This window comes from Stenotrophomonas sp. STM01, from assembly GCF_014852135.1.
In the GTDB taxonomy this organism is placed as follows: domain Bacteria; phylum Pseudomonadota; class Gammaproteobacteria; order Xanthomonadales; family Xanthomonadaceae; genus Stenotrophomonas; species Stenotrophomonas capsici.
On sequence record NZ_JACVBA010000001.1, the window covers coordinates 1538658 to 1648860 of the forward strand.

The 110203-nt window shown below is 68.1% G+C and carries 115 protein-coding genes and 3 tRNA genes (2 of these 118 only partly in view); 61 read left to right on the forward strand and 57 right to left on the reverse strand.

Annotated features, from left to right (window positions below; all coding sequences use genetic code 11):
• On the reverse strand, window positions 1–1612 hold the 5' portion of the coding sequence (gene groL / locus IB227_RS07125) for a chaperonin GroEL (RefSeq protein WP_132863399.1). Its footprint begins 35 nt before the window's first position; only the first 1612 of its 1647 coding nucleotides appear in the window; the start codon lies at window positions 1610–1612; its stop codon lies off the left edge, out of view.
• An 85-nt stretch (window positions 1613–1697) separates the two neighbouring features.
• Complete coding sequence (locus tag IB227_RS07130) at window positions 1698–1985, reverse strand: co-chaperone GroES (protein ID WP_132863397.1); 288 nt, start codon at window positions 1983–1985, stop codon at window positions 1698–1700.
• A gap of 252 nt (window positions 1986–2237) precedes the next feature.
• Between IB227_RS07130 and IB227_RS07135 the strand changes: the two genes are divergently transcribed.
• Genes IB227_RS07135 through IB227_RS07155 form a run of 5 tightly spaced genes read left to right on the forward strand, consistent with a single transcriptional unit; the run spans window position 2238 to window position 5789 of the window.
• A complete protein-coding gene (locus IB227_RS07135; protein ID WP_192286790.1) occupies window positions 2238–2702 on the forward strand; it encodes a DUF2628 domain-containing protein in 465 nt (154 codons plus the stop codon).
• Window positions 2703–2724: 22 nt separating this feature from the next.
• Entirely contained in the window at window positions 2725–3228 is a 504-nt protein-coding gene (locus tag IB227_RS07140; protein WP_192286791.1) for a hypothetical protein, read from the forward strand.
• Window positions 3225–4601 carry a M48 family metallopeptidase gene (locus tag IB227_RS07145; RefSeq protein WP_192286792.1) on the forward strand — a complete coding sequence of 459 codons (1377 nt, stop codon included), beginning with the start codon at window positions 3225–3227 and terminating at the stop codon, window positions 4599–4601. Before IB227_RS07140 ends, IB227_RS07145 begins: the two co-directional genes overlap by 4 nt.
• Window positions 4598–5227, forward strand: a complete 630-nt coding sequence (locus tag IB227_RS07150; protein ID WP_192286793.1) for a hypothetical protein — start codon at window positions 4598–4600, stop codon at window positions 5225–5227. Before IB227_RS07145 ends, IB227_RS07150 begins: the two co-directional genes overlap by 4 nt.
• A gap of 25 nt (window positions 5228–5252) precedes the next feature.
• A complete protein-coding gene (locus tag IB227_RS07155) occupies window positions 5253–5789 on the forward strand; it encodes a hypothetical protein (protein ID WP_132863390.1) in 537 nt (178 codons plus the stop codon).
• A 52-nt stretch (window positions 5790–5841) separates the two neighbouring features.
• Here IB227_RS07155 and IB227_RS07160 read toward each other — a convergent pair whose 3' ends face one another.
• Window positions 5842–8841 carry a serine/threonine-protein kinase gene (locus IB227_RS07160; protein WP_192286794.1) on the reverse strand — a complete coding sequence of 1000 codons (3000 nt, stop codon included), beginning with the start codon at window positions 8839–8841 and terminating at the stop codon, window positions 5842–5844.
• Complete coding sequence (locus IB227_RS07165) at window positions 8841–9425, reverse strand: ECF-type sigma factor (RefSeq protein ID WP_192286795.1); 585 nt, start codon at window positions 9423–9425, stop codon at window positions 8841–8843. The genes IB227_RS07160 and IB227_RS07165 overlap by 1 nt, the downstream gene beginning before the upstream one ends.
• A 184-nt stretch (window positions 9426–9609) precedes the next feature.
• Here IB227_RS07165 and IB227_RS07170 point away from each other — a divergent pair, with 184 nt between their 5' ends.
• Entirely contained in the window at window positions 9610–11361 is a 1752-nt protein-coding gene (locus IB227_RS07170) for an endonuclease (protein WP_192286796.1), read from the forward strand.
• 153 nt (window positions 11362–11514) lie between these two features.
• Here IB227_RS07170 and IB227_RS07175 read toward each other — a convergent pair whose 3' ends face one another.
• The 5 genes from IB227_RS07175 to IB227_RS07195 are packed head-to-tail and all read right to left on the reverse strand — an operon-like array spanning window position 11515 to window position 15826.
• Complete coding sequence (locus tag IB227_RS07175; RefSeq protein ID WP_192286797.1) at window positions 11515–13830, reverse strand: hypothetical protein; 2316 nt, start codon at window positions 13828–13830, stop codon at window positions 11515–11517.
• A 20-nt stretch (window positions 13831–13850) separates the two neighbouring features.
• Window positions 13851–14522: a hypothetical protein gene (locus IB227_RS07180; protein ID WP_192286798.1), complete on the reverse strand. Its 672-nt coding sequence runs from the start codon at window positions 14520–14522 to the stop codon at window positions 13851–13853.
• A gap of 2 nt (window positions 14523–14524) precedes the next feature.
• Window positions 14525–14938: a hypothetical protein gene (locus tag IB227_RS07185; RefSeq protein WP_192286799.1), complete on the reverse strand. Its 414-nt coding sequence runs from the start codon at window positions 14936–14938 to the stop codon at window positions 14525–14527.
• The gene (locus tag IB227_RS07190) at window positions 14922–15422 is read right to left on the reverse strand and encodes a prepilin-type N-terminal cleavage/methylation domain-containing protein (RefSeq protein ID WP_192286800.1); all 501 of its coding nucleotides are present in this window, start codon (window positions 15420–15422) and stop codon (window positions 14922–14924) included. Before IB227_RS07190 ends, IB227_RS07185 begins: the two co-directional genes overlap by 17 nt.
• Window positions 15419–15826, reverse strand: a complete 408-nt coding sequence (locus tag IB227_RS07195) for a type IV pilin protein (RefSeq protein WP_192286801.1) — start codon at window positions 15824–15826, stop codon at window positions 15419–15421. The genes IB227_RS07190 and IB227_RS07195 overlap by 4 nt, the downstream gene beginning before the upstream one ends.
• 187 nt (window positions 15827–16013) lie before the next feature.
• Here IB227_RS07195 and cutA point away from each other — a divergent pair, with 187 nt between their 5' ends.
• The 3 genes from cutA to IB227_RS07210 are packed head-to-tail and all read left to right on the forward strand — an operon-like array spanning window position 16014 to window position 19264.
• Entirely contained in the window at window positions 16014–16337 is a 324-nt protein-coding gene (cutA, locus tag IB227_RS07200; RefSeq protein WP_192286802.1) for a divalent-cation tolerance protein CutA, read from the forward strand.
• A 4-nt stretch (window positions 16338–16341) separates the two neighbouring features.
• Entirely contained in the window at window positions 16342–18690 is a 2349-nt protein-coding gene (locus IB227_RS07205; protein WP_192286803.1) for a protein-disulfide reductase DsbD, read from the forward strand.
• Window positions 18691–18712: 22 nt separating this feature from the next.
• Entirely contained in the window at window positions 18713–19264 is a 552-nt protein-coding gene (locus tag IB227_RS07210) for a TlpA disulfide reductase family protein (RefSeq protein WP_318639527.1), read from the forward strand.
• Between the two features lie 76 nt (window positions 19265–19340).
• Here IB227_RS07210 and IB227_RS07215 read toward each other — a convergent pair whose 3' ends face one another.
• The 4 genes from IB227_RS07215 to IB227_RS07230 form a co-directional block, all read right to left on the reverse strand.
• Window positions 19341–20318: a zinc-binding dehydrogenase gene (locus IB227_RS07215; protein WP_192286804.1), complete on the reverse strand. Its 978-nt coding sequence runs from the start codon at window positions 20316–20318 to the stop codon at window positions 19341–19343.
• Window positions 20319–20335: 17 nt separating this feature from the next.
• Window positions 20336–20746, reverse strand: a complete 411-nt coding sequence (locus IB227_RS07220) for an organic hydroperoxide resistance protein (RefSeq protein ID WP_192286805.1) — start codon at window positions 20744–20746, stop codon at window positions 20336–20338.
• A 74-nt stretch (window positions 20747–20820) separates the two neighbouring features.
• Window positions 20821–21498 (reverse strand): type 1 glutamine amidotransferase domain-containing protein, encoded by a 678-nt coding sequence (locus IB227_RS07225; protein ID WP_192286806.1) that lies wholly within the window; start codon window positions 21496–21498, stop codon window positions 20821–20823.
• Window positions 21499–21532: 34 nt separating this feature from the next.
• Window positions 21533–22144 carry a TetR/AcrR family transcriptional regulator gene (locus IB227_RS07230; protein WP_192286807.1) on the reverse strand — a complete coding sequence of 204 codons (612 nt, stop codon included), beginning with the start codon at window positions 22142–22144 and terminating at the stop codon, window positions 21533–21535.
• Between the two features lie 468 nt (window positions 22145–22612).
• Between IB227_RS07230 and aroQ the strand changes: the two genes are divergently transcribed.
• Genes aroQ through accC form a run of 4 tightly spaced genes read left to right on the forward strand, consistent with a single transcriptional unit; the run spans window position 22613 to window position 25398 of the window.
• Window positions 22613–23059 (forward strand): type II 3-dehydroquinate dehydratase, encoded by a 447-nt coding sequence (gene aroQ, locus IB227_RS07235; RefSeq protein ID WP_132863376.1) that lies wholly within the window; start codon window positions 22613–22615, stop codon window positions 23057–23059.
• A gap of 14 nt (window positions 23060–23073) precedes the next feature.
• The gene (locus IB227_RS07240) at window positions 23074–23487 is read left to right on the forward strand and encodes a lysozyme inhibitor LprI family protein (RefSeq protein WP_225591744.1); all 414 of its coding nucleotides are present in this window, start codon (window positions 23074–23076) and stop codon (window positions 23485–23487) included.
• A 53-nt stretch (window positions 23488–23540) separates the two neighbouring features.
• Window positions 23541–24020: an acetyl-CoA carboxylase biotin carboxyl carrier protein gene (gene accB / locus IB227_RS07245; RefSeq protein WP_192286809.1), complete on the forward strand. Its 480-nt coding sequence runs from the start codon at window positions 23541–23543 to the stop codon at window positions 24018–24020.
• 10 nt (window positions 24021–24030) lie between these two features.
• Complete coding sequence (accC, locus tag IB227_RS07250) at window positions 24031–25398, forward strand: acetyl-CoA carboxylase biotin carboxylase subunit (protein WP_192286810.1); 1368 nt, start codon at window positions 24031–24033, stop codon at window positions 25396–25398.
• A gap of 146 nt (window positions 25399–25544) precedes the next feature.
• Here the strand turns inward: accC and IB227_RS07255 are convergent, their stop codons facing one another.
• From IB227_RS07255 to IB227_RS07265, 3 genes are all read right to left on the reverse strand, one after another.
• Window positions 25545–27608 (reverse strand): bifunctional diguanylate cyclase/phosphodiesterase, encoded by a 2064-nt coding sequence (locus tag IB227_RS07255; RefSeq protein WP_225591745.1) that lies wholly within the window; start codon window positions 27606–27608, stop codon window positions 25545–25547.
• Between the two features lie 120 nt (window positions 27609–27728).
• Window positions 27729–28088 (reverse strand): hypothetical protein, encoded by a 360-nt coding sequence (locus IB227_RS07260; protein ID WP_192286812.1) that lies wholly within the window; start codon window positions 28086–28088, stop codon window positions 27729–27731.
• Entirely contained in the window at window positions 28085–29047 is a 963-nt protein-coding gene (locus tag IB227_RS07265) for a hypothetical protein (RefSeq protein WP_192286813.1), read from the reverse strand. The genes IB227_RS07260 and IB227_RS07265 overlap by 4 nt, the downstream gene beginning before the upstream one ends.
• A 144-nt stretch (window positions 29048–29191) precedes the next feature.
• On the opposite strand from IB227_RS07265, the gene prmA reads away from it, so the two are divergent.
• The 7 genes from prmA to purD all read left to right on the forward strand — a co-directional run bounded on the left by prmA (window position 29192) and on the right by purD (window position 35578).
• The gene (gene prmA, locus IB227_RS07270; protein ID WP_192286814.1) at window positions 29192–30106 is read left to right on the forward strand and encodes a 50S ribosomal protein L11 methyltransferase; all 915 of its coding nucleotides are present in this window, start codon (window positions 29192–29194) and stop codon (window positions 30104–30106) included.
• 29 nt (window positions 30107–30135) lie between these two features.
• Window positions 30136–30888 (forward strand): DUF3426 domain-containing protein, encoded by a 753-nt coding sequence (locus tag IB227_RS07275; RefSeq protein ID WP_192286815.1) that lies wholly within the window; start codon window positions 30136–30138, stop codon window positions 30886–30888.
• Between the two features lie 102 nt (window positions 30889–30990).
• Entirely contained in the window at window positions 30991–31263 is a 273-nt protein-coding gene (gene fis / locus IB227_RS07280) for a DNA-binding transcriptional regulator Fis (RefSeq protein ID WP_132863360.1), read from the forward strand.
• Between the two features lie 175 nt (window positions 31264–31438).
• Window positions 31439–33022 (forward strand): bifunctional phosphoribosylaminoimidazolecarboxamide formyltransferase/IMP cyclohydrolase, encoded by a 1584-nt coding sequence (gene purH, locus IB227_RS07285; protein ID WP_192286816.1) that lies wholly within the window; start codon window positions 31439–31441, stop codon window positions 33020–33022.
• Between the two features lie 53 nt (window positions 33023–33075).
• Entirely contained in the window at window positions 33076–33861 is a 786-nt protein-coding gene (locus tag IB227_RS07290) for a hypothetical protein (protein ID WP_192286817.1), read from the forward strand.
• Window positions 33861–34268 (forward strand): hypothetical protein, encoded by a 408-nt coding sequence (locus IB227_RS07295; protein ID WP_192286818.1) that lies wholly within the window; start codon window positions 33861–33863, stop codon window positions 34266–34268. The genes IB227_RS07290 and IB227_RS07295 overlap by 1 nt, the downstream gene beginning before the upstream one ends.
• A gap of 23 nt (window positions 34269–34291) precedes the next feature.
• Window positions 34292–35578 (forward strand): phosphoribosylamine--glycine ligase, encoded by a 1287-nt coding sequence (gene purD, locus IB227_RS07300; protein ID WP_192286819.1) that lies wholly within the window; start codon window positions 34292–34294, stop codon window positions 35576–35578.
• Window positions 35579–35938: 360 nt separating this feature from the next.
• Here the strand turns inward: purD and IB227_RS07305 are convergent, their stop codons facing one another.
• Window positions 35939–36934, reverse strand: a complete 996-nt coding sequence (locus tag IB227_RS07305; RefSeq protein WP_192286820.1) for an aldo/keto reductase — start codon at window positions 36932–36934, stop codon at window positions 35939–35941.
• Window positions 36935–37013: 79 nt separating this feature from the next.
• Here IB227_RS07305 and IB227_RS07310 point away from each other — a divergent pair, with 79 nt between their 5' ends.
• A complete protein-coding gene (locus tag IB227_RS07310; protein ID WP_192286821.1) occupies window positions 37014–37925 on the forward strand; it encodes a LysR family transcriptional regulator in 912 nt (303 codons plus the stop codon).
• Between the two features lie 20 nt (window positions 37926–37945).
• On the opposite strand, the gene IB227_RS07315 is transcribed toward IB227_RS07310, so the two are convergent.
• Complete coding sequence (locus IB227_RS07315) at window positions 37946–39256, reverse strand: amidohydrolase (RefSeq protein WP_192286822.1); 1311 nt, start codon at window positions 39254–39256, stop codon at window positions 37946–37948.
• Between the two features lie 89 nt (window positions 39257–39345).
• Here IB227_RS07315 and yccS point away from each other — a divergent pair, with 89 nt between their 5' ends.
• Window positions 39346–41514, forward strand: a complete 2169-nt coding sequence (gene yccS / locus IB227_RS07320; protein ID WP_192286823.1) for a YccS family putative transporter — start codon at window positions 39346–39348, stop codon at window positions 41512–41514.
• Window positions 41515–41574: 60 nt separating this feature from the next.
• On the opposite strand, the gene IB227_RS07325 is transcribed toward yccS, so the two are convergent.
• Window positions 41575–42774 (reverse strand): MFS transporter, encoded by a 1200-nt coding sequence (locus IB227_RS07325; RefSeq protein ID WP_132863346.1) that lies wholly within the window; start codon window positions 42772–42774, stop codon window positions 41575–41577.
• A gap of 98 nt (window positions 42775–42872) precedes the next feature.
• Between IB227_RS07325 and IB227_RS07330 the strand changes: the two genes are divergently transcribed.
• The 5 genes from IB227_RS07330 to IB227_RS07350 all read left to right on the forward strand — a co-directional run bounded on the left by IB227_RS07330 (window position 42873) and on the right by IB227_RS07350 (window position 46904).
• Window positions 42873–43745, forward strand: coding sequence for a LysR family transcriptional regulator (locus IB227_RS07330; RefSeq protein ID WP_132863345.1), 873 nt, complete (start codon window positions 42873–42875; stop codon window positions 43743–43745).
• A 41-nt stretch (window positions 43746–43786) separates the two neighbouring features.
• The gene (locus tag IB227_RS07335) at window positions 43787–45709 is read left to right on the forward strand and encodes an MFS transporter (RefSeq protein ID WP_192286824.1); all 1923 of its coding nucleotides are present in this window, start codon (window positions 43787–43789) and stop codon (window positions 45707–45709) included.
• 92 nt (window positions 45710–45801) lie between these two features.
• Window positions 45802–46137, forward strand: a complete 336-nt coding sequence (locus IB227_RS07340) for a hypothetical protein (protein WP_132863342.1) — start codon at window positions 45802–45804, stop codon at window positions 46135–46137.
• Window positions 46138–46159: 22 nt separating this feature from the next.
• Window positions 46160–46441, forward strand: a complete 282-nt coding sequence (locus IB227_RS07345; RefSeq protein WP_132863340.1) for a CD225/dispanin family protein — start codon at window positions 46160–46162, stop codon at window positions 46439–46441.
• A 46-nt stretch (window positions 46442–46487) separates the two neighbouring features.
• Complete coding sequence (locus IB227_RS07350; RefSeq protein ID WP_132863338.1) at window positions 46488–46904, forward strand: DUF2752 domain-containing protein; 417 nt, start codon at window positions 46488–46490, stop codon at window positions 46902–46904.
• A 147-nt stretch (window positions 46905–47051) separates the two neighbouring features.
• Here the strand turns inward: IB227_RS07350 and ampE are convergent, their stop codons facing one another.
• From ampE to IB227_RS07375, 5 genes are all read right to left on the reverse strand, one after another.
• Window positions 47052–47939 (reverse strand): regulatory signaling modulator protein AmpE, encoded by an 888-nt coding sequence (gene ampE, locus IB227_RS07355; RefSeq protein ID WP_192286825.1) that lies wholly within the window; start codon window positions 47937–47939, stop codon window positions 47052–47054.
• 66 nt (window positions 47940–48005) lie between these two features.
• Window positions 48006–48914 carry an NAD(+) diphosphatase gene (nudC, locus tag IB227_RS07360; protein WP_132863335.1) on the reverse strand — a complete coding sequence of 303 codons (909 nt, stop codon included), beginning with the start codon at window positions 48912–48914 and terminating at the stop codon, window positions 48006–48008.
• 71 nt (window positions 48915–48985) lie between these two features.
• Window positions 48986–49372 carry an iron-sulfur cluster insertion protein ErpA gene (gene erpA, locus IB227_RS07365; RefSeq protein ID WP_132863333.1) on the reverse strand — a complete coding sequence of 129 codons (387 nt, stop codon included), beginning with the start codon at window positions 49370–49372 and terminating at the stop codon, window positions 48986–48988.
• Between the two features lie 32 nt (window positions 49373–49404).
• Complete coding sequence (locus tag IB227_RS07370; protein WP_132863332.1) at window positions 49405–49839, reverse strand: polymer-forming cytoskeletal protein; 435 nt, start codon at window positions 49837–49839, stop codon at window positions 49405–49407.
• A 2-nt stretch (window positions 49840–49841) separates the two neighbouring features.
• The gene (locus IB227_RS07375; protein ID WP_132863330.1) at window positions 49842–50582 is read right to left on the reverse strand and encodes a DUF6776 family protein; all 741 of its coding nucleotides are present in this window, start codon (window positions 50580–50582) and stop codon (window positions 49842–49844) included.
• Between the two features lie 164 nt (window positions 50583–50746).
• Here IB227_RS07375 and IB227_RS07380 point away from each other — a divergent pair, with 164 nt between their 5' ends.
• The 3 genes from IB227_RS07380 to IB227_RS18470 all read left to right on the forward strand — a co-directional run bounded on the left by IB227_RS07380 (window position 50747) and on the right by IB227_RS18470 (window position 55683).
• Entirely contained in the window at window positions 50747–51385 is a 639-nt protein-coding gene (locus tag IB227_RS07380) for a DUF4126 domain-containing protein (RefSeq protein ID WP_192286826.1), read from the forward strand.
• A 32-nt stretch (window positions 51386–51417) separates the two neighbouring features.
• A complete protein-coding gene (locus IB227_RS07385) occupies window positions 51418–53241 on the forward strand; it encodes an EAL domain-containing protein (RefSeq protein ID WP_132863328.1) in 1824 nt (607 codons plus the stop codon).
• Window positions 53242–53337: 96 nt separating this feature from the next.
• A complete protein-coding gene (locus IB227_RS18470) occupies window positions 53338–55683 on the forward strand; it encodes an ATP-binding protein (RefSeq protein ID WP_225591746.1) in 2346 nt (781 codons plus the stop codon).
• A gap of 218 nt (window positions 55684–55901) precedes the next feature.
• Here IB227_RS18470 and bfr read toward each other — a convergent pair whose 3' ends face one another.
• From bfr to IB227_RS07410, 3 genes are all read right to left on the reverse strand, one after another.
• The gene (bfr, locus tag IB227_RS07400) at window positions 55902–56372 is read right to left on the reverse strand and encodes a bacterioferritin (RefSeq protein ID WP_132863324.1); all 471 of its coding nucleotides are present in this window, start codon (window positions 56370–56372) and stop codon (window positions 55902–55904) included.
• Between the two features lie 102 nt (window positions 56373–56474).
• Complete coding sequence (locus IB227_RS07405) at window positions 56475–56675, reverse strand: (2Fe-2S)-binding protein (RefSeq protein WP_132863322.1); 201 nt, start codon at window positions 56673–56675, stop codon at window positions 56475–56477.
• Between the two features lie 77 nt (window positions 56676–56752).
• Window positions 56753–57361, reverse strand: a complete 609-nt coding sequence (locus IB227_RS07410; RefSeq protein WP_132863320.1) for an RNA pyrophosphohydrolase — start codon at window positions 57359–57361, stop codon at window positions 56753–56755.
• A 118-nt stretch (window positions 57362–57479) separates the two neighbouring features.
• Between IB227_RS07410 and IB227_RS07415 the strand changes: the two genes are divergently transcribed.
• The 3 genes from IB227_RS07415 to IB227_RS07425 all read left to right on the forward strand — a co-directional run bounded on the left by IB227_RS07415 (window position 57480) and on the right by IB227_RS07425 (window position 57835).
• Window positions 57480–57556 (forward strand) — tRNA-Met (locus IB227_RS07415).
• A 27-nt stretch (window positions 57557–57583) separates the two neighbouring features.
• Window positions 57584–57658 (forward strand) — tRNA-Gln (locus tag IB227_RS07420).
• Window positions 57659–57760: 102 nt separating this feature from the next.
• Window positions 57761–57835 (forward strand) — tRNA-Gln (locus tag IB227_RS07425).
• A 175-nt stretch (window positions 57836–58010) separates the two neighbouring features.
• On the opposite strand, the gene rpsI is transcribed toward IB227_RS07425, so the two are convergent.
• Together rpsI and rplM are read right to left on the reverse strand one after the other, a co-directional pair.
• A complete protein-coding gene (gene rpsI, locus IB227_RS07430) occupies window positions 58011–58403 on the reverse strand; it encodes a 30S ribosomal protein S9 (protein ID WP_132863318.1) in 393 nt (130 codons plus the stop codon).
• A gap of 2 nt (window positions 58404–58405) precedes the next feature.
• Entirely contained in the window at window positions 58406–58834 is a 429-nt protein-coding gene (rplM, locus tag IB227_RS07435; RefSeq protein WP_192286827.1) for a 50S ribosomal protein L13, read from the reverse strand.
• Between the two features lie 203 nt (window positions 58835–59037).
• Between rplM and coq7 the strand changes: the two genes are divergently transcribed.
• Window positions 59038–59682: a 2-polyprenyl-3-methyl-6-methoxy-1,4-benzoquinone monooxygenase gene (coq7, locus tag IB227_RS07440; protein WP_192286828.1), complete on the forward strand. Its 645-nt coding sequence runs from the start codon at window positions 59038–59040 to the stop codon at window positions 59680–59682.
• A gap of 174 nt (window positions 59683–59856) precedes the next feature.
• On the opposite strand, the gene IB227_RS07445 is transcribed toward coq7, so the two are convergent.
• Together IB227_RS07445 and speD are read right to left on the reverse strand one after the other, a co-directional pair.
• Entirely contained in the window at window positions 59857–60171 is a 315-nt protein-coding gene (locus tag IB227_RS07445; protein WP_132863314.1) for a multidrug efflux SMR transporter, read from the reverse strand.
• 112 nt (window positions 60172–60283) lie between these two features.
• Window positions 60284–61078 carry an adenosylmethionine decarboxylase gene (speD, locus tag IB227_RS07450; protein WP_054667806.1) on the reverse strand — a complete coding sequence of 265 codons (795 nt, stop codon included), beginning with the start codon at window positions 61076–61078 and terminating at the stop codon, window positions 60284–60286.
• Window positions 61079–61255: 177 nt separating this feature from the next.
• Here speD and crp point away from each other — a divergent pair, with 177 nt between their 5' ends.
• Both crp and IB227_RS07460 read left to right on the forward strand, forming a co-directional pair.
• Window positions 61256–61945, forward strand: a complete 690-nt coding sequence (gene crp / locus IB227_RS07455) for a cAMP-activated global transcriptional regulator CRP (RefSeq protein WP_132863313.1) — start codon at window positions 61256–61258, stop codon at window positions 61943–61945.
• 257 nt (window positions 61946–62202) lie between these two features.
• On the forward strand, window positions 62203–62964 hold the full coding sequence (locus IB227_RS07460) for a sulfite exporter TauE/SafE family protein (RefSeq protein WP_192286829.1): 762 nt from the start codon (window positions 62203–62205) through the stop codon (window positions 62962–62964).
• A 137-nt stretch (window positions 62965–63101) separates the two neighbouring features.
• On the opposite strand, the gene IB227_RS07465 is transcribed toward IB227_RS07460, so the two are convergent.
• The 12 genes from IB227_RS07465 to IB227_RS07520 form a co-directional block, all read right to left on the reverse strand.
• Entirely contained in the window at window positions 63102–63824 is a 723-nt protein-coding gene (locus tag IB227_RS07465; RefSeq protein ID WP_192286830.1) for a haloacid dehalogenase-like hydrolase, read from the reverse strand.
• A complete protein-coding gene (gene trpC, locus IB227_RS07470; protein ID WP_132863308.1) occupies window positions 63821–64615 on the reverse strand; it encodes an indole-3-glycerol phosphate synthase TrpC in 795 nt (264 codons plus the stop codon). Before trpC ends, IB227_RS07465 begins: the two co-directional genes overlap by 4 nt.
• 67 nt (window positions 64616–64682) lie before the next feature.
• Window positions 64683–65720, reverse strand: a complete 1038-nt coding sequence (gene trpD, locus IB227_RS07475; RefSeq protein ID WP_192286831.1) for an anthranilate phosphoribosyltransferase — start codon at window positions 65718–65720, stop codon at window positions 64683–64685.
• 14 nt (window positions 65721–65734) lie between these two features.
• Entirely contained in the window at window positions 65735–66247 is a 513-nt protein-coding gene (locus IB227_RS07480; protein ID WP_192286832.1) for a DUF1543 domain-containing protein, read from the reverse strand.
• The gene (locus IB227_RS07485) at window positions 66244–66891 is read right to left on the reverse strand and encodes a LysE family translocator (protein WP_225591616.1); all 648 of its coding nucleotides are present in this window, start codon (window positions 66889–66891) and stop codon (window positions 66244–66246) included. The genes IB227_RS07480 and IB227_RS07485 overlap by 4 nt, the downstream gene beginning before the upstream one ends.
• On the reverse strand, window positions 66891–67475 hold the full coding sequence (locus tag IB227_RS07490) for an aminodeoxychorismate/anthranilate synthase component II (RefSeq protein WP_192286834.1): 585 nt from the start codon (window positions 67473–67475) through the stop codon (window positions 66891–66893). The genes IB227_RS07485 and IB227_RS07490 overlap by 1 nt, the downstream gene beginning before the upstream one ends.
• Before the next feature lie 3 nt (window positions 67476–67478).
• Complete coding sequence (locus IB227_RS07495) at window positions 67479–68273, reverse strand: SIMPL domain-containing protein (protein ID WP_132863299.1); 795 nt, start codon at window positions 68271–68273, stop codon at window positions 67479–67481.
• A gap of 67 nt (window positions 68274–68340) precedes the next feature.
• Window positions 68341–69816 carry an anthranilate synthase component I gene (trpE, locus tag IB227_RS07500; RefSeq protein WP_192286835.1) on the reverse strand — a complete coding sequence of 492 codons (1476 nt, stop codon included), beginning with the start codon at window positions 69814–69816 and terminating at the stop codon, window positions 68341–68343.
• A gap of 185 nt (window positions 69817–70001) precedes the next feature.
• Window positions 70002–70931, reverse strand: coding sequence for a lipid kinase YegS (yegS, locus tag IB227_RS07505; protein WP_192286836.1), 930 nt, complete (start codon window positions 70929–70931; stop codon window positions 70002–70004).
• 260 nt (window positions 70932–71191) lie between these two features.
• A complete protein-coding gene (locus IB227_RS07510) occupies window positions 71192–71683 on the reverse strand; it encodes a GNAT family N-acetyltransferase (protein WP_192286837.1) in 492 nt (163 codons plus the stop codon).
• 3 nt (window positions 71684–71686) lie between these two features.
• Entirely contained in the window at window positions 71687–72361 is a 675-nt protein-coding gene (gene rpe, locus IB227_RS07515) for a ribulose-phosphate 3-epimerase (protein WP_132863292.1), read from the reverse strand.
• Window positions 72362–72372: 11 nt separating this feature from the next.
• Window positions 72373–72702, reverse strand: a complete 330-nt coding sequence (locus IB227_RS07520; protein ID WP_192286838.1) for a DnaJ domain-containing protein — start codon at window positions 72700–72702, stop codon at window positions 72373–72375.
• A 149-nt stretch (window positions 72703–72851) separates the two neighbouring features.
• Between IB227_RS07520 and IB227_RS07525 the strand changes: the two genes are divergently transcribed.
• Complete coding sequence (locus IB227_RS07525) at window positions 72852–73778, forward strand: phosphoribosylaminoimidazolesuccinocarboxamide synthase (protein ID WP_192286839.1); 927 nt, start codon at window positions 72852–72854, stop codon at window positions 73776–73778.
• A gap of 85 nt (window positions 73779–73863) precedes the next feature.
• Entirely contained in the window at window positions 73864–74343 is a 480-nt protein-coding gene (locus IB227_RS07530) for an Mpo1-like protein (protein WP_192286840.1), read from the forward strand.
• A gap of 50 nt (window positions 74344–74393) precedes the next feature.
• Here the strand turns inward: IB227_RS07530 and IB227_RS07535 are convergent, their stop codons facing one another.
• The gene (locus IB227_RS07535) at window positions 74394–75311 is read right to left on the reverse strand and encodes an NAD-dependent epimerase/dehydratase family protein (RefSeq protein ID WP_192286841.1); all 918 of its coding nucleotides are present in this window, start codon (window positions 75309–75311) and stop codon (window positions 74394–74396) included.
• 71 nt (window positions 75312–75382) lie between these two features.
• Here IB227_RS07535 and IB227_RS07540 point away from each other — a divergent pair, with 71 nt between their 5' ends.
• The 7 genes from IB227_RS07540 to IB227_RS07570 all read left to right on the forward strand — a co-directional run bounded on the left by IB227_RS07540 (window position 75383) and on the right by IB227_RS07570 (window position 82254).
• Window positions 75383–76303: a universal stress protein gene (locus IB227_RS07540; protein WP_192286842.1), complete on the forward strand. Its 921-nt coding sequence runs from the start codon at window positions 75383–75385 to the stop codon at window positions 76301–76303.
• Window positions 76304–76400: 97 nt separating this feature from the next.
• A complete protein-coding gene (locus tag IB227_RS07545; RefSeq protein ID WP_192286843.1) occupies window positions 76401–79229 on the forward strand; it encodes a monovalent cation/H+ antiporter subunit A in 2829 nt (942 codons plus the stop codon).
• Window positions 79229–79603, forward strand: coding sequence for a Na+/H+ antiporter subunit C (locus IB227_RS07550; RefSeq protein ID WP_132863281.1), 375 nt, complete (start codon window positions 79229–79231; stop codon window positions 79601–79603). Before IB227_RS07545 ends, IB227_RS07550 begins: the two co-directional genes overlap by 1 nt.
• Window positions 79600–81147 (forward strand): monovalent cation/H+ antiporter subunit D, encoded by a 1548-nt coding sequence (locus IB227_RS07555; protein WP_192286844.1) that lies wholly within the window; start codon window positions 79600–79602, stop codon window positions 81145–81147. Before IB227_RS07550 ends, IB227_RS07555 begins: the two co-directional genes overlap by 4 nt.
• Window positions 81144–81650 (forward strand): Na+/H+ antiporter subunit E, encoded by a 507-nt coding sequence (locus tag IB227_RS07560; protein ID WP_132863277.1) that lies wholly within the window; start codon window positions 81144–81146, stop codon window positions 81648–81650. The genes IB227_RS07555 and IB227_RS07560 overlap by 4 nt, the downstream gene beginning before the upstream one ends.
• Complete coding sequence (locus IB227_RS07565; RefSeq protein ID WP_132863276.1) at window positions 81647–81931, forward strand: K+/H+ antiporter subunit F; 285 nt, start codon at window positions 81647–81649, stop codon at window positions 81929–81931. Before IB227_RS07560 ends, IB227_RS07565 begins: the two co-directional genes overlap by 4 nt.
• Window positions 81928–82254: a Na+/H+ antiporter subunit G gene (locus tag IB227_RS07570; protein WP_132863274.1), complete on the forward strand. Its 327-nt coding sequence runs from the start codon at window positions 81928–81930 to the stop codon at window positions 82252–82254. The genes IB227_RS07565 and IB227_RS07570 overlap by 4 nt, the downstream gene beginning before the upstream one ends.
• Before the next feature lie 119 nt (window positions 82255–82373).
• Here IB227_RS07570 and IB227_RS07575 read toward each other — a convergent pair whose 3' ends face one another.
• The 3 genes from IB227_RS07575 to IB227_RS07585 form a co-directional block, all read right to left on the reverse strand.
• The gene (locus IB227_RS07575; RefSeq protein ID WP_192286845.1) at window positions 82374–82817 is read right to left on the reverse strand and encodes a hypothetical protein; all 444 of its coding nucleotides are present in this window, start codon (window positions 82815–82817) and stop codon (window positions 82374–82376) included.
• A gap of 16 nt (window positions 82818–82833) precedes the next feature.
• The gene (locus IB227_RS07580) at window positions 82834–83784 is read right to left on the reverse strand and encodes a calcium/sodium antiporter (protein WP_192286846.1); all 951 of its coding nucleotides are present in this window, start codon (window positions 83782–83784) and stop codon (window positions 82834–82836) included.
• Window positions 83785–83847: 63 nt separating this feature from the next.
• Window positions 83848–84441 (reverse strand): lectin, encoded by a 594-nt coding sequence (locus IB227_RS07585; RefSeq protein ID WP_192286847.1) that lies wholly within the window; start codon window positions 84439–84441, stop codon window positions 83848–83850.
• Window positions 84442–84551: 110 nt separating this feature from the next.
• Here IB227_RS07585 and IB227_RS07590 point away from each other — a divergent pair, with 110 nt between their 5' ends.
• Complete coding sequence (locus IB227_RS07590) at window positions 84552–85103, forward strand: hypothetical protein (protein WP_192286848.1); 552 nt, start codon at window positions 84552–84554, stop codon at window positions 85101–85103.
• A gap of 3 nt (window positions 85104–85106) precedes the next feature.
• On the opposite strand, the gene hmgA is transcribed toward IB227_RS07590, so the two are convergent.
• Window positions 85107–86405, reverse strand: coding sequence for a homogentisate 1,2-dioxygenase (gene hmgA / locus IB227_RS07595; protein ID WP_132863267.1), 1299 nt, complete (start codon window positions 86403–86405; stop codon window positions 85107–85109).
• 169 nt (window positions 86406–86574) lie between these two features.
• Window positions 86575–87645 carry a 4-hydroxyphenylpyruvate dioxygenase gene (hppD, locus tag IB227_RS07600; protein WP_192287308.1) on the reverse strand — a complete coding sequence of 357 codons (1071 nt, stop codon included), beginning with the start codon at window positions 87643–87645 and terminating at the stop codon, window positions 86575–86577.
• Window positions 87646–87818: 173 nt separating this feature from the next.
• On the opposite strand from hppD, the gene IB227_RS07605 reads away from it, so the two are divergent.
• On the forward strand, window positions 87819–88313 hold the full coding sequence (locus tag IB227_RS07605) for a MarR family transcriptional regulator (protein ID WP_132863263.1): 495 nt from the start codon (window positions 87819–87821) through the stop codon (window positions 88311–88313).
• A 48-nt stretch (window positions 88314–88361) separates the two neighbouring features.
• Here IB227_RS07605 and IB227_RS07610 read toward each other — a convergent pair whose 3' ends face one another.
• From IB227_RS07610 to IB227_RS07625, 4 genes are all read right to left on the reverse strand, one after another.
• Window positions 88362–89480, reverse strand: a complete 1119-nt coding sequence (locus IB227_RS07610) for a hypothetical protein (RefSeq protein ID WP_192286849.1) — start codon at window positions 89478–89480, stop codon at window positions 88362–88364.
• Window positions 89481–89832: 352 nt separating this feature from the next.
• On the reverse strand, window positions 89833–90387 hold the full coding sequence (locus tag IB227_RS07615; protein ID WP_225591751.1) for a thioredoxin family protein: 555 nt from the start codon (window positions 90385–90387) through the stop codon (window positions 89833–89835).
• 49 nt (window positions 90388–90436) lie between these two features.
• The gene (locus IB227_RS07620) at window positions 90437–91930 is read right to left on the reverse strand and encodes an oligopeptide:H+ symporter (protein ID WP_192286850.1); all 1494 of its coding nucleotides are present in this window, start codon (window positions 91928–91930) and stop codon (window positions 90437–90439) included.
• A gap of 197 nt (window positions 91931–92127) precedes the next feature.
• Window positions 92128–93000: a tryptophan 2,3-dioxygenase family protein gene (locus IB227_RS07625; RefSeq protein ID WP_132863256.1), complete on the reverse strand. Its 873-nt coding sequence runs from the start codon at window positions 92998–93000 to the stop codon at window positions 92128–92130.
• A 366-nt stretch (window positions 93001–93366) separates the two neighbouring features.
• Between IB227_RS07625 and pdhA the strand changes: the two genes are divergently transcribed.
• From pdhA to IB227_RS07670, 9 genes are all read left to right on the forward strand, one after another.
• Window positions 93367–94455, forward strand: coding sequence for a pyruvate dehydrogenase (acetyl-transferring) E1 component subunit alpha (gene pdhA, locus IB227_RS07630; protein WP_192286851.1), 1089 nt, complete (start codon window positions 93367–93369; stop codon window positions 94453–94455).
• On the forward strand, window positions 94448–95521 hold the full coding sequence (locus tag IB227_RS07635) for an alpha-ketoacid dehydrogenase subunit beta (RefSeq protein ID WP_132863253.1): 1074 nt from the start codon (window positions 94448–94450) through the stop codon (window positions 95519–95521). The genes pdhA and IB227_RS07635 overlap by 8 nt, the downstream gene beginning before the upstream one ends.
• 1 nt (window position 95522) lies before the next feature.
• A complete protein-coding gene (locus IB227_RS07640) occupies window positions 95523–95876 on the forward strand; it encodes an SH3 domain-containing protein (protein ID WP_132863251.1) in 354 nt (117 codons plus the stop codon).
• Window positions 95873–97267, forward strand: coding sequence for a dihydrolipoamide acetyltransferase family protein (locus IB227_RS07645; protein WP_192286852.1), 1395 nt, complete (start codon window positions 95873–95875; stop codon window positions 97265–97267). Before IB227_RS07640 ends, IB227_RS07645 begins: the two co-directional genes overlap by 4 nt.
• Window positions 97268–97418: 151 nt before the next feature.
• Window positions 97419–97832 (forward strand): hypothetical protein, encoded by a 414-nt coding sequence (locus IB227_RS07650; RefSeq protein WP_132863247.1) that lies wholly within the window; start codon window positions 97419–97421, stop codon window positions 97830–97832.
• 85 nt (window positions 97833–97917) lie between these two features.
• Window positions 97918–98256, forward strand: a complete 339-nt coding sequence (locus IB227_RS07655) for a hypothetical protein (RefSeq protein WP_192286853.1) — start codon at window positions 97918–97920, stop codon at window positions 98254–98256.
• A 9-nt stretch (window positions 98257–98265) separates the two neighbouring features.
• Window positions 98266–98892 (forward strand): DUF998 domain-containing protein, encoded by a 627-nt coding sequence (locus tag IB227_RS07660; RefSeq protein WP_192286854.1) that lies wholly within the window; start codon window positions 98266–98268, stop codon window positions 98890–98892.
• Between the two features lie 32 nt (window positions 98893–98924).
• A complete protein-coding gene (locus IB227_RS07665; RefSeq protein ID WP_132863242.1) occupies window positions 98925–99311 on the forward strand; it encodes a VOC family protein in 387 nt (128 codons plus the stop codon).
• A 50-nt stretch (window positions 99312–99361) separates the two neighbouring features.
• Window positions 99362–100123, forward strand: a complete 762-nt coding sequence (locus IB227_RS07670) for an SDR family NAD(P)-dependent oxidoreductase (RefSeq protein ID WP_192286855.1) — start codon at window positions 99362–99364, stop codon at window positions 100121–100123.
• 158 nt (window positions 100124–100281) lie between these two features.
• On the opposite strand, the gene IB227_RS07675 is transcribed toward IB227_RS07670, so the two are convergent.
• Window positions 100282–100914: an NAD-dependent dehydratase gene (locus IB227_RS07675; RefSeq protein WP_192286856.1), complete on the reverse strand. Its 633-nt coding sequence runs from the start codon at window positions 100912–100914 to the stop codon at window positions 100282–100284.
• A 122-nt stretch (window positions 100915–101036) separates the two neighbouring features.
• Between IB227_RS07675 and IB227_RS07680 the strand changes: the two genes are divergently transcribed.
• From IB227_RS07680 to IB227_RS07690, 3 genes are all read left to right on the forward strand, one after another.
• On the forward strand, window positions 101037–102563 hold the full coding sequence (locus IB227_RS07680; RefSeq protein ID WP_192286857.1) for a GGDEF domain-containing protein: 1527 nt from the start codon (window positions 101037–101039) through the stop codon (window positions 102561–102563).
• Window positions 102564–102653: 90 nt separating this feature from the next.
• Window positions 102654–103184, forward strand: a complete 531-nt coding sequence (locus IB227_RS07685) for a sigma-70 family RNA polymerase sigma factor (RefSeq protein ID WP_192286858.1) — start codon at window positions 102654–102656, stop codon at window positions 103182–103184.
• Window positions 103185–103195: 11 nt separating this feature from the next.
• The gene (locus IB227_RS07690) at window positions 103196–103855 is read left to right on the forward strand and encodes a hypothetical protein (protein ID WP_192286859.1); all 660 of its coding nucleotides are present in this window, start codon (window positions 103196–103198) and stop codon (window positions 103853–103855) included.
• A 60-nt stretch (window positions 103856–103915) separates the two neighbouring features.
• Here IB227_RS07690 and IB227_RS07695 read toward each other — a convergent pair whose 3' ends face one another.
• On the reverse strand, window positions 103916–104827 hold the full coding sequence (locus tag IB227_RS07695; protein ID WP_192286860.1) for a DUF808 domain-containing protein: 912 nt from the start codon (window positions 104825–104827) through the stop codon (window positions 103916–103918).
• Between the two features lie 181 nt (window positions 104828–105008).
• Between IB227_RS07695 and IB227_RS07700 the strand changes: the two genes are divergently transcribed.
• Entirely contained in the window at window positions 105009–106661 is a 1653-nt protein-coding gene (locus IB227_RS07700; protein WP_225591752.1) for an AarF/UbiB family protein, read from the forward strand.
• A 4-nt stretch (window positions 106662–106665) separates the two neighbouring features.
• On the opposite strand, the gene IB227_RS07705 is transcribed toward IB227_RS07700, so the two are convergent.
• Complete coding sequence (locus IB227_RS07705) at window positions 106666–107385, reverse strand: hypothetical protein (protein ID WP_192286862.1); 720 nt, start codon at window positions 107383–107385, stop codon at window positions 106666–106668.
• 304 nt (window positions 107386–107689) lie between these two features.
• On the opposite strand from IB227_RS07705, the gene IB227_RS07710 reads away from it, so the two are divergent.
• Window positions 107690–109798 carry a phosphoglycerol transferase I gene (locus IB227_RS07710; RefSeq protein WP_192286863.1) on the forward strand — a complete coding sequence of 703 codons (2109 nt, stop codon included), beginning with the start codon at window positions 107690–107692 and terminating at the stop codon, window positions 109796–109798.
• A gap of 188 nt (window positions 109799–109986) precedes the next feature.
• Here the strand turns inward: IB227_RS07710 and IB227_RS07715 are convergent, their stop codons facing one another.
• A protein-coding gene (locus IB227_RS07715) for a DUF3772 domain-containing protein (RefSeq protein WP_225591617.1) crosses the window boundary here: on the reverse strand, window positions 109987–110203 show its final stretch. It continues 2216 nt past the right edge of the window; the window shows 217 of its 2433 coding nt (coding positions 2217–2433); its start codon lies off the right edge, out of view; it ends in the stop codon at window positions 109987–109989.

Sequence of the window (110203 nt, forward strand, 5' to 3'; positions counted from 1 at the left end):
CCATGCCACCGGCGCCCATGGCCGGCTCGTCCTTCTTCGGTGCCTCGGCCACCATCGCTTCGGTGGTGATCATCAGGCCAGCGATCGAAGCGGCGTTCTGCAGGGCCGAACGGGTCACCTTGGTCGGGTCCAGGATGCCGAATTCCAGCATGTCGCCGAACTCGCCCGAAGCAGCGTTGTAACCGAAGCTGCCGGTGCCTTCCTTGACCTTGTTGACGATGACCGACGGCTCTTCGCCGGCGTTGGCAACGATTTCGCGCAGCGGGGCTTCCATCGCGCGCAGGGCGATCTGGATGCCGTGGTTCTGGTCTTCGTTGTTGCCCTTCAGGCCCGCCAGCGCGGTGACAGCGCGCACCAGCGCGACGCCGCCGCCCGGGACCACGCCTTCCTCAACGGCTGCACGGGTAGCGTGCAGGGCGTCGTCGACGCGGTCCTTCTTTTCCTTCATTTCGATTTCGGTCGAGGCACCGACCTTGATAACGGCAACGCCGCCGGCCAGCTTGGCCACGCGTTCCTGCAGCTTCTCGCGGTCGTAGTCCGAGGAGGTGTCCTCGATCTGGGTCTTGATCTGCTTGACGCGCGACTCGATGGCAGCGGTATCGCCGGCGCCGTCGATGATGGTGGTGTTCTCCTTGGAGACCTGCACCTTCTTGGCGCGGCCCAGGTCCTTGATGGTGGCCTTTTCCAGCGACAGGCCCACTTCCTCTGAGATCACGGTGCCGCCGGTCAGCACGGCCATGTCTTCCAGCATCGCCTTGCGACGGTCGCCGAAGCCCGGTGCCTTGACGGCCACGACCTTGACGATGCCACGGATGGTGTTGACCACCAGGGTGGCCAGCGCCTCGCCTTCGATGTCCTCGGCGATGATCAGCAGCGGCTTGCCTGCCTTGGCGACGCCTTCCAGCACCGGCAGCAGGTCACGCACGTTGGAGATCTTCTTGTCGTGCAGCAGGATGAACGGGTCGTCCAGGTCGGCGGTCTGGGCCTGCTGGTTGTTGATGAAGTACGGGGACAGGTAGCCGCGGTCGAACTGCATGCCTTCCACGACGTCCAGCTCGTTTTCCAGGCCCGAGCCTTCCTCGACGGTGATCACGCCTTCCTTGCCGACCTTCTTCATCGCTTCGGCGATGATGTTGCCGATCGACTCGTCCGAGTTGGCCGAGATGGTGCCGACCTGGGCGATGGCCTTGTCGTCAGCGGTGGGCTTGGAGATGTTCTTCAGCTCGGCGACGGCGGCAACCACGGCCTTGTCGATACCGCGCTTGAGGTCCATCGGGTTCATGCCGGCGGCAACGGCCTTGGCGCCTTCGCGGATCAGGGCCTGGGCCAGCACGGTGGCGGTGGTGGTGCCGTCGCCGGCGTCATCGTTGGTGCGCGAAGCGACTTCCTTCACCATCTGCGCGCCCATGTTCTCGAACTTGTCAGCCAGTTCGATTTCCTTGGCCACGGACACGCCGTCCTTGGTGATGGTCGGGGCGCCGAAGCTCTTCTCGAGCACGACGTTGCGGCCCTTCGGGCCGAGGGTGGCCTTGACGGCATTGGCGAGAACGTTGACGCCGCGCACCATGCGCGAACGGGCGTCTTCACCGAAACGAATATCCTTAGCAGCCATTGCGATTACCTCTGAGTAGAGCCGAGCCATGCTCGGCCGCTTTTATCGGGAAAGGGGTCTGTTTCGAAAGCAGGGGGAGCGCGGCTCAGCCGATGACGGCGAGCACGTCGTCTTCGCGCAGCACCTTGTACTCGACGCCTTCGGCCTTGTAGGTCGAACCGGCGTACTGGCCGTAGATGACCTTGTCACCGACCTTCAGCGACGGGGCGCGCACCGAGCCATTGTCCAGCGGCTTGCCCGGGCCGACGGCCACGACTTCGCCCTTGGTGGACTTTTCCTTGGCCGAATCCGGGATCAGGATGCCGCCGGCGGAGATTTCGTCGGCTTCGATCGGCTTGACCACAACGCGGTCGTGAAGCGGCTTGATGCTCATGAAGAACCTCTTAAGTATTTGATTGGCCTGAAGATCCGGCGACGCCACCACCCCCGACCAGAGGGTGCCGGTGCCACGCGTAAAAACGCCCGTCCAACGGGCTTGCTCGGGAGATGGGGCCCGCCCGGAGGCTTTCAAGGGCCGGCCGGCAATTGATTGCCCAAATAAATGACGCAATCGCGCCCGCTTTGGTGATTGTCCTGGTACGGCCGCACACGGCGGCCACCCGAGACCCCCGAACCGGAGAGCCCCATGGAACAGAATCCCTACGCCGCGACCGCCACCCCGGTCAGCACCCCCACCGGCACCCAGATCGACACGCTGGACGTGTCCGACCGCTGGAAGCAGTACTTCAAGGGCCTGCAGAAGTACGGCGGGCTGGAAGGCCAGCTGTTCAAGGCCATCCCCAAGGGACCGGAGCGCCTGGCCGCGGCCAAGGAGATGGCCCCGCCGATGTCGGCCTTCCTGCTGGCCTTCGTGTTCGGCTTCTTCTACTACCTGGTCAAGGGCATGTGGAAGAAGGGCCTGGTGCTGGCACTGATGACCTTCGTGGGCCTGACCGTGGTGGTGACGGTGCTGTACCTGATCGGCGGGGAAACCCTGGCCGGTGGCGCCCGCTACCTGGGCGGCGTGGCCTTCGGGATCATGGCCCCGCGCGACTTCTATTCCTTCAAGGTGCTGGGCGACAAGGGCTGGCTGCCGGTCCGGCCGTTCTGAGCCGGCCTGCGAGAACCCGCCGATGACCCCTTCCCTGGCCTCCACCGCCCCGGCCGGACCCGCCGCCGCGGTGGCCACGCCCGCCTACCCGCGCTTCGTCCAGATCTGGCTGGGCGTGGACCTGACCCTGTGCACGCTGACCGGCATTCTGGCGCTGGTGGCCACCTACCACCTCAGCCGCGGCGACGTCGGCGACTATCCGCCGGCGCTGGCCATTGGCCAGACCGTCGTGCAGTCGGCCATCGCGGTATTCGGCATCAGCGGCAACCTGCTGTTGATGCGGCACCGTGCCGCCGGCTTCTGGCTGGCCTGCCTGGCGCTGGTGGCAGTCTGCGTCGGCATGGTGATGTCCATGCACGAGCTGCGGCTGCACATCGCCGCGTCAGATGACGGGGGCTGCCCGCCCGGCCTGCTGCTCGGCTTCGTCCTCACCCTCAGCTGCCGCTACCTGCTGAACATGGTCTATGCCTTCGCGCTGCGTGACGCCTGGCGCACGCTGCAGGCCAAACGGGGAAGCGCGGCATGAGCACGCTGCGTACGCCCTCGACCCGCCCGACCGCCTTCTGGGTCGGGCTCGGCGTGCCGTTGGCGATCGTGCTGGTCGCGGCGTGGCAGTGGTACCGCGCCGCGCACTGGCGGCTGGACGTGGCCAGCGGCCACGACGCCGGGCCGTACCTGGGACCGCTGGCGCTGGTCACGCTGCTGCTGGGCATGACCGCCATCACCACGTTCTGCCTGGCCCTGCTCGGCATGCGGCGCGCCGCCTCGCATGCCCTGCTCTCGCGCGATGCGCTGGTGGAGGCGTTCAACCGCGGCAGGCGCTGGCTGCCGGCGTTCATGGTGGCGCAGACCCTGTTGGTGTTCGGCGGCCTGATCGGCGTGCTGCTGTTCGAGATCGGCCGCGCCATCGACCAGCACTACGTCTCCGGCAACGCGATGAAGATGGTGATGTTCGCCGGCCTGATCGTGCTGGCCCTGCTCTGGTATGGCGCGCGGATCATCTGGGACACGCTGCGCGTGACCCTGCGCCGCCAGGACGCCGAGCCGATCCAGATCATCGGCCAGACGCTGTCGCCGGCACAGGCGCCACAGCTGTGGTCGTTCGTGCAGGACATCGCCCGGCGTACCGAGGCACGCGTGCCGGACACGGTGGTGGTGGGCCTGAACGAAGGCTTCTTCGTCACCGAGCACGCGGTGCAGCTGGCCAATGGCCAGCGCGTGCCCGAGGGCCGCGTGCTATACCTGCCGCTGCCGTACATGAGCTTCATGGAGCGCCCCGAGGTCTCGGCCGTGGTGGCGCACGAACTGGGCCACTTCACCGGCGAGGACACCCGCTACGGCCTGCAGTTCAGCCCGATCTACCGTTCCTTGCTCAACAGCATCCTGGCCGTGACCAACGAGCACGCCGACGACGATGACGGTTGGCGCGCGTGGATCACCGCGCCGGCCAGCCTGTACGGCAAGTGGTTCCTGCACAGCTTCGACGAAGCAGTGCATCACTGGAGCCGCGAGCGTGAACTGGCGGCCGATGCGTTCAGCAGCCGCATCGCCGGCACCGCGCCGGCGGCGCTGGCCCTGCTGCGCAGCGCGGTGCTGCAGGAGTTCGTCGACGAGGCGCTGGCACACAACCAGCAGGCCCCCCCGCACCTGCGTGAAGGCGTGCTGTCCCGGGTACGGCGGCAGGTGGCCGAACACGGCCTGGGCGACCCACGCAACCACCTGGACGACCAGCAGTCGCATCCGCTGGACACCCATCCCACGCTCAAGCAACGCCTGGATGCACTGGGCGTTGCGATCACCCCCGAACTGCTGGTCCGCACCCGCGACCGCCGCCAGAGCAGCCTGCTCGCGGAACTGGGCCTGGAGGCCAGCACCCCCACGCCAATGGAGACACCATGATCGACATCGCTTCGTCGCTGGAAAAGGAATACGGCGACATTTCCCAACGCGAACGCGAGAGCACCCTCACCGAGCTGCGCAGGATCGAGGCCGCCGGGCGGGGCCGGGCCGAGATCAAGCCGCACGCGATCATGCTGCCGCTGTTGTTCGGCTTCGCCGGTGGCATCGTGGCCTATGGCGCGTCCACCTCCAGCGCGATGTCAGGCACCAGCGCCATGATCGCCATCGCGGTCGGCGTGGTGCTGGTGCTGGCCAGCCTGTGGGCCCTGCTTGCCCCGCGCGCGGCGCGCTTCACGCTCACCGAGGAGGGCATCCGGGTGAAGCAGCAGCTGCTGCCCTGGGACACCATCGTCGACTACGGCGTGGTCGAGCATTCGTACAACGGCTTCAGCACGCACACCTCGGTGACGCTGCTGCACAGCGAAGGTTTCACTCCACCCAAGCTCGGCTTGCTGGTACTGTTCGGCGGCAGCACGCGCGACCGCAAGAGCGGACTGTACGAAACCCGATTGACCCTGCACGCCGGTGCCCGCGGCATGAACTGCGAAAAACTCGCCAAACGCATTGGTGATTTTTTCGCCGCGGCCCAGGCCCGCCATGAATTGCGCCGGATGCAGGCCGATTGACACCATTACAACAAGGAGATCCACGATGAAGAAAATCAAATTCCTGACCCCGTTGCTGTTGCTTGCCCTGCTGGCCGGTTGCAGCCAGCTGATGGGCCCCTCCGCCTCCGACTACATGGAGCGCAACCTGAGCGTCTGGAACAGCCTGATCGCCAAGTTCAACCAGTGGAGCGACGGCAGCAAGGCCGAGCAGCTGAACGCCAAGCTGGAGGAGCGCAAGGGCCTGGTCGAGATGAAGCCGGTGCTGGATACCGCGCGCGCCGAGACGGTGACCCTGCGCGAGTCGATGCAGCAGCAGCCGGTGCCGGAAGATGCACAGGAACTGCACGCCAAGACCATGGCTTCGCTGGACTCGGCGGTGGAATGGTTCGACGCCATGCTCAAGCTGACCGCACTGCCGGATGACTTCAGCAACGAACAGGCTCAGCCGCTGCTGGACGCGGTCGACAGCGCCGCCGGCAAGTTCGACACGCTCACCGACGAACTGGACGTGATGCAGGAGGCCTACGCCAAGAAGCACCGCATCACCCTGCAGATGCAGGCCCCCAGCGAAGAAGAGTAAGACGCTACCGCAAGGACGCGGTGCGGTACGCAGGAGCCGGACGACAGGGAGGTCAGATCGTCGGTGACTTTCCCTCTCCCCCGCGCGGGGAGGGGGATTGAAGACGCAAGGCCTGGGCAGCGACCCGCTTGACCTGCGGCGGCGTGATCGGCGAAGCCAGCAGGAACCGGGCATCGGTGGCGATCCGTGCATCCACGGCCTCCCGCTCGGCGCCCTGCAAGCGATGGCACATCTGCAGGATCAGCCGTTCGTAGGCGGCCTGCCACTGCAGCAACGGCGATTGGCCCTGCCTGCCCTCGTTGCGCCGCACCTGCTCCAGCAGGTCATCGGGGCGGCTGCAACGCCCTTCCAGTACCTCCAGTTCGGCCAGCATGAAGCGCGTGGACACGAACAGTTCGTCCTTCGGCGTCTGGCCCAGCGCGGTGAGCCCGGCCAATGCCTCCCCGGCAAGCGCGCGCGCGGCATCCATCCGGCCCAGGTCACGGGCATCACCGGCCAGTTCCAGCTTCAACAGCTGCACGTCGACGCCGCTGTCGTCGCCGTTGCGGGCCAGCACCTGCAGGGCCTGCTGGTGCAGCGCCTGCGCACCCTGGACATCGCCCATGAAACTGCGGCTGTTGCCGATCAGCTCCAGCGCGTCGTTGGTGCTGTCCGAGCCGATGCGCTCCAGCGCCGCCAGCACCTGGCGGGCGATGCGCTCGGCGGTGACGTAGTCGCCCTTGTACAGGTGCATGCGCGCGCCGTTCTGGGTGGTGATGATGGCGCGGAAGCTGTCCGGCCCACCGTTGGCCACCGCGTAGCGATGGGCGATGTCGCTCAATGCGATGGCTGCATCCACGTCCCCCTGCCCCAGCTTGGATGCGGCCAGTGCGATCGCCGCGGCGGCGGTCGGCTCGGATTCCTCGCCGAACTGTGCGCGCGTGGCGGCCAGCGTCGGTTCGAGGATGGCATCGGCCTGCGCGTAATCGGACTGCTTGACCAGCGCACGGCCCAGCCATGCCGCGCTGACCAGGCTGCGCGGGTGGTTCGGCCCGTACAACCCGCCGTTGGCCTCCACCACCTGGCGCAGCAGGCTCACCGCTTCTTCGCTGCCACCGGTGGCGCTGAGCAGGTTGGCCAGGTCCTCGCGCATCTGGTTGAGTTCGGCCACCGACTGCGGCACCTGCCGCTGCGCCAGCGCGATGGCCTGGCGCAGGTGGGCAATGGCTTCGGCGCGCTTGCCACGCGATTCGTCCAGGCCTGCGTACTGGTGGAAGGCTTCGGCGAGCCGGCCTTCGCCCTGCGCGCCCAGCGCCTGCAGCTGCGTCACCGATTGCCTGAACCAGCGTTCGGCCGGATCAAGCTGGCCGGCGCGCCGGTACAGCGTGGCCAACTGGTAGGCCGCCACGCCACGCTGCAGGCGCGCGGCGGTGCTGGTACCCGGGGGCCGGGCCAGGATCCGCTCCAGCATCCGCATCGCCGTGGGGTCCGGCGCATCGCCCTGCCCGGCCACGCGCGCATGGGTGATGGCCAGTTCCGTCGCCAGCATCGAATCCTCGCCCAGCGCCGCCACCGCCGCGTCATGGCCGCGCCGGGACAGTGCCTCGGCCTTGGCGTACTCGCCCAGCCCGATGTAGGTGCGCGACAGCGCATCGAACAGGCGCGCCTGCATCTCCGGCTGTCCGGCCAGGGTGGTCTCGGCCTGGCGCACGCCGGCATCCACCAGTTCCAGCGCGGTGGGCGTCTTGCCGCCGGTCAGCTCCGGGTTGGCCGACTCGAACACGTTGATCAGGAAGTCGCGTACCGCATCGGCGGTGCGCGCCTGCTCGGTGGCACGCAGTGCTTCGCTCTCGGCGCGCTGCTGCTGCAGGCGTGCCTCATGGGCCTGCCACAGGGTGCCGCCCATGCCCGCCAGCAGGGTCAGCAACAGCACCGTGACCACGCTGACCCCGATACGATGGCGATGCAGGTAGCGGCGCAGGCGATCCCAGCGGTCCGGCGCGCGTGCCGATACCGGACGCCGCGCGATGGCGGCATCGATGTCGGCCAGCAATGCGTCCACCGAGCCGTAACGTTGCGCCGGCGACTTGGCCAAGGCCTTCAACGCGATGGCATCCAGGTCCTGCAGCAGCGGCCTGGCGCCGCCCTGCGCCACGGCGGGCACGGCCTGCGCGGCCGGTGCCTGCGGCAGCTCGTCGCGGATGCGCGCCATCATCGCGCCCAGCGGCAGGCCATCCAGGTCCAGCGGCGCGCGGCCGCACAGCAGGTAGAACAGCAACCCGCCCAGCGCATACACATCCGAGCGCACGCTGGCGCTGTTGTCGATGATCAGTTCCGGCGCGGCGAACTCCGGCGTCAGCGCCACCTGGGTCGCACCGGCGGCCTCGCTCTGGTCCGACGCCAGCACCCGTGCGATGCCGAAGTCGAGCAGGTGCGCCTGGCCCTGCGCGTCGACCAGGATGTTGCCGGGCTTGATGTCCCGGTGGATCACCAGCTGCTCGTGCGCATACGCCACGGCCACGGCGACCTGCCGGAACAGCGCCAGGCGCGCCTGCAGGTCCGGCTGCACGCGGGCCAGCCACACGTCCAGCGTGCTGCCTTCGATATGGTCGGTGACCAGGAACGGATGGCCGTCGGCCATGCTGCCGGCGTCCAGCAGGCGCACGATGCCCGGGTGCTGCAGGCCGGCCAGCACGCGCCGTTCGGATTCGATGTTGCGGGCCAGCGCCGGGCGGTCGTCACGGATGAACTTGATCGCCACCTGCTTCTCGAACAGGCCGTCGGCACGCTCGCCCAGCCACACCTCGCCCATGCCGCCGCGGCCGATCATGCGCAGCGCACGCCAGTTGCCGACGATCTCGCCGCTATGGCCGATCGGGTCGGCCGCCGCGCGCGGCACCAGGTAGCCCACCGAACGCTCGATGCCGGCCAGCCAGCCGCGCAGGGCGGCGGCATCCTCGGTGTTGTCGTCCGCCACCCGGGCGATGAACGCCGCGCGCTCGGGTTCGGGCAGGTCGAGCAGTTGGTCCAGAAGCGCCTCGCGGCGCAGCCAGTCGTCGGGCGTGGATTCCATCAGGCGTCCGGATGCAGGCGTTCGTACAGCCAACCGCGCGCCTTGAGCCAGTCGCGGCGCACGGTGCTGCGGTCGATCTCCAGCACCTCGCCGGTTTCCTCCTCGCTGAGGCCGGCGAAGTAACGCAGCTGCACGACCCGCGCCAGGCGCGGGCGCAGCTTCTCCAGCCGCTCCAGCGCGTCGTTGAGCTCGAGCAGCTGCTCGGCCTCGTCCAGGTCGGCCTGCATCACCTCCACCTGGCCCAGTGTCTCGTGGCGCACGCCGCTGCCGCGCTTCTGCGCGACCCGGTCGCGGGCATGGTTGATGACGATGTTGCGCATCGCGCGCGCGGCGATGGCCAGGAAATGGTTGCGGTCGATGTGCTGGAACAGCTCGGGCGAGGCCGCGAACCGGAGGTAGGCCTCGTTGATCAACGCGGTGGTGGACAGGGTCTCGCCAACCGCACCGCGGCGCCGGCGGTAACGGGCGATCTGGCGCAGTTCTCCCTGCATGTCGGTCATCAGCTGGGAGAGGTCCACCTCGCGCCCGCCCAACAGGCTTTCCAGCCGCTGGCCGATCTCGACCTCGTAATCATCCGCTTCCATTACCACCTTGCCGGACCCACGCCCTGCCGTTGATCCGGGCAGCCTAGCAGCAACGCCGCCGGGCCGGTGTGGAGGTGGCCGCGCCGGTTGCGGCGGAACGGTCGCCTTCACTTCATTCGGTCATCTGCAGGCCGTACGCTTGCCGGCGGCGGGGATCCACCACCCAATCCGGGAACACAGCACAATGACCAAGCGTTCGATCACCGGGCCACTCGGCGTGGCCCTGCTCGCCGCCCTGGCCAGCAGTCCGGCCACCGCCGCGGTATTCGTCAATGAACTGCATTACGACAACAGCAACGGCGATGCGAATGAAGGCATCGAGGTCGTCGCCACCGCCGGCGAGGACCTGTCCACCTACAAGGTGGTGCTCTACAACGGCGCCTCGCCCTCGGCCGGCGTCACCTACAGCACCCGCAACCTGCCCGCGGGCAGTGCGGTCAACTGCGGCAGCGCCGTCACCATCGCCAGCCTGCGTTCGACCAACCTGATCCAGAACGGCGGCAACGATGGCATCGCACTGGTCGATGGCAATGGCCAGGTCGTGCAGTTCCTCAGTTACGAAGGCGCATTGACCGCCAGCAACGGCCCCGCGGCCGGCATGAGCAGCACCAATCTTCCGGTTTCTGAAACCAACAGCACCCCGGAAGGCACCTCGCTGCAGCTGGGCGGCAGTGGCAGTGCGTACGCCGACTTCGCGTGGAAAACCTCCGCCGCGCAGACTTTCGGCCAATGCAACCTCAACCAGAGCTTCAACGGCACCGGTACCGGCACCGGCATGCGTCCGTCGGTGACCAGCACGCTGCCGGCCAACGGCGCCAGCAACGTCGCGGTGGCCACCGACCTGCAGGTGCATTTCAGCGAAGCCGTCACCGCCAGCAGCGGCGCGTTCGCCCTGCAATGCACCCAGGCCGGCGCGATCCCCCTGTCCTACCCGGGCAGCGGCACGCACTTCCCGCTGGCACCGCAGAACGTGCTGCCGGCCGGCGACAGCTGCCAGCTGACCGTCACCGCCAGCCGCATCACCGACGTCGACGGCATGACCCCGGCCAGCAACACCTCGGTGTCCTTCACCGTCGCCAGCGCCACCACCGCCGGCTACTGGTCCAAGGTGAACACCAGCAGCCCCTCGCAGCTGCGCTGCTCGCTGCACGCCACCATCAAGGGCCACACCTCCTATCCGTACAGTGGCACCGGCACCAACACCTGGACCATCCTGGAAGTGGCCGACGAGGATCCCAACAACCCCAACAACATCCTGGACATCTACCGCAACCGCAGCTACCCGAAGGTCTCGGCGCGCGCCGGCACCGGTTCGGGCCTCACCTACAACCGCGAGCACACCTGGCCCAAGTCGCTGGGCTTCTCCTCGGCCACCGGTGACAAGGGCCTGCCCTACGCGCCGCACACCGATGCACACATGCTTTACCTGAGTGACACCAACTTCAACTCCAGCCGTGGCAACAAGCCACTGGCCAACTGCAGCAGCGGGTGCACCGCGCTGGCCACCGAGGCCAACGACGGTGATGGCGGCGGCAGCGCGCGCGGGCAGAAGAACTGGTTCGTCGGCCCCGACGGCAACGCCGGCAGCTTCGAGACCTGGGACGGCCGCAAGGGCGACATCGCGCGCGCGGTGATGTACATGGCCATCCGCTACGAAGGCGACCCGCATCCGGTCACCGGCCAGGGCGAGCCGGACCTGGAGTTGACCAACGACCGCAGCAAGATCGTGCTGACCTCCAGCTCGCCGGCGTACATGGGCCTGTTGTCGACGCTGCTGCAGTGGCACCTGGCCGACCCGCCGACCGCACGCGAACGCGAACGCAACGAGGTGGTCTACAGCTTCCAGGGCAACCGCAACCCGTTCATCGACCACCCCGAGTGGGCGAGCGAGTCGCTGTTCACCTCGGCCAAGCCGGCGAGCTGCCAACTGAACTGAGGCACTCACGCCTACAGGCACCTGCCGGAGCAGGCCGGGCAACCGGCCTGCTCCCCTGCATAAAAAAGTGGCGTACCCCGGGGGATAAGCGGGGCACGCCACAAGTCAGAGAGAGGTGCCCCGCGAACGGCGAGCGTGGTTTCTTCTACTGGATCAGAGGTAACGCGACCATTGCACTGAGGCGGTGGCCTGCACCGAAGGCGTGGATTCCACGCCCTTGCTGCAGAACGGCAACTGCCCCAGGTTCTTCCAGTCCTGCGGCGTTTCCACCTTCAGGCCGCTGGCACCGATATCGATCTTGGAAAACTCGTTGTTGCCGACGCTCAGGCTGCCCTCGATATTGACCTTCGAGCCGCTGACGGTGACACGCTTGCCCAGCACCACCGAGCCACGGATGCTGGTCCAGCCCTGGGCATCCATGCCGCCGGTGCTGATCACTGCGGCATTGCCGATCGGCGCGCCGGTGTGGGGTTTGCCTTCGGCATCGGTCCAGATCACCAGCTCGCTGCGGCTGGCGCACAGATTGGTGGGGATATAGCGGCCACCGCAGACCTTGCCGGCACCGGCGAAATTCGGTGCCTCCAGCAGCTTGCTGCCACCTGCGTCGATCAGGGCAAGGTCGCCCCGGACGATCAGTGAACCGACGATGGCGCTGGCCGCACGCACGTTCAGCGAGGCATCGAACCAGAACACGCCGGCCGGGGTCTTCTGCGGTTGCAGGTTCCACTTGCCGTTGCCGAACATCGCCCGGCAGCCCTTGTCGGCACCGGCCCAGCTGCCGCAGGCGAACAGGTCCTCCAGGACCTTCAACTGTTCCGGATCGGGGTCCAGCAGCGGGTAGACGGTGCCGACGGCATCGCCGATCACCACGCCATCGGCGCGGGTGACGTTGCGGATGGTCAGCTGCGGGCGGCCGTTGTTGCTGTCGAACAGGTAGTTGGACAGTTCCCGATAGGCGTCGGCATCGATGTAGTTGATGCGGACATCGCAGTACGGGAGCCCGGGCAGGCCAGGCGAAAGACTGGATTGCCCGTCCTGGACGGCAAAGCCGGCCGGCTGCAGCGCGGCGTTCATCAGCTGCTTGCCGGCACCGAAGTAACGGTTGCCGGCGGTGCGGCCCCTGACCGCCGGGAAGTCGGTGCCTGCAGCGCTGCCGCTCTGCGCCCAGATCGAGCCGCCACCGGCGAACTCGCCGATCTTCACGCCCTTGTACTGGATGGCCAGGCTGCCGGCGGCGCGCACGTTGTCGTAACTGCGGCCATCGCTGCCGAAGCTGAGGTTCCAACCCCAGGCGTCGTTGATATGGGTGGTCGCGCCGCTGCCCTGGGTGATCGCGCCGCCGAAGATCGCAGCGGACCTGAAGGTCAGCACGGCATTGCGGAAGGCCGGTTGCGCCTGCCCGGACAACTGTTCCATCACCGCCGCCGCACCGCGCAGCTCCCCGGTGCCGGCATCCAGTGCCGTACGCAGGTCCAATGCCGGCAGGTTCAGCAGGAACGCGACTTCATCGGCACTGCCCTTGCCCTCGGTGAAGGTCACCTTGACCTTGGCCAGGCCCGACGGCAGCACCGTACCGCGGGTCCACGGGATGCCACCGGTCACGGTGTCACCGATCAGGGTGCCGCCCACCTTGGCCTCCCCCACCGCCACGCCATCGGCGTAGACCACGGTGTCATAGGCACCGGTCCAGGCGCGCCCGACCGGGCCACCGCTGCCGCCGTTGAAGGTGATGTTCTTCGCCCACAGCCTGGCACCGGCCGGGAAATTCATGCCGCCGATGACCAGGTCGTCTTCGCTGTGCAGGTGGCCGTTGTCGGCGAGGTCGCCACCGCTGACGTTCACCGTGCCCTTGGCGCAGCCGGACACCTTGCCGCTGCCACCGGCGGTGATGGTCAGCTTGCCGGAGACCACGATGTTCTCGTAGTCGTACTTGTCATCGACCACCTGCGTGCCGGCGCCGTCCAGCCGCACGTCGCCATTGAACACCACCGGTGCATTGGGCATGCCATGGCATACCGGCGGCGTGCCTGGCAGGCCGTTGCCCGGCATCACGTCGTACACCACTTCGACCGTGGCGGTGGTCAACGCCGTGCCGACCCCGGCCTGTCCGGTGACCTGTGCGCTCACCCGGTAGTGGTCGCTGCCGACCGCCTGCACCGAGGTCAGCTGCGCACGGCTCACGCCCAGTGCAGCCAGACCCGCCACCGGCTTGGTGTCATTGCCGACCCAGCCTGGCCAGACCGTGCTGTCGACGGCGACCAGGTACTGGCGCAGGGCTTCCACGCCCCGCCACGCCGCGGCCTGCGCGGCGGTGGCCGAATGGGTGGTCAGCTGCTGCGACTGGGCACCGCGCAGCGAATAGAGCGTCGCCGCAACCGTGACCGATACCGCCAGTCCCAGCACCAGCACGATCAGCAGGGTGGCGATGCCACGCTGGTGGCGGGGTGGCGAATACGTCGTCCTCGACATGTGTGTGCGCTCCTGCGTCATCACGCGTTGACTACGGCAAGGTTGGGCAGGCAGACCGAGAACAGCACGCTGCTGCCATCGCCTGACTTCAGGTCCAGGGTGCGTCCGGCCGGCAGGCTTCCGGCATCGGACTGCTGCATGTAGGGCAGGCAGTTGACCGGCGCACCACTGAGATGGAAGGCATAGCCGGCAGCCAGGGACATCCCGCCCACCTCGTCGGCCAGCGTGAACACGCTGCCGTCCGGGTTGGTCGGCATGCGCGCCATCGGTTGCTGTTCGTTGGCATTCCAGGAAACGCTGGCCAGGCCGTTGCAGTCCTTGGCCGGCAGCCGGCTGATGCCATGGGTTTCCACCTGCAGGCCGGCGCAGCGGCCCTGCGCACCTTCCAGGAACCGCCAGACCACGCGTTTGCCGGCCTCGGAGATCACCACGCGATCCTCCAGCGAAGCAGTGGCCGGCATGCCGAAGCCCGCCGATTGCAGTTCCATCTGCGCGGCCAGCAACGCCGCCGACACCTGACCGTCACGCAGGGCGCTGCGCGAGGCATTGGCCGATACTTCGATCATGGTCTTGTACAGCACCAGCATCGCGGCGATGGTGATCAGCGAGATCAGCACACCGATCAGCAGGCTGATCAGGGTCTGCCCCCCTTGCCGGTTCGCGGCCAAATGCAATGCAGGACGGCGCGCCATGCTCATTGCCTCGTCGAGATCAGCAGGTCCGGATCGTCCCCGGCGGCATCCTTGCTGCCCAGGTCGGTCGCGGCCACGGTCAGGTCCACGCGCACGGGCGCATCGATGGCATGGGTCACGCCGGCCACGGTGACGTTGGCCGAGGCCGCCTCGCAGCTCACCCGTGCCTGCTTGTCATTGCCCGGCAACGGCAGATCGATGTTGCCGCCATCGCAAAGGCCGACGCCGCGGCGCTGCAGCTGGCCACGCAGGTGTTCGACCACCAGGTTTTCCACCTTGGCATCGCGCTGGCTGTTCATCGCGCTGGCGGCCACATGCGCCAGCCCGGCACCGATCAGGCTGGTGATCAGCACCCCGAACAGGGCTTCGAGCATCACGTCGCCGCGTTGCCCGCGGCGGTCAGAGCAGGTCGACATACAGGGGGTCCTGGCGGTTCATGCCAATGGCTAGGCGGTGCAGGGTGATGCCGCTGGTGCAGGCCGCGGCCAGCGGCAGACGCTGGCCGCGGTTGCCGAAGGCCACGCAGGCCAGGTCGTCGGCGGAGGCCTGCAGCGCCTGTGCATCGTCGAAGTCGTTGCTGCCGGTCAACTTGATGTCCGCGCTGCGCGGCAGCTGGCCGGACCATGCCACCTCGCTGCCGTCGGCACGCAGCACCGACAGCGTGCGCCCGTCGCGCACCAGCCGTGCCGACACCGCGTCCAGGCCGACGTTTTCCGGGTTGCGCAGCGCCAGCGCGCGCGTCTGCGACACCGCCTCCCACATCAGGTTGCGGGCCTGCATCTGCCGGTTGCCGTCAATCCAGCCACGGGCGAACGGCATCGCCGCCAGGGCCAGCACCGCCATCACCGCAAACGTCACCATCAACTCGACCAGCGAGAAACCGGCGACGCGCCTGCTCATGGCCAATCGCTCACGCCAAGGCAATTGCCCGACACCGCACGCCCGTTGTTGGCGTCGATGCTCAGCGTGCAGCCGCTGGCCTTGCCCATCGCGCCGCTGGCCACGGCCTGGATGTCGTAGCCACTGCCGGTGGCGGTGTAGCTGTAGCTGAAGCTGCCGCTCTTGGTCCCGGCGCTCCACCCCTTCTTGGCGAGCTCATCGCTGGCCGGATAGCCCAGCGTGCGCTGGCGGAAGTTCTCGACGTTGGCCGACAACGCCAGCAGGTCGCTCTGCGCCACGCGGATACGGCTGCGCAGCACGTAGTTGCCATAGGCCGGGACCGCGATTGCCGCGAGGATGGCGAGGATGGCCACCACGACCATCAATTCGATGAGCGTGAAGCCCTGGGCACTGCGTCGTTCCATTGAGACCCCCTGTAGGCGCTGCGGACCTGGCCTTCTGCGTCCTTGCGGCGCGTCGAGCCCGACCGAGCGCCACGCTGTCAAGTGAAGACGAGGTGAAATCGTGACGCAGGGCAATATACAATCGATGACAACGATGTCAACACTTCCATCCGAAAGTGCCGCAGCGCCTTCTGCGACAATCCCGCGGATGGACGTAAGACTGGTCTTCTGCACCTGCCCCGATCACGACAGCGCGCAGGCCCTGGCCCACCACCTGGTGGCGCGGCGGCTGGCGGCGTGCGTGAACTTGTTGCCCCCGATGCAGTCTGTGTATGGCTGGCAGGGGCAGATCGAGCAGGCCGAGGAGGTCCAGCTGTTGATCAAGACCTGCGCGGACCGGTTGGAGGCCCTGCAAGCCACCATCCTCGAGCGGCACCCCTACGAACTACCGGAGATCGTGGCGATCTCCGCCAGCGCCGGATTGCCGGCGTATCTGGATTGGATCCGGGCACAGACCCGGGAGGAAACCTGAGTTGATGATGCTGCTGCGACGTTTTATCGCCCTTTGCCTGCTCTGCCTGACCGCCCTGCCCGCACTGGCTGTCAGCGAGAAGGACCTGCTCCCGGTGGACCAGGCCTTCGCCCTGCAGGCCACCGCGCCGAGTCGCGACCGCATTGAACTGCGCTGGGACATCGCCCCCGGCTATTACCTCTACCGGCACCGCACCAGCATCAAGGCCGGCCCCGGCTTCACCGCCGAGGCACTGCAGTTCCCCAGCAGGGGCGAGCAGAAGCACGACGAGTTCTTCGGCGACGTGGAGACCTACCACCGCCAGCTGCGCGCCGTGTTGCCCGGCACCGCCGAAGCGGGCACGCAGACGGTCACGCTGGAGGTCCGCTACCAGGGCTGCGCCGACGCCGGGGTGTGCTACCCGCCGCAGAAGCGCAGCATCGAGGTCCGCCTGCCCGGCCCCGGCGGCGAGCAGCCGCCGGCCGCGACCGCCGCGGCACCGATGTTCAATCCCCTGGCCGCCAACAACAGCGGCGGGCTGAAGCTGCCCGGCGCCGCCGCCACGCAGAACCTGCCGCTGCCGGCGGACAAGGCGTTCGGCTTCGAGGCCATCGTCGATGATGGCAACCGCCTGCTGCTGCGTTTCTCGCCGGCGCCGGGCTACTACCTGTACCGCGACCGCACCTCGCTGGGCCTGGAAGGCGCACCGGGCATCCGCACCGGCCGCCCGCAATGGCCCAACGGCACCTCGCACCGCGACGAGCATTTCGGCGACGTGGTGGTCTACTTCGACCAGGTCGACGTGCCGCTGCCGCTGCGCCGCGACCGCGCCGAAGCCAGCCCCGCCACCCTGGTGGTGACCTTCCAGGGCTGCCAGACCGACGGCATCTGCTACCCGCCGATGACCCGCCGGGTGAAGCTGCAGCTCCCCGCCGGCCGCATCTCCGCGCGCGAGGAAGCCACCGTCGCGCCCCTGGTGATCCCGCCGCTGCCCAGCGGCAAGAAGGATCGCGCGCCGGTACTGCCGGCCATCGACCCGACCAGCCCGCCGACCCCGCAGCCGCTGGTGGTACGCCCGGACCCGGGCGCGCCCAACCTGACCGAACCGGCGCCCGATGCCTCGGCCGAGAACAGCCAGCGCAGCCAACCGCCGGGCACCACCGAAGACCACGGCTCGCTGCTGTGGGCCCTGCTGCTGGCACTGGCCGGTGGCCTGGTGCTGAACCTGATGCCGTGCGTGCTGCCGGTGCTGTCGTTGAAGGTGCTGGGCCTGGCGCAGAGCGGTGAGAGCCGTGCCCACGCCCGCAGCCATGCCCTGTGGTACACCGCCGGCGTGCTGGTGGCTTTCGCCGCGGTCGGTGGCCTGGTGCTGGCATTGCGCGCGGCCGGCCAGGCCGCCGGTTGGGGCTTCCAGCTGCAGCATCCCTGGTTCATCGCCACCCTGGTCTACCTGATGTTCATGGTCGGCCTGAGCCTCACCGGTGTGTTCACCCTGGGCACCAACCTGGGCGGCATCGGCCAGTCGCTGGCGCGCCGCAGCGGCCCCAGCGGCGACTTCTTCACCGGCGTGCTGGCCTGCGTGGTGGCCAGCCCGTGCATCGCCCCGTTCATGGGCTCGGCGCTGGCCTACGCGTTCACCGCACCGGCGCCGCTGGCCTTCCTCGTGTTCGTGGCGCTGGGCCTGGGCCTGGCGCTGCCGTTCCTGCTGATCGGCTTCGTGCCGTCGCTGGCCCGTCGCCTGCCCAAGCCGGGCGCATGGATGGAAACCTTCAAGCAGGTGCTGGCATTCCCGATGTACCTGACCGCCATCTGGCTGTTGTGGGTGCTGGGCAAGCAGCGCGGCATCGACGCGATGGCGCTGATGCTGGCCGGTGCGGCGACGCTGGCGCTGGGCCTGTGGTGGTTCGAGCGCAGCCGCTGGCACAGCCGCCGGACCGGCATGGTGCTTGGCCTGGTACTGGCGGTGCTGTCGCTGATCCCGGTGTGGGGCGTCACCCGCCTGCCGCCGCCTGCCGCGGCCGCCGCCCAGGAAGGCGTGGTCGCCTATTCGCCGGAAATGCTCGACCGCCTGCGCGCCGACAACCGCGTGGTGTTCGTCAACATGACCGCCGACTGGTGCGTGACCTGCAAGGCCAACGAGCGCGGCGTGCTCAACCGCGATGCGTTCCGTGATTCGCTCAAGCGCGTGGACGCGGTGTACATGCACGGCGACTGGACCAACGTCGATCCGCAGATCAGCGCCTTCCTGGAGCAGCACAAGGCCGTGGGCGTGCCGCTGTACGTGGTGTACGGCCCGGGCGCACCGCCGCGCGTGCTGCCCACCGTGCTGACCCAGTCCATCGTCGAAGACGCGCTGCTGCGCGCGGCGCGCTGAAGTGTGCCGCACGGCAGCGTGGGTGGCGGGCATCGCCGCTGCCGCCGGCCTGGCAGCCGGGGCGTGGCTGACCCGCCCCGCCCCGCCGCCGACGATGCAGACCCCGTTCCCAGCCGCGCCAGCCGTGGCCCCCACCTATGACGTCCGCCCCGGCAGTGCACTGACCGCGTTCACCCTGCCCGACCTGGACGGCATGCCGGTACGGTTCCCGGAGCACTTCAAGGGCCGCCCGGTGCTGATCAATGTCTGGGCCAGCTGGTGCGCGCCATGCATCGAGGAAATGCCGGAGCTGGCACGCTTGGCCGCCGCGCATGCCGACGACGGCCCACGGGTGGTGGGCATCGCCCTGGACACCCCGGAAGCGGTGCAGGATTTCCTGGGCAATGTGCCGGTGTACTACCCGATCGTGATCGACACGCCCGGCCCCGACGATGCCAGCGTCAAGCTCGGCAACACGCAGGGGCTGCTGCCCTACAGCGTGCTGCTCGATGCCCAGGGGCGTTTCGTCAAGCACAAGCTTGGCCCGTTCAAGGCCGGCGAGATCGAGGCCTGGGCCACGTCCGGCGCCCCCTGAGCGTGCACCGCATCGCACAACGACACTGCCCCGCGCTTCGGCGTGGGGCAGTGTCGCTCCAGCGGCGCGTCGTGCCTCACGGCCGCAACAGCACCTTGCCCCTGCGGCCTGGCAGCAGGCTTGCGCGCGTGGCTTCGGCGACGTCGGCCAGGTCATAGGTCGCCTGCACCGGCAATGTCAGTTCACCGCTCATCGCACGCTGCAACAGTTCGCCGACCAGACGACGCTTGTTGTCGCCCGACATCTCGCGGCTGACCTTGCTGCCCCAGAAGCCCTTGACCGTGGCCTGCTTGAAGATCAGGTCACCGGAGGGAATCTGCATCGGCTCACCGGCCATCGTGCCGAACGACACCAGCGTGCCGTTGTCTCCCAGCAGCGATACCAGGTCCGCGCTGGCCTGGCCACCGATGGAATCCACCGCTGCATGCGCCAGCGTGTCGCCGAGCAGCGCGCGGGCGCGTGCCTTCCAGTCCGGCTGTGCGGTGGACAGCACGGTGTCGATGCCCAGCGCCTTGAGTTCATCCACGCCGGCATCGCGACGCACCAGCCCAAGCACGGGCACGCCACGCGCGCCGGCAAGCATCGCCAGGGTCTTGCCGACCGCACCGTTGGCGGTGTTCTGCACGATCCATTGGCCCGGGCGGGCCTGCAGGAATTCCAGCAGCATCAGCGCACTCAACGGCATCGCGACCAGCTGCGCGGCGGCTTCATCGGCGATGCCGGCAGGCACCGGGATGACCATGCGCGCCGGTGCGATGAAGTACTCGGCCCAGGTGCCGTGCACCGAGGCCGCCATCACCCGCTGGCCGATCGCCAAGCCTTCGACGCCTTCGCCGAGCGCGTCGACGGTGCCGACCGCTTCGCTGCCGCCAATGGCCGGCAACTCCGGCTTGTAGCCGTACTGGCCGCGTACCGTCCACAGGTCGTGGTTGTGGATCGGCGCGAGGATCGTCCTGATCCGTACTTCGCCCGGGCCGGGTTGCGGCACGGCACTGTCGCCGAGGACCAGGACCTGGGACGGTTCACCAAACGTGGCGTGGATCGCACTGCGCATGACGGTCTCCCCGGGGCTCAGGCGATAGTCACGTGCAGGCGCACGTCGACATTGCCGCGGGTGGCGTTGGAGTACGGGCAGATCTGGTGCGCGGCCTCGACCAGGCGGCGCGCGTCGGCCTCGTCCAGGCCCTGCACCGCCACGCTCAGGTCGATGTCCAACGCATAGCCGCCCTCGGCGGTCTGGCCGATGCCCACTTCCACCGAGGTGGCGGTGTGGGTGGGTTGCAGCTGCAGCTTCTTGGCCGCCACCGGCAGCGCGTTGTCGAAGCAGGCCGCATAGCCGAGCGCGAACAACTGCTCGGGATTGGCACCGGCCTTGCCGGAGCCCGGCAGGGCGAGGTCGAGCGCAAGGCTGCCGTCGTCCAGGGCGGTACGACCGGCACGGCCACCGGTCGCGGTGGCGCGGGTCTTGTAGAAGATCTTCATGGCGGAATTCCTTGTATGTGAGGTGGCCTGCGCAAGTCGCGCGGCCAGGAACCAGGGGAGAGTGACGGGCCCGCTCAACCGAGCTGCGCGAGCAGCGCCTGGGCCACGGCTTCGGAGCTGGCCGGGTTCTGCCCGGTGACCAGCCGACCGTCGGTCACAACGAAGGACTGCCAGTCCGGCCCCTTGGCGTAGTCACCTCCCAGGCGGGTGAACGCGTCCTCGATCAGGAACGGCACCACCGCGCTCAGGCCGACCGCGTCCTCCTCGCTGTTGGAGAAACCGGTGACCTTGCGGCCAGCCACCAGCGGACTGCCGTCGGCCTTCTTCGCCGCGACCAGCGCCGCCGGCGCGTGGCAGACCAGCCCCAGCGGCTTGTTGGCACGGTCGAAGGTTTCAATCAGCGCGATCGAATCGGCATCGCGGGCCAGGTCCCACAGTGGACCGTGACCGCCGGGGTAGAACACCGCATCGAACTGGCTGGCATCGACCTGCCCCAGCGGCAGCGTGGTGGCCAGGCGCTGGCGCGCCGCATCGTCGCCGTTGAAGCGCCGGGTGGCCGGCGTCTGTGCGTCGGGCTCGTCGCTGCGCGGGTCCAGCGGCGGCTGGCCACCGGCCGGCGAGGCCAGGGTGAGGGTGGCGCCGGCATCCTTGAACACGTAGTACGGTGCGGCGAACTCCTCCAGCCAGAAGCCGGTCTTGTGCCCGGTGTCGCCGAGCTGGTCGTGCGAGGTCAGTACGAACAGGACGTTCATGTCAGTGCCTTCAATCGTTGGGGCGGTGGGGAAATCACGCGGCGCGATGGCCGCAGGTCAACAGGTGTTCGGTGGCCTCGCGCGCCTGCTGCAGGGGCAGGTGGTCCTGGCTCAGCTTGGACAGCAGGGCTGCGCCCAGCCACATCTGGTAGAGCACCCGCGCCACATCCAGGGCGGGCTTGCCGGCCGGCAGCGAGCCATCGGCGCGGCCTTCCTCGACCAGCACGGCGATCCGCTGCAACAGCCGCTGCACGCCGTCATCCAGCACCCGGCGCATGTCCTCGGAAAGGTCCGCGACCTCGGCGGCGAGCTTCACCACCAGGCACTCCTCGGCCCAGCCCTGCGCCGGGTCGGCCGGGTCACGCATCCATGCCTCCCAGTAGCGCATCAGCCGTTCGCGGCCGGTGCCGCCATCGGCCAGCAACTGCTCCAGCTTGCGCCCGTAGCCGTCGACGTACTGTTGCAGCAGTTCGCAGCCGAACGCTTCCTTGGACGGGAAGTAGTGATAGAACGAGCCCTTCGGCACCGCGCAGGCCTTGAGGATTTCCTGAAGGCCGAGCGCGGCAAATCCCTTCTGCAATACCAGCCGGTAGCCGGTATCGAGGATGTGCTGGCGGGTGGCTTGGGCTTTGGGGGACAAGTTCATGGGGCGCATCGTATTTCAAATAGACCGGTCGTCTATTAATGGGGGCGAACTGGATGGGGCATCCGTTGGACCGCGATCCGGGGAATCGTGGGTTCACTTGCAGTGTCCGGCGGCAGGGAAAGCCGCCCTCATCCGCCCCTTCGAGGCACCTTCTCCCACTTTTCGGGAGAAGGGAGATGGCCGCGCGCGCCTGGCCGTGCAGCTACGCGGTGCGATATCCGCGAACGTCGCCCATCACGCTGCCAACCGTTGCGCATTGCGTCGGGCGGCTGTTCGTGGGCAGTAGGCCCTGCACTGCGACTCTTCCCACCAAACCGCTGTGGGCATGACGGAAATGGCCCACCATGCCGCACGGGTCCAGCCGCATCAGGATTCAAACAATTGCTTTAAACACGGCTAATTTCGCCGAACTGGACAGCATTGCCGGCTTCGATCACACTGCCGCCCTTTCCCGCCTTCCCTCGGTCCATGGCAAAACTGCTGGTTCTCCACGGCCCCAACCTGAACCTGCTGGGCACTCGCGAGCCCGAGGTCTACGGCCACACCACGCTGGCCCAGATCGATGCGGCGCTGGCCGCGCAGGCACAGGCCGCCGGCCATGCCACCGACCACCTGCAGTCCAACGCCGAACACGTGCTGGTGGACCGGGTGCAGGCCGCGCGCACCGATGGAACCGCTTTCATCCTGATCAATCCGGCTGCTTTCACGCATACCTCGGTGGCCCTGCGCGACGCGCTGGCTGCCGTGGCCATTCCCTTCATCGAGATCCACCTGTCCAACCCGCACAGCCGCGAGCCGTTCCGGCAGCACAGCTACCTGAGCGACAAGGCGGTGGGCGTGATCTGCGGCTTTGGCGCCGACAGCTACCGCTATGCGATGGACGCCGCCCTGCAGCGGCTGGCGGCTGCCGCGTGAAAGCGCTGCCGCACCTGCTGGTCGGACTGGCCCTGGGCAGCGTGCTGCTGGCGCCGGCGCATGCGCGCCCGGCCCGTGACCGTGCCGCCGAGGGCATCGACTGCACGACCGCGGTCAGCACGATGGAAAGCGACCTGTGCGCGGCCGACCGCGCCGAGGACGCCGACGAGGCACTCAATGCCGTCTACCGCCAGGTGCGCCAGCAATTGCGGCAGCAGGCCACCGACGGCAGCTGCAGCCATTGCGACAGCGCCGAGCAGCAGCTGGTGGCCGCGCAACGCGCCTGGATCACCCTGCGTGACCAGGACTGCGCCGCGGTCTACGCCTTCAATGCAGATGGAACCTCGCGCAATGGTGCGCGGTCGCATTGCCTGACCATCCACGCGCAGGACCGCACCCGGCAACTGCGCGACTTCTACGAACTTTGACCCGGCGCACCGCGCCCCCACCTTACCGCTACAACAGAACGAAAGAGGCCCTCATGGATCTGCGCAAAATCAAGAAGCTCATCGACCTGCTGGAAGAGTCGAACCTGGCCGAGATCGAGATCAAGGAAGGCGAGGAATCCGTGCGCCTGTCGCGCACCCCGGTCGGCGGCTACGCCGCCCCGGTCGCCGCCCCGGTCTACGCGCCCGCCCCGGCCGCTGCGCCGGCGGCCATGCCGATGAGCGGCCCGACCGAGGCCTCCACCGGTGGCACCGCCAAGCCGGGCAACGCCCTGCCGGAAGGCCACGTGCAGCGTGCGCCGATGGTCGGCACCTTCTATGCCTCGTCCTCGCCGGACAAGCCGGCCTTCGTCAGCGTCGGCCAGACCATCAAGGCCGGTGAAACCCTGGCCATCATCGAGGCGATGAAGATGTTCAACCCGATCGAGGCCGAAGTGTCCGGCACCGTGGTGGCCATCCTCGGCGAGAACGGCAGCCCGGTGGAATTCGACCAGCCGCTGTTCGTGATCGCCTGAGGCGCCGGCCATGCTCGACAAGGTCGTAATCGCCAACCGAGGGGAAATCGCGCTGCGCATCCTGCGCGCGTGCCACACCCTGGGCATCCGCACGGTCGCGGTGCACTCCACCGTCGACCGCAACCTCAAGCACGTGGCCATGGCCGACGAGTCGGTCTGCATCGGCCCGGCCCCGTCGTCGGAAAGCTACCTCAACATCCCGGCGCTGATCGCCGCCGCTGAAGTCACCGACGCCCAGGCCATCCACCCCGGCTACGGCTTCCTGTCCGAGAACGCCGACTTCGCCGAGCGCGTGGAGCAGTCCGGCTTCATCTTCATCGGCCCGCGTGCGGAAACCATCCGCCTGATGGGCGACAAGGTCGAAGCCATCCGCGCGATGAAGGCCGCCGGCGTACCGTGCGTGCCCGGCTCGGGCGGCCCGCTGGGGGAGGACATCGTCGCCAACACCAAGATCGCCCGCGAGATCGGCTACCCGGTCATCATCAAGGCATCGGGCGGCGGTGGCGGCCGCGGCATGCGCGTGGTGCATGCCGAGGGCGCACTGAAGGCCTCCATCGAGACCACCAAGTCCGAGGCCAAGGCCGCCTTCGGCAACGGTGAGGTCTACATGGAGAAGTACCTGGAGAATCCGCGCCACGTGGAAATCCAGGTGCTGGCCGATGGCCAGGGCAACGCCATCCACTTGGGTGAGCGCGACTGCTCGATGCAGCGCCGTCACCAGAAGGTGGTGGAAGAAGCACCGGCACCGGGCATCACCGCCGAACTGCGCGAGCAGATCGGCAAGGTCTGCGTGGAAGCCTGCATCCGCATCGGCTACCGCGGCGCCGGCACGTTCGAGTTCCTGTTCGAGGACGGCCGCTTCTACTTCATCGAGATGAACACCCGCGTGCAGGTGGAGCATCCGGTGACGGAGATGGTGACCGGCATCGACCTGGTCGCCGAGCAGCTGCGCATCGCCTCGGGCCAGAAGCTGACGATCAAGCAGAGCGACGTGGTGCTGCACGGCCACGCCATCGAATGCCGCATCAACGCCGAGGACGCGGAAACCTTCATCCCCAGCCCCGGCCTGATCACCGGCTTCTACCCGCCGGGTGGCCCGGGCGTGCGCGTGGATACCCACATCTACGCCGGCTACAAGGTCCCGCCGAACTACGACTCGATGATCGGCAAGCTGATCGTGCACGGCCCGGACCGCGACACCGCCATCGCGCGCATGCGCGTGGCGCTGAGCGAGATGGTCGTGGACGGCATCAAGACCAACGTCGCCCTGCAGCAGCGCATCATGCGCGACAAGGGCTTCCAGGCCGGTGGACAGAACATCCACTACCTGGAAAAGCGCCTGGCCGAGCGCAAGAACCAGTCGATCGCGCTGACCTGATCGAGGGTTTGATGGAACAGGAAAAGGCGGGAAACCCGCCTTTTCCTTTGCCTGGCGCCGCAGGCCGGGATTGCGCTGCGCTCCCTCCCCGCCCGCGGCGCGTCGCTCGCGACCACGCTCAGTGGATGACGGGCATCACCGACGGGTCATGCCGGCGCTGCCAACCCCATGAAGGCCGCAGCCGCCGTCGGCCGCCCCAGGAAGTAGCCCTGCAGCGAGTCGCAGCCCAGCGAACGCAGGAACTCGCGCTGCGCCGCGGTCTCCACGCCCTCGGCCACCACCTTGATGTTCAGCGCGCGCGCCAGTGCCACGATCGAGGACACGATCGCCGCATCCTCCTCGTTGCGCTCCAGGTCGCGCACGAAGGCACGGTCGATCTTCAACTCCGCCGCCGGCATGCGCTTGAGGTAGAGCAGGCTGGAATAACCGGTGCCGAAATCGTCGATGGCGATCTTCAACCCCATCGCGGTCAACTGGTTGAGCACGTCCAGGCTGGCCTCGACATCCTTCATCGCCGTGGTCTCGGTGACTTCCAGGGTCAGGCAGGTCGGGTCGATGCCATGCACCTGGATGATCCGTCGCACCGTCTCCACCAGTACCGGCGAATCGAACTGCAGCGGCGACAGGTTCACCGCCATCGTCCATTCCCGGTTGCCGGCGTCATGCCATTGCCGCAGCTGCCGGCACGCCTGGTCCAGCACCCAGTCGCCGATCGGCAGGATCAACCCGCTGCGCTCGGCGATGGGAATGAACATGTCCGGCGCCAGCATGCCCAGCTCCGGGTGCTGCCAACGCAGCAATGCCTCGGCGCCGATCACCCGTTGGCCACCGGCGTCGAACTTGGGCTGGTAGTGCAGCACCAGCTCGTCGTTCTCCGCCGCCTTGCGCAGGTCCTGCAGCAGGCGCAGCTGGCGATTGGCGTTGACCTGCATGGCCGGGGTGAAGAAGGTGTAGCCGTTCCGGCCCAACCGCTTGGTGTGGTACATGGCCACGTCGGCATGGGCCATCAGTTCGCGCTCGTTGCGCGCGTCGCTGGGGTACAACGCGATGCCGAGGCTGGCACTGACCTGCAGCTCCGCCGCGTCGATCAGGAACGGCTGCGCCGCCGCCGCGACGATGCGCTCGGCCACCAGCAGCGCGTCGTCCGGGCCTCCCACGCCCAGCGCCATCACGAACTCGTCGCCGCCCAGCCGCGCGAACGTGTCCTGCGGCCCGAGCAGCGCGCCGATGCGGCGTGCCACCGCCACCAGCAGGCGATCACCGAGATGGTGGCCATAGGCATCGTTGACCGTCTTGAAGCCGTCCAGGTCACAGAAGATCACCGCGACCATGCGTCCTTCCTGCTGGGCGCGCTTGATCGCCTGGCCCATGCGGTCCTGCAGCAGCATGCGGTTGGGCAGCTGGGTCAACGGGTCATGCAGCGCCGCCTGCACCAGCTTCTGGTTGGCGTCGGCCAGCGAGTCGGCCAGCACGCCGGTGCGCTCGCGCATGCGACGGTCGAACAACGAGGCCACCGTGGCGATGCCCAGCGTGGCCACCGTGGTGACGATCACCAGCACCGCCAGCCAGCGCGTGTCGATGCCGCCGGCGCTCACCGCGCCACAGATGCTGCCCTCCGGGAAGCGCGCGGCGGCCATGCCGGTGTAGTGCATGCCGACGATGGCAACCCCCATCAGCAGCGACGCCATCGCGCGCATGTACAGCGTATTGCGGCGCTCGTTGCGCAGCCGGAAGGCGATCCACAATGCCGCGCCCGCCGCGCCGATGGCGACCATGATCGAGGCGAGGAACCAGCCGGGGTGGTAGTCGATGCCCGGCTGCATGCGCAGCGCGCTCATGCCCAGGTAGTGCATGGCCGCGATCGCCAGCCCCATCAGCACCGCGCCGGCCAGCAGCCGCAGGCCCTGCAGGCTGGGGCGCGACACCAGCCACAGTGCATAGGCCGACGCGCCCACCGATACCGCCAGCGACCACAGCGTCAGCGCCAGGTCGTAGCCCAGCGGGATCGGCAGGTCGAAGGCCAACATTCCGATGAAATGCATCGACCAGATGCCCAACCCCATCGCCACCGCGCCGCCCAGCAACCACCAGCGCGCGACCCTGCCCTGCGCCGTGGCCAGCCGCCCGGCCATGTCCAACGCGGTGTACGACGCCAGCACGGCGACCACTATCGAAAAGCCGACCAGGGTGTGGTCGTAACGGGCAATCATCATCACGGGTCTTTCAACACACTCATTCGCACGCCCCGATATCGGCCGCGCGCGGGAATACTTGCGGGCAAACAAAAGGGCGGGAAACCCGCCCTTCCGCGTTGCCTGCCTCGCGCCCGCTTACCGGGCGTCGATCGCGCTGCCGGTGACCGGCTCGGTCCCCAGTGGCGAGGACGGATCCATCACGGTCACCGTCTCCACCGAGCCGTCCGGCCACACGATCTGGAAGCTGCTGCCCGGCTGCAGCGTGGAGAACGGCGCGCCACTCTGCGCGCGGTAGATGGCCGCGGCCTGGCTGGCACCGGCGCGGCGGGTGTCGATGTCCGATTTCACGGTGGTGAGCTTGACCTTGCTCATCGCACGGTAACGGTCCTCGTAGGTATCGATCAGCACCACTCCCACCGCACCGGCGGAGTAGGCAACGAACAACACCACCCAGACCCAGAACTTGGCTCCATGGACGAACTGACGATAATTCATCGCTTACCTCCCCGCGCACCGCGCAGGCTGTCTACCAGCTGGTTCATTCTTCCCTCGCTCTGCCGTGGCACGGCGGCGTCATACACGAACGATTCGAAATCCTGGCCTGGATCCTTGGAGCAGATCCCGCCGTTGGCGCAATAGCTTGTCATCAACATGCTGTTCGGCCCGCAGGCCAACCCCAACCGGCAGGCCGCAACCTGCCAGGCCAGCTGGGAAAACTGGTCGCCCGCCACCATCCCGCGGTAGGCATCATCGCCGGCGGCTGTGACACCCATTGCAGAGGACACCGCCAGGAAGGCTTCCGGATCCTGCGAGTTCAGCACGCGCTCGACCAGGCCACGGCGGTAGTCCGCATCACGCTTGAGCGGCTCCCCCATCGCCAGCAGCGCGGCTTCGGCGGCCAGGTTGCCGGCCGCTGCGGCCTGCTGGCGCTCCTGCAGGATCACGCCACGGCCGATCGCATCGGCGGCGGTGAAGCCCACGCAGCCCACGCTGACGCGCTCACGCGCGGCGTTCAGGCCGGGCACGTCGCTCAGGCCCATGCTGGCCAGCGTGCTGCTGTCCAGCGCATACCCGCGCGGGTCCATCGCATAGACACCGCAGTAATCATGAATGCGGCTGACCATCCATGCCGCTTCCGCATCGCCGGCATCGGCGGCGGCACGCAGCTCGCGGGCAAATGCGTACAGGTCGCGCCCGCGCTCGAACACCGCACGCAGGTCCACCGGCAGGCCGGGGCCGATCGCGGTGGATGCGGCCACTTCCGGCTGCGCCGGGCCGCTGCTGAAGCCGTTGGCGGTGCTCATCTCCGCACCGGCACCGACGGCCGCCAATTCAGCGTTGCCACCGCCGCCGGCATGCAGCCCGATGCCACCGCGATAGCCGAGCACGCCCAGCAGCACTGCAACGGGCAGCGCCAGCAGGTACCAGGGCTTTTTGGCAAGCAGGGAGAACATCCGGAGGCAGGGACAGGACGGCCGAGTGCAGGGCGCAAGTGTAGCAATGGACTGGCGTGTGGATGTCAACAGCCCCGGCCGCGCGCAATCCGGGCCCGCCTCGTCTAGGATGCGTGCCCTGTCCTGCCGCTACCGTCCCCCGCCATGCCCTTCCTCGAACTCACCCTGCGCTGCACCGAAACCACCCAGCCCCGTTACGAGAATGCACTCGACGACGTGGGTGCGCTGGCGGTGACCATGCTCGACGCCGATGCCGACACCAGCAACGAGCGCGCGATCCTGGAGCCGGGCGTGGGCGAGACCCCGCTGTGGAACGACCTGGTGCTGACCGCGCTGTTCCCGGCCGATACCAACGGCCTGGCTCTGCTGGCCGCGCTGGAGGCATTCGACCCGGGCCTGGACTGGAGCAGCGCCAGCTTCCGCGCGGTCGAGGACGAGGACTGGGAACGCGCCTGGCTGGACCAGTTCCAGCCGATGTCGTTCGGCCAGCGCACCTGGATCGTGCCGTGGAACCATGACCTGCCGGAAGCGGCACAGGCCGCCGACGCCGCCGTGGTGCGACTGGACCCGGGCCTGGCCTTCGGCTCCGGCACCCATCCGACCACCGCCCTGTGCCTGCGCTGGCTCGACCAGCTCTCGGCCGAAGGCGAACTGGAAGGCCGCACCGTGCTCGACTTCGGCTGTGGCTCCGGCATCCTGGCCCTGGCCGCGCTCAAGCTCGGCGCGGGTGCGGCGGTGGGCGTGGACAACGACCCGCAGGCGCTGATCGCCACCGCCGACAACGGCGAGCGCAACGGCGTGCATATCGCCGCCTACCTGCCCGAGGACGAACCGGTCGCCACCTATCCGGTGGTGGTGGCCAACATCCTGGCCTCGGCGCTGGACGCCCTGGCCGAACTGCTGGCCGCGCGCGTGGCCACCGGCGGGCGGATCGCCCTGTCCGGCATCCTGCATGGCCAGGAGGGCGAACTGCTGGAACGCTATGCGGCCTGGTTCGACCAGCTTGAGGCGGTGCAGGACGGCGACTGGATACGCATCACCGGCGTGCGCCGTGCTTGAATGGGCGCATTGCCCCGTCACCGCCTGACATGAGCGACAAACCCACGCCATCGCAACCGTCACTGGCCACCTTCCTGCAGGGCCAGGCACCGGCCACGGCACCGCTCCCGGCGGAGCCCGTTGCGCCCGTCGCATCGGATCAGGAGGCCGCGCAGGCGCTGCACGAGGGCGGCGACATCACCGTTGCCGATGACCTGATTCCATCGCAACAGGCCAACAGCGACACGCTGGACGAGGAACCGGCCCCGCCGGCCCCTGCGGTGACGGCTCCCAGCTTCATGCGTACCGAGCGTCAGGCAGGCGCACCGCCGCGTGCGACGCCGCGCTGGCAATGGGGCGTGGTCGCCGCGCTGGGGCTGTTGCTGCTGGTGCAGGTGCTGGTCGCCGACCGCGCCCGGCTTGCCGCCGATGCCGGCACCCGGCCCCTGGTCAGCGCCCTGTGCACGGTGCTGCGCTGCACCCTGCCGGCATGGCATGAGCCCAGTGCCTACAGCATGCTCAGCCGCGAGATCCGCCCGGTGCCGGGCCAGCCGGGCGTCCTGCAGGTGCAGGCCAGTTTCCGCAATGAAGCGCGTTGGGAGCAGGCATGGCCAGCGCTGCGGCTGTCGCTGTCCGACGCCGATGGCCGGGTGATCGGCCGGCGCACGCTGCAACCGTCGGAGTACCTGGGCCCGGCTGCCGATGCGCAGGGCCGGTTGGCGCCCGGACAAAGCGCGCAGGTGTCCTTCCGGCTGCGCGAACCGGCCGCCGCGACGGTCGCCTTCAGCTTCGAATTCCAGTAACTGGAGGAACAACGGCGTGGCGGGCTGCCGGCCCACGCGCTAGACTCCTCCCCCCACGCCGGGCCAAGCGCGCCCGACTCCGTCGAATTTGCGGGAACTCCCTTGAACGCTGCCCCCACACGTCCTGACATCAGTCGTGGCGCTGCAAAGCCGCCGCTTCGTGAACACGTCGCCCAGTCCGTCCGCCGCTACCTGCGCGATCTGGACGGCTGTGACGCCGATGACGTGTACGAAATCGTCCTGCGCGAGATGGAAATCCCGTTGTTCGTGGAAGTTCTCAACCATTGCGAAGGCAACCAGAGCCGCGCCGCCGCGCTGCTGGGCATCCACCGCGCCACCCTGCGCAAGAAGCTCAAGGAATACGGGCTGGCCTGAGCCGCCCCGCCCGGTCGCGCGCAGCCACGCTGCGCTGAAGCGTTCACCGGGTACTTCCGCCGGGCATGGCTCGGCGCCACCTGCCCCTTGTCGGCAGATGCAACCTCCCAGCCACAGGTCACGGATGTGACGGCCCGGCTACAATACCGGCCCGCTTCCGCTGCCCCCTGTCCCCATGTCTGCTGATCTGCTGCCCGTCCGCCGGGCCCTGCTGTCCGTTTCCGACAAGACCGGTCTGGTCGAACTGGCCCGCGCCCTGGCCGCCCGCAACGTCGAGCTGCTCTCCACCGGCGGTACCGCCAAGGCGATCCGCGACGCCGGCCTGCCGGTCACCGACGTCTCCGATGTCACCGGCTTCCCGGAAATGATGGACGGGCGAGTCAAGACCCTGCACCCGCTGGTGCATGGTGGCCTGCTCGGCCGCGCAGGCACCGACGATGCGGTGATGGCCGAACACGGCATCGCGCCGATCGACCTGCTGGTGCTGAACCTGTATCCGTTCGAGTCGGTCACCGCCAAGGCCGACTGCACCCTGGCCGACGCGGTGGAGAACATCGACATCGGCGGCCCCGCCATGCTGCGCAGCGCCGCGAAGAATTTCGCCCGCGTCGCCGTGGCCACCAGCCCGGACCAGTACGACGCGCTGCTGGGCGAATTGAATGCCAACGACGGCAAGCTGTCGGCCGCCAAGCGATTCGAGCTGTCGGTGGCCGCGTTCAACCGCGTCGCCCAGTACGACGCGGCGATCAGCAACTACCTGTCCGCGGTCAGCGACACCGCCGCCGCGGTGCCGGTGCGTGAGGAATACCCAGCGCAGATGAACTCCACCTTCGTGAAGGTGATGGACCTGCGCTACGGCGAGAACCCGCACCAGAGCGGCGTGTTCTACCGCGACCTGTGGCCGGTACCGGGCACGCTGGCCACCTTCGTGCAGCTGCAGGGCAAGGAACTGAGCTACAACAACCTGGCCGACGCCGATGCCGCATGGGAATGCGTGCGCCAGTTCGACGTGCCGGCCTGCGTCATCGTCAAGCACGCCAACCCGTGCGGCGTGGCCGTGGCCGCCGATGTCGGCGCCGCGTATGAGATGGCCTACAACACCGACCCGACCAGCGCCTTCGGCGGCATCCTGGCCTTCAACCGCACGCTGGATGCGGCCACCGCCAAGGCCATCCTCGACCGCCAGTTCGTCGAAGTGCTGATCGCCCCGGACTACGAGCCGGCCGCGCTGGAGTACGCCACCAAGAAGGCCAACGTGCGCGTGCTGCGCATCCCGGCCGGCGACGCGCGCAACAACTACGACACCAAGCGCATTGGTTCGGGCCTGCTGATCCAGAGCGCCGACAACCGCGGCATGACCACCGATGAGCTGAAGACGGTGACCCAGCGCGCACCGACCACCGCCGAGCTGCGCGACCTGCTGTTCGCCTGGCGCGTGGCCAAGTACGTCAAGTCCAACGCGATCGTCTACGCCAAGGACGAGCGCACCATCGGCGTGGGCGCCGGCCAGATGAGCCGCGTGTACTCCGCGCGCATCGCCGGCATCAAGGCCGCCGATGCCGGGCTGGTGGTGCCGGGCTCGGTGATGGCTTCCGATGCGTTCTTCCCGTTCCGCGACGGCCTGGACGCGGCCGCCGAAGCCGGCATCACCGCGGTGATCCAGCCGGGCGGTTCGATGCGCGATGCCGAAGTGATCGCCGCGGCCGACGAACATGGCATCGCCATGGTGTTCACCGGCGTTCGCCACTTCCGTCACTGAGTACCGCGACGATGGCGACGGGGGTGTTTCTACGATCGGTTTCCCTGGGCGCCGTGCTCCTGCTGGCCGCCTGCCAGCAGGACAAGCCCGCCCCCGCCCAAGCGGAGGCGAAGGTGCCGGTGCTGCGCCACGACGACGCCGTGCTGGCACTGCTGCAGGAACGCTACGGCGCGCCTGCACAGCTGAAGGGACCCTGGGCGCAGCAGCTGACGGATCCGGACATGGATCACGTCCGCCCGATCCACCGCGACGTCTGCGCCGACCAGGCCGCGGTCATCGGCGGCAAGCGGTACCGCATGCTTGCGGTCTGCACCCACTACGATGACGCCACTTCCATCGAACTGGGCACCACCGATTTCATCGTGCTGCACGAAGCGGCCGACGGCCGCATGTCGTTGGCCGCCGAGCTGCCCGGACGTGCCAGTGGTGCCGGCGGGCAACCGGGCACGGTCAGCACGCTGCAGGTTGGCGCCGGTGCCTGGGCGTACCAGATCGACGACGAACTGGTCGCGGTCGGCTCGGTGATGCGCAATCGGGCCTGGCTGGTGTTCGACGGCGGCGACAAGGTGGCCGACGCCGGCTGGCTGCGCACCCACCTGGACGACCACAACGCCATCGAGTGCAACGACGCCGGGCACTGCTCGCACGGGCGCCTGGACCTCAACCTCGAGGTCCGCCTCGACGACAGCCAGCCCGGCCTTGCGTACTGGCCGTTGCAGGTACAGGAAAAGGGCAACGGCTGCCGCGGCCGTGTCAGCAAGACCCACGTCATCACCTACGAGCCTGCGCAGTCGCGCTACCCGATGCCTGCCGAACTGCAACTGGAGGGCTGCAACTGATGCACTCGATCCTTCGCGTTTTCCTGCTGGGAGGCGTCACGCTGCTCGCCGGCTGCGGCGACAGTGCCCTGCGTGCGGCACAACAACAGGTGGTGGCGCAGATGCAGGAGCAGCTGCCCGCGCCCTACCGCGAAGGGCTGGTGATCGACTCGATGCACCGCCACGGCGATGACCTGGTGCAGGTGATCCGCTTCCCCGATGCCACCGTGGCGATGGCCAAGGCCAAGCCGGATGTGTTCGCGTCCCTGCGCAGGGATGAAGCCGAGTTCATCGTGCAACTCTGCCAGGACACCATCCTGCAGCCGATCTATGCCAATGGTGGTGGCGTACGCCGACGCTTCATCGATGCCAACGGCGCGGTGTTCTTCGAAGTCACGCTGGCCTCGTCGCAATGCGTCTCCCATTGAAAGCCCCACAGGAACCGACCCCCATGAAAATCCTCGTCATCGGCTCTGGTGGCCGTGAACACGCCCTGGCCTGGAAGCTGGCGCAGTCCGCGCGCGTGAGCGAAGTGATCGTCGCCCCGGGCAATGCCGGCACCGCCACCGAAGGCAAGTGCCGCAACGTCGCGGTCAAGGTTACCGACATCGCCGGGCTGCTGAAGCTGGCCCAGGACGAGGCCGTGGGCCTTACCGTGGTCGGCCCGGAAGTACCGCTGGTGGCCGGCGTGGTCGACACCTTTCGTGCCGCCGGCCTGCGCATCTTCGGGCCGACCGCCGCCGCCGCACAGCTGGAGGGCAGCAAGGCGTTCGCCAAGGATTTCCTGGCCCGCCATGGCATTCCCACCGCGTACTACGCCGTGCACACCGAGGTTGATGCCGCGCTGGCCTACCTGCACGAGAAGGGTGCGCCCATCGTCATCAAGGCCGACGGCCTGGCCGCCGGCAAGGGCGTGATCGTGGCGATGACGCTGGACGAAGCCGAAGCCGCGGTGCGCGACATGCTCAGCGGCAATGCCTTCGGCGATGCCGGCGCGCGCGTGGTGATCGAGGAGTTCCTGGAGGGCGAGGAAGCCAGCTTCATCTCGATGGTCGATGGCCGCGTCGCGCTGCCGATGGCCACCAGCCAGGACCACAAGCGCGTGGGTGATGGCGACACCGGCCCGAACACCGGCGGCATGGGCGCGTACTCGCCGGCCCCGGTGGTGACGCCGGACGTGCACGCGCGGGTGATGCGTGAAGTGGTGGAGCCGACCGTGGCCGGCATGATCGCCGACGGCGTGCCGTTCACCGGCTTCCTCTACGCGGGCCTGATGATCGATGCCAGCGGTGCACCGAAGGTGATCGAGTTCAACGTGCGCTTCGGCGACCCGGAAACCCAGCCGGTGATGCTGCGCCTGCAGTCGGACCTGGTCGACCTGGTCGAAGCCGCCATCGACGGCGCGCTGGCCGGCGTGGACGCACAATGGGATCCGCGCCCATCGCTGGGCGTGGTGATGGCGGCAAATCCGTACCCGGAAACGCCGATCACCGGCGACGTCATCAGCGGCCTGGCGGACGTGCCGGGCAGCGCCAAGGTATTCCATGCCGGTACCGCGCTGGATGCCGACGGCAACGTGGTCAGCGCCGGTGGCCGCGTGCTGTGCGTGGCGACGCTGGGCGACAGCGTGTCCGATGCGCAGCAGCATGCCTATGCAGGCGTTGCGAAGATCCACTGGGCCAACGAGTTCCATCGCAACGACATCGGCTGGCGCGCGATCGCACGCGAGCAGCAGTAAGGCATCGGTGTGACGGAAGACGAAAAGGGCGGCCTTGAGGCCGCCCTTTTTTGTTGCATCCATTTATTGACGAATTGAAGCACGTCACTTTGGGGCGAGAAGCACACAGCGCAGCGCTGCCCTCATCCGCCCTTTCGGGCACCTTCTCCCGCAGGCGGGAGAAGGGAGGGTCCCGATCATCCTTGCTTCTTCCGCATTGCAGGGCAGTTCATGCCCGGCAGGACGAACGCGCGGAAGCGAAGCGCAGGCAGGCGTGCCGGAGCCGGTGATTCTTCCCTTCTCCCGCCAGCGGGAGAAGGTGCCCGAAGGGCGGATGAGGGCGGCCTTTGCTTCTGCCCCTGCCTCCCAGCCCTCACTCCCTCAGCGATGCACGCTGCCGATGCTCGCCGCCGGGTAACGCGCACCGGCGGCCACGTCCACCGGGAACACCGCGTCGATGCGGGCCAGCTCGTCGGCATCCAGCACCACGTCGAGCGCACCCAGGTTTTCCTCCAGGTAGGCCAGGCGCTTGGTACCCGGGATCGGCACCAGGTCATCGCCCTGGGCCAACACCCAGGCCAATGCCAGCTGCCCCGGGCTGATGCCCTTGGCGGCGGCAATCGCGTTGACCTGCTCCACCAACGCGAGGTTGCGGGCGAAGTTCTCTCCCTGGAAGCGCGGCGAATTGCGCCGGTAGTCACCGTCCTCGAAATCCTCCGGGCTGCGGATCGCACCGGTCAGGAAGCCACGCCCCAGCGGCGAGTACGGCACGAAACCAATGCCCAGCTCGCGCACCGTATGCAACACGCCGTTGTGCTCGGGCTCGCGCGACCACAGCGAGTACTCGGTCTGCAGTGCGGTGATCGGGTGCACCGCATGCGCGCGGCGGATTGTTTCCGGTGCCGCCTCGGACAGGCCCAGGTAGCGCACCTTGCCCTGCTCGACCAGCCGCGCCATCGCCCCGACGGTATCCTCGATCGGCACATTCGGGTCCACGCGGTGCTGGTAGTACAGGTCGATGTGGTCCACGCCCAGCCGCTGCAGGCTGGCCTCGCACGCGGCCTGCACGTACTCCGGGCGGCCATCCACGCCACGCGCCTGCGGGTCATAGGCATCCAGGCGCACGCCGAACTTGGTGGCCAGGAACACCTGCGCGCGGCGATCGGCGATCGCACGCCCGACCAGCACCTCGTTGGTATGCGGGCCGTACATGTCGGCGGTGTCGAGCAGGGTGACGCCACGCTCCAGCGCGCGATGGATCACCTGGATCGCCGCCGCGTCATCGCCACGGCCGCCATAGAACGCACTCATGCCCATGCAGCCAAGGCCAAGGGCGGAAACAACCGGGCCGTCACGGCCCAATACGCGGGTCTGCATCGTCGACTCCAGGGATCAGGGGGATGGCCACTGTAGGCCGCGCCCGGCAGGCGATAAACCCGCATAATCGGGACTGACCATGAAGCCAGACCACACAATCGACCCTGCCCTGCTGCCCGCGTTGGTCGCCTTCGCCTGCGTGGCCCGGCTGGCCAGCTTCCGCCAGGCGGCGGCGGAACTGGGCGTGTCACCCTCGGCGCTGTCGCAGACCATCCGCAGCCTGGAGCGCCGCCTGGGCACCCGTCTGCTGCAGCGGACCACGCGTACCGTCGGGCTGACCGAGCCCGGCCAGCGTCTTCTGCAGGAAACGGTGCCGGCACTGGCGCGCATCGGTGGGGCGCTGCAGGCGGTGGAGGAGCGCCGTGACGTTCCCGGCGGCCAATTGCGCATCACCACCCCGCGCTTCCCGGCCGAGCACCTGCTGCTGCCGTTCCTGCCCGGCTTCCACGCCCGCTACCCGCAGGTGCAGGTCGAGCTGTCGGTGCAGCCGGCCATGGTCGATGTCGTGGCCGAAGGCTTCGATGCCGGCATCCGCCTGGGTGAATCGCTGGCCGCCGGGATGATCGCCGTGCCGCTGGGGCCACCGCTGCAACTGGTGGTGGTGGGCGCACCGTCCTACCTGCGACGGCATGGCGTCCCGGACCGCCCGGAAGCACTGGTCGAGCATGCCTGCATCCGCCACCGCAGCAGCGATGGCCGCATCATGGCCTGGGAGTTCAGCCGCGACGGCCGCGATTTCCATGTCGAAGTCGACGGTCCGCTGCTGCTCAACGACAGCCACCTGGCGCTGCAGGCCACGCGCAGCGGCCTGGGCCTGCAGCAGGTGTTCGCGCATACCGTGCGCGCCGACATCGCCGCCGGCCATCTGCAAGCGGTGCTCCAAGCCTGGCAACCGCCTTTCGCCGGCTTCCACCTCTACTACCCGTCGCGCGACCAGCTCGCCCCCAAGCTGCGGGTGTTCATCGACTTCATGCGCGCGGCGAACCGGTAGCGCCGCGGCGTGCCGGCGCGCTAGCGGGTTGCGCCGGCCTCCAGGTAATCCGTGGTCACCTGCAACATCGCCGCCATGCCGTTGGCCAAGGCTGCTTCGTCCAACAGGAAACGCGGCGAATGATTGGCCGGTGCCTGTGCCGGATCGATCCCGGCACCGGTCGAACCCACCAGGAAATAGAACCCCGGCACGCGGCTGGCGAACTGCGAGAAATCCTCGGCGATGGTCTGCAAAGGCATCTCCACCACCTGCCCGGCACCGGCCACCTTTTCCAACGACGGCCGCACCCGCTGCGACAACACCGGGTCATTGATCGTCGCCGGTGCGTTGTTGACCACGGTCAATGCCGCGGTGGCGCCGGCGGCATGCGCGTAATCGGTGGCGATGCGCTCGAAGCGCGCGATCACGTCCTCGCGCACCTGCGCATCGAAGGTGCGCAGCGTGCCCACCAGCGTGGCCTGTTCGGGAATGATGTTGAAGCGCACGCCACTGTTGAACTGGCCGGCGGTCAGCACCACCGGGGTCTGCGCGATGTTGACCTGGCGCGCGATCATGCTCTGCGTGCCCAGCAGCACCTGCGCGCCCACCGTGATCGGGTCCACCCCATCCCACGGCCGCGAGCCGTGCGTCTGCCTGCCGGTGACGGTCAGCGACCACTCATCGGCCGAGGCCAGCAACGGCCCCGACCTGAAGCCGATCTGCCCGACCTGCAGGCCGGCCCACACATGCAGGCCGAACGCGGCTTCCGGGGTGAAGTCCCGCAGCAGGCCTTCGTCGAGCATCAGCTTGGCGCCGAACGGCGCACCGGGCACGGCCGGGCCCTCCTCGGCCGGCTGGAACACGAACATCACCTCACCCGGCAGGCTGTCGCGGCGTGCGGCCAGTGCCTGTGCCACGCCCAGCAGGATCGCCACGTGCGCATCGTGGCCGCAGGCATGCATCACCCCCACCGACTGGCCGCGATAGGTCGCCGTCACCTGCGAGGCGAACGGCAGGCCGGTTTCCTCACGTACCGGCAGCGCATCCATGTCGGCGCGGATCAGGATCTTCGGTCCCGGTCGGCCGCCCTTGAGCACCGCGGCCACGCCGGTGCCGGCAATGCCGGTGCGCGGCTGCAGCCCCAGCGCGCGCAGGTGCCTGGCCACGATGTCGGCGGTGCGCCGCTCCTGCCCGCCCAGCTCCGGATGCTGGTGCAGGTCACGTCGCCATGCCTGCAGCTGCGGCGTGGCGGCCTGCACCGCCTGACTGACCTCGGCGGCCGGCTGTGCCCGCACCCACGCCGGCACCGTCATCAGCACGGCCACAAGCATGCCCACGCGACGCTGTCTCATCCCATTCTCCTTTCAATGCCAACCCGGTGATGGTAATCGTGTCGATGCCGCACGCTTCCTCCACCGCAATGGCCTTGCCTTCTGTCGATATGCCCCGCCTCGAACGCCAGCTCGGCCAGCTCTGGGCCCACGAAAAAGCCAGCTATGGCTTGCGCGTGTTCATCGCCCTGGCCACCGTGCTCGCCTATGGCTGGTACGACGACCAGATCGCCGCCATCCCCGGCCTGTTCCTGGGCATCATCGCCAGCGCCATCGCCGAGACCGACGACAACGGGTGGGGCCGCACCAAATCGGTCCTGCTCTCGCTGCTGTGCTTCGGCGCGGCCGCCGCGTCGGTGGTGTACCTGTTCCCGCACCCGCTGCCGTTCATCGGCGCGCTGGCACTGGCCGCCTTCGGCCTGACCCTGCTCGGCGCGCTGGGTGAACGCTATGCCTCGATCGGCCAGGCCACGGTGACGCTGGCCATCTACACCATGCTGGCGATGGACCAGCTCAAGGCCCCGGACATGGCCTGGCGCGAGGTGGCACACCTGTTGATCGGCGCTGCGTGGTACGGCGCGCTGTCGATCCTGTGGACGGCGATGTTCGCCAACCGCCCGGTACGTGAGCGGCTGGCACGGCTGTTCTTCGAGCTGGGCCGTTTCCTGCAGCTCAAGGCCGATCTGTTCGAGCCGGTGCGGCACAGCAACCTGGAAGCGCGGCGATTGGCGCTGGCCGAGCAGAACGTGCGCGTGGTCGAGGCGCTGAACACCGCCAAGACCGCCATCCTCAGCCGCTTCGGCCGCTCCGGCCGGCCCGGCGTGCAGTCGGGCCTGTACTTCCGCCTGTACTACATGGCACAGGACTTCCACGAGCGCGCCAGCTCCTCGCACTACCCCTACGAGGCGCTGGCCGAGACCTTCTTCCACAGCGACGTGCTGTACCGCTGCCGGCGCCTGCTGTCGCTGCAGGGCAAGGCCTGCCAGGCGCTGGGCCAGGCCATCCGCCTGCGCCAGCCGTTCGACTATGGCGAGCAGGCACGCCAGGCCGGCCAGGACCTGCAAGAATCCCTGCGGTACCTGCGCGAGCAGCAGCGCCCGCACTGGGCGCGCCTGCTCGGCTCGCTGCAGTTGCTGGCACACAACCTGGCCAGCATCGAGCGGCAGTTGTCCGAAGCCTCGCTGGCCGACACCCCGCTGGAAGGCGTGGACACGCGCCTGCGCGATTCCTCGCCGCACACCTTGCGCGAAATGGCCACGCGCCTGCGCCAGGCACTCACCCCCGGCTCGCTGCTGTTCCGCCACGGCCTGCGCATCGCCCTGGCGTTGATCGCCGGCTATGCGGTGCTGAAGCTGGTGCACCCGGAGAACGGCTACTGGATCCTGCTGACCATCGTGTTCGTGTGCCGGCCGCATTTCGGTGCCACCCGGCGGCGCCTGTTCGAACGTATTGGCGGCACCCTCGCCGGCCTTGGCGTCACCTGGGCGGTGCTGCAGTTGTTCCCCGGCACCGAGCTGCAGCTGCTGCTGGCATTGGCCGCGGCACTGCTGTTCTTCTTCACCCGCACCGACCGCTACCTGGTCGCCACCGCCGCGATCACGGTGATGGCGCTGGTCTGCTTCAACCTGCTCGGCAATGGATTCGTGCTGATCTGGCCACGCCTGTTCGACACCCTGATCGGCTGCGCGATCGCCGCGCTGGCCTCGCTGCTGATCCTGCCCGACTGGCAGGGCCGGCGCCTGCACCGGGTGATGGCGCAGGTGCTGGCCACCAGCAATGCCTACCTGGAGCAGGTGCTGGGCCAGTACCGCAGTGGCATGCGCGACGACCTGCCCTACCGCATTGCCCGCCGCGACATGCACAACGCCGACGTCGCGCTGTCGGTGGCACTGTCCAACATGTTGCGCGAGCCCGGCTATGCACGCGGCAACCTAGATGGCGGCTTCCGCTTCCTCGCCCTGTCCAACACCCTGCTCAGCTACCTGTCCGCGCTGGGCGCACACCGCGCGCAATCGGCCAGCGTCGATGCCGACCCGATCATCAATGCCGGCCACCGTCAGCTGCAGCAGTCGCTGGCACAACTGGCCGACGCGCTGGGCCGGCGCGAGGCGGCCTCGCCGCAGGAGGAGGAAATCGCCCTGGCCGATGCGCTGGAACAGGTGCCCGATGACATCGACGACAAGGCACGCCTGGTCCGCACCCAACTGGCGTTGATGCTGCGCCTGCTGCCGCGGCTGCGCGGCACCGCCGCCGAAGCCATCCAACCCCGCCAGCGGTAGCGCCGGGCCAAGCTCCGCTGCCCGTCATCACGTACCACACCGCCCGGGCGTGGCCCGGCGCTACCGGGCCGTTGCGCCCGCGCCCGCCCTGGCCGGCAGGAAGAACACGCCTACGCCCACCAGCGCCAGCACCATGCCGACCATGCACACCCCCATCCAGCCGTGCGACGTCCAGGCCGCGGTGCCCAGCGCCGAGCCGGTGGCACCGCCGATGAAGTAGCAGGTCATGTAGGCCGAGGTGATGCGGCTGCGCGCGTTTTCATCCAACTGGTAGATCACGCTCTGGTTGTTGATGTGCACCGCCTGCACGGCGACATCCAGCAGCAGTACGCCCACCACCAGCGCCGCCAGCGAGACCGGCGCCAGCAACAGCACGCCCCACGAGGCCAGCATCATCACCAGGCCTCCGCCGGCCACCCAGCGCCCGTAGCCACGATCACTCAGACGACCGGCGCGGCTGGCCGCCAGGGCACCGGCGGCCCCGACCAGGCCGAACAGGCCGATGGTGGCGATCGAATAGCCATAGGCCGGCCCGGACAGCAGGAACGCCAACGGCGTCCAGAACACGCTGAACCCGGCAAACAGCAACGCACCGAGCAGCGAGCGCTGGCGCAGCACCGGCTCGTCGCGCAGCAGGGCCAGCACCGAGCCGATCAGGCGCGGATAGGACAGCTGCGTGCTGGGCCGATGCGCCGGCAGCAACAGGGCCAGCGCCAACGCCGACAGCAGCAGCGCCACGCAGGCCACCCAATAGATCGTGTGCCACGAACCGATCCCGGCCAGCACGCCGGAGGCCGTGCGGGCCAGCAGGATGCCCAGCAGCAGCCCGGCCATGATCGTGCCGACCACGCGACCGCGGTGCTCCGGGGCGGTCAGCGTCGCCGCGTGCGGCACGATCACCTGCGCGGCCACCGCGCACAACCCGCTCAGGCCGGTGCCCACCAGCAGCTGGCCCAGGTGCCCGGCGCTGCCGCTGATCGCCAGCCCTACCGCGGCCAGCACGAACAGGCCGACGATCAATCGCCGCCGTTCGACGCGGTCACCCAGCGGCACGATCAACAACAGGCCGGTGGCATAGGCCAGCTGCGCGGTGGTCACCACCCAGCCGGCCTGGCTGGCGCTGACCTTGAAATCACCGGCCAGCAGTTGCAGCAGTGGCTGGGCGTAGTAGTTGCTGGCCACGATCAGGCCGGTCGCGATGGCCAGCAGCAGTACCCGCGATTGCGGCAGGGTCGGGGCGGAAGTGGGGGAGGAGGACATGGCTGCGGTCGCCGGGGGAAAGTGCACGCAGTCTGGCCCCCACCCTTGAATGACACAAATGTATTGTTTTCATTCAATCCATCTGTTTCAGTGATGGCATGTTCACCCTGCGCCAGCTGGAATTCGCCGTGGCCGTGGCCGAGGAAGGCAGCTTCACCGCGGCTGCCAGCCGCTGCCACACCGTGCAATCGGGGCTGAGCCACCAGATCGCCCGGCTGGAGGAGGCCCTCGGTGCACGCCTGTTCGAACGCGGCCCACGCCGGGTGCGGCTGACCAGCGCCGGCGAGGTGTTCGTGCGCAATGCCCGGCTCACCCTGCAGGCGGCCGCCCGCCTGCAGGAGGAAATGGCACTGGCGCTGGGCAGCGTGCGCGGCCGCATCAACATCGGCCAGATCACCTCGCTGCACGTGGTCGACGTCCCGGCGCTGCTGGCTACCTTCCGCGCCGCCCATCCCGCGGTGGACGTGCACCTGCGGGTGGGCATGAGCGAGGCGCTGCTGGCCGACCTGGCCGAAGGCCTGCTCGACGTGGCCCTGGTCGGGGTCGGCCCGCAGGTACCGCTGCCGCCGCAACACCGCCTGCTGCACGAGGAGGGGCTGTCGATGGTGCTGCCGCCCGGGCATCCGCTGGCGGCGTTGGAGCGCATCCCGCTGCAGGCGCTCGACGGCCAGCCCTACGCCACGCTGGTGCCCGGCGCCGGCGTGCGCCGCCTGGTCGATGACGCCCTGCTTGGCCGCGACATCCACCCGCAGCTGCAGTACGAAGTCACCCACGGCGAGTTGCAGCGGCAGCTGGTCGCGGCGGGGCTGGCGGTCTCGGTGACGCCAGCCAGCATGGCCGAAAACATGCACGGCGTGATCGCCCGGCCGCTGGACGAACCCTTCCAGTTCCGTACCTGCGCGGTCTGGCGGGCCGATCCCACCCCGGCCGCGCGCGCCCTGTTGGCGCTGCTGCCCTCGCCCAAGGGCTGACCCGGCTCTGCTAATGTGCCGCGCAGCACCGAGGAGACACGATGTCCGGCCACAACCAGTTCGCCCTGCTCAAGCAACGGCGCTTCCTCCCGTTCTTCATCGTCCAGGCGCTGGGCGCCTTCAACGACAACATCTACCGGCAGGCGATCATCGGCCTGCTGTTCTTCCTCGGCGTCAGCACCGAAGAACGCACGCTCTACACCAACCTGGCCCCGGCGCTGTTCATCCTGCCGTACTTCCTGTTCTCGGCGCTGGCCGGGCAGGTCGCCGAGCGCATGGAGAAGCAGAAGCTCATCGTGGTCACCACCACGATGGAAATCGTGATCATGGCGCTGGCCGCGGTCGGCTTCCTGACCCAGAGCATGCCGGTCCTGCTGGCCGCGCTGTTCTGTACCGGCCTGCAGTCCACGCTGTTCGGGCCGGTGAAGTACTCGGTGCTGCCCTCCATCCTCAAGCCGGAGGAGTTGACCGGTGGCAACGGCCTGGTCGAGATGGGCACCTCCATTTCCATCCTCACCGGCATGATCGCCGGCGGCCTGATCTTCTCGCTGGCCGGCAGTCACGGGCCGGTCGTCGCGGCGGTGGCGATCATCGCGCTGGCCCTGGCCGGCAACACCGCCGCGCGCATGATCCCGCGGCTGGACGCCGGTGCGCCGGAGTTGAAGATCAACTGGAACCCGTGGACCGAATCGCTGGCGGTGCTGCGCCTGGCCAGGAAGCAGAAGGCGGTGCGCAACGCCATCCTCGGCGTGTCCTGGTTCTGGTTCTTCGGCACCGTGCTGACCGCCCAGTTGCCCACCTATGCCGTGGTCAACCTCGGCGGTGGCGACACCCTGTACATCTTCGCCCTGGCGCTGTTCTCGCTGGGCACCGGCGTCGGCTCGCTGCTGTGCGAGAAGCTGTCCGGGCGCATCGTCGAGATCGGCCTGGTACCGCTGGGCGCGTTCGGCATGAGCGTGTTCCTGCTCGACCTGTACTTCGCCCGCACCGGCGCGGTGACCGCGGCCGGGCTGGACGTGGCCGGCTTCCTGCAGCAGCCCGGCAGCGCGCGCATCGTCATCGACCTGCTCGGCATCGGCCTGTTCACCGGCTTCTTCGTGGTGCCGCTGTTCGCGCTGATCCAGAGCCGCACGCCCCGGTCGGAGATGTCGCGCGTGTTCGCCGCGCTCAACATCCAGAACTCCGGCTTCATCGTCGCCGCCGCCGTGCTTGGACTGCTGCTGCAGCTCAAGCAGCTGACCCTGTTCGGCTACACGCTGCCGCTGCCCGGCCTAACCATCCCGCAACTGCTGCTGGTACTGGCCATCGCCAACGTGGTGGTGGCGGTCTACATCTTCAGCATCGTCCCCGAGTTCCTGATGCGCTTCCTCAGCTGGCTGATGGTGCGCACGCTGTACAAGCTGCGCGTCAGGGGCGTGGAGGACAACGTGCCGGACGAGGGTGCCGCGCTGATCGTCTGCAATCATGTCAGCTACATGGATGCATTGATCCTGTCGGCGACGATCCCGCGCCCGGTGCGCTTCGTCATGTACTACAAGATCTTCAACATCCCGGTGATGCGCTGGATCTTCCGTACCGCCAAGGCCATCCCGATCGCCAGCCCCAAGGAAGACGCCGCGCTGATGCAGCGTGCCTTCGACGAAGTCGATGCCGCGCTAGCCGAAGGCGAGCTGGTCTGCATCTTCCCCGAGGGCGCATTGACCCGCGATGGCGAGATCGCCGCCTTCAGGTCGGGCGTGGAGAAGATCCTGGCGCGCCGCCCGGTTCCGGTCGTGCCGATGGCCCTGAAGGGCATGTGGGCCAGCATGTGGAGCCGCCGCGATACCCGCCTGGGCCGGATGCGCGTGCCGCGCCGCTTCCGCGCGCACGTGGAGGTGGTCGCCGCCGCTCCCGTGAATGGGCAGGACACCGACGCCGCACGGCTGGAAACGCTCGTGCGGACGTTAAGAGGTGGTGAAGCGTAAGAGATCACGCTTTCCAGAAGTAGGACAACTGGATACCCTACCGCCCAAGCGTGCTGCAAGGGGATCGCGGCATGCCTCGCGAAAGGGGATTCATGGACCAGAACACCACCTCGACATTGCCAGTACCGCCACCGGCACCACCTGCCGCTCCGCAGCAGGTGCATCACTATTACCACCCGCACAAGTCCGGTGGCGTGGCTGCGTTGCTGGAAGTGGTGCCCGGCCTGTTCCAGGTGTTCGGCATCGGCCACCTGTATGCGGGCAACGTCGTCACCGGGCTGATCGTCATGTTCGGTTACTGGGCGCTGGCCTTCGTCAATTTCCTGCTGCTGTTCGTGTTCATCGGATGGATCACCTGGCCGCTGTGCTGGGTGGCCACCATGGTCATTTCGCCGATCATTGCCGCAAATTCCTGCAAGTCACGCTGATTTTTTCTACAAGGAGCTTTACGTGAATACCAGCAGTCCTGCCGTTTCCAACAACCTCGTCTGGGCGATCCTGTCCACCCTGTTCTGCTGCCTGCCGCTGGGCATCGTGTCGATCATCCATGCCGCCAAGGTCAACGGCCTGCTGGCTGCCGGCGATATCGCCGGTGCACGTGATGCCTCGGAAAAGGCCAAGAAGTGGGCCATCTACGCTGCCATCGCCGGCATCGTCGTGACCATCCTGTACTTCGTGCTGTTCACCATGCTGGGCCTGGGCGGCGCGATGAGCGGCGCTTCGAGCTACTGATGCACCTGGCCGGCCGGTTGCCCGCAACCGGCCGGTCCTGATCGACATGAAATTCCCGCAGCACCTGCTCCGTTACGCGCCCCTGGCCGCGATTGCCAGCATCAGCGCCGGTGCCGCGGTGATCCTGCGCCGGGTGGACCCGAACGTCCCCGGCAATCCGCTCCCCGGCTGCCCGTTCTACGCCCTCACCGGCATCTGGTGCCCGGGCTGTGGCAGCACCCGCTGCCTGCACGCACTGGTCCACCTGGACCTTCCGCAGGCCATGGCGATGAACCCCCTGCTGGTGCTCTCGATCATCCCGGTACTGGTGATGGCCCTGCATGGCGCCGGCCTGTGGCCCGCGCGATGGCTGCCGCTGGTGCGGCTGTTCGCCCGGCCGATACCGTGGCTGGTGCTGGTGCTCGGCTACTGGGTCGCCCGCAACCTGCCCTGGTACCCCTTCAACCTGCTCGCCCCCGGCTGACCCGGTTGCCCCCGCAGGAACGGCCTCGGCCGCGAAGCAGAAACTGCGTGCCGGTCCCGGCAGTACGTGTGATCACCTGCACGATGTCCCGCGTTCCGTGCCACTGAGGGTGCCTGGGCTTCGCGGCCGAGGCCGCTCCTGCGGGGGTCAGCCCACCCAGCCGGCAATCACCAACAGGGCCAGCAGCGCCATCCACAACAGCAGCATGCGCCAGACCAGGCTCATCGCATCGCGCAGCTCCGGGTAACGCTCGTCCGGGGCCATCTGCCCCGACAGGCGGGCTTCTTCGGCTTCATCCACCAGCTCGGCACCAACGCCGGCACGCGCCGCCTTGCCCACGAACGCCGACGACAGCGCCCAGCGGTTGCCGCCTGCCTGCCGCCACGCGGAAAACACCGTATCGAAGTTGCCGACCAGCGCCATCGCCAGGGTCATCAGCTGCGCCACCGGCCATTCCAGCACCGCCAGCAACCAGCCACCGCCTTCGCGGCTGGCCGGGCCCACCTGCGCGGACTGCGGCCCCTGCACCGACTGCGCCAGCAACCGGTACAGCACCACCGCGAACGGGCCCAGCAACAGGAACCAGAACAACGGCGCGAACCAGCGCCGCAGCGCATCGATGACGGTCGCCTCGACCAGCGACGGCGCGTCCTCGCGCAGGCTGCCGCCGGCGGCCTGCAGGTGGGATATCGCCAGATCGCGCGCGGGCGCGTCCTCGGCATCGATCACCGCCTCGACATCGCGGTCCAGGTCACGCGGGCCCCAGCACACCGCCAGCACCAGCACGCCGAACAGCAACGCCGGCAGCCCGTACAGGCGCTCGTCCAGCGCCCATTGCAGCAGCGCCACCAGCCCCACGCACGGCAGGATCGGCAGGGCCAACCAGTAGCGCCCGGCGCCCTCCTGGCCGGATTGCCCCTGCAGCCAGTGCATCCAGCGGCCGAACCAGCGCCAATCGCGCACGGTCGCCATCATGGCCGGGGCCAGATGGCCCACCACCAGCGCTGCGATCACTGCTACCAGGGTCGTGAACATGTGATTCCTCCGCTGGCGATTGTAGGCCCTGCCATCACATGGCGTACGCCCGGGATCGCCACCGGATCAGCCTCCCTGCCGCTCGTACCAGTGCTGGACCAGGCTGCGCGCGATCGAGATGCGTGGCGGCAGCAGGATGCCCTGCCCGTCGTCGTTGGCCTCGCGCTGCAGCGCCGCACCGACCTCTTCGACGCTGAACCAGCGCGCGTCCTCCAGCTCGCCGTTGACACGTGGCGTGTCGTCCTCGGCGGTGGCCATGAAACCGACCATCAACGCCCCCGGGAACGGCCACGGCTGGGTTCCCAGGTAACGCGAGGCAAGCACCCGCACCTGCGATTCCTCGAACACCTCGCGGGCCACCGTCTGCTCGAAACTCTCGCCGGGCTCGACGAAGCCGGCCAGCACCGAATAGCGGCGCGGCGCCCAGCTGGACTGCCGCCCCAGCAACAGGCGGCCCTGGTTTTCCACCGCGACGATGATCGCCGGATCCACGCGCGGGTAATGCTCGGTGCCGCACTGGTCGCAATGGCCGATGAAGCCGGCGCGGCCAAAGCGGATCGCCGCGCCACAGACGCCACAGAACCGGTTGCGCGAATGCCAGTACGACATCCCGCGCGCGTAACAGAAGATATCGGCCAGTTCCGGCGGCCAGGTGGCCGCGGCAAGCCGCAAGTCGATGCGCCCCGGCGCCTGCAGGGTCAGCCCGGTCGCCTCGGCGGCGAACCACGGGTGGCCATTGCCATCACGGCCCAGGAAGGTCGCCGCACCCGGCCCGCCGCCCAGTGCGTGGCCCTCGGCGATGAAGGGTTGCCCTTCGCCATCGGCGAATGCGGTGCCATCGGCATCCAGTACCAGCACCTTGGCCTGCGGCCACAGCCGCGCCAGCGCTTCGGCATCACCGCGCAGTGCATCGGCACGGTCCAGTGGCACGCCGGCAAAGGCGTATCCGGAAAATGTACGGTCAGGAGTCGACATCGCCCAGAGCCTGCCGCCAAAGCGCGCCCACCGCAAGCACGGCGATGCCACGCATGGCGTGGATCAGCGGATCAGACCGAGAAGCTGCTGCCGCAGCCGCAGGTGGTGCGGGCGTTCGGGTTGCGGATCACGAACTGCGCGCCGGTCAGGCTCTCGGTGTAGTCCACCTCGGCGCCCATCAGGTACTGCAGGCTCAACGGGTCGACCAGCAGGGTCACGCCTTCGGTGACCACCGCCAGATCGTCCTCGGCACGGTTCTCGTCGAACTCGAACCCGTACTGGAAGCCCGAGCAGCCACCGCCCTGGATGTAGACGCGCAGGGCCAGGGCGGCATTGCCCTCGTCCTGGATCAACTCGCGCACCTTCGATGCCGCCGAAGCCGTGAAGTTCAGCGGGCGGTCCAGGGACTGGTAATCAGGCGCCGGCTGGACGCCGGGCAGGGACACTAACGTACTCATGCTGCCCAGCATGGGGGCCGGGCAGCGGGCTTTCAAGCCTCGGAGGCTTCAGTTTTCTTCGCCTTGCCGGCCGGCTTGTCCTCCGGCGGCGGCAGCGCGGCCATGGCGGCCGCATGCACCAGGCGGCCATTGAGCTGCGCGCCGGCGCTCATCTCCACCACCTGGTAATGCACGTTGCCGGTCACCCGGGCGCTGGGGGTCAGCTCGATCCGCTCGCTGGCGTGGACGTCACCGTCCAGGCGGCCGCTGAGCACCACCACGGTGGCCCGCACCTCGCCCTCGATATGGCCCTGCTCGGCCAGGGTCAGGGTGCCGTTGCCACCGTCCTCGACGATCACCTTGCCCAGGATGCGGCCTTCCACGTACAGGCCACCGCTGAATACGACGTCGCCCCTGATCTCCACCTGCGGCCCGATCAGGGCGTCCACGACCAGGTGGTTGTCGCGGCTGGACTTGCTTCCGAACATAATTACTCCCCTCTGCCGTTGCCGGCGAGTTTCCAATCAAATGTCTGTGTGGCGCCTCCCCCAGGCCCGGTGAGCGAGACTCGCACACGTTGCGGGGTGAAATCCCGGGGGAGCATCACGCTACCGTCCAGTTGCTGGAAGTAGCGGAACGAATAGTCCTTGCCGGGTGCACTTTTCTGCTGGTGCAGGTCGTCCCAGCTGACCGTGGTCAGCTTGCCGTCCTTCACGCCTTCGACCGAGAACCGCATCTGCCCCTGGCTGATCGCGCCACGGTTGAGGTTCTGGGTGAGCACGATGTTGTAGTGCCAACTGCCCGCGGCCTCTGGGGAAAACTCGATCGAATGGGTGTTCAACCCCTTGCGCTGGCTGGTCGAACCCACCAGCCGCTCGTAGAACGCCACGTCGGCGCGCAGGCCGGCGATTTCCTCGTCGCGCTCGGCCAGTGAGGCCTGCACCTCGGTGTTGGCGGCGCGGCTGATCTTGTCCGAGGCCTCCAGCGTGGCCTGGCGCTGCTGCAGTTCCTCGACCTTGTCCCGCTGCACCTTCACCTGGCTCTCGGCCTGGCGCAGCTTCTCGCGCAGGCCTCCGGCATCGGGCGAGGCATAGCGCGCCGACAGCCAGCCCACCAGCAGCAGTGACAACAGCCAGGCACCGGCCAGCAGCGCGAGCGGCACCCAGCCCGGCCGCGCCGATGCGCCGCCACGGGGGGTGATCTGGAAACGGGAAGTGGGTCGAGGGCTCATGGCAGGCTCCGGCGCCCCGACAGGGCGGCCTTGCTCGGTCTGACTAACGACGGGCCAGTGTAAACGAGAGTCGATGGCCGACGCCTGTACCCGCGCATCTGGCAATCATCGCGGGCATATCCGATAGTTGGGACCCTGCTCACGGTTCGCACGCGGCCCCTCCCATGACCGAAGCCCACATATTCGTCATCGGCATCCTGCTGGCCTGGCTGGCCGGCATCCGTGTCTACCTGACCGTGTTCGGCGTCGGCCTGGCCGGGCTGCTGGGCTGGGTGGACCTGCCTCCGGCCCTGCAGGCCACCGAATCGTGGTGGGTGCTGGGCACCTCCGCCGCGCTGGCAGCGGCCGAGTTCTTCGCCGACAAGATCCCCGGCGTGGATTCGATCTGGGACCTGGTCCAGACCCTGGCCCGCGTGCCAGCCGGGGCGTTCCTGGCCGCCGCCACGCTGTCGCCGGACGGCCAGCTCGGCACCGGCGCCCTCGTTGCCGGCGCCGGCGTCGCGCTGGCCAGCCACGGGCTCAAGTCCGGCACCCGCGCCCTGCTCAACACCTCGCCCGAACCGGCCAGCAACTGGGTCGCCTCCGTCGCCGAGGACACCGTGGTCGTCGGCGGCCTGGCGCTGGCGTTGGCGCATCCGTGGCTGGCACTGTGCTTCGTGCTGGGCGCCAGCATCCTCGGCGCGCTGGTGGTCTGGCTGGTTTGGCGCATGCTGTGGCGCGGCCTCAAGCGCCTGTTCGCGACCCCGGCGGCGACGCCTCCCCTTTCCGGCAGTGGCGAACGGTCGCTGCCACCTTCTTCCTGAACGCATAATCGCCCGGCCCACCGGGAGCAGAAATGGCAAGCACCGACACCCCGACCCCGACCGCCCGACCCATTCGTGCGGAAACCCCGCCCGCCGGCTACTGGCAGCGCTGGAGCGTGCGCAATGCGCCGCCGGCCGAAGCCGTGCAGGCGCAGATCCGCAGCAGCGGCGAGGACGCCCCGGCCGCCGATCCGGCGCAGGCCACCGATGCCGAAGCGCCGTACCGGGTACTGATCATCGAGGACAACCGCTCCCAGGCGCTGTTCGCGCAGAGCGTGCTGCATGGCGCCGGCATGCAGGCCTTCGTGCAGATGGATGTCGATGGCGTGCAGCAGGCCATCACCGAGCACCGTCCCGACCTGATCCTGATGGACCTGCACATGCCCGGCATCGACGGCATGCGCCTGACCGCGATGATCCGCCAGCATCCGCAGCAGCAGCTGCTGCCGATCGTGTTCCTGACCGGTGAAGCCGACCCGGACCGCCAGTTCGAAGTACTCGATTGCGGTGCCGACGACGTGCTGGTCAAGCCGATCCGCCCACGCCACCTGGTCGCCGCGGTCGCCAACCGGATCCGCCGCAACCGCATGCAGCCGGCCGGCCGCAGCGAGCCCGGCCCGCTGTTGAACAATCCGGAAACCGGCCTGCCCACGCGCCACAACGTCATGCAGCAGCTGCAGGCGGCGTTGGCGGCCTCGGCCAGCGGCGGACTGCTGTTCATCGAGATCGCCAGCGCGCTGGGCCTGCGCGAGCGTTACGGCTACGCCAGCTTCGAACGGTTGATGGTGCAGGCCGCGCAGCGCCTGTTCGGCGGGCTCAAGCCTTACCAGCTGGCACGCCTGAACGACAACAGCTTCCTGCTGCTGGCGCGCGACCTGGACGAGACCAAGGTCGAGGAACTGGCCCAGTTCACCCGCACCATCCTGTCCGCGCAGCCGTTCTCCGCACGCGAGGAAGAATCGGTCTTCCTGCGTTGCGCCGTCGGCCATGCCCGCCTGTCGCAGGGCTTCGCCGACGCGGACAACGCGCTGGAAGCGGTCGAGCGCACTACCCTGCAGGCGCGCCTGAGCCATACCGGCAGCGCTGCCTACGTGCCCGAGGACGAGGCCCAGAACAAGGAACACCTGGCCCTGCTGGACGGCCAGCTGGAGCTGGCCTACCAGCCCATCGTCGCCGTCGCCGGCAGCGACACGGCGCAGTACCAGCTGCTGTTGCGCCTGCGCCAGAGCAACGGCACCCTGCTTTCCGCCGGCCAGGTGATCCCGGCCGCCGAAGCCGCCGGCCGCATCGCCGACCTCGACCAGCAGGTGGTCGAACACGCGCTCGGCCTGCTGCACCTGTACCAGTTCGCCACCCCGCCGATGCGCCTGTTCGTTTCCCAGTCGCTGCGCACGCTGGCCCGCGGTGCCTATGCCGACTGGTTGCTCAAGGCGTTGCAGGACCGCCAGGTCGCCGGCAACGGGTTGGTCATCGACGTCCGCCTGTCCGATGCACTCGTGCACGTGGTCGGCCTGCAGCAGTTCTGCGCACGGCTGATGCCGGCCGGCGTGCAGTTCTGCCTGAGCCAGTTCGAACCCGGCGATGAAGCCAACGCCCTGCTGACCCAGCTGCCGCTGAGCTACGTGCGCATGGCCGCACGCTACGCCGGCAGCCACACCAGCCAGAAGCTGCGCGATGAGCTGCGCACCACCATCGACCTGGCCCACCGCGCCAACGTGCAGATCATCGGCCAGCAGATCGAAGACCCGCAGGCCGCCGCGGCGATGTGGATGGGGGGCGTGGACTTCATCCAGGGCAACGTCGTGCAGCACGCCGGCGCCGAGCTCAATTTCGATTTCCAGAACGCGGTGCTGTAAGTGGCCGGCCACGGGGGAGCGCGCAACTGGGCGCTGTTGGCCGCCGGCTGCGCGGCGGCCTCCGCTGCCACCGCCTGGCTGCCGCAGGTGCCGGCCATGGCCGGTGGCGCGGCCGCTATCGCCGCGGCCATCGCCGCGCTGCTGGCAGCGATCAGCGGCAATGCCCTGGCACGCGATGCACATGCCCTGCAGCTGCAGAACGACGAGCTGCAGCTGGAAGGCAATCGCCTGCGCCAGGCCGAGCAGCGCCACGGCAAGCTCGAGCAGGAACTGCTGCAGGCCAAGCAGGCCGCCGAGGCCGCCACGCTGGCCAAGGGTGAATTCCTGGCCACGATGAGCCACGAGATCCGCACGCCACTCAACGGCATCCTGCCGATGCTGGAAATGGTCTCGCAGGGACCGCTGGATCCGGAGCAGCGCAACATGCTCAACACGGCCACCGAGAGTTCGCGGCAGCTGTTCCGCATCGTCGATGACATCCTGGACTACTCCAAGCTCGAGGCGAACCGGCTGGAGCTGGAGATCACCACCTTCAACCTGCGCGAGACCCTGGAAGGCATGTTGCTGCTGATGCAGCGCGCCGCCGAGCACAAGGGCCTGCGCCTGTCGCTGCACATCGATCCGGCCGTGCGCCTGCCGGTGCGCGGCGATCCGGTGCGGCTGCGCCAGGTGATGGGCAACCTGCTGGTCAATGCGATCAAGTTCACCGAGCGCGGCAGCGTGCAGGTCAACGTCAAGCGGCTCGGCGAGACCCCGGCGCAGCACCAGCTGCGCTTCGAGGTGCGCGACACCGGCATCGGCCTGGACAGCGCGCAGCAGGAACGCCTGTTCAATGCCTTCACCCAGGCCGACGCCTCCACCACCCGCCTGTACGGCGGCACCGGGCTGGGCCTGGCCATCTGCAAGCGCATCATCGACCTGATGCGCGGCACCATCGGCGTGCAGTCACAGCCGGGGCGCGGCGCCACGTTCTGGTTCGAGATCCCGCTGCTCAAGGTCATCGGCGACCTGCAGCAACCCGATCACCTCGGCAAGCCCCGCAAGGTCCTGCTGCTCCTGCCCGAACAACGCCTGCGCCAGCGCTTCGAGCGCATCCTCGCCACCTGGGGCTACGAGCCGCTGGCGGCGCCGGGCCTGCAGGAAGCCCTGGAATACCTGCGCAACCCCGCCACCAGCAGCAGCTTCCATGCCGTCATCGGCGACCTGGAGTCCCAGCGTGGCAGTGCGGTCGCCTTGCAGCGTGCCGTCGAGCGCATGGGCAATACCGCTCCCCGGTTGGTGTGGCTGCAGGGCGATGCGCTGCCGGCCGAGGACCTGCAGACCGGCGCGGCGATACTGCTGCCCAAACACCTGGCCGACGCACAGCTGCGCCAGGCGCTCGCGGCACCACGGGTGATCGCACCGCGCCACGACGATGCGCCGGCAGCAACGATTGCGACCAGCACCGCACCTGTTGCCACGGCCACGAACGTTCATGCCGGTGTCACACCCGACGCGGTGCCGACGACCCCGCCGGTTCCGGCTCCCCCTGCCACGCCAGCTGCACCGGCCATCAGCGCGCCAACGCTCCTGCCGGCTGCGCCCGAGGCGCTTCCCGCGACCGACAACGTCGACCTGACCGGCATGAAGGTGCTGCTGGTCGAGGACAACCCGGTCAACCTGATGGTGGCGCAGAAACTGCTCAAGGTCCTGGGTTGCATCCCCGACGCCGCCGAGAACGGGGCCATTGCCCTGGACAAGCTGCGCCGGCACGACTACGAGGCCGTGCTGATGGACTGCCAGATGCCGGTACTGGACGGCTATGCCGCCACCGGCCGCTGGCGCGCGCACGAGGCCAGCACCGGCAGCGCGCGGCTGCCGATCATCGCCATGACCGCCAACGCCATGGCCGGCGACCGCCAGCGTTGCCTGGATGCCGGCATGGATGACTACCTCTCCAAACCCATCTCACGCGCCCAGCTGCAGGCCTGCCTGCAACGCCATCGGCACCTGCCGCCCGCTGCCACCACCACGACCGACACGCCCATGCCTACAGAAGTCCCCAGCGCCCCCGCGGCGCCCCCGTCACCTGTCCCGGCCGACGTGCCGGCCATGGCCGTGCTGGACACCACCGTGCTGGACGAGCTGTTCGAGATCGCCGGCGATGAAACCGGCGCGATCATCGCCCTGTTCCTGGACGAAACGCCCCGCCTGGTCGAACAGTTGCAGCAGGCTGCCGCGATGGCGGACAACGAGCGCATCCGCGAGATCTCGCACAGCCTGAAGTCCTCCAGCGGCAATGTCGGTGCGCAGGCCCTGTCCGATGCCGCCCGCCGCATCGAACACGCCGCGCGCACCGGCACGCTGGAACGCCCGACGGTCATGGCCGCGCTGGTGATCGCCGAATTCGCCCGCGCCCGCATCGCCCTGGCCGCCTACCAGCACGGCCTGCCGCAGTCCTGACACCGGCGGGACGAAGGTCCCCGCCAGCCCTGCGCCCTGGCTACCGGTTGCGCGGGCCGGGATGAAATCCCGGCCCTGTCCCCAACCCCGTCCGCACCCGGCACATCCGCTCAACGCGACACGGCAACGCCGCCCCAGGCACCAAACCGCACAAACGACAACGGCGCCATGCGCGGTCATCAACCGCACATGACGCCGTCGTGGCGAGACGCCGGAACTCAGTCGTCGATCTTGGTCAGCAGGTAGTTCGGCTCACCAATGCGCTCGATCAGGTCCAGCTGGGTCTCCAGCCAATCGATGTGCTCTTCCTCCGAATCGAGGATCTTCACGAACAGCTCGCGGCTGACGTAGTCGCTGATCGACTCGGCGTAGGCCACGGCATCGCGCAGCACCACGACCGCCTCGTTCTCCAGGGCCAGGTCGCACTTCAGGATCTCGGTCGGGTTCTCGCCGATGCGCAGCTTGCCCAACGCCTGGAAATTCGGCAGTCCCTCGAGGAACAGGATGCGATCGGAGAGCGCATCGGCGTGCTTCATCTCGTCGATCGATTCCTTGTACTCGTGCTCGGCCAGTTCCTTCAGGCCCCAGTTCTTCAGCATCTTGGCGTGCAGGAAGTACTGGTTGATCGCGGTCAACTCGTTGTAGAGGACCTTGTTGAGAAACTCGATGACTTTGGCGTCGCCTTTCATGGCACGGACTCCGACGGTGTGAACGGGCGAACTTTACCCGTTGTCGGCGCGCAATGAAGGAACGCGAATCGTGATCATTAGCCGCCGCGGCGGCGGGCAGGCTCAGGCGGCCTGCAACATCGGCAAGGGCAACTCGCGGGTCAGCCGCGCCTGCTCCAGCAGGCCTGCGGCCATGTCCAGGCAGGAGCCACAATTGGAGCCGCATCCGGTGCGCATGGTCAGTTCAGCCACGCTGTCACAACCGGCAAGCGCGGCTTCACGGATCTGGTGATCGGTAACCCCATTGCAGATGCAGACGTACACGGATGCTTGCTCGTTGGACAGCCTTGATTGGCTGAGCGCATTCCACCGCAAATGATAATGGTTGTCAATTCCAGCCGTTAATCATTATTAATCTTCTTCCGCCATGGCCCCTGCCGCCGCTGCCGCTTGCGCGGCCGGTCGTGCCCGGCGGTATTGCCCGGCAGCCAGGCCTCCAGCGCCGATGTCGGCATCGACTGCACGCCGGACCCGGCGATGCCCCGCGCCAATGGCGCCAGGTGCCGCAACGCACGGGCATAGACACCGCGCTTGAAGATCACCACATGCTCGACCGGGTACCAGAAATCCACCCAGCGCCAATGGTCGAACTCGGGGGTCTCGGTCTGGTCCAGCCGTACATGCGCCTCGTCGCCGGTCAGGCGCAACAGGAACCAGACCTGCTTCTGGCCGATGCAGACCTGGCGTTCGTTGCGGCGTACGGCCCGGCTGGGCAGCCGGTAGCGAAGCCATCCGGGGGTCGCCCCCAGTACTTCGACGTGTTCGGGCAGCAGGCCAGTTTCCTCCTGCAGCTCGCGGTACATGGCTTCGACAGGCGTTTCGTCGGTATTCATTCCGCCCTGCGGGAATTGCCAGCCATCCCGGCGCACGCGTCGTGCCCAGAACACCTGCCCATCCTCCCGCATCAGCACAATGCCGACATTCGGTCGATAGCCGTCCGGATCGATCACGATGCGGACTCCTAAAATTTCTACTGCCGAGGACTCTGCCATGGCCTTGCGCAGGCCACAAGCGCGAAAAAATCTGTTGACAGAATGACGCGGCACCACCAGAATTACCGGCTCCCAAGGCTATGTAGCTCAGCCGGTTAGAGCACAGCACTCATAATGCTGGGGTCGGTGGTTCGAGTCCACCCATAGCCACCATGGGAACGCAGGTTTCACCTGCACTACAGCCCCGTCGCCAAGCGGTAAGGCATCTGACTCTGACTCAGACATTCGGAGGTTCGAATCCTTCCGGGGCTGCCAGACACAAAAAGGCCTGATCGAAAGATCAGGCCTTTTTTGTTCCACCCTCTCGCGCCAATGCCCAACCATCGGGCCGGATGTGCGATAATCGCGCTGCACCACAGCCCCGTCGCCAAGCGGTAAGGCATCTGACTCTGACTCAGACATTCGGAGGTTCGAATCCTTCCGGGGCTGCCAGACACGAAAGACCCGATCGAAAGATCGGGTCTTTTTTTATGCATCGACCGGCCCCGGAAGATTCCAGCAAGGTGGATGCCCACGCCATATCCACACCCCGGAAACGACAAAAGCCCGGCCGAAGCCGGGCTTTTGCTTTCCCAGGGGGATTCCGAAGAATCCCACCCCAAGGCGATTAACGCTTGGAGAACTGGGTGGCGCGACGTGCCTTGTGCAGGCCGACCTTCTTACGCTCGACTTCACGGGCGTCGCGGGTCACGAAGCCAGCCTTGCGCAGTTCAACCTTCAGGGTTGCGTCGTACTCGACCAGAGCGCGCGCGATGCCCAGACGGATCGCACCGGCCTGGCCGGTGGTGCCGCCGCCAGCAGCGGTGGCGATGACGTCGAAGCTCTCGGTGTTCTTGGTCAGTTCCAGCGGCTGGCGCACGATCATGCGCGCGGTCTCACGGCCAAAGAACTCGTCCAGCGGACGGCCATTGACGGTGATGTTGCCGGTGCCCTTGCGCAGGAACACGCGGGCGGTGGAGGACTTGCGGCGGCCAGTGCCGTAGTTTTGAGTGATAGCCATGATTAGATATCCAGAACCTGCGGCTGCTGTGCGGCGTGCGGATGCTCAGTGCCGGCGTAGACCTTGAGCTTGCGGTACATCTGACGACCCAGCGGGCCCTTCGGCAGCATGCCCTTGACCGCGATCTCGATCACGCGCTCCGGGTGACGCTCCAGCGCCTGCTCCAGGGATTCGGTCTTCAGGTTGCCGATGTAGCCGGTGAAGCGATGGTACTTCTTGTCCTTCAGCTTCTTGCCGGTGACGGCGATCTTCTCGGCATTGATGACGACCAGGTAATCACCGGTGTCAACGTGCGGGGTGTAGGTCGGCTTGTGCTTGCCACGCAGGCGGCGAGCCAGCTCGGTGGACAGACGGCCCAGCGTCTTGCCGGCGGCGTCAACGAGGTACCAGTCGCGCTGGACGGTCTCGTTCTTTGCAGTGAAAGTGCTCATAAAGAACTCAAGGTAGGTCGGGCGGATTGCGGCGGAGGATCCCACCGGAACTTTGCCACGCGTTGTGAATGGTGAAACAGAAGCGCGGGATTGTACCGGGGTCGCCGGGCCGGCGCAAGTTATCCCCAACCCCTGGCTCGGGTGCCCTTGGCAGGCCAAGGACCAGGGGCGAGAATCGGGCCACCCCACTCCACCGGCCCGCCATGACCGCTGCCCGCATACAGACGCCCCTGGACCACCTGCTGACCGAAGCCCAGCGCGCCCTGGACACGGTGTTCGGCAATCCGCCGGCCGCACGCCCGAACCCGGCCGGCGACACCCCCGAGGTGGTGCTGGACGCCGCCGAAACCCGCCATGCGGCGGGCCTGATGCGGATCAACCACGTCGGCGAGGTCTGCGCCCAGGGCCTGTATTTCGGCCAGGCGGCGGTCGCCCGCGACCCGGCCACGCGCGAACACCTGCTGGCGGCCGCACAGGAGGAGACCGATCACCTGAGCTGGTGCGCCGATCGCCTGCGCGAACTGGGCAGCCGCCCCAGCCTGTTCAACCCGCTGTGGTATGCCGGCAGTTACACCATCGGCACCCTGGCCGGCCTGCGCGGGGATGGCTGGAACCTGGGGTTCGTGGTCGAGACCGAGCGCCAGGTCGAAGCGCACCTGGACGAGCATCTGGAGACCCTGCCACCGGCCGACCAGCGCAGCCGCGAGATCCTGAAGGTGATGAAGCTCGACGAGGCCCGCCATGCCGAACACGCCGAGCATGCCGGCGCGCGCAAGCTCCCGTTCCCGATCCCCTCGGTGATGGCCCTGGCCTCCCGGGCGATGAAGTCGGTGGCGTATCGAATTTGAGACATCCGTCGGGGGGGGGGAACAGCCCAGCCAACCGGTGTCATGCCTCGTTGCGACATATCGGTGAAACCCGTGCCGAGCGTGGCTCTGCACTCCCTGGATTCCGGGTAGAGCGGGCCATGCCCCGCTATGGCATGCCCGCAGAACCTGCCGGACCTGGCTCGGTACTGCGGGTCAGCTGACCAGCTTCAGGCCGATGACACCGGAGACGATCAGCGCGATGCACAGCAGCCGCGGCCACGACGTGCTGTCGCCGAACAGCAGCATGCCGGCGATGGCCACGCCGATCGCGCCAATGCCCGTCCATACCGCATAGCCGGTGCCCACCGGAATGGTGCGCAGCGCCTGGGTCAACAGCCACAGGCTGATGCCGGCCATCACCACGGTGATCACGCTGGGCAGCGGCCGGGTGAAGCCTTCGCTGTACTTCAGGCCCAGTGCAAAGCCGATCTCGAACACGCCGGCGAGCAGCAGATAGATCCAGGGCATCGTTGTTTTCCTCATTCAAGAACAAAGCGGCCCGGTACTTCCGCACCGGGCCGCCGTCGGTTTCGTTCTGCAGTGACTGCAGGGCGGGCCGTCCCGCCGGTGTTGCCTGTGCTTACTCGGCCAGGTTGCGGCCGTGGAACAGCTCTTCGATCTCACGGCGCAGCAGCGCCTCGATCTTCATGCGTTCCTTGAACGACAGGTTCTTGGCCTTCTCCTCGAACAGGTACTGGTCCAGGTCGAAGTCCTTCAGGTGCATCTTCGTGTGGAAGATGTTTTCCTGGTAGACGTTGACGTCGAACATCTCGTAGCGCGACTTGATGTTCTTGGCCAGGAAGTTCTGGATCGAGTTGATCTTGTGGTCGATGAAGTGCTTCTTGCCCTTCACGTCACGGGTGAAGCCACGCACGCGGTAATCCATGATCACGATGTCCGATTCCAGACTCTCGATCAGGTAGTTCAGCGCCTTCAGCGGCGAGATCACGCCACAGGTGGCCACGTCGATGTCGGCACGGAACGTGGCGATACCTTCCTGCGGATGGGTCTCCGGGTAGGTATGCACGGTGATGTGCGACTTGTCCATGTGCGCGACCACGGCGTCGGAGATCAGCTCCTTGCCGGCGGCCTTCTTGTCGATCACCGGTTCCTCGGAAATGAGGATCGTGACCGATGCACCCTGCGGGTCATAATCCTGACGCGCGATGTTGAGGATGTTTGCGCCGATGATCTCGGCCACATCGGTGAGAATCTGCGTGAGACGATCGGCGTTGTATTCCTCGTCGATGTACTCGATATAACGCTGGCGCTCCTCTTCGGTACGCGCATAGCAGACGTCATAGATGTTGAAGCTCAGGGCCTTGGTGAGGTTGTTGAATCCTTGCAACCTCAGGCGAGGCAAAGGCTTGACCACGGCGGTCGATCCTGTAGATGGTGGAAAGCGCGAATTATGGGGCAAAGTTCCCCCCCGCGATACGGTTCCCACGTAAGGTCGTTTGCCCCTTATGATCGGGCTCGTTAAGCTTGCCCATTAAGCAAGTTCATTCTTTTTGTGAACTCCGTCAAGTTCATTCATTTATGGACTCCAAACATGAGCCCTGGGAACACAAACACTGTGACCAATGTGCGCCTCGCCTCCAGCCCGCTTGCGCTGGATATCGCGACCATCGACCGCTTCCTGGCCCATAGCCACCGCCGGCGCTATCCGGCCCGCACCGATGTGTTCCGCCCGGGCGACCCCGCCGGGACCATGTACTACGTGGTCAGCGGCTCGGTCAGCATCATCGCCGAGGAGGAGGATGACCGGGAGCTGGTGCTGGGCTACTTCGGCGCCGGCGAGTTCGTCGGCGAGATGGGCCTGTTCATCGAGTCGGAAAAGCGTGAAGTCATCCTGCGTACCCGGACGCCGTGCGAGCTGGCCGAAATCAGCTACGAGCGGCTGCACCAGCTGTTCCTGGGGCCGCTGTCCACCGACGCGCCGAAGCTGCTGTACGCCATCGGCTCGCAGATCTCCCGCCGGCTGCTGCACACCAGCCGCAAGGCCAGCCGCCTGGCCTTCCTGGACGTGACCGACCGCATCGTCCGCACCCTGCACGACCTGGCCAAGGAGCCGGAGTCGATGAGCCACCCGCAGGGCACCCAGCTGCGCGTCTCCCGCCAGGAGATCGCCCGACTGGTCGGCTGCTCCCGTGAAATGGCCGGGCGCGTGCTGAAGAAGCTGCAGGCCGACGGGCTGCTGCATGCCCGCGGCAAGACCGTGGTCCTGTACGGAACGCGCTGAGCCCGACCCACCCCACCCGATGTTTGTTACAGGGGGCAAACATTGGGCGCCACGTTGAATCTCACACCCTCACGCCCTTTGCCGCAAAGGGCCGACAGGTCCATCGCGCCGACAACCGCACCGTCCACGGTCGCTTGCCCGTTGGCCACGACCACGACGTTGCCGGAGCGTTACCCCCGGCCTGCCACTGTCACTGAAGCCGGTCAGCCTGGGCGCTGCGCCTTGACCTGCCCTGCCCCAGCCCGCAGGCTCAGGGAATGGAATTCGGTACCGAGTTTTACTGGTTCATCCTGATCGGCCTGGGCGCCCAACTCGTGGACGGCGCGCTGGGGATGGCGTTCGGACTGATTTCGTCCTCGGTCCTGCTGAGCATGGGGCTGCCACCGGCGGCGGTCAGCGCCAGCATCCATACCGCCGAGGTGTTCACCACCGGCGCATCCGGGGTCTCGCACCTGGTCGCCGGCAACGTCGACAAGCGGCTGTTCCTGCGCCTGGCCGTGTCCGGCGCGGTCGGCGGGGCGATCGGGGCCTATGTGCTCACCCAGCTGCCCGGCGATGTGGTCCGGCCGTTCATCTATCTTTACCTGCTGGTGCTGGCGATCTTCATCCTGGCCCGTGCGGCCGGCAGGTTCGCACCGCGCCAGGAAGTGAAGCGGGTACCGGTGCTGGGCTTCTTCGCCGGCCTGCTGGACGCCAGCGGCGGCGGCGGCTGGGGCCCGGTGGCCACCTCCACCTTGCTGGCCCGCGGCGGGCAGGCGCGCACCACCATCGGCTCGGTCAACGCGGCCGAATTCGTGGTGACGCTGTCGATCTCGATCACCTTCCTGCTCTCGATGGGGCTGCAGCACCTGTCCATCGTCGCCGGCCTGCTGGTCGGCGGGATGATGGCCGCGCCGGTGGCGGCGCTGCTGGTGAAGCGGGTCAAGGAGCGCTGGGTGCTGGTCGCCGTGGGCGTGCTGGTGCTGTCGATCAGCCTGTTCCAGATCGGCATGGCGGTGATGAAGCTGCGCGCCGGCTGAGCGCAGAAGCCCTCATCCGCCCGTTGGGCACCTCGCTGCGCCCCCCGGCCACGCACCGCGTGCGTGGCGTTCGGCCATACACGGGCCAACGGCTCGCAAGCCGCATGCCTTCACCCCGCGCGGGAGAAGGCCGTTCGTTACTTCGGCAGCGGATCGCCGCCGCGGCCGACGCAGCCCCAGTTGAGGATCGGCGTGCCGGCCGGCAGCACCTTGCCGAAGTACGCCACGCGCGAATGCTTGGGATTGACCACCACCGGGGCCTTGGCGGCCTTGAGCAGCGGCAGGTCGGCGGTGCTGTCCGAATAGGCGATGGCGATGTCGCCATAACCGCGCTCGCGCAGCATGCGCATCTTTTCCTCGTTGTGGCAGTGGCGGGTGGCACCCACCGCGCCCAGGCGCGGGCCGACCTCGCTGCCGATCACCGGCACGCCCTGTTGGGCGACGAAGGCCAGGATGGCACGGGCAAGTTCCGGCGGCGCGCCGGTGGCCACCACCACCCGGTCGCCGGCGCGGCGATGGGCGGCAAACACGTCCAGCGCGTGCGGCAGCAGCTTGCGGCGGATTTCCGCCTCGTGCCTGAGCACGTACTGGTCGATCACGCTGTTGAACTCGCGTGCCTTGTGCAGGCCGAAGGTGGCCACCCACACATAGGCGGAGATCCCGATGCGGCGGGTCGGCAGCATCGCCACGAGCGGGCCGGCGATGGGCGTGATCAGCAGCGCGGCCAGCATCCGCAGCGGGTTGCGCTTGATCAGCCAGGCGAACAGGTGGCTGCCCGAATCACCGTCGTAGAGCGTGTGATCGAAATCGAAGACGACCAGCGGGGCATCGTCGCGGGGAACAGGATAGGACTCGGTCATGCCGGGAAGAATAGCTGACGCAGGCCCTCGCCCGGCTCTTCGACCCGCATGAAGGCCTCACCGACCAGGAAGGCATTGACGCCTGCACCGCGCATGGTCGCCACGTCGGCCGGGCCGAGGATGCCGCTTTCGGTGACCAGCAGGCGGTCCCGCGGCACCGCATCCTTCATCGCCAGCGTGGTCTGCAGCGAGACCTCGAAGGTGCGCAGGTTGCGGTTGTTGATGCCCACCAGCGGCACCGGCACCTGGATGGCACGCTCCAGCTCGTCGATGTCATGCACCTCGACCAGCACGTCCATGCCCAGCTGCATCGCCAGGTCGGACAGTTCGGCCAGCTGGCGGTCATCCAGCGCCGAGACGATCAGCAGGATGCAGTCGGCACCCAGCACGCGCGCCTCGACCACCTGGTAGGGGTCGATGACGAAATCCTTGCGCAGCACCGGCAGCGTGCAGGCCTCGCGCGCTTCCTGCAGGTAGGCGTCGGCGCCCTGGAAGAAGTCCACGTCGGTCAGCACCGACAGGCAGCTGGCGCCGCCGAACTCGTAGCTCACCGCGATCTCGCCCGGGCGGAAGTCCGGGCGGATCACGCCCTTGGATGGGCTGGCCTTCTTGACCTCGGCGATCACCGCCGGGTCGCCGTTGGCGATGGCCGCCTGCAGCGCATTGGCGAAACCGCGCACCGGCGAGGCGTCGGCCACGCGCGCCTTCAACTCGGCCAGCGGCACGCGGGCGCTGCGCTGCGCCACCTCCTGCGACTTGCGGGCGAGGATGGTGTTGAGGATGTCGCTCATGGTTCTGCTTCCTGGAAGACGGGCGTTGCGGGCGCGGGTGATCGGGAGGACCGGGGCGAGCCGGGGTTCAAATGACAGCGGCCAGCCGGCGCGTGGCGGCCACGTACTGTTCCATGCGGGCGCGGGCACTGCCATCGGCGATCACCGCGCGGGCACGGGCCAGGCCATCGGCGATGCTGTCGGCCACGCCGGCCACGTACAGCGCCGCGCCGGCATTGAGCGCGACGATGTCATTGGCCGGGCCCGGCACATTGTCGAGCACGCCGCGCAGCATGGCGATGGACCCTTCCGGGTTGGTGACCTTCAGGTTGCGGCTGGCGGACATGGCGATGCCGAAGTCCTCTGGATGGATCTCGTACTCGCGCACCTTGCCATCGCGCAGTTCGCCGACCAGCGTGCCGGCCCCCAGCGAGATCTCGTCCATGTTGTCGCGTCCCCACACCACCAGCGCGCGCTCGGCACCGAGCTCGCGCAGCACGCGCGCCTGGATGCCAACCAGGTCGGGATGGAACACACCCATCAGGATGTTGGTGGCCCCGACCGGGTTGGTCAGCGGGCCAAGGATGTTGAAGATGGTGCGCACGCCCATCTCGCGGCGCACCGGTGCCACCACCTTCATCGCCGGGTGGTGCATCGGCGCGAACATGAAGCCGATGCCGGTCTGCTCGATGGCCTGCGCGACCTGCCCCGGGTTGAGTTCGATGATCGCGCCCAGCGCCTCCACCGCATCGGCGCTGCCGGACTTGGACGACACGCTGCGGTTGCCGTGCTTGGCCACCTTGGCCCCGGCCGCCGACACCACGAACATCGAGCAGGTGGAGATGTTGAAGGTGTGCGAGCCATCGCCGCCGGTGCCGACGATGTCGACCAGGTGGGTCTTGTCCTGCACCGCCACCGGCAGCGCGAACTCGCGCATCACCGTGGCCGCGCCGGCGATCTCGCCGACGGTTTCCTTCTTCACCCGCAGGCCGGTGAGGATGGCCGCGGTCATGGTCGGCGAGACTTCCCCGCGCATGATCTGGCGCATCAGGTCGACCATCTCGTCGAAGAAGATCTCGCGGTGCTCGATGGTGCGTTGCAGGGCTTCCTGCGCGGTGAGGGTCATGACAACTCCAGGAATCAGGAAATAACGATGTAGTCGCTTTGGCTCTGGATGCCCGCATGCGGGCCCGGCAGCAGCTGCACGTGCAGGCCGCCGATCGGGCCGACCGGCAGGCAGCTGTCCACGTCCAGCAGCGCGTCGCGGTGCGGCTTGACCCACTCCGCCTGCGCCTGCTGCAGGGCCTTGCGTTTGGCTTCCACCGCGTCGTTTGCGACCACCAGTAGATAGCGATGGTCTTCGCCGAACGCACCGGCGACATAACCACCAAGATTCACGAAGTAGAGCTTCGGTACATCAGCGGCCGGCGCTTCGCTGGACAGGCGCACCTGCCATTGCTCGACGCCGTCCACGGTCATCCATGAATCCAGGTGCAGCCCGGCCCGCTCGCCGAACCATTGCTGGCGCAGCTGGGGGTAGCTCTGTTCGATGCTGGGTGCCACGGCGAACACGACGTCGTGCACTTCGGTGTTGGCGCGGGCATGGCGCCCACCCAGCATCACCACGAACAGGCGCAGGTCGGCATCACTCATGGCACCGGCCTCGCGCTCAATGCCAGGCGCACGCCAAAGCCGATGAACAGCACACCGGCCACCTTGTCCAGCCACTGCATGCCGCGCGCGGCCCAGCGACTGCTGCGCATGCGGTCGGCCGCCAGCACGTAGAGCGCGGTGATCGGCAGCGCGTTGACGGTGAAGATCAGCCCGAGCATGGCGAAGGCCAGCGTCTTGTTCTGCACCGAGGGGGCGATGAACTGCGGCAGGAAGGCCAGGAAGAACAGCACCACCTTCGGGTTCAGCACGTTGGTCAGGAAGCCACCGGCGAACACCTGCCACCACGAGCCCGCGCCGCCGCCGGCATCCACGCCTTGTTGCAGGGTGTCCGGGCTGCCCTTGGCCAGCAGCAGGCGCACGCCGACCCACAGCAGGTAGGCGGCGCCGACACCCTTGATCACCATGAACAACGTCGCCGAAGTGGCCAGCAGCACGCCCAGCCCCAGTGATGCCAGCGCCACGTGGACCAGGCAACCGGTGCTGATGCCGGCCACCGCGGCAAAGCCGGCACGGCGCCCGCCACGCAGCGAACGGCTGATGATGTAGAGCACGTCCGGGCCCGGGGTCAGGTTCAGCACCCAACCGGCCAGCATGAACAACAGCAGCTGGGACGGCTCGATCATCATGCCGTGCGGTCCAGGAAGTTCTTCATCAGCGCATGGCCGTGCTGGGTGAGGATGGATTCGGGATGGAACTGCACGCCTTCCACAGGATACTGGCGATGGCGCAGGCCCATGATTTCCTCCATCGAGCCGTCCGGGTTCTCGGTCCAGGCGGTGATTTCCAGCTCGGACGGCAGCGTGGCCTTGTCCACCACCAGCGAGTGGTAGCGGGTGGCCTCGTAGCGGTCCGGCAGGCCGGCGAACACGCCCTTGCCCTCGTGCCGGATCGGCGAGGTCTTGCCGTGCATGATGTTGCTGGCACGGATCACGTCACCGCCGTACACCTGGCCAATGCTCTGGTGGCCCAGGCACACGCCGAACACCGGGATGCTCGGGCCGAGCTGGCGGATCACCTCCAGCGACACGCCGGCTTCGTTGGGCGTCTTCGGCCCCGGCGAGACCACGATGTGCGACGGCTTGAGCGCGGCGATCTGCTCGACGCTCATCGCGTCATTGCGCACCACCTTCACCTCGGCACCGAGCATCTGCAGGTACTGCACGAGGTTGAAGGTGAAGCTGTCGTAGTTGTCGATCATCAACAGCATGGTTCAGTTTCCGTCGCTAATCAGGAAGATGGCGTAAACATTTTCGGTGTAGGTGATGGGGGCGGCCGTGAGCAGCTCGCCCGCTGCAGGCGCAGCCGCAGCCTGGTTGCGGCTACCGGACACCTGCACCCGATCCAACGAGCCGCCACGCGCGTAGAAATCCCCGCCGTTGTTGGCGCTCGGCCAGCTACCGGCCTGCACGCCGTAGGCAAAACTTGGGGCAACGTCGGAAATCGTGTAAAGGCCAATAATCTTCGCCCCGTAGGCATCGGCAAGCCCCTTGGCCGACGCCCGTGTCTGTGCAGCGGCTTCGGCCTTGAGCTCAGCGCGCAGGCGCGACTCTCCCGAATACAGCGGGGTAGCGGTGCGCACCTGAACCTCCTTGCTGGCCTTCAACTCGGCAAGAAAGTCCCGCAACTGCTCTGGATTCCCGAAGGCGCCTTCCAGGTCACGGCTGACAGCCGTGCCCTCGAACACTTCCTCGTCCTCCTTGTAACGCGTGGACGGCTCGATGCTCAGGTTGTCCATGCGCACCGTCTCGGCGATGGCACCGTGCTTGGCGAACAAACCCACGATCCGCTCGGCATTGTCCTGAACCTTGCGGCGAGCGATATCTGTCTGCATATCCACCGATTCCAGTGCGATCTTCACCACGAAGCGATCCGGCATCACCTTGCGGCTTGCGTCCCCCTTCACCAGCAGATGCGGCTGCGAGGGAACGGAGTTGGCCTGGGCCCACGCGTGCGGAACCACGGCAACCAGCAACGCTGACCACAGCAACATGCGGGAAAACTTCATGCGGCACTCCTTGTCATGGTGAGAGGAACAGCATTGACGCCGGAAACGGAAGACGTTGAAGCAGGACTCACAAACCCTTCGCTGCCTGCGCCACCGCGCGGAACAACGCACGGCCCTTGTTCATGGTTTCGTGCCACTCGGCATCCGGGTCGGAGTCGTAGACCACGCCGCCGCCGGCCTGCACGTACAGGTGGCCGTCCTGGATCACCGCAGTGCGGATCGCGATGGCGGTGTCGGCATCACCGTGCCAGCCGATGTAACCGACCGCGCCGGAGTACACGTTGCGCTTGACCGGCTCCAGCTCGCGGATGATCTCCAGCGCGCGGATCTTCGGCGCACCGCTGACGGTGCCGGCCGGGAAGGTCGCGCGCAGCACGTCGCTGTAGCTCAGGCCGGCCTTCAGCGTGCCGGTGACTTCGCTGACGATGTGCATGACGTGGCTGTAGCGTTCGATCACGAACTGCTCGCCCACCTTGACCGTACCGGGCTCGGCGATGCGACCGACGTCGTTGCGGCCCAGGTCGATCAGCATCACGTGCTCGGCGCGCTCCTTCGGATCGGCCAGCAGCTCGACTTCCAAAGCCTTGTCCAGTTCCGGGGTGGCGCCACGCGGGCGGGTACCGGCGATCGGGCGCACGGTGACCACGCCATCGCGCAGGCGCGCCAGGATCTCCGGCGAGGAACCCACCACCTGGGTGCCACCGACATCGATGAAATACATGTACGGTGACGGATTCAACGCGCGCAGCGCGCGGTACACGTCGATCGGGCGCGCGCGGAACGGCACCCGCAGGCGCTGGCTGGGCACTACCTGGAAGATGTCACCGGCGCGCACGTACTCCTGCGCCTTGCGCACCACGTCGTGGTACTGCTCGCGGGTGAAGGAGGACTTGAAGTCCTGCTCGTCGATCGCATCGGACACCTGCGCCTGCGGGTAGCCGGCGCCGCCCTGGCGCAGTCGGTGCGCCAGTTCGTCGAGGCGACGGTTGGCGCGCGCCCAGGCCTGCGGCTGTGATGGATCGGCATGCACGATCAGGTACAGCCGGCCCTTGAGGTTGTCGAACACCGCCAGTTCTTCGGAGAGCATCAGCAGGATATCCGGCGTGCCCAGCTCGTCGGGCTTGTCACCGGCACCCAGATGCGGCTCGATGTACTGGATGCATTCAAAGCCGAACCAACCAACCAGCCCACCGGTAAAGCCGGGCAGGTCTTCGAACTGGGGCACCGAATGCTGGGCGCGCAGCACTTCCACTTCGGCCAGCGGATCGGCAACCTCGCGGCGCTCGATCACCTCACCCAGCTCGCTGGTCTCCAGCGTGTGGCCACGGAAGCTGTAGATGCGGCGGGCCGGCAGGCCGATGATGGAATAGCGCCCGAAGCGCTCGCCGCCTTCGACCGATTCGAACAGATAGGTAAACGGGCCGTCGGCGAGCTTGAGGTAAACCGAGAGCGGCGTGTCCAGGTCGGACAGCACTTCGCGGACGACGGGGATGCGGGTGTGGCCTTCAGCGGCCTGCTGCTGGAACTGCTCTTGCGAGATCAAGACGGCTTTCCTTCCGGGAAACGACGGTGGCGGGACGGACGACGGCAACGGGCCACCATCGCCACCAGCGGCGAGCGGAAGAAAGGGAACGCTTGGTCGTCAGAATGGGCACCGGGCAACTCTACCGCAAGAATGGGCCGCGGTGTGCGTCCGCAGCATGATCCATTGCTTGCAACGGAAACGGTTCATCCGGACAGCAGGGGGGTGGGAGCCGGCAGATGCATCCGTACCCGCCCCGCCTCGCAGCGCACATGGAAACGGCGCGCCTGCAGGGGTTCGCCGTCCAGGTTGAGGGTCATCGGCCGCTCGGCCTCGATCCAGACCTCACGCAGCCGGGCGCGTTCGGCCACCTGCTCCAGCGCAGCGTGCTTACCGTCGCTGAACAGGGTGCCCAGGGTCGATACCAGCTCCCCGGACAGCTCGGGAACCACGGTCAGCTCCAGCAGGCCATCATCCAGCACCGCGTCCGGGCACAGCACCTGGCCGCCACCGGCCTGGCGACCGTTGCCCAGGCCCAGCGCGATGAAGCCGCCTTCCCACTGGAAGCCCTCGCCATGGATGCGGGCGCGGATCGGCTCGATCCTGCCCAGCCGGGCGATGCCGGTGATGACATAAGCCAGGCCGCCGAGCATCTTCTTCAGGCCGTCGTGGGTCTCCACCGTGACCTCGGTGCCGAAGCCACCGCTGGCCAGGTTGGCGCACCAATGCACCGCACCGTCGCCGTCCACCTGCAACAGGTCGATCGGCCGTGCGCCGCTGCTGCTGATCAGATCCAGCGCCGCCAATGGCTCGACCGGGATGCCCGTTGCCGTGGCGAAGTCGTTGGCCGTGCCCAGCGGCAACAGTGACAGCGCCGGCAAGGCGGCCGCCGCTTCGCCGGTATGCGCCAGTGCCTCGGCCACCTCGCTCAAGGTGCCATCCCCGCCGCCGGCAACGATCACCGCCGCATCCGCGGCGATGGCTTCGTGCACGTAGCGCTCCGCATCACCGGCTTCCCAGGTCACCCGTACCAACAGTGGTTGGCCACGATCACGTACGCGCGCGACCGCATCGCGCACGGCGTCATCGCCGGCAGACTTGCCGTTGAGGATCAGGAACCAGGGGGGCGTCGGCATGCGGCTCTCCATCGAAGGCGCGCAGGCTAGCAGGCACCGGCAATGCATCCGGTGAATGTCACATGCCCGTCATCAACTCCCCGGAGAATGGGAGTCCATAGCAAGGACGACGGATGGAGGCAGGATCAGCCTCCGAATGAATTCCCCGGCCGCAGTGGCAGCACTGCGGCTTTCTTTTTGCCCCGTCCGGCAGCGCGCAGCCCTGCTGCGCCGGACATGGCCGGGAAGGCCGATGCCGCGCACGGCCCCGGCACTCTCCCTCATTCGGATTGGGCGAACTGCCGCAGGGCATCCCCCTGCAGGCGGTAGACCGTCCATTCGTCCTGCGGCAACGCGCCGGCGGCGCGGTAGAACGCGATGGCCGGCGTGTTCCAATCCAGCACCGACCATTCGAAGCGCCCGCAGCCCTGCTCCACCGCCAACCGCGCGATGTGCTTGAGCAGCGCCTTGCCGGCACCGCTGCCACGCTGCTCCGGGCTCACGTACAGGTCTTCCAGGTAGATGCCGTTGCGGCCGAGCCACGTGGAATAGTTGTAGAAGAACACCGCGTAGCCGATGGCCTGTCCGTCACGCTCGCACACCAGCGCCTGCGCCTTGGCGTCCGGCCCGAACAGGCTGGCGCGGATGCCCGTCTCGTCGGTCTGCACCGAGGATTCGGCTTTCTCGTAGATGGCCAGCTCGCGGATGAAATGCAGGATCAGGCCTGCGTCATCGGCGGTGGCCGGACGGATCTGCAAGCCGCGCGCAGCCATGGGTCAGCCCCGCGCCGCCGCGACGTTGCCGCGCATCTTCGCGATCACCTCGGCGTAGTCCGGCGCATTGAAGATGGCCGAACCGGCGACGAAGGCATCGGCACCGGCGGCGGCGATCTGCCCGATGTTGTCGGCCTTCACGCCACCGTCCACTTCCAGCAGCACCGGCTTGCCGAGCTTGTCGATCATCGCGCGCACCGCGCGCAGCTTGTCCAGCGTGGACGGGATGAAGGCCTGCCCGCCGAAGCCCGGGTTGACCGACATCAGCAACACCAGGTCCAGGTCTTCCAGCACCCAGTCCAGCACTTCCACCGGGGTGGCCGGGTTCAGCACCAGGCCGGCCTTGCAGCCATGCGACTTGATCAGCTGGATGGTGCGGTGCACGTGTCGGCTGGCCTCCGGGTGGAAGCTGATCAGGCTGGCACCGGCCTCGGCGAAGTCCGGCACGATGCGGTCCACCGGCTCGACCATCAGGTGCACGTCGATGGGCGCGGTCACGCCATGCTTGCGCAGCGCCTGGCAGACCATCGGGCCGATGGTCAGGTTGGGCACGTAATGGTTGTCCATCACGTCGAAATGGACCCAGTCGGCGCCGGCGGCGATGACGTTGTCGACTTCCTCGCCGAGCTTGGCGAAGTTGGCCGACAGGATGGACGGGGCGATGATGCAGTTGGACATGGGGAAGCCTTTCAGCGCTTGCGCAGGGATTTGATGCGGTCGTAGGCGGCGTTGATCTGCCGCGCCTTCTTTTCGGCCTGTTCGCGCAGTTCAGGCGCGGCGCCGGCCACTTTGTCTGGGTGGTACTGGGAGATCAGGCGGCGGTAGGCCAGGTCGATCTCGGCGTCGGTGGCGTCGCGGGTGACCCCCAGTTCACGGTACGGGAGGTCCTTGCCCAGCTTGAACCAGTCACTGTCGAAGGCATGCCCCAGCAACAGGCCGATCACCGCGCCAAACAGCGGATTGGGCCTGAAAAGCAGGGCCCCGGCGATGAAACCAAGCAGTTTTCCGTACCAGCGCATGGGCGGGGTGGCGATTCAGGGCGGGCGGGCCCTGCATTTTATGCCACAGCGGCCCAATCCGGCTTTACACTAGGCCGCCCGCCGTCCTGCCGCGGGCCCCAAGGGTCCCTCCGTGCCGGCGGCTTCATAGCCAAGTCCCAGGAGTGCCCGTGCCAACCACGCTGTTGCAATCCGATCTTCCCGGCCTGCCCTTGCGCCATCGCGGCAAGGTGCGTGATGTGTTTGATATCCCGCGCGAACGCCTGCCTGCCGGCACTCCCCCGGGCGACTACCTGCTGATCGTGGCTACCGACCGCCTGTCCGCGTTCGACGTGGTGCTGCCCGACCCGATCCCGGGCAAGGGCGAGATGCTGTGCCAGGTCTCCAACTTCTGGTTCGCCAAGACCGCCCACCTGATGCCCAACCACCTGACCGGCATCGACGTGGCCAGCGTGCTGCCCGAAGGCGTGGACCCGGCGCTGTACGCCAAGCGCGCGGTGGTGACCAAGAAGCTCAAACCGGTCCCGGTGGAAGCCATCGCCCGCGGCTACCTGATCGGCAGCGGCTGGAAGGACTACCAGCGCACCGGCAAGATCAGCGGCATCCAGCTGCCCAACGGGCTGCAGCAGGCCGAAAAGCTGCCCGAGCCGATCTTCACTCCGTCCACCAAGGCTGCCGTCGGCGACCACGACGAAAACATCGACTTCGATGCGATGGTCAAATCGGTCGGCGCGGACCTGGCCGAGAAGGTGCGTGATGCCACCCTGCGCATCTACAAGTTCGCCGCCGAATACGCGGCCGAGCGCGGCATCCTGCTGGCCGATACCAAGTTCGAGTTCGGCACCGATGCCGACGGCCGCCTGTACATCATGGACGAGATGCTGACGCCGGATTCCTCGCGCTACTGGCCGGCCGACGAGTACCAGGTAGGCATCAGCCCGCCGAGCTACGACAAGCAGTTCGTCCGCGATTACCTGGAAACGCTGGACTGGGGCAAGACCGCCCCGGGCCCGGCGCTGCCGGCCGAGGTGATCGGGCGCACCCGCGACAAATACGCCGAGGCACTGCAGAAGCTGGCCGGGATCCACCTCGACTGATCCCGCCCCCGGGGCGCGCCTGGGCAACCATGCGCGCCCGTAGGGAAGGCGCGCTATGCTCTGCCGGCCACATCCGGGAGGGAGTATGGACATGAGTACCGCGCGTCCGGTGGACCGCTATTTCGCCAGTTACTCCGGCGACCACCGCAATGAAACCAACCAGGCCATCCACGTGGTCGCGGTGCCGGCCATCCTGTGGTCGGTGATCGCCCTGCTGTGGTGCATCCCGCCGTTGATGCCCTGGTTCCAGCACGGGATCTGGGCCGCCCTGGCCATGTTCGGCACCTGGGCCTACTACAACCGCCTGTCCCGTCCGCTGGGCATCGGCATGCTGTTCCTGTTCTTCGTCAGCGGCTGCGTGTGCCGCCTGCTGGAAGACCGGCTGGGCATCCCGATGCTGCTGCGCATCGCCATCGGCGTGTTCGTGGTGGCGTGGATCGCACAATTCATCGGCCACAAGATCGAGGGCCGCCGGCCCAGCTTCCTGACCGACCTGACCTACCTGCTGATCGGGCCGATCTGGGTGCTGGCCAAGCTGTTCCGCCAGTTCGGCTGGCGCTACTGATGCAAAGGGCCGGCCTTGCCGGCCCTTTCAGTCCGGGGTGTTCACCCGCGCTACGGTGACGCCTCGCCGGCGGGTGCGTCGGCCAGTCCGAGCATGGCCGCATCCACCATGAACGGACGCGGCGCATAGCCGAAATCACGCCGTGCCGGTGCGGTGTCGAACGCCAGCGGCTCCTGCATGCGGGCAAGCGCGGCCGCGTTCATGCCACGCAGGCGCCCGAACGCATGCGCCACGCGCAGCGCGAGGGCGAACAGCGGGGTCGGTATCCGCAGCAACCGTGCAGGCGGCTGCAACGCAGCCAGCACACGGCGGACCATTTCCCCGTAGCCCAGTACTTCCCCGCCGCCCAGCGCATAGGCCTGGCCCGCGGTGGCCGGTTGTTCCAGCACCTGCATGGCCGCATCGGCTAGGTCCTGCACATGCACCGGCTGGCGCAGGCCATTGGCCGATGCCGGCAGCACGAACACACCGCTGCGGCGGGCCATCGCGGCGATGACGCTGAGCGTCTTGTCGCGCCCCGCACCGTAGACCAGCGTGGGGCGCAGCACCGTGGCGGCCACGCCACGCGCCTGCGCGGCGGCGAACAGCGTCGCTTCGGCCTCACGCAACCGGCGCGCCACGTCGCGCTCGGCCAGATCGGCCGAATCCTGCTTGACGTCGACGCTGGTCGAGCCGAATGCCACGACGCGTGCCGGCCCCAGATCCGACGCCGCGTACCAGCGCGCGAAATGATCGAGCGGACCGCAGCTGAAAACCACATCGAAATCGCGGGCGCCCTGCCAGTGGCCGGACAGATCGCCGCCAATCCATTCCAGGCCGGGCCGCGCGAGACGGGCGGTGCGCGAGACCGCGCTCACCTGCCAGCCCGCGCGGCGCAGGTTGTCCAGCAGGCGCTCGCCGATCTGACCGCTGCCGCCAAACACCAGCGCCTTGCGCTGTCCCTCATTGGTACGAGTGCTATCTTCCATGCATCACAGGATAGGCGATCCGATGAGGCATCCTGACGTGCCCGGATGAAAGGAATCGCCGCGAGGACGCCATGACCGCCAGCTCCACCCCCACCGCTCTCCTGCTCGCCACCGACCTGAGCGCCCGCACCGACCGTGCACTGGCCCGTGCGTTGCAGCTGGCGCGGCAATGGAACGCACGGCTGGTGGTGGCGACCGTGTTGCCGGACGCAGCGACCACCGGCATCACCGGCGGGCTGCTCTCCTCGGCCCCGGCGGTCGACGACGGCCAGGCCCGGCAGCTGGCCGAACGTCGCCTGCAACGCCTGCTGGAAGGCGACGCCGATGACCTGCAGGTGGAGCTGCGCATCGGCCACGGCCACGTCGGTCGTGCACTGCTGCAGCTGGCCGCGCAGGAGGACTGCGGCCTGATCATCACCGGCATCGCCCGTGATTCCCTGTTCGAGCAGCCCACGCTTGGCTCAACCGTGATGTGGCTGACCCGCCACAGCCGGCTGCCGGTGCTGATCGTGCATGACCGGGTACGCGGCCCTTACCGCCACCTCTCTGTGGCCTGCGATTTCTCCGACAGCGCCGCGCAGGCGGCTGGCTGCGCCCTGGAACTGTTCGATGTGCCATTGCAGTTGTCATTGGTGCATGCACTTGATGCCCCCGGCAGCCTGCTCCCCGGCGGCGACCGCGACACCCTGCAGGAACAGTCCGCCAGCGCCGCGCGCACGCAGGCGCAGGCCTTCCTGGCGCAATTGCGACCACGGCTGGGGCAAGCGCACGTGCACGCGGTCATCGAACCCGGTGAGCCGGCCCGCATCCTCGCCGACCACGCGCGGTCCGCCGGCACCGAACTGGTCATCGTGGCCACCCACGGCCGTGGCGCACTGTTCGACCTGCTGATCGGCAGCGTGGCGCGGCGCATCGTCGAAACGCTGGAAACCGACACCCTGCTGGTGCGCGACCCGCGCTCGCTGGCGGTGGCCGCCGGGAACGACGACTGAGCGCGCCGAACCCGAACGGCTCGTTCATAAAAAGGTTCCGGGCGGAAAAAAGCGCCTGTTAGACTGGAAAACCTGCCCGTCACCCCTGCGCTTCCGCATGACGCCAGTCCTGTTGTGCCTTCTCCTGCTGCCCTTCCTGCTGGCGGCGGTCATCGCCCTGTATGCCCGCCTGTCACGGACCACCGCTGCCTGTCTTGCAGGTGCCGCGCCCGTGCTCGGGCTGGTGCTGCTGGGCAGCGTGACCCCTGCCGTGCTCGACGGCGAGGTCATCCGCAACAGCTGGCAATGGCTGCCGCAGATCGGGCTGGACTTCAGCCTGCGCCTGGACGGGCTGGCCTGGATGTTCGCCGGGCTGGTGCTGGGCATCGGCGCACTGGTGGTGCTGTACGCGCATTACTACCTCTCGCCCAGGGACAGCACGCGTCGCTTCTACAGCTACCTGCTGCTGTTCATGGGCGCGATGCTGGGCATGGTGCTGTCCGGCAACCTGCTGTTGCTGATGGTGTTCTGGGAGCTGACCAGCATCAGTTCATTCCTGCTGATCGGCTTCTGGTCGCACCGCAAGGACGCGCGCGAGGGCGCGCGCATGGCCTTGATCGTCACCGGCGGCGGTGGCCTGGCACTGTTGGCCGGCGTGCTGCTGATCGGCCGCATCGTCGGCAGCTTCGACCTGGACGTGGTGCTGGCCTCCGGCGACCTGATCCGCGCCAGCACGCTGTATCCGTGGGCACTGGTGCTGGTGTTGGCCGGCATCTTCACCAAGAGCGCGCAGTTCCCGTTCCAGTTCTGGCTGCCGCACGCGATGGCTGCGCCCACTCCGGTCTCGGCGTACCTGCACTCGGCCACGATGGTGAAGGCCGGCGTGTTCCTGCTGGCGCGCCTGCACCCGGCGCTGGCCGGCACCGAGCTGTTCTTCTACGTGGTCAGCGGCATTGGCGCGATCACCCTGCTGATCGGCGCCTGGAACGCGATCTTCCAGCATGACCTCAAGGGCCTGCTGGCGTACTCGACCATCTCGCACCTGGGCCTGATCACGCTGCTGTTCGGCCTGTCCACGCCGATGGCGGTGGTGGCCGGCGTGTTCCACATCCTCAACCACGCCACCTTCAAGGCCTCGCTGTTCATGGCCGCCGGCATCATCGACCACGAGACCGGCACCCGCGACATGCGCAAGCTGGGCGGGCTGCGCCGGTTGATGCCGATCACCAGCACGTTGGCGATCATCGCCTCACTGGCGATGGCCGGCATCCCGCTGCTCAACGGCTTCCTGTCCAAGGAAATGCTGTTCGCCGAGGCACTGGCCACCGAGGGCCCGCACTGGATGCGCACGGCGATGAGCGCTGCCGCGCTGCTGGCCGGCATCCTCGGCGTGGCCTACAGCCTGCGCTTCGTGCACGACACCTTCTTCGGCAAGGGCCCGCTTGACCTGGACGTGGTCCCGCACGAGCCGCCGCGCTGGATGAAGGTGCCGGTGGAAGTGCTGGTGGTGATCTGCCTGGCGGTCGGCATCGCGCCGGCACTGACCGTGGCACCGGTGCTGCAGGCCGGCGCCAGCGCCATCCTCGGCCCGGCGATGCCCGCGTACAGCCTGTCGATCTGGCACGGCTTCAACCTGCCACTGGCGATGAGCGCGATCGGCGTGGCCGGCGGCATCGCACTGTATTTCGGCCTGCGCCGCTTCACCGACCTGTACGCCGCCGCCAACCGCCCCACCGGCAAGCTGCTGTTCCAGCGCAACCTGGACCTGTTGTTCGGCATCGCCCACCGCGTCACCGCCGCACTGGCCAACGGCAGCCTGCAACGCATGCTGATGGCGTTGGTGCTGGTGGCGGTGATCGTCGCCGCCGCACCGTTCATCGCCAGCCCTGCGATGCCGGCATGGCCGGCACCGCAGTCGATGCCGCTGCTGGGCTGGGTGTTGTGGCTGGTGATGCTGGCCTGCGCGTTCGCCGGGCTGTTCCTGTTCCAGCAGCGCCTGCTGGCGGTGATCGTGATGGGCGGCACCGGGTTGATGGTGGCGCTGACCTTCGTGTTCCTGTCGGCACCGGACCTGGCCCTGACCCAGCTGATGGTGGAGATGGTCACGCTGGTGCTGATGCTGCTCGCCCTGAACTACCTGCCGGCGCAGTCGCCGCCGGAACGCTCGCGCTGGCGCAGGCGGCGTGATGCGCTGATCGCCATCGTCGCCGGTGGCGGCCTGGCCGCGCTGGCCTACTCGATGATGACGCTGCCGCCGAACACCATGGCCGGCGAGATGCTGGTGCGTTCGCTGCCCGAGGCCTACGGCCAGAACGTGGTCAACGTGATCCTGGTGGACTTCCGTGGCTTCGATACCTTCGGCGAGATCACCGTGTTCGGCATCGCCGCGCTGGTGGTGCATGCGCTGCTGCGACGCTCGCGGATGGCGCCGGAACAGATCATGCCCGGCCCGCCGATCAAGCTGCCGGTGCCGGCCGACCTGGCCCAGATCATGTTCCCGTTGACCCTGACGGTATCCATCTTCCTGTTCCTGCGCGGCCACAACGCGCCCGGCGGTGGCTTCGTCGCCGGCCTGGTGCTGGCAGTGCCGCTGCTGATCCAGTACGTGATCCAGGGCACCGTGTCGGTGGAGTCGCGCTTCGGCTTCGACTACATCCGCTGCATCGGCCTGGGCCTGATGGTCGCCGTGCTCAGCGGCATGGCCTCGATGCTGTTCGGCGTGCCGTTCCTGACCAGTGGCCACCTGGACCTGCACCTGCCGTTGATCGGCGAGGTGCCGCTGGCCAGCGCGATGGGCTTTGACACCGGCGTGTACCTGGTGGTGTTCGGCGGGGTGATGCTGATCCTGTCGATGATGGGCACGATCAAGCCCTCGCGCACCCGCAACGCCCGCCACGGCGAAATCGATATCCACCGCCGTTCGGCACGCACCGGGGAGATGCACTGATGGAACTGGCCCTGGCAAGCGCGATCGGCGTGCTGGCCGCGATCGGCGTGTACCTGCTGCTGCGCGCACGCAGCTTCGACGTCATCCTCGGCATGACCTTCCTGTCGTATGCGACCAACCTGCTGATCTTCAGCGCCGGGCGGCTGGTCACCGGCAAGGCGCCGGTGCTCAAGGACGGGGTGAGCAGCGACCTTGCCCACTACACCGACCCGCTGCCGCAGGCGCTGGTGCTGACCGCCATCGTCATCGCCTTCGCGATGACCGCGGTGAGCATCGTGCTGGCCATGCGCAGCCGCAGTGACAACCACAGCGACCACGTCGACGCCCACGAGCCGGATCCGCCCACCGCGGGCAAGCCGGAGGCCGGCGCATGAACCACCTGGTGATCCTGCCGGTCCTGATTCCGCTGCTGGGCGCGGCGCTGTCGCTGTTCGTCGAACACCGCCGCTATGGCCCGAAGGTGCAGCGCAGCGTGGCGTGGGCCAGCATGGCCGCGTTGGCGGTGTCGGTGGCGCTGCTGGTCGTGCAGACCGGTGAAGGCCGCATCACCGCCTACCTGCTGGGCGACTGGCCGGCCCGGCTGGGCGTGGCGCTGGTGGCCGACCGCCTGGCTGGCTGGATGCTCGGCACCACCCTGCTGCTGGCCATCGCCTGCCTGCTGTATGCCTGTACCGGCTGGGACCGGCGCGCACCGCACTTCCATGCGCTGTTCCAGTTCCAGCTGATGGGCCTGAACGGTGCATTCCTGACCGGCGACATCTTCAACCTGTTCGTGTTCTTCGAGGTGCTGCTGATCGCCTCGTACGGCCTGCTGCTGTCCGGCGGCCGTGGCCTGCGCCTGCGCATCGGCCTGCACTACGTGATGTTCAACATCGCCGCCTCCACGCTGTTCCTGATCGCGCTGGCGATGCTGTACGCCACGCTCGGCTCGCTGAACATGGCCGAGATCAGCCAGCGCATCGCCGGCCTGTCGCTGTCGCACCTGAAGCTGGCCAAGGCCGCGTTGGGCCTGTTGCTGCTGGTGTTCTGCTCCAAGGCCGCGCTGCTGCCGCTGTACCTGTGGCTGCCGGAGTCGTACTCGCGTGCACCGGCGGCGGTCGCGGCCCTGTTCGTGATCATGACCAAGGTCGGGCTGTACGCCGTGCTGCGGGTCAGCACGCTGTGGTTCGGCGCCGGTGCCGGCGCACTGGCCGGCTACGGCGGCGACTGGCTGCTGTGGGCCGGGCTGGCCACGCTGCTGCTGGCCGGCCTGGGCGCACTGGCCGCCACCCGCATGAGCGTGCTGGTGGCCTACCTGGTGGTGGTCTCGGCGGCAACGCTGTTCATCGCCTTCGCGCTGGGCAATGCCGGCACGATCTCGGCCGGGCTGTATTACCTGCCACACAGCACCTTCACCGCCGCCGCGCTGTTCCTGGTGGTCGACCTGATCCGGCGTCGCCGCATCCGTGGCGGCCAGCCACGTGACGGCGAGCAGACCGTACTGCCGGGCAAGACCGTGCCGGGCCTGCTGTTCCTGGTCGGCGCGGTGGCCGTGGCCGGCCTGCCGCCACTGGCCGGCTTCCTGGCCAAGGCCGCGCTGCTGAGCGCCGTGCCGCAGGTCCATACCGGCGTGGTCTGGACGGTGGTGCTGGGCAGCAGCCTGCTGGTGATCATGGGCCTGACCCGTACCGGCATCCGCCTGTTCTGGCACGTGCCCGGCGATGAGGACGATGCACCGGAACCCGAGCCGCAGCCCGCGGCCCCGGCGCGCCCCTACGAGACCACCGCGGCCTGCCTGCTGCTCGGCTACGTGGTGCTGATGAGCGTGTTCGCCGCGCCGCTGATGCGACAGACCGACGCCATCGCCACGCAATTGCTGTCGCCTGAGCATTACCTCAACGACGTGCGCGGCACCACGCCACAGATGAGGCAGCCATGAGTACGCCCCGCCCCCTGCTGCGTCGCCTGTTCCCCTCGCCGGCACTGTCGCTGACGGTCACCGCCTTCTGGCTGCTGATGTCCGACAGCTTCAACCTGGGCCAACTGCTGCTGGGCATGCTGCTCGGGCTGGTGGTGCCGCTGTTCGCCGCACGCCTGGACCGCGAGTTCGCCCGGCTGGGCACGCTGCGGCCGGTGCCCAAGCTGCTGTGCGTGGTGCTGTGGGACATCCTGGTGTCCAACATCCGCGTGGCCATGCAGGTGCTGGGCCCGGAGCAACGGCTCAAGCCTGGTTTCATCTGGGTGCCGCTGGACATCGCCAACATCCACGGCATCGCCGCGCTGACCAGCTTCATCACCCTCACCCCCGGCACCGTGTCGGCGGCGCTGTCCGATGACCGCCGTCACCTGCTGGTGCACGTGCTGCACCTGGACGATGCCGATGCGCTGATCGCCGAGATCAAGAGCCGCTATGAAGCACCGCTGATGGAGATCTTCCCGTGAACGGTTACCTGATATTCCAGACCACGCTGGTGGTGTGCATGCACGTGGTCGGCATCGCGATGCTGCTGGCGTTGTGGCGCCTGTTGCGCGGCCCCACCGTCCCGGACCGGATCCTGGCGCTGGACACGTTGTCGGTCACCGCCATCGCCGAGTTGATGCTGTTCGGCATCTACCTTGATTCGGCCATCTACTTCGAGGCCGCGCTGGTGATCGCGATGCTGGGCTTCTGCAGCACCGTGGTGTTGAGCAAGTACGTACTGCGCCGGGACATCGTCGAATGATCACTTTCCTGCAGATCGTCCTGTCCGCGCTGCTGGCCTTCGGCTGCTTCTTCATCCTGGTCGGTGCGCTGGGGCTGGTGCGCTTTTCCGACTTCTTCAAGCGCCTGCACGCGCCGACCAAGGCCAGCACGCTGGGTGTGGGCTGCGTGCTGGTGTGCTCGGTGGCGTACCACATCTTCCTCGGCGAGGACCCGCAACCGCGCGAGCTGCTGATCACCGTGTTCCTGTTCATCACCGCACCGATCAGCGCCCACCTGATGGCCAAGGCGGCGCTGTCGCTGATGATGGAAAGCCGCCCGGAGCCGCCGGGCGACAAGCCGTGACCGGCGCACTTCACCGGTAGCGCCGAGCCGCGCTCGGCGGTAGCTCTCCCGGTCGTACCCCGGAGCAGCATGGCTGCGCTACCGGGAGTGTTCCCGCGCAGCGTGGCCGCGCACCCGGGTCAACGCAGCTGAACCTGTGCAGCATCACTGACCATGACCTGCGTCTGGTAGTAGTACTTGTCCATGACACGCCCCTCGTCGATGAAAACCACCTTCACCAGTCGTGCGCTGCCACGCACGAGGATCGGCCGGCCCAGCAGCGCTTGCCGGGGATCCCGTCCCAGCCTGTCCGCCAGCGCGGCCCTGGCAGCGGGCATGAGTTCCACGCTCAGGTTCCGCGGGTCCCGATAGTCCCGCTCGGAATTGAGGAACAACGAACCCCTGACATCCCCCGTGGCCCGCACGTTCAGCGCGAACACACCATCCACGCCACGTCCCAACCCTGCTGCAGCGGCCAACTGCACCGCCATTCCCGGGTCAATCCAGGCGGACGGAGCCCGCCCGCCGTGCACGCACCCTGCCAATACCGCCGACATCAACCCCAATATCAGAAACTTCCGCATCCTTGCCTCAATCCGGTCAGTTCAACAGCGCCAGCTCCAGGCCGACCCAGGCCAGGAACGCGACGAACAACACGGCGCCCTCGCCGCGACTGATCTTCAGGTCGCCGCGCAGCATCGGGTACAGCATCAGCACCAGCACGATCGCCGCCGGCAGCTCCAGGCGCACGAACGAGGCCGGCAACGGCATCGGGCGCAATGCCGCCATGCCACCGACCACCACCAGCAGGTTGAACAGGCTCGAGCCGATCACGTGGCCGACGACCATGTCACCCTGGCCGCGCCGCGCCGCCGCGATCGCGGCGGCCACTTCCGGTAGCGCCGTGCCGATGGCCACCGGCAGCAGGCCGGCCAGCAGCGGCGACATGCCCCAGCCGGCGCCGATCACCGGTGCCGCCTGCACCACCCAGCGCGCGCCGAAATACAGCACCACGCCGGCAATCACCAGGCGGATCAGGTTGAGCCCCAGTTCGGTGCGGGTCGTCGCGTAGGCGGCGATGCTTTCCTGCAGCGCGGCTGGCTCGCGCCGGGCGCGCGCCAGCACGAACACCAGCACCGCGACGAAGCCAAGCAGCAGCACGATGCCTTCCACGCGGCTGATCGCACCGTCAAGCCCGAACACGATCAGCGCCAGCGAAGCCACGGCAAGCAGCACCAGCAATGGCGACAGCAGGCGCGTGCGCACCACCAGCGGGTAGGCCAGCGCGGCCAGCGCCAGCGTCAGACCGACGTTGACGATGTTGCTGCCCACCGCGTTGCCCAGTGCCAGTTCCTGTGCCCCCACCGCGAAAGCGCGGGCATTGACCACCAGTTCCGGCAGCGACGTGCCGAAGGCCACCAGCAGCAGGCCGGCGACGAATGGCGAGGCGCCCAGTCGCTGGGCCAGCCCCGACGCGGCCTTCACGATGGAGTCGCCCCCCAGCGCCAGCAGCACCAAGCCAAGTACGAACAATCCAATGGCTTCAAACATCCGCGTCTCTCCCGACGGCAATGCGGCTGATTCTAGGCGCAGTCATCGCCTTTCCGCAGGAACTCAGCTGCACCCTTCCACGTAATCCACCTGCGGCGGCAGGCCAACCCGCCACGCTGTCACCTTGCCGTCGGCGCCCAGTTCGAACACCAGCCAGCCCTGGCTGCCATCGGCGGCGGGAACCCGCAGCACCTTGCCGCCTTCCACGTACTTGTGGGGCTGTGGTGCTTCGGCCTGTGCATACAGTGCCTGCAGCGGGGCCAGCGCCATGCCGACCTTGCCGCCGCCCGGGGCCTGCACGTCGGCGGCGCGCACGTCGTAGCGGACGAAATTGCCGCCCTCGAGCATGAAGGCGACGCCGTCGGCCCCCTGCCCGGCCGGCTGCAGGTAATAGCAGCCGCCGTCGGCCACGGCATCGCCCTGCAGCTCGCCATCCCAGACCGCGCGCATCTGTTCAGCATCGATCCCCAGTTGCAGGGGGCCATAGCCCTGCCAATCGGCGTTGCCGGTCACCGCGGCCTCGGCCGGGGCCGGCGCGGGCGAGCCCGCTGCCGCAGGGGCTTGCGGTGCCACCGGCGCATCCGGCGCGTCGGGGGTGCGGTTGCAGGCGGCCAGCAGGGCGAGCAGGACAAGCGAAGACAGGACGGTGCGGGTCATGCGGCAACTCCAGGGAGGACCGGGGGCCGAGTGTAGCGGCATGCCGGTTGTCATCGTGCTTTCACCTGCCGGACCCAGGCTTGGGCGTCCGCGCCGCCGTGTCACGTCCCATGCATCCGCGCAAAACCGAACTCGCCCTCTCCGTCCTGCAGGCCCATCGGGCACCGCTGGACCTGCGCCAGCGCCGTGCCCTGATCCTGTGCGATGGCAAGCGCAGCCTGGACGACCTGTCCCAGTTGCTGGGCAACGATGCGCCGGCGCTGGTCGCGCAGTTGATCCGCGACGGCTACCTGCTGGCCGATGCCCCCGACGCCCCACCGGCCGTCCCCGCGCCGGTGGCCATGGCGGCGCCTGCGCCTGCGCCGGCAGCAGCGGCGGCGGCGCCTGCCACCGAGCGCCGGCGCTCGATGGTGGCTGCGCGGATCTATGTGCTGGACATCCTGGCGCTGCAGCGCAACCCCACCGCGCAGCAACTGCACCGGCAACTGCAGTCCTCGCGCGAGGAAGGCGAGACGGTCAACGCGATCCGGCTGGCGCTGGCGCACCTGCCGGCGATGACCTCGGACGGCTACGCGCAACGCGTGCGTGGCCGCCTGCAGGAAGTACTGCCCGAGCCGCACCTGGCGACGGTGCTGCAGGCCACGCCGCTGCCGGCGGCCTGAGACTCAGCCTCTGGGCGGGGCGAAGTTGTCGCGCAGGCCGCTCCAGCAGGCCTGGTATTCGCGCTGGCGGTGCGGTGCGGCGATGGCCTGCTCGGTCGGGCAGATCACGCCGCGGGTCTCGAACATGAAGGCCATGGTGTCGGTGATCACGTCCGGCTTGGACAGGTCCGCGTTGGAGGCCTTGTCGAAGGTGGCCGCGTCCGGGCCGTGGCCGCTCATGCAGTTGTGCAGCGATGCGCCGCCGGGCACGAACCCCTCGGCCTTGGCGTCGTAGGCACCGTGGATCAGGCCCATGAACTCGCTGGCGATGTTGCGGTGGAACCACGGCGGGCGGAACGTATCCTGCGCCACCAGCCAGCGCGGCGGGAAGATCACGAAGTCCAGGTTGCTGGTCCCGGGCGTGTCGCTGGCCGAATGCAGCACCAGGAAGATCGACGGGTCCGGGTGGTCATGGCTGATCGAGCCGATGGTGTTGAAACGGCGCAGGTCGTAGCGGTACGGCGCGTAGTTGCCGTGCCAGCCGACCACGTCCAGCGGCGAGTGGTTGATGTCCGCGCGCCACAGCCGGCCATGGAACTTGGCGACCAGCTCGAACGGGCCTTCCACGTTCTCGTAGGCGGCCACCGGGGTTTCGAAATCGCGCGGGTTGGCCAGGCCGTTGCTGCCGATCGGGCCGAGGTCGGGCAGCTTGAGCAGCGCACCGAAGTTCTCGCAGACATAGCCGCGCGCCTGCCCGTCGGGCAGCTCCACCGCGAAACGCACGCCACGCGGGATCACCGCGATCTGCTGCGGTTCGACGTCGATCACGCCCATCTCGGTGCGCAGGCGCAGCCGGCCCAGCTGCGGCACGATCAGCAGCTCGCCGTCGGCGTTGTAGAAATAGCGGCCACGCATGTCGGCATTGGCCGCGTACATGTGGATGCCGGCACCGGCATGCGCATCGGGCGCGCCGTTGCCACCCATCGTGTACAGCCCTTCGATGAAATCGGTGGGCGTGGACGGCAGCGGCAACGGGCTCCAGCGCAGCTGGTTGGGCGATACCGCCGCATGGCTGAACTCGCCATGCAGGTTGGGCTGGTCGAACGGGGTGAATTCCCCGTGCATCACCGCCGGGCGGATGCGGTACAGCCAGCTGCGGCGGTTGCTGCCACGCGGCGCGGTGAAGGCGCTGCCGGTCAACTGTTCGGCATACAGGCCATGGGCGACGCGCTGCGGTGAATTGCGCCCGACCGGCAGGGTGCCGGGCACTGCCTCGGTGGCGAATTCGTTGCCAAAGCCGGATTGATAACCGTTGGTGACCATGGTGGCGCCCTTGCCTTGCGATTGAGCCCCTCTCCCGCAGGCGGGAGAGGGGTTGGGGTGAGGGTGGATCGGTTGCGGTGATGCTACGTGCTTCGGTGGCCTTTGCCCTCACCCCAGCCCCTCTCCCGCGGGCGGGAGAGGGGCTTCAGGCAAGCGCATCGTTCGCCGCTTACAGCACGCCGCGCTTGATCTGGTCGCGCTCGATGCTCTCGAACAGCGCCTGGAAGTTGCCTTCGCCGAAACCTTCGTTGCCCTTGCGCTGGATGATCTCGAAGAAGATCGGGCCGATGCAGTTCTGGGTGAAGATCTGCAGCAGCTTGCGCTGCTTGGTCTCCGGGTCGGCGTCGATCAGGATCTTGTTGCGGCGCAGGCGCGGCACGTCCTCGCCGTTGTCCGGGATGCGCAGGTCAACCACGTCGAAATAGGTGTCCGGCGTGTCCAGGAACTCGATGCCGCGCTCGCGCATGGCTTCGACGGTGTCGTAGATGTTGTCGGTGAAGCAGGCGATGTGCTGGATGCCCTCGCCCTTGTAGGCGTCCAGGTACTCGTTGATCTGGCTCTTCGGGTCGGAGGACTCGTTGAGCGGGATGCGCACGATGCCGTCCGGGGCGGTCATCGCCTTGGACACCAGGCCGGTCTTGGCACCCTTGATGTCGAAGTAGCGGATCTCGCGGAAGTTGAACAGCCGCTCGTAGTAGTCCGACCACTGCTGCATGTTGCCCAGGTACAGGTTGTGGGTCAGGTGGTCGATGAAGGTCAGGCCGAAGCCCTTCGGGTCCTGCTCGGCACCGTCGACCGGCACGTAGTCGGTGTCGTAGATGCTGCCGCCTTCGCCATAGCGGTCGACCAGGTACAGCATGCAGTCGCCGATGCCCTTGATCACCGGGGCCGGGACGGCACGGGTGTCGGCCAGCAGGCTGACTTCCTCGGCACCGTTGCCCAGCGCAGCGGCGAGCACCTCGGCGGCCGGCTTCTGGAAGCGGATGGCGAAGCCACAGGCGCAGGGGCCGTGCTTGGCCGCGAAGTCGGCGGCGAAGGAATCCGGCTCCTCGTTCACGAGGAAGTTGACGCCGCCCTGACGGTAGACGGTAATAGCACGCTGCCGGTGGCGGAGCACGGCAGTGAATCCCATGTTCCGGAAGTACGTGTGCAGCTGGGCGGCCTGCCCGGCCGGCGCGGCGAACTCGACGAACTCGAAACCATCAATGCCCATCGGGTTCTCGAAGGTGGTGACCTGCATGCCCGGATTGGGCGCGTGGGGTGCGGCGTGGGCTTGGGTATTCATGGGTTGCCTCCGATTGCGTGACCACTGCCGGGTGCCGGCGGTGTAAAAAACAGGAAGACACGCGCAAACGCGGGTCTGGACCGAAGGTTATAGTTTCACATGAAACCACCATCAAGGTGCACTGCAGCATGAGCTCTTCCGATTACAGCAAGTCCACCAGCATCCGGGCCTCGCATGTCCTGCTGGATCTCGAGCAGTTCCTGCCCTACCGCATCAGCGTCCTGTCCAACCGGGTCAGCGGCAACATCGCCCGGCTGTACGGCGACCGCTACGGCCTGGCCATCCCCGAGTGGCGGGTGATCACCATCCTGGCGCTGTACCCCGGCTCCTCGGCCAGCGAGGTGTCCGAGCGCACCGCGATGGACAAGGTGGCGGTCAGCCGCGCCGTGGCCCGCCTGCTGGAACGCGGCTTCATCAAGCGCGAGACGCACGGCGATGACCGCCGTCGCTCGGTGCTGGCGCTGTCGGCGGCCGGTTTCGAGGTCTACGAGACCATCGCTCCGCTGGTAATCGAGATGGAACGTCGGCTGATGTCGGTGCTCAGCGAGGAAGAGGAACAGGTGCTCGAGCGCCTGATCACCCGCCTGGCCGATGCCGGCCTGCCTCGCATGAGCGAAGCCTGAGACGTCGCCGGCCGCGGGCCGGCGGCGGAGGGCACGCGGCCGCGCGGCTCAGCTCAGGTGCTTGCGCTGGGCATAGATCCACGGCGCCGCCAACGCGGCGATCGCGCCACCGGCAAAGCCCAGCGCAGCGGCCACCGCCGCCGCTTCTATGCTGCCGGGCAATGCCAGCGCCGCCAGCAGCAACAGCACCGCTGGCAAACCGATGAACGAAGCCAGGAAGAACCGCCAGCGCGGCACCCAGGTGTGCAGTTGCATCAGGCTGGCACCCACCCAGGCTTCGCTGGCCCTGCTGCGTCCTATCTTGTCCACCAGCTTGACCAGATCGACCTCCGGCACGGACTTGCCGGCCGCCGCCAACGCCAGCTCGGCGTCAACTTCCGCAGGATCCGGCCAGTTCGAAGGCCATGCCTGCGGCGCTTCCACGCCATAAGCCGACAGCACCGGCAGGCTCAGCGCCGGCACGGCCAGCGCGCGCAGCCGGCGCTTGTCCAACACACACCAGACCTGTGCCCGTCCGCCACTGTGCACCTGGTACAACGACAGCTGCTCGGCCGCCGGATAGGGCAATGCGGTCACGCGTGCGGCCAGGGTTTCCACGCCCATCGCGCGCAGGAAACCGGCGCGGGCACGGCCGGTCTGCGTCCATGCCACGCCCAGGGGCGAGAGCAGCATCACCTCGGCCAGATCGGTGCCCCCGGCGGTGGCGCGCTCGTCGCTGGCCAGGTAGGCCGCCAGCGAACGCGGCTCGGCGACATCTGCCTTGCCCCAGCGCTGCGAATGACCGAGCAGGAACTTCAACGGCACCCTCGCGGCAACCGTCTCGCCGCGGGCGTTGTCCGATGCGAACGGCAACACCGAGGCAACGAAGGCGCGCAGTTCATTGCCGGGCGAACTGCTCCACTCCGGCGGCAACAGGCCGGCGAGCAGGCCATTGCGGGCCACCTGGTCGATCTGCTCCTTCTGCTCGACCAGCCGCATCACCGCCGACTGCAGCATGATGTTCGGCGGTACCGCAGCCTGCGGCAGGCGCGAGGAGGCTGGTACCGGCGAGGTGTCCTCGGCGGCCGGCGTCTCGTCGAGCAGTTCGTCCACGCTTGGCAGGCTGACGCTGGCCGACGCGACGGGCGGGGTATCGACGATGGAGGGGGAATCAGAAGCAGGCTGCATGGCGAAGACGGAGCGGGCCGTGCGCAGGCGGAGATGCATCCGTTAGCGGCCGCGCGGGGGGAATATGAAGGCATGCGGCGCTACCCCTCCCCCGCCCTCCCCTTCGCTGCGCGAAAGGAAGGGGGCAGATCACGGCGAGCTGCGCCTTCCCCGCAAGAGCGGCCTCGGCTGCGAAGCCGGAGTGCGGCCCATCGCGTGGAAGCTCCCCCTCCCAGCCTCCCCTTCGCTGCGCGAAAGGGAGGGCAAATCACGACGAGCTGCGCCTGCCTCGCAGGAGCGGCCTCGGCCGTGAGGCCAGTGCGCAAACAACAACGGCGCCTTCCGGCGCCGTTGTCATCCCCGCCGCCGCGGCTCATTGCGCGGCCGGCGGTGCCCACTGCTTGAGGAAGGCGAAGAACTTCTCGCGGTCGTAGCCCTTGCCCTTCTCCAGGTCGCCGGTGAACTGCGAATGCAGCAGCTTGCCTTCGGCATCGAGCACGAACAGGTGCGGGTAGCCCTTGATCTCCGGGTAGCCGGACAGGAACGCGGTGTTCTCGTTCTCTTCGCTGAAATTGACCTTCATCCACACGTAGTTGCCATCACGGAAGCGGCGGATCTCCGAATCCCCTTCCATGAAGGCATCCAGCAGGTGGCACCACGAGCACCACTCCCCGCCCACGTCTAGGATGATCCGCTTGCCGCCACGCTGGGCCTCGACCTTGGCCGTTTCCAGGTCGGCGACCGGGTTGCGGGCGGGGTCGAACTGCGCGTTGAGCGCGGCCACCGCGGCGATATCCGCCGCGGTGGGGGTGTTGCCCGAGGACACCGGCTGGCTGGTGTCAGCCACCGGCGCCTTCTGTTCGGAGGTATCCAGCGGCTGCACCTTCTCCACCGGCGGTGGCGGCTGGTTGCAACCGGCCACGGCCATGGCGAACACCAACGGGACCACTCCAAACAGCTTGTTCATCGGTCTTTCCTCACTTCACGCCATGCATGAGCTTCTGCACCAGCGGGGCGATCAGGAACAACAGCACGCCTGCAGCCAGCAGCGACCAGAAGCCGAAGGTATACCCCTTCAGGGCCGATTCCACCGTCATGCCGCTCTCGCCGCTGACCACCGCGGCGAAGATGCCCGACAGGTTGTTGCCGATGGCGGTGGACAGGAACCAGCCGCCCATCGCCAGGCCCACGACCTTGAGCGGGGCCAGCTTGGTGGTCATCGACAGGCCGATCGGCGACAGGCACAGCTCACCGACGGTCTGGATCACGTAGACCATGAACAGGGTCCAGAACGGGATCTTGCCGGCGCCGTCGACCAGCGAGGACAGCGCGTACATCAGCAGCAGGAAGGCCAGACCGTTGAAGATCAGGCCCAGGCCGAACTTGCGCGGGATCGACGGGTTGGCCTTGCCCAGTGCGGTCCACAACCACACGAAGATCGGGCCAAGGGCCAGGATGGCCACCGAGTTGACCGACTGGAACCAGCCGATCGGGAAGGTCCAGCCGCCCAGGTCGCGGTTGACGATGTTCTGCGCCAGGAAGTTGAACGAGCTGCCGGCCTGTTCGAAGAACATGAAGAACAGCACGTTGAACACGAAGATGATCAGCATGGCGATGGCACGGTCACGGGCCACCTTGCCCTCGCGGATGCCCTCAACCAGGATCATCACGCACAGGGCGGTGAACAGCGCGCCCAGGATCCAGCCCAGGATGCCGGCGTCGATGGACAGCAGCGCATAGGCCACCGGCACGGCCACCAGCGAACCCACCAGCACGGCGATGGTGCGGCCCATGCCTTCACCACCGGCCGGCGGCTTGCCGATGTCACCGAGCTGGCGACGGCCGAACCAGAACCACACCAGGCTGATCAGCATGCCCACGCCCGAGGCGATGAACACGTACTTGTAGGCCGGCATGGCTTCGGTGCCGAACACGTTCTCGGCCAGGATGCCGGTCAGCACCGGTGCGACCAGCGCGCCGGCGTTGATGCCCATGTAGAAGATGGTGAAGCCCGAGTCACGGCGCGAGTCGTTGATGCCGTACAGCTGCCCGACCATGCTGGAGATGTTCGGCTTGAACAGGCCGTTGCCCGCGATCACCGTGGCCAGGCCGATACGGAACACCTGGTCGTTGGGGATGGCGATCAGAAACAGGCCCAGCGACATCACCGCCGCACCGATCAGGATCGAACGCTGGTAACCGATGATCCGGTCGGCGACGAAGCCACCGAACAGGGCTGCCGCATACACCAGCGCCAGGTAGGCGCCGTAGAGCTTGCTGGCACCGGCCTGGCTCTCGGAGAACTGGGCGACGATGTACAGCGTCAGCGCCCAGCGGATGCCGTAGAACGCGAAGCGTTCGAAGAACTCGGTCATGAACAGCATCCACAGGGGGCGTGGATGGCCGAGAAGGTTGGTGAACGCCGGCACGGGCGCCGGGTTGGATGCGGAATTGGGCGCGGCAGCGCTCATGCGGGTGTCCCCTGAGTCATTCGATGGGCAAGTGATGCGAAAGAAGTCGGCCGGAACCGGCGCGACGGGCGAGCATCACCGAAGGGCCGGCTTCACGTCAAATCCACAGAAGGCTTGCCCGGGCCGGCCGGCGGCGGCCGGAAACGCCGCAGGGGCGCCCCGAGGCGCCCCTGCAAGCTGCTGAATACGTTGGATTTTCAGGCACCCGCCGGCGGATCGGCGCGGATGCTGGTGCGGACTTCGAACAGTTCCGGGAAGAAGGTCAGCTCCAGCGCCTGCTTGAGGAACCCCACGCCGCTGGAGCCGCCGGTGCCCCGCTTGAAGCCGATCACCCGCATCACCGTGCGCATGTGGCGGAAGCGCCACAGCTGGAACTGGGTCTCCAGGTCCACCAGGTCCTCGCACAGGGAGTACTCGCGCCAGTAGCGGTCGGTGTCCTGGTAGATGTTCTCGAAGACATGGCGCAGCGCCGGGTCGCTGACATGCGACTGGGTCCAGTCGTGGCCCTCGTAGGTGGCCGGGATGGCATGGCCGAAGCGCGACAGGTAGGCCAGGAACTCCTCGTACAGGCTGGGGGCCTCCAGCACCTCGCGCAGCTGCGCCTGCCCGGCCGGGTCGTGTGCGAACACGCCCAGCATGTCCGCGTTCTTGTTGCCGAGCAGGAACTCGATGTAGCGGTACTGCAGCGACTGGAAGCCGGACGAGGGCCCGAGCACGTCGCGGAAGCCCATGTATTCGGACGGGGTCAGGGTTTCCAGCACCGCCCATTGTTCGGTCAGCAGGCGCAGCACCTGCTTGCCGCGGGCCAGCACCTTCCGGCACTGCCAGACCTCGTCGCGCTGCAGGTGGGCACGCGCGGCGCGCAGCTCGTGGGCCAGCAGCTTCAGCCACAGCTCCGAGGTCTGGTGCTGGATGATGAACAGCATCTCGTCGTGGTGCGGCGGGTTGGACAGCGGCTGCTGGGCCGACAGCAACTGGTCCAGGCGCAGGTAGCCGCCGTAGGTGAGCCGGCCCTGCAGGTCGGTGTGGATGCCTGCCTCGAGCTCACGCTGGTTCTTTTCTACGGTCATCGGCCTTGCCATCTGCGCGGGGCGCAAAGGGTAACGCAGCCGCACGCCCGGTAGCGCGGCGCCAGGCGCCGCCGGGTATTGCCGGGATCGCATGCCGGGCATGGCCCCGCACGGCCGGCATCCCCGACGGCGCGGTTCCGCGCAAACGGAATAAGAACACTTGCGATGGCAACCGGCGCGACAATGCCCTGCCTTGGCGCGGCCTTGCTGAATACGCTGTATTTGCTCGGCCGTGGCGAGGGCCATGGAACGAACCCGGCATTTGTACGGTCAGTCGTGCTGCGCCGCAGGACGGCTTTTCCGGCCTGATTCCTTACCATGCGCAATTCCTATCATTTGAAACCATCTGTTCAAGGTGTTGCTGCAATGACGGTTTCCGCCCAGTTCCAAATCGACTACCTGCAGTACCTGGATGCCGAAGGCAGCCTGGTACGCGACGACCTGCCGGAGTCGCTGCGCGACCCGCGCAGCCTGCTGCCGCTGTTCAAGCAGATGCTGGCCACCCGGGTGTTCGACACCAAGGCGGTTGCCCTGCAGCGCACCGGCAAACTCGGCACCTTCGCCTCCTGCCTGGGCCATGAAGCGGCCCACGTCGGCATCGGCGCGGCCATGAAGAGCGGCGACGTGTTCGCCCCCAGCTACCGCGAGTACGGCGCGATGTTCATGCGCGGCGTGCGCCCGCGCGACGTCCTGATGTACTGGGGCGGCGACGAGCGCGGCAGTGACTACGACCGCGACAGCGACGCCGTCCGCGACTTCCCGATCTGCGTGCCGATCTCCACCCAATGCCTGCACGCGGCCGGCTCGGCGCTGTCGTTCAAGCTGCGCGGCCTGCCGCAGGTGGCGGTCACCGTCTGCGGTGACGGCGGCAGCTCCAAGACCGACTTCTACGCCGCGGTGAACTCGGCCGGCGCCTACCAGCTGCCGCTGATCCTGTGCGTGGTCAACAACGGCTGGGCGATCTCGGTGCCGCGTTCGGCCCAGACCGGTGCCGAGACCCTGGCCCAGAAGGGCCTGGCCGGCGGCCTGTTCTGCCTGCAGGTGGACGGCAACGACCTGATCGCGGTGCTGGCGGCCATGGAGCAGGCGCGCGAACGTGCCCTGTCCGGCAAGGGCGGCACGGTGCTGGAGTTCCTCACCTACCGCCTGTCCGACCACACCACCGCCGACGACGCCCGCCGCTACCGCGACGACGCCGAGGTCAAGGCCGCCTGGCAGCGCGAGCCGCTGATCCGCCTGCGCAAGTACCTCACCGCCGCCGGCGTGTGGAGCGAGGAGGAAGAGAAGGCCTGGATCGCCGAGTGCGGCACCCGCGTGGACGAGGAGGTCAACGCCTACCTCAACTGCCCGGTGCAGCCGGTCGAGGCCATGTTCGATTACCTGTACGCCGATCCGCCGCCGGACCTGCTGGCCCAGCGCGCCGCCGCCATCGCCCTGGAGCAGCGCCATGGATGACATCAAGCGCGCCCTTCCCGGAACCCCGGCCGGCCACGACGTGGCCCACAGCGCGGCCAGCAACAGCGGAGAAACCACCATGACCGCCACCCCGATCACCCTCATCGAAGCCGTCACCCAGGCCCTTGCATGGGAAATGGAACACGACCCGTCGGTGCTGGTGCTGGGCGAGGACGTGGGCGTCAACGGCGGCGTGTTCCGCGCCACTGCCGGTCTGCAGCAGCAGTTCGGCGCACAGCGCGTGCTGGACACCCCGCTGGACGAGACCACCATCGCCGGCCTCACCGTCGGCCTGGCCGCGCAGGGCATGAAGCCGGTGGCCGAGGCCCAGTTCGACGGCTTCGTCTACCCGATGGTGGACCACATCATCTGCCACGCCGCGCGCCTGCGTAACCGCACCCGTGGCCGCCTGCACTGCCCGATGGTGCTGCGCGTGCCGTGGGGCGGCGGCATCCGTGCGCCGGAGCACCACAGCGAGGCCAACGAAGCCATCTTCACCAACGTGCCGGGCCTGCGCGTGGTGCTGCCGTCCAGCCCGCAGCGTGCCTATGGCCTGCTGCTGGCCGCGATCCGCGAGCCGGATCCGGTGATCTACATGGAGCCCAAGCGCATCTACCGCCAGTACAAGGAAGTGGTCGCCAACGATGGCGAGGCACTGCCGCTGGACGTGTGCTTCGTGCTGCGTGACGGCACCGACGTGACCCTGGTGACCTGGGGCGCGCAGGTGAAGGAAGCCCTGGAAGCAGCCGACAAGCTGGCCGGCGAAGGCATCAGCGCCGAAGTGATCGACGTGGCCACGCTGCGCCCGCTCGACTTCGCCACCATCGCCGAGTCGGTGGCCAAGACCGGCCGCTGCGTGATCGTGCAGGAAGCGCCCAAGACCGCCGGCTTCGGCGCCGAGATCGCCGCCCGCCTGGCCGAGGAGTCGATGTACGACCTGCTCGCCCCGGTCGAGCGCGTCACCGGCTATGACACCCACATCCCGCTGTTCCGCCTGGAAATGAAGTACCTGCCGAGCGTGGAGCGGATCGTGGCGGCGGCCAAGCGCGCGGTGGCGGCGGGCTGACATGCAGGCACGCCTGACCGGCAGCCACCGCAGCCAGTACCGCAATCCGTTGCATGTGCACACCGGGCAGATCGTCGCCCTGGGTGTGCGTGACGAGGAATGGCCGGCGTTCGCGTGGGTGACCACCGACGCCGGCGATGCCGGATGGACGCCGATTGCCTGGTTGCGGATGCTCGACGACGGCCGCGCCGAAGTGCTGCGCGACTACAGCGCGCGCGAACTGGACGTGGACCGTGGCGAGCAGGTGCGGCTGCACCATGAACATGGCGGCTGGTGGTGGTCCGAGCGTGCCGATGGCACGCAGGGCTGGCTACCGGCACGCGAACTTGAATTGCTGGAAGAGAACTGCACATGAGCCAGACCAAGAGCTTCAACCTGCCCGACCTGGGCGAAGGCCTGCCGGACGCCACCATCGTGGAGTGGTTCGTCAAGGAAGGCGACGTGATCAAGCTGGACGAGCCGCTGGTCTCGATGGAGACCGCCAAGGCCGTGGTCGAGGTGCCCTCGCCGGTGTCCGGCAAGGTACTGAAGCTGGCCGGCGCGCCGGGTGACATCGTGGTCACCGGCCACATGCTGGCGCACTTCGAGATCGACCCGAACCTGCCGCAGCGTGCCGAAGGCCAGGACACCGGCCACCACCACGGCGCCCCGGCACCGGCCGCTGCGGCACCTGCACCTGCCGCAGCGCCGGCACCGGCTGCCGCCGCCGAACGTGCCGACGAAGGCACCGTGGTCGGCGCGATGGTCAGTTCCAATGCCGTGCACACCGAGCAGGCCGTGGCCGTCGGTGGCGTCAAGGCGGTGCCGGCCGTGCGCGCGATGGCGCGCAAGCTGGGCGTGGACCTGGCCCGCGTGCGTGCCACCGGCGCCGACGGCGCGGTGACGATGAACGATGTGAAGCAGGCGGCCGAAGCCGGTACCGCCCGCGTCGGCGCACCTCTCCCGCGTGTGGGAGAAGTCGGCGCACAGCGTGCGCCGGGTGAGGGCGCTCCCCCATCCGCCCTGCGGGCACCTTCCCCCGCAGGCGGTGGAAGGGATGAAGCCGCCCGCACCCCGCTTTCCGCCGCCGGCAAGCCGATGCGTACCGCGCCTCCGGGCGTGGTCGCCAAGGGCCAGCCGGAACCGCTCAAGGGCGTACGCCGCAACATGGCGCGGGTGATGGCCGATGCGCACAGCAAGGTCGTGCCGACCACGCTGACCGACGACGCCGACATCCACGCCTGGGCACCGGGCAATGACATGACCTCGCGCCTGGTGCGCGCGATCGTGGTCGCCTGCCAGACCGTGCCGGCGATGAATGCCTGGTTCGACGGCGACAACCTCACCCGTACCCTGCACGCGCAGGTCGACATCGGCATCGCGGTGGACACCGACGACGGCCTGTTCGTGCCGGCCCTGCGCAATGCCGACATGCTCGACGCCCGTGGCGTGCGCGAGGGCATCAACCGCCTGCGCCAGCAGGTGGAAGACCGCTCGATCGCCGCTTCGGAATTGAGCGGCTACACCATCTCGCTGTCCAACTTCGGCATGTTCGCCGGCCGCTACGCAACGCCGGTCGTCGTGCCGCCGTGCGTGGCCATCGTCGCCGCTGGCCGCGCCCGCTTCCAGCTGACGCCGGTGATGGGTGGCGTGGAAACGCACAAGGTCATCCCGCTGTCGGTCACCTTCGACCACCGCGCCTGCACCGGCGGCGAAGCCGCCCGCTTCCTGCGTGCGCTGATCGACGACCTGGCACGGACCAACTGACCGGTCCTGCCACCGCAGTCCCGGGGCCCGCAGTGATGCGGGCCCTTTTTTTGGGATCGATGCAGCGGTTCCCCCCTGCTGAACACGCATGCACGCCTGCGGGCCGTTACCATACGGCCCGCTACTTCAATGGGAAAACGCAATGGGAATAATGACAGGGATGGTTGTCGGCGCCGTGATCGGGCTGGGGGCATTGAACGTGATGGCACTGATCGCCAGGAACAGCGGCCGGCCGTTCGACCAGACCACGCTGACCAGCGATGAAGACGTCCTGGCGCAGGTCGCCACCTGGGCACAGGCCAATGGCTACCACCTTGCCAGCGAAGCCGGCCCGAACCGCGTCTACCGCAAGGGCAAAGGCTTCTTGACCGCACCGATGTTCCTGGAGGTCAGCCGCGACGGGAACCGCTACACCTTCCGCAGCTACACCCGCATCAACGGCCTGATCATCAAGGGCGACATGGCCCTGAGCGGTGGCAGCTTCGTCGCCAGCGTGCCGCGTGCAATGGCCCGCAAGGCGCAGAACCTGCTGTTCGCCCAGCTGCACGCGCCGCCAATCCACTGATCGTTGCCAGGCCGGCGGATACCGCGGTGTCATCCTCCGGCGTTACGATGGGCCGGAAAGCCACGCACACGATTCGGTAAACACCATGGACGCTTGGATCTGTACGCAATGCGGTGTACGCAATGGCATCGAGGCACGCGTGTGCTGGCGTTGCGGCACGCATGCCGACGGCAGTGCCCCCGACCCCGAGGCGCACGCGCCGGGCGTCGTGCATGTCCAGGGGCCGCGACAGATGACATGCCTGCGCTGCACCGACAGCGAAATGGCCTTCATCGGTCGCCGCCGCTTCCACGAGGGCTCGCAGGCGATGCCGTTCCTGCTCGGCGAACTGGGCGAACTGTTCGTGCACCGCGAGGAATTCGACCTGTACGCCTGCCCGTCGTGCGGCAAGGTGGAATTGTTCCTGTCCAGCACCCCGCAGTAAGGCGCGCCGATGCAGGACAGGCGCTGGCTGGTCGGATTGTTCGTGCTGGTCTATCTGGCCATGTTGCTGGGCGGCGCGGCGCTCAAGCCCGGGTATTCGCCGGTGGCGCAGTACATCAGTGAACTCGGTGCCACCGGCAGCGCGCACGCGCGGCTGATCAGCCTGGCCGGCTTCATCCCGGTGGGCGTGCTGGGCGCGGTGCTGCTGATGGTGATGGCCGCGCGCGTACCGCTGGTGGGTATCGGGCGCGTCGGCTACTGGCTGCTGCTGTGCGAACCCCTGGCCTGGATCGGCTCGGCGCTGGCGCCATGTGACCTGGGCTGCCCGCACGGCGGCAGCGTCTGGCAGGTGCTGCACAACCTGTTGGGCGTGCTGACCTACCTGGGCACCACGCTGGGGCTGGTGTTGATGGCGGCCGCGCCCGGCCTGCGGCCCGCCACCCGGTTGCTGTGGATCGCACTGGCGATGGCCTGGCTGCTGCTGTTCCTGCTGATGGGCAGTCCCGCGCTGGCTGACGTGCGCGGTTTGCTGCAACGCCTGGCCGAATGGCTGGTCTACGGGGCGCTGTGCAGCGCCGCCTGGCGCCTGGCCGGCCCGCGCGCCATCGCAACCGGCGCTGCAACCACACGCGGGTAAGCTGCCGGCTTCCCTGCCACCCGGAGCCCTCCATGAGCCACCGCAGCCGTCTTGCCGGATTCATCATCGATTGCCAGGACACCGACAGCGACACCGCCGCCGCGTTCTGGGGCGCCGCACTGGGGCTGGAGGCCGAGCCCAGCGAATCCAACACCGATGGTTCGCAGTACAGCCGCCTGCGCGATGCCCCCGGCCACCTGAATGTCGAGGTGCAGCGTGTCAGCCACGCCTCACGCGTGCACCTGGACATCGAAGCGGACGACATCGACGCCGAGGCCGACCGCCTGGAAGCCCTGGGCGCCCGCCGCATCGGCTTCGTCAAGCGCTGGTGGGTGATGGAAGCGCCAACGGGCCATCGTTTCTGCGTGGTACGCATGCATCACCCCGAGCAGGGAGCGCCACCGCGCGTCTGGGAGTGAACACCCACGGCATCGGATAATCCGCGCAGCCTTCCCTGGAGATGCAGCCAATGTCCGTTCCCACCCTCACCGGTGCCCGCGTGCTGGTCGCCGGCGGCAGCCGCGGCATCGGCCTGGCCATCGCCGACGCCTTTGCCCGCGCCGGCGCGCGCATCAGCCTGTGCGCACGCAATGCACAGGTACTGCAGCAGGCCGCCGTGCTGCTGGAGGCCACCGGTGCGCAGGCGGTCCATGCGCAGCCCTGTGACCTCGCCGATCCGGCGCAGATCGCGCAGTGGGTGGACGCCGCGGCCACCGCGCTTGGTGGCATCGACATCGTCGTCAACAACGCCTCCGGCTATGGCAACGGCAATGACGATGCCAGTTGGCAGGCCGGCTTCGACATCGACCTGATGGCGGCCGTGCGCACCAACCGCTGCGTGCTGCCCCACCTGCGCCGCAGCGCGATGCCGGCCATCCTCAACATCAGCTCGATCAACGCCTCGGTGCCGACCCCACGCGCGGCAGCGTACTCCACGGCCAAGGCCGCGCTGAACTACTACACCACCGCGTTGGCCACCGAGCTGGCGCACGAGCGCATCCGGGTCAATGCCCTGGCGCCGGGCTCGATCGAATTCCCCGGCGGCCTGTGGGAGCGTCGCCGCAGCGAGGAACCGGCGTTGTACGCACGGATCCGCGACAGGATCCCGTTCGGCGGCTTCGGCGATGTCGAGGACGTGGCGCAGGCAGCGTTGTTCCTGTGTTCGCCGGCGGCGCGCTGGATCACCGGGCAGGTGCTGGCGGTGGATGGCGGCCAGTCGCTGCCTGCGTGACCCTCGCAGGAACGGCCTCGGTCACGAAGCCGATCAGGGTTCCTGCACGAGAGCACCCCTCCCCTGCCCTCCCCTTGCCTGCGGCAAAGGGAGGGGGCGTAGGAACGGCTTCGACCGCGAGCCTGCGTCAGAAACAACGTCCCCCCGCCCTCCAGAACTCACGCCAACGCCGCCGAGCCCACCACCCGTTCGCCCGGCGTGGGTGCCAATACCGCCTCCACCAACGCCCCGGCGATCCGTTCGGCCGGATTGATCCGCCAGGCCTTGGGCAGCACCGGCCCCAGCGCGCTCAATACCACCAGGGCGGCGTGTTCACCGGCACGTTTCTCCAGCCGCTCACCGCCGATCAACCCTGGCCTGACCAAGGTCAACGCATCGAACCCCAGCGCGCGCAGGTCGCGTTCCAGTTCGCCCTTGACCCGGTTGTAGAAGAACCTCGAAGCGGCATCGGCTCCCATCGCCGAGTTCAGCGCGAACACCGCGCAGCCCCGCGCCCGTACCGTGCGGGCGATCAGCAGCGGGTAGCCATGGTCGACCTGGCGGAACGCCTCGCGCGAACCGGCCTGCTTCAAGGTCGACCCCAGCGCGCAGATCGCCGCATCCACCTGCCACCACGGCGCGTCCAGCGGCAAGGCGGCGAAATCGTGCACCGGGTTGTGCAGGCGTGCATCGACCACCGGCAATGGCCGCCGGGTCGGCGCCACCACCGCGCTGCAACGCGCATCGGCCAGCAGGCGCCGCAGCACCTGCGCCCCGACCAACCCGGTCGCCCCCGCCAACAGCACCCGCATGTCCCGCTCCTGTGATCGACTGCGATTCAAGCCCCCCACCACCTTGCCGATAATGAGGCTTGGATACCACCCCGCCCGGGGGCGCCTGCGCCCCCCCGCATCCCCACCCGAACCCGCGCGCCATGGCCGACAGCTCCGATTCCTCCGCACCAGGCAGCCTCGGGCTGGGACGCATCCTGTCGCGTCGGACCAGCCCTGCGCCGCGGCCGGAACCGGCGACGCTGGACAACCCCGGCATGGCCCTGCTGCAGCGCCTGTTCGTCGGCGCCGACAGCCCCGAGCCGCTGCTCGGTGCCTTTGCCCAGGGCATGTGCAGCCTGCCGGGTGAACTGGGCGACATGGGCCAGCGCCTGCACAGCGCGCATGCCGAGCGGGACTGGGAGCGTTATGGCCGCCTGATGCGGCAGCTGATCGACAAGTACATCCGCACCATCGAGCAGGAGCAGCCCGTCGGCAATGGCGAGGCCGCGCAGCTGCGCGACCTGCTGGCCAACACGCTCGATGCGGTGCTGGCGAGCCTGATGCAGCATTCGCCCGAGCTGGAGCAGCAGGCACGGCGGATGGGCGAGGAACTGCGGGCCTGGCGCAGCGGCCAGGCCCTGCAGCCGGTGGCCCAGCACCTGCGCGAGTTGTGCCACCAGGTCGGCGTGCGCAGCGAGGGCCTGCAGGAGCAACGCGACCTGCTGCTGAGCCTGTTCGACCTGCTGCTGGAGAACATCACCGAGCTGCTCGACGCCGACAGCTGGCTGCACGGCCAGATCCGCAGCGTGCGCCAGCTGCTGTCCGGTCCGCTGGACGGCGATGCGCTGGAGCAGACCCGCAATGACCTGCGCGAAGTGATCTACCGGCAGGGGTTGCTGCGCCAGGGCATCGACGAATCCAAGCAGGCGATGAAGGAACTGATGGTCGATTTCATCGACCAGGTCGACGGCATGGCCACCGAAACCGGCGAGTACCACGACCGCATCGCCAGCTATGCCATCGCCGTGCGCCAGAGCCGCAGCATCGCCGACCTGACCAGCCTGCTGCAGGACGTGCTGCAGGACACCGCGCGCGTGCAGGCTCAGGCCGCGCGGGCGCGTGACCACCTGGCCAATGCGCGCGCCGAAGCACAGGCCGCCGAGCAGCGCGTGCGCCAGCTGGAAACCGAACTGGCCGAAGCCGGCAACCAGCTGCGCACCGACCCGCTGACCGGCGCCCTGAACCGGCGCGGGCTCGATGCCCTGCTTTCCAGCCTGCCCGACGACGGGGCCACGCTCAGCATCGCGCTCCTGGACCTGGACCACTTCAGCCAGACCAACGCCGCCTTCGGCCACGCCGGCGGCGACCGTGCGCTGCGCCACCTGGTCGCCACCGCGCAGGCGCGACTGGGCAGCCACGGCCACGTCGCCCGCCTCGGCGGCGACGAGTTCGTGCTGGTGCTGCCCGCCATGCCGCAGGCGCAGGCACAGACCCAGTTGCGCCGCCTGCAGGAAGCGCTGGCCCAGCGCCCCTTCCTGCAGGACGACCAGCGGGTGCACGTACGCTTCAGCGCCGGCACGGCGCAACGCCGCCCCGGCGAGCCGACCGAGTTGCTGCTGCAGCGCGCCGACCGCGCGCTCTACGCCGCCAAGCAGGCCGGCCGCGACCAGATCCGCAACGCCGACTGAGCCGCCTGCCGTGCGGCCGGCACCGGCCGACCGCGACCGCCTCCTCCCCGCCGCTGTGATATTCCCTGCGCTGGTGCGAATCACCCTTGCATGGACATCCCCGTGACCGCCAACGCCACGCTGCAGCACCACTTCGCCGACCTGCTGCAGCAGCACCAGGGCATCGTGCTCAAGGTGGCCCGCGCCTGGAGCCAGGCAGCGGAGGACCGCCGCGACCTGGTCCAGGACATCAGCATCCAGGCCTGGCGCGGCTTCGCCTCGTTCGACCCGGACAAGGCCCGGTTCGGCACCTGGCTGTACCGGGTGGCCCTGAACGTGGCCATCTCCCAGCAGCGCAGCCGGCAGCTGCGGCAGCGCCACCACGGCACGCTCGCCCCTGACCCGATGGAATCGAGCCTGGCCGTGGAGGACACCGCCGAGCAGGCTGCCCAGCGCGCGCAACTGCATGCCGTGATCCACGCCCTGCCGCCACTGGACCGCGCCCTGTTGCTGCTGCACCTGGATGACTGCAGCCACCAGGAGATCGGCCAGGTGCTCGGCATCAGCGCCGGCAATGCCGCCACCCGCCTGCACCGCCTGCGCCAGCAACTGCGCCGGCACCTGTCCCCTTCCCAAGACTGACGAGGCCCCCGATGGAACTGGAACAGCTCAAGGCCGCCTGGGCCGACCAGGCACGACGCATCGACGCGCTGGAAGCCACCGCGCTGGAGGCCTGGCGGCAACCGCGCCAGCAGCAGGTACGCCGCCGCCTGCGCGGCTTCAGCGCGCTGCAGCTGGGTTGGCTGCTGGTGTGGATCGTAGTGACGATGCTGGCGGCGGGGTTCTGGATCGCGCATCGCGACGTCCCGCACCTGCTGCTCACCGGCCTGGCCTTCCACGTGTATGGCATCGCCGCGATCTGGGTGTCCATCACCCGCGCCCTGCTGGCGCTGCGCATCGACATGCTCGATGCGCCGGTCCTCCAGCGGATGCAGCAGTTGGCACGGCTGCAACGCTTCACCGCAGCCACCGAACTGGCGCTGGGCCTGCCGTGGTTCTGCCTGTGGCTGCTGGCCACGCAGTGGCTGTGCGTGCAGTGGCTGCACCTGGACCTGTACCGGCTGGCGCCGCAATGGTTCGTTGCCACGCTGGGCTTCGGCATCGTGGCGATGCTCGCCAGCGCCGCGCTGGCGCGCTGGGCACTGCGTCGGCTGCCACCAACGCATGGCCTGCAGCGCCTGCTGCAGAGCCTCTCGGGTCACTCACTGGCACGCGCGCAACAGCACCTGCGTGAGCTCTCCACCCCGCCGTGATCCATGCCACGGGGCGTCATCGCATGCAGCGCGGCCCGGGCCGCGCTGCATGCCGGCACCTCAGTGCGCCGGCGCGGAGCCGCCGCGCAGCTTCTGCACCAACGTCACCACCGCCAGCACCACCGCACCGATGCCCACGCCCACCACCACGCTGCCCAGCGCGTTGGCCAGCCACTCCAGGTGGGACGGGGCCAGCCCGACCACGAAGTGGTGCAGCGCCGGGATCGAATGCACCAGGATGCCGCCGCCGACCAGGAACATCGCCGCCGTACCGGCGATCGACAGCCCGCGCATCAGCCACGGCGTGGCATGCAGGATGCCGCGCCCGAGCGCGGCCATCGCCTTGCCCTTGTCCAGCATCCACGCGCCGATGTCATCGAGCTTCACGATGCCCGCCACCAGGCCGTAGACGAACACCGTCATGCCCAGTGCCACGGCGATCAGCGTGGCCACCTGCTGGCCGAACGGCGCGCTGGACACCACGCCCAACGACAGCACGATGATCTCCGCCGAGAGGATGAAGTCGGTGCGCACCGCACCCTTGATCTTGTTCTTCTCCCAGGCCACCACGTCGGTCCTGTCATCGGCCAGCGCGCGGGTCAGCTCGGCCTTGTGGGCGTCGTCCTCGTCCTTGGAATGCAGGAACTTGTGCGCGAGTTTTTCCACGCCCTCGTAGCAGAGGAAGGCACCGCCGAGCATCATCAGCGGGGTGATCGCCCACGGCAGCCAGGCGCTGATCGCCAGCGCCGCCGGCACCAGGATCGCCTTGTTGAGCAGCGAGCCCTTGGCCACCGCCCACACCACCGGCAACTCGCGGTTGGCGCTGACCCCGGTCACCTGCTGGGCATTGAGGGCCAGGTCGTCGCCCAGCACGCCGGCGGTCTTCTTGGCCGCGACCTTGGTCAGGATGGAAACGTCATCAAGCAGGGTGGCGATGTCGTCGAGCAGGGCGAACAGGCTGGCTCCAGCCATGGGGAGGTTCCGAAGGGGGAAGAGCTGCCGATTCTCACTCATCGGTGCGCCGCAACGCGAGGGGGCCGCATTCACCCTTCGCCCACCCTTCCGCGGCCACACTGGGGATCCCTGCCCCTGTGGACCCCTGCGTTTGAACGAGCAGCCCACCACCAGTGACAGCCCGGCCACCGTTGGCGGCATGAGCCGCCGCCAGCAGATCGTTCGCCTGCTGCTGCGCTATCGCAACTCCGGCGTGTTCTCCGGCATCTCGCTCGACGGCGAGCTGCCGCGCCTGGCGCGCGCGCCGGCCGCCGGTGACCCGACCCAGTTCGTCGCCGACCTGGAGGCGCTGGGCGCCACCTTCGTCAAGCTCGGCCAGGTGTTGTCCACCCGCCCGGACATGATCCCCGCCGAGTACGTGGCCGCGCTGGAGCGCATGCAGGAGAAGGTCGCGCCGATCCCGGTCGAGCAGATCCGCGCCATCGTCGAGGAAGACCTCGGCGCGTCGATCAGCAAGCTGTTCAACTGGTTCGACCCCGAACCGCTGGGCTGCGCCTCCATCGCCCAGGTCCACCGCGCGCAGTTGCGCGATGGCCGGGAAGTGGCGATCAAGGTGCAGAAGCCGGACATCGCCGCGCAGCTGCGCTCGGACATCGGCGTGCTGCGCAGTTTCGCCAGCGCCGCCGACCACCTCACCCGGGTTGGCCGCAAGGTGCGCTTCTCCGATTGGCTGGAGGAGTTCGCCAAGACCCTGCGCATGGAACTGGACTACGAGGCCGAGGCGGCCAGCCTGGCGCGTTTCGGCCAGCACCTGGCGCCCTATCCGGAGTTGTGGGTGCCGCAGCCGATCTGGGACCTGTGCAGCCGGCGCGTGCTGACCATGGAACTGGTGCCCGGCGTGCGCGTGGACGCGATCCCGCCGGTTCGCCGTACCGAACAGCCGATGCTGCCGTTGGCCGCCGCGCTGGTGCGCGGCTACCTGGACCAGATCTTCGTGCATGGCGAGATCCACGCCGACCCGCACCCGGGCAACCTGCGCGTCACCCCGGACGGGCAACTGGCCATCTTCGACCTGGGCATGGTCGCGCACGTACCGCCGCGCCTGCGCGAACGCCTGCTCAAGCTGCTGTTCGCCGCCGTCGATGGCCGCGGCGAGGAAGTGACCGACGAGATCATCGCCATCAGCACCCGGCTGGAGGACTACAACGAGGAACGCCACCTGCGCGAGACCGGGCAGATGATTGCCCGCTACGCCGCCAACGGCACCGTCTCCGAGGGCCAGGTGGTGCTGGAGATCGTGCGCATCGCCACCGCCAGCAACCTGCGCACGCCGCCGGAACTGAGCCTGCTCGGCAAGGCGCTGCTCAACCTGGAAGGCGTGTGCCGGGTACTGGCACCGGAGATGGATACACGCAAGGTGGTGGAAAAGCAGCTCCAGCACGTGATGCGCGCGCGGTTCCGCAAGTCGCTTTCGCGCGCCAACCTGGCCAGTGAGGCGATGGAGCTGCAGCACCTGCTGCGCGACGGCCCGCGGCGCATGTCCGACATCCTCAGCCTGGTCGCCGAGAACCGCCTGCAGATGAAGGTCACCGGGCTGGAGGAGTCGCGCCTGATGGAAAACATCCAGAAGGTCGCCAACCGCATCGCCGCCGGGCTGATCACCGCCGCGCTGCTGCTCTCCTCGGCCTTGCTGATGCAGGTGCCTACGCGCTTCACGCTGTTCGGTTACCCGGCGTTCGCGATCCTGCTGTTCCCGCTGGGCGTGGCGATCGGCATGGGCCTGATCGTCAGTGCGTTGTTGTTCGATCGCCGCACGCGCTCACGCGAACGCGAGGAACGCGGCCACCGCTGAAGGCTCAGGCAGCCTTGGGATGCAGCACGACCGAGGGCGTCGCAGGCATGCCCGCGCACTTGCCATTGAAGAATTCGACGCTGTCGCCGGCCTCGCGCACGGCCAGCGCATACAGCAACGGCAGCGCACTCGGCGCCAGGTGCATGTGCCGCTCGCCGCCGGGCGCGGGCAGCCGGCATTCGGCCAGGCGCACGATGTCGCCCTCGTCGATCAACTGGCCCACCTGGTCACGGAAGCACGACACCTGTTGGCGCGTGGCATCGTCAGCATCCGGGCAGATGGTGCCGATGCCGGCGATCAGGACGCCCTGCTCGCGCAGTGGCCGCAGCCACGCCGCCAACGCGGCATGTTCCAGCGCCGACAGCTCCGAATCCAGGCTGATCTGCACCACCGGGATATCCGCCTGCGGGTATAGCGCCTGCACCAGCTGCACGACTTCCGGATCCAGCGGATGACTGCTGTCCAGGCGGGCACTCGGCATGTCGAGCAGGCCGGCGACGCGGCGCGCCACCCGCGTGGATACCGATTCCATCGCGTGCAGGCTGTCCTGCTCGGGCGCGATGCTGATGCAGACCCCGCGCGTCTGCCAACGCGGCGAGACACACACGATCGCGCGCGGGCGCGGGTAGGCCTGGGTGGCCTGCTGCAACGCGGCGGCATCCCAGCCAGGCACGGACAACTCTTCCAGGCCGGCGAACAAGGCCGGCATGCGTTGCAATTCCATTGGTTTCCCCTTGAGGCGGGGGCCGGCTCCTGTTGCTGGCCGCCATCGATGGCGACCGTAAGAGCTGCTGTTCCCCGGAGATCGGTGATGGCCTGCGGCGCCACTTCACCTTGCGATGCACAAAATGATGCCTAGCACGTCATGGCTGGATCATGAATAGGCGAATTGCCCATTTTTGACCGAAACATTTCAGTCAGGTTCCTGTAGGCAACATCGATTCCCCGCATCGTCATACGCCTGCAATGCAGCGATGGTGCGGGCCTGCGCTCACCGCAGGCTTTCCCTCCGCTACCCACGTGACCGCATGCATTGGATCATCGGGCTGTATCTGGCGGCGCTTGTCGTCCTGCTGCTGTTGTCCTCCACCCTGGCCCGGACCAAGGCCAGCCTGCTCACCGCGTTGCTGTTGGCCTTCAGTGGCTGGTGGCTGATCGACCAGCTCAGTGGCGATGGCATCAACTCGGCCACGCTCTACCACCTGCGCAGCGACATGGATGGTGCCGGCGTCGGCGATTTCAGCGCCTACATCCTCGGCTTCGCGTGCCTGGTGATCATCTCGTTCTCGCCGTTGCTGCTGCTGCGCGTGCGCCGCCTGCGCCTGCCGCGCTTCGGCATGCCGGTGTTCACCGGCTTCGCCGCGCTGCTGGTGGCCTGCGTGCTGGCCAGCCCGCTGTACAGCGACCTGCGCCGCCTGCAGCAGCAGATGAAACCGGTGGACTACAGCGCCGTGGTGCCCGAGTACGTGATGCCCTCGGCGCCGCTGGCACGTCGCCCGAACATCGTGTGGATCTACGGCGAAAGCCTGGAACGGACCTACCTGGACGAGCGCGTCTTCCCCGGGTTGATGCCCAACATCCAGCGCCTGGCCAGCCAGGGCCTGGACTTCCGTGACATCGCCTCGGCCGATGGCGGCGGCTGGACCATCGCCGGGCTGGTGTCCTCGATGTGCGGCGTGCCATTGACCACCGCGCAGGGCGACGAGAACAGCATGGGCCGGATGGGCAGCTTCCTGCCCGAGGCGTTCTGCCTGGGCGATTACCTGAAGCAGCAGGGCTACGGCAACCACTACATGGGCGGGGCCAACGGCCAGTTCGCGGCCAAGGCGGACTTCCTGCGCACGCACGGCTTCGACGACGTGCGTGACCTGGCCTGGTTCGAGCAGCAGGACATCGCGCGCAAGCACTTCTCCAACTGGGGCGTGCATGACGACGTGCTGCTGGACCGCGCGTTCGACCGCTTCCTGGAACTCTCGCGCGGCGGCCAGCCGTTCATGCTGACCGCCCTGACCATGGACACGCATCACCCGGCCGGGCACCTGCCGGTCGCCTGCAAAGGCACGCGCTACCGCAGCGCGCTGGGCAACATCGGCCTGCTCAATGCACTCAAGTGCAGCGACCGGCTGATCTCGCGCCTGGTCGAGCGCATCCGCAGCAGCGAGTTCGGCGACAACACGCTGGTGGTGCTGGCCTCCGACCATCTGGCCATGCCCAACGATCTGAGCCACGTGCTCGAACAGCAGCGCCGCGAGAACCTGCTGGTGTTCCTGGGCAAGGACATCACCCCGCGCCAGGTCACCGCCACCGCGGGCACCACGCTGGATTCCGGCGCCACCGCGCTGCAGCTGATCGACCCGGCGATCTCGGCGATCGGCTTCGGCCGCTCGCTGCTGGCCTCGCCACGCCCGGACAGCGCCAGCGTCGCGGCCCTGCGCGGCGACGCGGGCAGCAGCTACGCGCCGTACCGTGCGTTCGCGCGCTCGTTGTGGCTGGGTGGCGACCAGCCGCGCATGCTGCGCCTGGAGGACGAGAAGGTACTGGTCGGCGTGCAGCAGGTGCAGCCGCCGGTGCTGCTGGAGTACGACAAGGACTGGCAGCTGGCATCGATGTACCTGGAGAACACCTCGCGCAAGTTCGAGGAGGCCGACCCCACGCATCGCCTGGCCTACGTGGACCGCTGCACCGCCTTCGAGGACGGCTCGGCCGACGGCCAGTGGTGTGCGCTGCTGGTCGATGCCGACCAGGGCATGCGCATGTTCCGCGACGCGCAGCTGCGCCGTGGCATCGCCATCGATGCACCGCTGCAGCCGTTCACCGGGCCACGCCCGAGCGTGCGCCAGTCGCGCATGATCAGCCGCCAGCCCAGCCACGCCAAGCCGGGCCAGTACGTGCTGGAGCTGTACGCCGCGCAGCGGCCCACGCGTGCGTTCTGGGTGGAAGCGGTGTCCTCCAGCCGCAAGGTGGTGCTGGCCCAGCAATGGGTGCAACCGGACAGCCAGGGACGCATCACCATGCCGGTGGGCGTGGACCATGACATCGACGACCTGGAGATCCGCGCCTGGCTCAGCCATGCCGAATCATTGGCGGTGGAAGGGTATGCGTTGTTGCCGGCGCCAGCGGGGTTCCCGCGCTCCTGAGGGCGCGGGAAGCAACCCGGGCGCTGCGCCGCGGGGCGGGGTTTGAGACGATCCGGTGGCTTCGCGGCCAAGGCCGCGCCTGCCGACCCCGATGCGCATGACGGTGTCGCCCCCTCCCTTTGCCGCAGGCAAGGGGAGGGTTGGGGAGGGGCAAGCCGTTCGGCGATGGGGTGCGGCCGAGGCCGCGCCTACGGCTGGGGGTCGCGGACCAGGTGGATATCGGTCGGCGTGACCAATGCAATGCCGTTCGCCGCACACTGCTCCAATAGCTCGAACAGCAGCGCACTGCGCGTGCCGTACACGCTCCGCGCCGACGGCACATAGGCGAAGCTGTTGATCGCGACCAGCCCGCCGTTGATCGAATCGATGAACACCGACGGCGCCGGCTCGCTCAGCACGGTTTCA

What these genes read in the sequence shown, in the direction of transcription:
- IB227_RS07130 (WP_132863397.1), bottom strand. Translation starts at nt 1,985, where the DNA reads ATGAGCATCAAGCCGCTTCACGACCGCGTTGTGGTCAAGCCGATCGAA.
- IB227_RS07135 (WP_192286790.1), top strand. Translation starts at nt 2,238, where the DNA reads ATGGAACAGAATCCCTACGCCGCGACCGCCACCCCGGTCAGCACCCCC.
- IB227_RS07140 (WP_192286791.1), top strand. Translation starts at nt 2,725, where the DNA reads ATGACCCCTTCCCTGGCCTCCACCGCCCCGGCCGGACCCGCCGCCGCG.
- IB227_RS07145 (WP_192286792.1), top strand. Translation starts at nt 3,225, where the DNA reads ATGAGCACGCTGCGTACGCCCTCGACCCGCCCGACCGCCTTCTGGGTC.
- IB227_RS07150 (WP_192286793.1), top strand. Translation starts at nt 4,598, where the DNA reads ATGATCGACATCGCTTCGTCGCTGGAAAAGGAATACGGCGACATTTCC.
- IB227_RS07155 (WP_132863390.1), top strand. Translation starts at nt 5,253, where the DNA reads ATGAAGAAAATCAAATTCCTGACCCCGTTGCTGTTGCTTGCCCTGCTG.
- IB227_RS07160 (WP_192286794.1), bottom strand. Translation starts at nt 8,841, where the DNA reads ATGGAATCCACGCCCGACGACTGGCTGCGCCGCGAGGCGCTTCTGGAC.
- IB227_RS07165 (WP_192286795.1), bottom strand. Translation starts at nt 9,425, where the DNA reads ATGGAAGCGGATGATTACGAGGTCGAGATCGGCCAGCGGCTGGAAAGC.
- IB227_RS07170 (WP_192286796.1), top strand. Translation starts at nt 9,610, where the DNA reads ATGACCAAGCGTTCGATCACCGGGCCACTCGGCGTGGCCCTGCTCGCC.
- IB227_RS07175 (WP_192286797.1), bottom strand. Translation starts at nt 13,830, where the DNA reads ATGTCGAGGACGACGTATTCGCCACCCCGCCACCAGCGTGGCATCGCC.
- IB227_RS07180 (WP_192286798.1), bottom strand. Translation starts at nt 14,522, where the DNA reads ATGGCGCGCCGTCCTGCATTGCATTTGGCCGCGAACCGGCAAGGGGGG.
- IB227_RS07185 (WP_192286799.1), bottom strand. Translation starts at nt 14,938, where the DNA reads ATGTCGACCTGCTCTGACCGCCGCGGGCAACGCGGCGACGTGATGCTC.
- IB227_RS07190 (WP_192286800.1), bottom strand. Translation starts at nt 15,422, where the DNA reads ATGAGCAGGCGCGTCGCCGGTTTCTCGCTGGTCGAGTTGATGGTGACG.
- IB227_RS07195 (WP_192286801.1), bottom strand. Translation starts at nt 15,826, where the DNA reads ATGGAACGACGCAGTGCCCAGGGCTTCACGCTCATCGAATTGATGGTC.
- cutA (WP_192286802.1), top strand. Translation starts at nt 16,014, where the DNA reads ATGGACGTAAGACTGGTCTTCTGCACCTGCCCCGATCACGACAGCGCG.
- IB227_RS07205 (WP_192286803.1), top strand. Translation starts at nt 16,342, where the DNA reads ATGATGCTGCTGCGACGTTTTATCGCCCTTTGCCTGCTCTGCCTGACC.
- IB227_RS07215 (WP_192286804.1), bottom strand. Translation starts at nt 20,318, where the DNA reads ATGCGCAGTGCGATCCACGCCACGTTTGGTGAACCGTCCCAGGTCCTG.
- IB227_RS07220 (WP_192286805.1), bottom strand. Translation starts at nt 20,746, where the DNA reads ATGAAGATCTTCTACAAGACCCGCGCCACCGCGACCGGTGGCCGTGCC.
- IB227_RS07225 (WP_192286806.1), bottom strand. Translation starts at nt 21,498, where the DNA reads ATGAACGTCCTGTTCGTACTGACCTCGCACGACCAGCTCGGCGACACC.
- IB227_RS07230 (WP_192286807.1), bottom strand. Translation starts at nt 22,144, where the DNA reads ATGAACTTGTCCCCCAAAGCCCAAGCCACCCGCCAGCACATCCTCGAT.
- aroQ (WP_132863376.1), top strand. Translation starts at nt 22,613, where the DNA reads ATGGCAAAACTGCTGGTTCTCCACGGCCCCAACCTGAACCTGCTGGGC.
- accB (WP_192286809.1), top strand. Translation starts at nt 23,541, where the DNA reads ATGGATCTGCGCAAAATCAAGAAGCTCATCGACCTGCTGGAAGAGTCG.
- accC (WP_192286810.1), top strand. Translation starts at nt 24,031, where the DNA reads ATGCTCGACAAGGTCGTAATCGCCAACCGAGGGGAAATCGCGCTGCGC.
- IB227_RS07255 (WP_225591745.1), bottom strand. Translation starts at nt 27,608, where the DNA reads ATGATTGCCCGTTACGACCACACCCTGGTCGGCTTTTCGATAGTGGTC.
- IB227_RS07260 (WP_192286812.1), bottom strand. Translation starts at nt 28,088, where the DNA reads ATGAATTATCGTCAGTTCGTCCATGGAGCCAAGTTCTGGGTCTGGGTG.
- IB227_RS07265 (WP_192286813.1), bottom strand. Translation starts at nt 29,047, where the DNA reads ATGTTCTCCCTGCTTGCCAAAAAGCCCTGGTACCTGCTGGCGCTGCCC.
- prmA (WP_192286814.1), top strand. Translation starts at nt 29,192, where the DNA reads ATGCCCTTCCTCGAACTCACCCTGCGCTGCACCGAAACCACCCAGCCC.
- IB227_RS07275 (WP_192286815.1), top strand. Translation starts at nt 30,136, where the DNA reads ATGAGCGACAAACCCACGCCATCGCAACCGTCACTGGCCACCTTCCTG.
- purH (WP_192286816.1), top strand. Translation starts at nt 31,439, where the DNA reads ATGTCTGCTGATCTGCTGCCCGTCCGCCGGGCCCTGCTGTCCGTTTCC.
- IB227_RS07295 (WP_192286818.1), top strand. Translation starts at nt 33,861, where the DNA reads ATGCACTCGATCCTTCGCGTTTTCCTGCTGGGAGGCGTCACGCTGCTC.
- purD (WP_192286819.1), top strand. Translation starts at nt 34,292, where the DNA reads ATGAAAATCCTCGTCATCGGCTCTGGTGGCCGTGAACACGCCCTGGCC.
- IB227_RS07305 (WP_192286820.1), bottom strand. Translation starts at nt 36,934, where the DNA reads ATGCAGACCCGCGTATTGGGCCGTGACGGCCCGGTTGTTTCCGCCCTT.
- IB227_RS07310 (WP_192286821.1), top strand. Translation starts at nt 37,014, where the DNA reads ATGAAGCCAGACCACACAATCGACCCTGCCCTGCTGCCCGCGTTGGTC.
- IB227_RS07315 (WP_192286822.1), bottom strand. Translation starts at nt 39,256, where the DNA reads ATGAGACAGCGTCGCGTGGGCATGCTTGTGGCCGTGCTGATGACGGTG.
- yccS (WP_192286823.1), top strand. Translation starts at nt 39,346, where the DNA reads ATGCCCCGCCTCGAACGCCAGCTCGGCCAGCTCTGGGCCCACGAAAAA.
- IB227_RS07325 (WP_132863346.1), bottom strand. Translation starts at nt 42,774, where the DNA reads ATGTCCTCCTCCCCCACTTCCGCCCCGACCCTGCCGCAATCGCGGGTA.
- IB227_RS07330 (WP_132863345.1), top strand. Translation starts at nt 42,873, where the DNA reads ATGTTCACCCTGCGCCAGCTGGAATTCGCCGTGGCCGTGGCCGAGGAA.
- IB227_RS07335 (WP_192286824.1), top strand. Translation starts at nt 43,787, where the DNA reads ATGTCCGGCCACAACCAGTTCGCCCTGCTCAAGCAACGGCGCTTCCTC.
- IB227_RS07340 (WP_132863342.1), top strand. Translation starts at nt 45,802, where the DNA reads ATGGACCAGAACACCACCTCGACATTGCCAGTACCGCCACCGGCACCA.
- IB227_RS07350 (WP_132863338.1), top strand. Translation starts at nt 46,488, where the DNA reads ATGAAATTCCCGCAGCACCTGCTCCGTTACGCGCCCCTGGCCGCGATT.
- ampE (WP_192286825.1), bottom strand. Translation starts at nt 47,939, where the DNA reads ATGTTCACGACCCTGGTAGCAGTGATCGCAGCGCTGGTGGTGGGCCAT.
- nudC (WP_132863335.1), bottom strand. Translation starts at nt 48,914, where the DNA reads ATGTCGACTCCTGACCGTACATTTTCCGGATACGCCTTTGCCGGCGTG.
- erpA (WP_132863333.1), bottom strand. Translation starts at nt 49,372, where the DNA reads ATGAGTACGTTAGTGTCCCTGCCCGGCGTCCAGCCGGCGCCTGATTAC.
- IB227_RS07370 (WP_132863332.1), bottom strand. Translation starts at nt 49,839, where the DNA reads ATGTTCGGAAGCAAGTCCAGCCGCGACAACCACCTGGTCGTGGACGCC.
- IB227_RS07375 (WP_132863330.1), bottom strand. Translation starts at nt 50,582, where the DNA reads ATGAGCCCTCGACCCACTTCCCGTTTCCAGATCACCCCCCGTGGCGGC.
- IB227_RS07380 (WP_192286826.1), top strand. Translation starts at nt 50,747, where the DNA reads ATGACCGAAGCCCACATATTCGTCATCGGCATCCTGCTGGCCTGGCTG.
- IB227_RS07385 (WP_132863328.1), top strand. Translation starts at nt 51,418, where the DNA reads ATGGCAAGCACCGACACCCCGACCCCGACCGCCCGACCCATTCGTGCG.
- IB227_RS18470 (WP_225591746.1), top strand. Translation starts at nt 53,338, where the DNA reads ATGGCCGGTGGCGCGGCCGCTATCGCCGCGGCCATCGCCGCGCTGCTG.
- bfr (WP_132863324.1), bottom strand. Translation starts at nt 56,372, where the DNA reads ATGAAAGGCGACGCCAAAGTCATCGAGTTTCTCAACAAGGTCCTCTAC.
- rpsI (WP_132863318.1), bottom strand. Translation starts at nt 58,403, where the DNA reads ATGGCTATCACTCAAAACTACGGCACTGGCCGCCGCAAGTCCTCCACC.
- rplM (WP_192286827.1), bottom strand. Translation starts at nt 58,834, where the DNA reads ATGAGCACTTTCACTGCAAAGAACGAGACCGTCCAGCGCGACTGGTAC.
- coq7 (WP_192286828.1), top strand. Translation starts at nt 59,038, where the DNA reads ATGACCGCTGCCCGCATACAGACGCCCCTGGACCACCTGCTGACCGAA.
- IB227_RS07445 (WP_132863314.1), bottom strand. Translation starts at nt 60,171, where the DNA reads ATGCCCTGGATCTATCTGCTGCTCGCCGGCGTGTTCGAGATCGGCTTT.
- crp (WP_132863313.1), top strand. Translation starts at nt 61,256, where the DNA reads ATGAGCCCTGGGAACACAAACACTGTGACCAATGTGCGCCTCGCCTCC.
- IB227_RS07460 (WP_192286829.1), top strand. Translation starts at nt 62,203, where the DNA reads ATGGAATTCGGTACCGAGTTTTACTGGTTCATCCTGATCGGCCTGGGC.
- IB227_RS07465 (WP_192286830.1), bottom strand. Translation starts at nt 63,824, where the DNA reads ATGACCGAGTCCTATCCTGTTCCCCGCGACGATGCCCCGCTGGTCGTC.
- trpC (WP_132863308.1), bottom strand. Translation starts at nt 64,615, where the DNA reads ATGAGCGACATCCTCAACACCATCCTCGCCCGCAAGTCGCAGGAGGTG.
- trpD (WP_192286831.1), bottom strand. Translation starts at nt 65,720, where the DNA reads ATGACCCTCACCGCGCAGGAAGCCCTGCAACGCACCATCGAGCACCGC.
- IB227_RS07480 (WP_192286832.1), bottom strand. Translation starts at nt 66,247, where the DNA reads ATGAGTGATGCCGACCTGCGCCTGTTCGTGGTGATGCTGGGTGGGCGC.
- IB227_RS07485 (WP_225591616.1), bottom strand. Translation starts at nt 66,891, where the DNA reads ATGATCGAGCCGTCCCAGCTGCTGTTGTTCATGCTGGCCGGTTGGGTG.
- IB227_RS07490 (WP_192286834.1), bottom strand. Translation starts at nt 67,475, where the DNA reads ATGCTGTTGATGATCGACAACTACGACAGCTTCACCTTCAACCTCGTG.
- IB227_RS07495 (WP_132863299.1), bottom strand. Translation starts at nt 68,273, where the DNA reads ATGAAGTTTTCCCGCATGTTGCTGTGGTCAGCGTTGCTGGTTGCCGTG.
- yegS (WP_192286836.1), bottom strand. Translation starts at nt 70,931, where the DNA reads ATGCCGACGCCCCCCTGGTTCCTGATCCTCAACGGCAAGTCTGCCGGC.
- IB227_RS07510 (WP_192286837.1), bottom strand. Translation starts at nt 71,683, where the DNA reads ATGGCTGCGCGCGGCTTGCAGATCCGTCCGGCCACCGCCGATGACGCA.
- rpe (WP_132863292.1), bottom strand. Translation starts at nt 72,361, where the DNA reads ATGTCCAACTGCATCATCGCCCCGTCCATCCTGTCGGCCAACTTCGCC.
- IB227_RS07520 (WP_192286838.1), bottom strand. Translation starts at nt 72,702, where the DNA reads ATGCGCTGGTACGGAAAACTGCTTGGTTTCATCGCCGGGGCCCTGCTT.
- IB227_RS07530 (WP_192286840.1), top strand. Translation starts at nt 73,864, where the DNA reads ATGGACATGAGTACCGCGCGTCCGGTGGACCGCTATTTCGCCAGTTAC.
- IB227_RS07535 (WP_192286841.1), bottom strand. Translation starts at nt 75,311, where the DNA reads ATGGAAGATAGCACTCGTACCAATGAGGGACAGCGCAAGGCGCTGGTG.
- IB227_RS07540 (WP_192286842.1), top strand. Translation starts at nt 75,383, where the DNA reads ATGACCGCCAGCTCCACCCCCACCGCTCTCCTGCTCGCCACCGACCTG.
- IB227_RS07545 (WP_192286843.1), top strand. Translation starts at nt 76,401, where the DNA reads ATGACGCCAGTCCTGTTGTGCCTTCTCCTGCTGCCCTTCCTGCTGGCG.
- IB227_RS07550 (WP_132863281.1), top strand. Translation starts at nt 79,229, where the DNA reads ATGGAACTGGCCCTGGCAAGCGCGATCGGCGTGCTGGCCGCGATCGGC.
- IB227_RS07555 (WP_192286844.1), top strand. Translation starts at nt 79,600, where the DNA reads ATGAACCACCTGGTGATCCTGCCGGTCCTGATTCCGCTGCTGGGCGCG.
- IB227_RS07560 (WP_132863277.1), top strand. Translation starts at nt 81,144, where the DNA reads ATGAGTACGCCCCGCCCCCTGCTGCGTCGCCTGTTCCCCTCGCCGGCA.
- IB227_RS07570 (WP_132863274.1), top strand. Translation starts at nt 81,928, where the DNA reads ATGATCACTTTCCTGCAGATCGTCCTGTCCGCGCTGCTGGCCTTCGGC.
- IB227_RS07575 (WP_192286845.1), bottom strand. Translation starts at nt 82,817, where the DNA reads ATGCGGAAGTTTCTGATATTGGGGTTGATGTCGGCGGTATTGGCAGGG.
- IB227_RS07580 (WP_192286846.1), bottom strand. Translation starts at nt 83,784, where the DNA reads ATGTTTGAAGCCATTGGATTGTTCGTACTTGGCTTGGTGCTGCTGGCG.
- IB227_RS07585 (WP_192286847.1), bottom strand. Translation starts at nt 84,441, where the DNA reads ATGACCCGCACCGTCCTGTCTTCGCTTGTCCTGCTCGCCCTGCTGGCC.
- IB227_RS07590 (WP_192286848.1), top strand. Translation starts at nt 84,552, where the DNA reads ATGCATCCGCGCAAAACCGAACTCGCCCTCTCCGTCCTGCAGGCCCAT.
- hmgA (WP_132863267.1), bottom strand. Translation starts at nt 86,405, where the DNA reads ATGGTCACCAACGGTTATCAATCCGGCTTTGGCAACGAATTCGCCACC.
- hppD (WP_192287308.1), bottom strand. Translation starts at nt 87,645, where the DNA reads ATGCAGGTCACCACCTTCGAGAACCCGATGGGCATTGATGGTTTCGAG.
- IB227_RS07605 (WP_132863263.1), top strand. Translation starts at nt 87,819, where the DNA reads ATGAGCTCTTCCGATTACAGCAAGTCCACCAGCATCCGGGCCTCGCAT.
- IB227_RS07610 (WP_192286849.1), bottom strand. Translation starts at nt 89,480, where the DNA reads ATGCAGCCTGCTTCTGATTCCCCCTCCATCGTCGATACCCCGCCCGTC.
- IB227_RS07615 (WP_225591751.1), bottom strand. Translation starts at nt 90,387, where the DNA reads ATGGCCGTGGCCGGTTGCAACCAGCCGCCACCGCCGGTGGAGAAGGTG.
- IB227_RS07620 (WP_192286850.1), bottom strand. Translation starts at nt 91,930, where the DNA reads ATGAGCGCTGCCGCGCCCAATTCCGCATCCAACCCGGCGCCCGTGCCG.
- IB227_RS07625 (WP_132863256.1), bottom strand. Translation starts at nt 93,000, where the DNA reads ATGACCGTAGAAAAGAACCAGCGTGAGCTCGAGGCAGGCATCCACACC.
- pdhA (WP_192286851.1), top strand. Translation starts at nt 93,367, where the DNA reads ATGACGGTTTCCGCCCAGTTCCAAATCGACTACCTGCAGTACCTGGAT.
- IB227_RS07635 (WP_132863253.1), top strand. Translation starts at nt 94,448, where the DNA reads ATGGATGACATCAAGCGCGCCCTTCCCGGAACCCCGGCCGGCCACGAC.
- IB227_RS07640 (WP_132863251.1), top strand. Translation starts at nt 95,523, where the DNA reads ATGCAGGCACGCCTGACCGGCAGCCACCGCAGCCAGTACCGCAATCCG.
- IB227_RS07645 (WP_192286852.1), top strand. Translation starts at nt 95,873, where the DNA reads ATGAGCCAGACCAAGAGCTTCAACCTGCCCGACCTGGGCGAAGGCCTG.
- IB227_RS07650 (WP_132863247.1), top strand. Translation starts at nt 97,419, where the DNA reads ATGACAGGGATGGTTGTCGGCGCCGTGATCGGGCTGGGGGCATTGAAC.
- IB227_RS07655 (WP_192286853.1), top strand. Translation starts at nt 97,918, where the DNA reads ATGGACGCTTGGATCTGTACGCAATGCGGTGTACGCAATGGCATCGAG.
- IB227_RS07660 (WP_192286854.1), top strand. Translation starts at nt 98,266, where the DNA reads ATGCAGGACAGGCGCTGGCTGGTCGGATTGTTCGTGCTGGTCTATCTG.
- IB227_RS07665 (WP_132863242.1), top strand. Translation starts at nt 98,925, where the DNA reads ATGAGCCACCGCAGCCGTCTTGCCGGATTCATCATCGATTGCCAGGAC.
- IB227_RS07670 (WP_192286855.1), top strand. Translation starts at nt 99,362, where the DNA reads ATGTCCGTTCCCACCCTCACCGGTGCCCGCGTGCTGGTCGCCGGCGGC.
- IB227_RS07675 (WP_192286856.1), bottom strand. Translation starts at nt 100,914, where the DNA reads ATGCGGGTGCTGTTGGCGGGGGCGACCGGGTTGGTCGGGGCGCAGGTG.
- IB227_RS07680 (WP_192286857.1), top strand. Translation starts at nt 101,037, where the DNA reads ATGGCCGACAGCTCCGATTCCTCCGCACCAGGCAGCCTCGGGCTGGGA.
- IB227_RS07685 (WP_192286858.1), top strand. Translation starts at nt 102,654, where the DNA reads ATGGACATCCCCGTGACCGCCAACGCCACGCTGCAGCACCACTTCGCC.
- IB227_RS07690 (WP_192286859.1), top strand. Translation starts at nt 103,196, where the DNA reads ATGGAACTGGAACAGCTCAAGGCCGCCTGGGCCGACCAGGCACGACGC.
- IB227_RS07695 (WP_192286860.1), bottom strand. Translation starts at nt 104,827, where the DNA reads ATGGCTGGAGCCAGCCTGTTCGCCCTGCTCGACGACATCGCCACCCTG.
- IB227_RS07700 (WP_225591752.1), top strand. Translation starts at nt 105,009, where the DNA reads ATGAGCCGCCGCCAGCAGATCGTTCGCCTGCTGCTGCGCTATCGCAAC.
- IB227_RS07705 (WP_192286862.1), bottom strand. Translation starts at nt 107,385, where the DNA reads ATGGAATTGCAACGCATGCCGGCCTTGTTCGCCGGCCTGGAAGAGTTG.
- IB227_RS07710 (WP_192286863.1), top strand. Translation starts at nt 107,690, where the DNA reads ATGCATTGGATCATCGGGCTGTATCTGGCGGCGCTTGTCGTCCTGCTG.